The following is a 95,224-nucleotide window of genomic DNA, read 5'->3' on the forward strand; positions in this document are numbered from 1 at the left end:
CCTGGGCACCAGTCTTCGATAAATATAAGCAAAGAGCCGCTGTTTCAGCGGCTTTTTTGTTTTTCAGTTCAAAATCAAAAATAGTCGACCCACAAAAAAGCCCCGGGCACCATGCAATGCCCAGGGCGATACCATGAAGCCGAAAAGAGTTCGGCGTTTCGGCTTCAGATCGGCAGTGCGACCAGGTCATGCCCTTCGGCAGCCACAATGCGAGCCCGAGTGAACTCACCCACTTTCAGTGTCTTGCTGATCTTCTCGGGCGGCAACAGACGCACCACACCATCAATCTCGGGCGCGTCCGCATAACTGCGCCCCACCCCACCACGGCGCCCCATGGCCGGAGCAGAATCCACCAACACCTGCATGGTGGCCCCGACACGGCGCTGTAGGCGCTGGATCGATACCTCCTCAGCCACCGCCATGAACCGAGCGCGACGCTCCTCCCTCACCTCAGGCGGCAACATCCCCGGGATATCGTTGGCTGCAGCACCCTCAACCGGGCTGTACGCAAAGCAACCAGCGCGATCAATCTGAGCTTCGCGAACAAAATCGAGCAGGTGCTGAAACTCTTCTTCCGTCTCGCCAGGAAAGCCAGCAATGAAAGTGCTGCGGATCACCAACTCAGGACAGATCTCGCGCCAACGCTGAATGCGCTCCAGGTTTTTTTCGCCACTGGCCGGACGCTTCATGCGCCTCAACACCTCCGGATGGCTGTGCTGGAACGGCACATCCAGATACGGCAACACCCGACCTGCCGCCATCAAGGGCAGGATCTCATCCACACTGGGATAGGGATAGACATAGTGAAGACGAACCCAGGCACCGTGCGGCTCAGCCAACTCACTCAAGGCCTGCACCAGCTCCAGCATGCGGGTCTTGACCGGCTTGCCATCCCAGAATCCAGTGCGGTACTTGACATCAACACCATAGGCAGACGTGTCTTGGCTGATCACCAGGAGTTCTTTCACCCCCCCCTCGAAAAGGGCGCGAGCCTCTTTCAACACATCACCGACAGGGCGCGAAACCAGATCGCCACGCATGGACGGAATGATGCAGAAAGTGCAACGGTGATTGCAGCCTTCGCTGATCTTCAAATACGCATAGTGACGCGGGGTCAGCTTGATGCCTGCCTCCCCAAAGGCATTGGGCACCAGATCAATGAAAGGATCGTGGGGTTTGGGCAGATGCTGATGCACTGCATCCATCACCTCCTGAGTGGCGTGAGGCCCCGTGACCGCCAGCACGCTCGGGTGCATTTGGCGCACCAGATTCTCCCCACCCTGAGCCTGCTTGACCCCCAAACAACCCGTGACGATCACCTTGCCGTTCTCAGCCAAAGCCTCGCCAATTGTGTCGAGACTCTCCTTGACGGCGTCATCGATGAATCCACAGGTATTGACGATGACGATATCGGCACCCTCAAAGGTTTTGGAGGTCTGATAACCCTCTGCACTGAGCTGGGTCAGGATCAATTCGGAGTCGGTCAACGCCTTGGGACACCCAAGACTGACGAACCCAACACGGGGGACTGGCTGGGCCGAACCGGCGGGAGAGGGGGGAACAAGAACTTCACTCATCGGCGTATTGTCCCAGTTCTTGCCGACAACAGGCCAGGGCCAGCGCAATACCCGCCACCCAGGCCTCGAAAAAACTCAGCGCTTCAGACCAAAAGCCCCCAGCATCTGCTCGGTCTGCTTCTGCATCTGCTCCTGCATCTGAGTGAGCAGAGATTTGGACTGCTCGGTGTACCCACCCATCATGCTCTGCAGCACGGGCGACTGCATGCTCATGAATTGCGCCCACATCTCCGGCGAAATACTCTTGGATTGAGCCGTCAACTGGGTCTGCATGTCAGAGAAGGCCTGGATGTTCTTTTCGATGTAAGAACCCATGAAGCCCTGCATGGCATGCCCATAGAAACGGATGATGCTGGACAACACCGCCTCCGTGAACATGGGGGCGCCACCCGCCTCCTCCTCGAGGATGATCTGCAAAAGGATGCTTCGCGTCAGATCATCATTCGTCTTCGCATCGCGAACCACAAACGATTCGCTGTCCATCACCAACTGACGCACCTCAGCCAAAGTGATGTAGGTGGAGGTGTCGGTATCGTACAGGCGCCGATTCGGGTACTTCTTGATGATCCGCTGAGACGGTTTGGCGGCTGCTTTCTTGCTTTGCACGTATGAGGCTCCTCGATCCTGGACAGACCGAAATATCGATGGGATCGTCACATTCTAGGGAGCACACCCGAGGCGACAGCCAAGGTTTACCCTGACCGTCTATTGTCAACCCGAACGCCACGAACAAAGACAATCTTTCCCGACCCAATGCTGCAGCACCGCCACAGCGCAGCGCAGCGAGAATGCGGATCAGATCGAAAGCAGAAAAAGAAAAAGCCACCCATTGGGTGGCTTTTCAAGTTTGGAAGCACTTGGGCTTCCGGGTCAGTTTACCGATGTTGCGAAGTCTGGTTATCTTCGCTCGGATAAACTGGTAGGCGCGATTGGACTCGAACCAACGACCCCCACCATGTCAAGGTGGTGCTCTAACCAGCTGAGCTACGCGCCTGTCTGTATTCGAGAATGTAGAGTATACAGCTGAAATTTCCTGTTTTTAGAAAAAACACAAAAAAGTTGAAATTCCCGCTTCAACTCAACGGCGCTTGGCCCACCTCACTCCTGGGACTGAAGCCACCAGCGACAACACCTTGCTCAGGCGCGCCGAATCCGAGACCTCCACCGTAAAAGTCATCCAGGCTGTTCCTTTGACGGACTGCGTCTGCACACCAATCACATTGGTCTTCTCGCGGGCGAAGACTTCTGAAATGTCGCGCAGCAACCCTTGTCGATCGGCCGCCTCGACGGCCACATCGACCGGATACCGAGCCAGGTCCTCGCCCTTGGCCCGCCCCCACTCCACCTCAATGACCCGCTCAGAACTGCGCGCAGCCATTTCACGGAAGTTGCTGCAATCAAGCCGATGCACACTGACGCCCTTGCCCCGGGTCACAAAGCCGCCGATGGCATCCGGTGGTGCGGGCTTGCAGCACTTGGCCAGTTGGGTCATCAATGAATCAATCCCCACCACCAGCACACCGCCCTTGGGGGCCTTTTCAACGTTGCGCGATTTCTTCAGCAGCAGGTAATCATCGGGCTCCAGCACCGGTTCAGGCGGGCGCAGCAGGTTCTCGATGTTGCGCAGCGAGAACTCATCCTTGCCCACCACCTCGAACAAGGCATCGGCTGACTTGAACCCCAACTGCGACGCCAGGTCGACCAATTTGATCGCCGTCTTGCCTTCGCGCTGCAGCAGCTTCTCGACGGCTTCGCGCCCTCGGGCGATGGTCTCATGCGTGATCTGAGCGTTGAACCAGGCCCGCACCTTGGCGCGGGCGCGGTTGCTGTTCAAGAAGCCGAGTTCGGCATTCAACCAATCCCGCGACGGCCCGCCCTCCTTGGCAGCCACGATCTCAACCGTCTGACCGTTTTGCAACGAGGTGTTCAAGGGCACCATGGCGCCGTCGATGCGGGCGCCGCGACACCGGTGCCCCACGTCGGTGTGCACCGCGTAGGCAAAATCGACCGGCGTGCCCCCCTGGGGCAGCTCGACGATGGCGGCATTGGGTGTCAGCACATAGATGCGATCTTCAAACAGCCCACCACTGGGCTGGGTGCCCGACAGGTCGCGCTCCCAGGCCAGCAACTGCCGCAGCACGGCGATCTTGGCGTCGTACTCGCTGCTGGCCGACACCCCGGCATAGCCCTTGGTTCCGGCTTCTTTATAGGCCCAGTGAGCAGCCACGCCGTGCTCTGCGTGGTCGTGCATGGCCTGGGTTCGGATCTGGATCTCGATCGCCTTGCCAGCCTCATCGCGCACCACCGTGTGCAGGGACTGATAGCCGTTGGGCTTGGGCTTGGCGATGTAGTCATCAAACTCGGCATCAACGGGCGTGAAGCGGTCATGCACCCAGCCCAGCACGGTGTAGCAGTCCTTGATCGAGGACACGATCACACGCAGCGCCCGCAGATCGAACACCTGCTCGAACCCCAGGCCCTTGCCACGCATCTTCTTGACGATGCTATAGATGTGCTTGGGGCGACCCTGCACACTGGCCCGGATGCCCTGGGTCTGCAGCTCGGATTCGAGACTCAGGCGCAACGCGGCCATCGATGCCTCGCGCTCGGCACGCTTTTCATCCAGAAGGCGCGCCACCTCCCGGTAGGTATCGGGCTCGATGAACCGAAAGGCCAGGTCTTCCAGCTCCCACTTGATCTGCCAGATGCCCAGCCGGTTGGCCAGCGGGGCAAAAACGTGCAGCGACTCTCGGGCCAGGCTGGGCGGAATCGGCTGTTTCGAGGCAGCGTAGTACCGCAACGTCTGCAGGCGTGAGGCCAGGCGCAGCAGGACCACACGAAGATCCCGCGAGAAGGCGAGCAGCATCTTGCGCACGTTCTCATGCTGCACAGCAGGATCATCCAGCAGTTGCTGCGCCGCACGGGCCTGCTGCTGGATGCGGATCAACTGGGTGGTTTCAACGGCCAGCGTGGCGAACTGGTCACCAAACACCTTGCTCAGCACCTCCTGCGGCTTGTTCAGGTGCTCACAGGTGTAGACAAGGTAAGTGGCGGCCTGCATGGCCTCCGAGCCGCCGATCATGCGCAGGATGGCCGCCTCGGCGTCGGCATGAGCGAGGGTGCTCTCGCCCGAGACCAGCACCTGATCAACCAGAAAAGGTTCTGCAAACGCGCGGGCCCGGGCCAGGATGTCGGCCTGCCCCTGCAAATCTCGGGCGGTCGCTGCAATCAGCGGCGCCACCGGCTCAGAACGATAAGGCGAGCCCACAGGCTCCACCGGCGGAGGGGTCATCAGAATCAGGAAAGCGGTGCTTCAGCAGCAAAAATGAAGGCGACGAGCGTATCACGCTGATCCTCTGCAATCAGCGTCGGCGCGTGCCCGATGCCCGGTAGCTCCACCACCCGCGCACGGGGCCCGCGCTCGCCCATGGCCTGGGCGGTCATCGGTGACAGCAGATCGGACTGAGCCCCACGCAGCAACAGCGTCTGGGCCTGGATCTGGTCATACAGCTGCCACAGTGCCGCCTCGCCGCGCTGCGCGTCTTCTTCCTGCAAGGCGCGAAAGGGCACGGCAATTGCCGGGTCGTAGTGCAAACCCAGGCCACCGCCTGGCAACTCACGCAGCATGGGACGGGTCAGCGCGAGCCATTGTTCGGGCGTGTGGGGCCCGAAACCCGAGGAAATCAACCAAAGCGCCGCAGCCGCCTGCTTTTCATCGGCAAACTGCACGGGCTGACCCAGGTACGCGCCGATGCGTTGCAAGGCACTCCATTGGATCACCGGCCCCACATCATTGAGCACCAGACGACGCACAGGCTGCGGCAGGGGCAAGCCAGGCTGCCCCGCCAAAACCATGCCGATCAGGCCGCCCATGCTGGTGCCGACCCAGTCCAGGATCGCGATCGGTGCCTGCTGCTGCAACTGCGCCAGCAAGGCCATCATGTCCGCCGCGTACTGCGGGATCTGGTAATGGGCCGGGTTGCTCAGCCGATCGCTGTGGCCACGGCCGACCACGTCAGGGCAGATCACCCGCACAGGGTGCCCGGCGCGGGCCACCAAATCCTGTGCCAGCACATCGAAGTCGCGCCCCTGTCTCGAAAGACCATGCACGCAAACAATCACGTGCGCGGCCTGTGCATCACCCCAAGCCCAATAGGCCATGCGGTGCCCGCCATCGGCGTCCGGACAGCTTACGTAGTTCAGCGTAGGATCATTCATGGTGCCTTCCAGGGCCAGTTCTCGGCTCGATAATCTTTGTTCACTGCATCCTAATTGATCTGGAGATTCCTCATGTTGAATGGCAAGACAGCTCTTGTGACCGGCTCCACCAGCGGCATCGGTCTGGGCATCGCGAAGGCGCTGGCCCGCCAGGGCGCCAACCTGATCCTGAATGGTTTTGGCGACGCCTCGGCGCCTCAGGCCGAAGTGGCAGAAGCCGGCAAAGCCCATGGCGTGCAGGTGGCCTTCCACGGCGCAGACATGAGCAAGCCTGCCGAGATCGCCGACATGATCGAATTCGCGAACACCCGTTTTGGCGGCGTCGACATCCTGGTCAACAACGCGGGCATTCAGCACGTGGCCCGGGTGGAGGATTTTCCCGTCGAGAAGTGGGACGCCATCCTGGCCATCAACCTGTCCAGCGCGTTCCATGCCACCCGCCTGGCCCTGCCCGGCATGAAAACCAAGAACTGGGGCCGCATCATCAACGTCGCCTCGGTGCACGGCCTGGTCGGCTCAGCCGAGAAATCGGCCTACGTGGCCGCCAAACATGGGGTCGTGGGTCTGACCAAGGTCACGGCCCTCGAAAACGCCACCAGCGGCATCACCTGCAATGCCATCTGCCCAGGCTGGGTGCTCACCCCGCTGGTGCAGAAGCAGGTCGATGCCAAGGCGGCCGCCAACCAATGGACCAACGAGCAGGCCACGCGCGCCCTGCTGGGTGAAAAAGAACCCTCGATGCAGTTCACCACGCCCGAGGAATTGGGTGAGCTGGCCGTGTTCTTCTGCTCCCCCGCCGGCAACAACGTGCGCGGCGTGGCCTGGAACATGGACGGCGGCTGGACAGCTCAGTAACCTGCATCAACCACTCCCTGGGATTGCCGGGAATGGCGGGGGCACCCGGGGGGTTGCCCCAGCCCGCATCAAACGCCTCAGTTCATCTGAATCGAACCCGACACGGTGACCGTCACCGTGCTGCGGCCGGCCTCGACCGGCAGGTCGGCCACGGCCATCGGCGAAGCCATCTTCGCCTCGGCCGCCATCAGGCGCGGGCGCGGCGAATACCCGCCATCGGATGAGCTCACATTCACTTCGCGCAATGAATAGCCGGCAAAGCCGAACTGCCGGGTCAGGTCGGCCGCGCGCACCTTGAAGCTCTGAATCGCGCGGCTCTGGGCTTCGGCCTCCAGTTGCTGGCGCTGCTCGCGGCTGAGCGAGAAATTCAGCTGGGTCACGTTCAAGCCCGCGATCCGGGAAGCTGCCGCAGTGAGGGCAGGAATGTCACGCCCCTCCAGAATCACTTCAGCGGAGCCTTGCCAGCCATTGATCTTGCCCTCGCGCCCATAACGCGGAAAAACAGAAAAAGCGCCGCTGCGCACTTCGACCTGGCCCGGCCTGGCCTGCTTTCGGGCCTCGTTCATGGCCGGCTCCAATACAGTTCGCAGCTGGGCCTGCACCTGCGCGGCGTCAGCACCCTCACGCACCACGCCCAGCGTCAGGCTCAGCCAATCCTGCACCACCTCCACCGAGCCCGAACTCTGCAGCTGCACCACGTTTTGAGGAGCGGCCATCGACAGGGTCTGGGCCTGCGCCCCCCATCCGCCCAAGGCCCACACCCCACCAGCCAAGACCAGACCTCGCAGAATAGAAGATTGAGACACGTGAAAACTCCTGATCATTGAAACACCAGGAAACCAGGGTAAACACCACTGATATCGGGCGAATCACGGCCAAAACGGCCTGAAAGAACCAATTTCCAACAAGACGAACGTCAAGTGCTGAACATCATGTAGGACACCGGCGGCTAGCTAACGAAAGCGCTGTAACAGTATGTGATATCGATCCCAAAACGCTGGCCTTTTGGTTGTTACAAGTCTCAAAATCGCACTTGTTACAAATCAGGTCAAAGCCATGAACACTTCCAATACCCGCACAGACAAGATTCTGGTCGTCGATGACGATGCCCGCATCCGCGATTTGCTCAGGCGCTACCTGAGCCAAGAAGGCTTTGAAGTCATGGTGGCCGAAGATGGCAAGGCGCTCAACCGCATCCTGCTGCGCGAATCGGTGGACCTCATCGTGCTCGACCTGATGATGCCCGGTGAAGACGGTCTGTCCATCTGCCGCCGCCTGCGTGCGGCCAACGACCGCACCCCCATCATCATGCTCACCGCCAAGGGCGAGGATGTGGACCGCATCGTGGGCCTGGAGGTGGGTGCCGACGACTACCTGGGCAAACCCTTCAACCCGCGTGAACTGCTGGCCCGCATCCATGCGGTACTGCGCCGCCGGCCACCGCAAGAGGCCCCCGGCGCGCCCTCGGGCGACAACGAACAGGTCACCTTTGGTCCTTTCACCTTCGATCTGGGCACCCGGGCCTTGCACCGCAACGGTGAGGAACTGCCCCTGACCACGGGTGAGTTCGCCATGTTGAAGGCGCTGGTCCGCCATCCACGCCAACCCCTGTCACGCGAAAAGCTGGCGCTGCTGGCGCGGGGCCGCGAATTCGAGCCCTTTGATCGCAGCCTTGACGTGCAGGTGTCGCGTCTTCGCAAACTGATCGAAGTGGATGCGGCCGCGCCGCGGTATATTCAAACCGTGTGGGGAGTCGGTTACGTGTTTGTGCCGGACGGTGGCAACTGAGCTGCCCCAGGTCAATCGACGGCGCCCATGGCGCCGTTTTTTCATGGTGCCGCCAAGCAGAACGACCGAGTCCAAGAAGACCCCGACGTGAGAAAAAAGAAAACCCATGTGCCGATGAATCAGGTTGATGCCACCAGTCCGGCACCCCTGGAGATGACCCAGCAAGCGCGCGGTGCGCGTGCTCGGGTCAGCCTGAATCTGTTCTGGCGCACCTTTTTCCTGCTGGCCATCCTGCTGATCGGCAGCATTCTGGCCTGGCTGCAAACCCTGCGAGCACTTGAGCTTGAACCCCGGGCCCTGCACACAGCCCAGCAAATCGCCTCGCTGGTCAACCTCAGCCGTGCCGCCCTGCTGCATGCCGACGGCATCGCACGGCTGTCCCTGATCAAGACCATGGCCGATCAGGAGGGCCTGCGCATCCTGCCGCGCGAGCCCAACGACCAGTTCGAAATGTTCGAAGCCGACAACGCCCTGGGCCAGCGGGTCACCGCTGAGGTCATCGAGCGCCTGGGCCCGGGTACCGTGGTCGCGCAGCGCGTCAACCACGAACCCGGCCTGTGGGTGGGCTTCGAGATCAATGGCGATTCCAATTGGCTGTTGATGGACCGTGCCCGCTTCAGCCCGGCCAGCGGCCGAACCTGGCTGATCTGGATGATCACGGCCGCCGTGCTGTCCCTGGCAGGTGCTGCCGCCATTGCCCGACTGATCAACAAACCCTTGCAGCAGTTGTCATTTGCGGCCAACCGGGTGCGTGACGGTGACTTTGACGCCAGCCACCTGGACGAACAGGTGGCCACCAGCGAGATCCGCGAGGTCAACATCGGCTTCAACCGCATGGCCGAAAAGTTGGCCAAGGTGGAGCAGGACCGAGCCATCATGCTGGCCGGCATCTCCCACGACCTGCGCACCCCCCTGGCTCGCCTGCGCCTGGAAACCGAAATGAGCGTTGCCGATACCGATGCACGCAACCACATGGTGGCCGACATCGTGCAGCTCGACGCCATCATCGACAAGTTCCTCGATTACGCCCGCCCCGATCACGTGGAGCTCAAGACGGTGCGGCTGGCCGATGTGGTCGACTCCTGCCTGTACGGGGTGCAGGACGACCCTGAGCTGAAGATCCATGTCTCGCTGCAGGACGACCCCCATGTGCTGGCCGACGAAGTTGAGCTGGCCCGAGTACTGTCCAACCTGATCGAGAACGCCCGCCGCTACGGCAAGACGCCCGGCACCGCCGTGTCGGTGATCGAAATCGCGGCCCGTGCACGCGAGGAATGGGTTCTGCTCAAGGTCCGCGACCATGGCCCTGGCGTGCCCCCGGACATCCTGGCCGACCTGGTCAAACCCTTTTTCCGGGGTGATTCGGCCCGTACCCACGCCACCGGCGCCGGGCTGGGCCTGTCCATCGTCAACAAGACCATCCAGCGCATGGGGGGCATGTTTGTGCTGGCCAACAGCAGCAGCGGCGGCCTGGCGGCCCACATCAAGCTGCAGCGGGCCTGAACCCAGGTGGCATGAGTCGCCTGGGGCCCAGGGGGCAGATTCAGGCCAGCAGCAGCACCACCGCCCGCGCTTCCATGCTCAGGCCCTGGCCCACTGGCCCCAGTTTCTCGGCCGTCTTGGCCTTCACGTTGACCTGCGACACCTCCAGGCCCAGCACCGCGGCAATCCGCTCGCACATGGCCGGGATGTGAGGCATCAGCTTGGGCGCTTGCGCGATCACTGTGCTGTCGATGTTGTTGATGCGCCAGCCCTGTGCCTGCACGCGCCGCGCCGCCTCGGCGAGCAAAACCGTCGAATCAGCGCCTTTGAACCGAGCATCGGTGTCCGGAAAATGCCGCCCGATGTCCCCCAGGCCGGCCGCGCCCAACAAGGCATCGGTGATGGCATGCAAGAGCACATCGGCGTCGGAGTGGCCCAGCAAGCCCAAGGTGTGCGGCACCTCCACCCCCCCCAGAATCAGCTTGCGCCCGGCCACCAGCGCATGCACATCCCAGCCCTCGCCCACACGCAGCTTCATGGTGTCACCCCCAGCGCCGCCTGGCGGGCCTGCAACACGGCCGCGGCCAGCGCAAAGTCATCGGGGTAGGTGACCTTGAAATTGACCCCGGCCGCCGGCACCAGCAAAGGCGAAAAGCCCAGGGCCTCGACCGCCGCGGCCTCATCGGTCACGGCCAGCCCGCTGGCGCCCAGCGCCTGTTGCAACAGGCCCAGACGGAACATCTGTGGCGTCTGGGCCAGCCATTTGTCCTGCCGGTCCAGGGTGCGGGCCACCCGTCCCGCGGCGCCACTTTTGAGCGTGTCGGCCAGCGGCTGCGCCAGCAATCCGCCCACCGGGTCGCTCCAGCAGGCATCAATCAGTGCGCGGACCTGGATGGGGGTGATCAGGCAACGCGCCGCGTCGTGCACCAGCACCCAGTCGTCGCCCACCGCGCCCAGGGTGCTGAGCACCCCCAGGCCGTTCAAAACGCTCTCGGCGCGCGAGGCCCCGCCGCAATCGGCCACATGGCAGCCCTCGGCCAGGCCGGCCTGCTCCAGGGTGCTGTCGCCCGGTGCCACCACCACCAGCACACCGGCCAGTCCTGGGGTGGCCGCAAAAGCCCCCAGGGTGTGGGCCACCAGAGGCTGCCCGGCCAGCGGCTCGTATTGCTTGGGGCCGGTCGAGCCCGCCCGCGAACCTGAGCCCGCGCACGGGACGAGCACCCAGCAGCGCGGCGAGGCGGAGGACGAAGCTGGGGATGAAGCCAGAACTGAAGGGGGGTTTTGAGGTGTGAGATCGGTCATAGCAAGTCGCCCATTCTAAAATCCCCGGATGCACACCCCCCGTCATTGGTCACGGGGGGTGTTTGCCATTGCTGGACGCCATGGAACTGCCCAAACTCTCGCCCGGAAAACGTTTCGCCCTGCCCCGCCCCGTGGGTTCTGCCGATGCCTTGTTGCTGGCCCGCCTGGGCTTGCGCGAAAAAGCCGCCGGCCGGCCTACGGCCATCGTCACGGCAGACGCCAGCGATGCCCAGCGCCTGATCGACGAGATTGCCTTCTTCGCCCCAGGCCTGCGGTGTGCGCTGTTTCCCGACTGGGAAACCCTGCCCTACGACACCTTCTCGCCCCACCAGGACCTGATCTCCGAGCGCCTGGCCACCCTGTGGCGCATTCAGCAGCGCGACAAGGAAACCGGGGCCGACGTGGTCATCGTGCCCGCCACCACTGCGCTGTACCGGCTGGCACCGCCCTCGTTCCTGGCGGGCTATACCTTCCACTTCAAGGTCAAGCAAAAGCTCGACGAGGCCAAGCTCAAAGGCCAGCTCACCCTGGCCGGCTACAGCCACGTCACGCAGGTGGTCAGCCCTGGCGAGTACGCCGTGCGCGGCGGCCTGATCGACCTCTTTCCCATGGGCTCGGCCATGCCCTTCCGGGTGGACCTGTTCGATGACGAGATCGACTCCATCCGAACCTTCGACCCCGACAGCCAACGCAGCCTGTACCCCGTGCCCGAGGTGCGTCTGCTGCCCGGGCGCGAGTTCCCCATGGACGACGCGGCCCGCGCCAAGTTCCGCAGCCGCTGGCGTGAACTGCTGGAGGGCGACCCCACCAAGAGCCGGGTCTACAAGGACATGGGCAACGGCGTGGCCACAGCCGGCATCGAGTACTACCTGCCGCTGTTCTTCGACGACACGGCCACCGTGTTCGACTACCTGGGCACGGACGCCACGGTGGTACTGCATGGCGAGCTGGAGCCCGCCTTCCAGCGCTTCTGGCAAGACACCAAGGACCGCTTCCGCCTGATCCAGGGCGATCCTGACCGCCCCGCCCTGCCACCCGAGGCCCTGTTCCTGAGCATCGAGCAGTTCTACGGCCGGGCCAACGAGCACGCCCAGCTTTCCATCCGGCCCGCAAGCCCAGACCAGGTCGACGTCGACGACAGCGCCAATGTGCAGAAGCTGGGCGACCTGTCCGTGCTGCGCGGCACCGAAGACCCGCTGGCCCGCCTCAAGGCCCATTTGGCCAACCCGGGCACCCAACGCGTGCTGCTGCTGGCCGAGAGCGATGGCCGGCGTGAAAGCCTGCTCGACTTCCTGCGTGCGGGCGGCGTCAACCCGCCGGCCTTCGACTCACTGGCCGAGTTCGAGGCCGAGACCACCGAAGCCCTGGGCATCGCCACCGCGGCCCTCACCGTGGGCTTTCGCTGGCTGGCCCCCGGCATCGACTTCGTCACCGAGACCGAGCTGTTTGCGGCTGGTGCCACCACCCGTCGGCGCAAAAAGCAAGAGCAGGTCAGCGACGTTGAAGCCCTCATCAAGGACCTGGCCGAGCTCAACGTGGGCGACCCGGTGGTGCACGCCCAGCACGGCATCGGGCGCTACCGCGGCTTGGTCAACATGGATCTGGGCCAGGGCAAGAACCCCGATGGCACACCGGCCATGCAAGAGTTCCTGCACCTGGAGTACGCCGACAAGGCCGTGCTGTATGTGCCGGTCAGCCAGTTGCAGCAGATCAGCCGCTACACCGGCGTCAGTGCCGACGAGGCCCCGCTGCACAAGCTCGGCAGTGGCCAGTGGGACAAGGCCAAGCGCCGAGCCGCTGAACAGGTGCGCGATGCGGCGGCTGAACTGCTCAATATCTATGCCCGCCGCGCGGCCCGCGAAGGTCATGCCTTCCGCTACTCGCCGCAGGACTACGAGGTGTTTGCCAACGACTTCGGCTTCGAAGAAACCGCTGACCAGCGCGCCGCCATCCATGCCGTGATCCAGGACATGATCAGCCCCCGCCCCATGGACCGACTGGTCTGCGGCGACGTGGGCTTTGGCAAGACCGAGGTGGCCCTGCGGGCCGCCTTCGTGGCCGTGACCGGCGGACGCCAGGTGGCGTTTCTGGCCCCCACCACCCTGCTGGCCGAGCAGCACTACCAGACCCTGGTGGACCGCTTTGCCAAATGGCCTGTGAAGATCGCAGAGATGAGCCGCTTCCGCTCGGCCAAAGAGATCAGCGCGGCCGCCAAGGGCATTGCCGAAGGCACGGTCGACATCGTGGTCGGCACCCATAAGCTGCTCAGCGAAAGCGTCAAGTTCAAGAACCTGGGCCTGCTGATCATCGACGAGGAACACCGCTTCGGCGTGCGCCACAAAGAGGCCATGAAGGCCCTGCGTGCCGAGGTGGACGTGCTCACCCTCACCGCCACCCCGATTCCGCGCACCCTGGGCATGGCCCTGGAAGGCCTGCGCGACCTCAGCGTGATCGCCACGGCACCCCAGCGCCGCCTGGCCATCAAGACCTTTGTGCGCAACGAAGGCACCGGTGTCATCCGCGAGGCCGTGCTGCGCGAGCTCAAGCGGGGCGGCCAGGTCTACTTTCTGCACAACGAGGTCGAGACCATCGAGAACCGGCGCCAGAAGCTCGAAGAAATCCTGCCCGAGGCCCGCATCGCCATCGCCCATGGCCAGATGCCCGAACGCGAGCTGGAGCGCGTGATGCGCGACTTCGTGGCCCAGCGCTTCAACCTGCTGCTGTGCTCCACCATCATCGAGACCGGCATCGACGTGCCCAGCGCCAACACCATCGTCATGAGCCGGGCCGACAAGTTCGGCCTGGCCCAGTTGCACCAGTTGCGCGGTCGCGTGGGCCGCAGCCACCACCAGGCCTATGCCTACCTGATGGTGCCCGACATCGAGGGCCTGACCAAGCACGCCGCCCAGCGCCTGGAGGCCATCCAGGCCATGGAAGAACTGGGCAGCGGCTTCTACCTGGCCATGCACGACCTGGAGATCCGCGGCGCCGGCGAAGTGCTGGGCGAAAACCAGAGCGGCAACATGCTCGAAGTGGGCTTTCAGCTCTACAACGAGATGCTGTCCGAGGCCGTGCGCAGCCTGAAGGCCGGCAAAGAGCCCGACCTGCTGGCCCCGCTGTCGGTCACCACCGACATCAACCTGCACGCCCCGGCCCTGCTGCCCGACGACTATTGCGGCGATGTGCACCTGCGCCTGTCCTTCTACAAGAAGCTGGCCACGGCCCGCACACCGGATCAGATCGACACCTTGCTCGAAGAGATCGTCGACCGCTTCGGCAAACTGCCGGCCCAGGCCCAAACCCTGATCGACGTGCATCGCTTGCGCGTGCTGAGCGCGCCCTACGGCGTGGTCAAGGTCGATGCCGCCCCTGGCGTCATCACCATCACCTTCAAGTCCAACCCGCCGATCGACCCGATGCGCATCATCGAGCTGATCCAGAAGCACCGCCACATCAAACTGGCGGGCAACGAGAAGCTGCGCATCGAGCGCGAGGTCAAAGAGCCCAAGGACCGTGCCCAGGCTGTGCGTGACATCCTGCGCCAGTTGGGCCAACCCCTGGCCGTGGCCTGATCCATCGGGCCTGCCATGGACACTGCCCTGCCCTGGCTGCTGGACCTGGAGACCGGTCTGCTCGCCGCCGCCCTGCTGCTGGCCCTGTGGCTGCGCCCCTGGCGCCTGATGGCCGGCAGCGCCCTGCTGTCGCCCGTGCTGGGCTGCCTGGTGCTGCTGCCGGGCCTGTGGGCCCTGCCCTCGCTGCACGCCATGCCGTTGCAACTGCAGTGGTCAGGGGCGTGCCTGGCCTTGCTGATGCTCGGCTGGCCGCTGGCCGTGCCGGTGCTCACCGGTGTGGCCCTGCTGGCGGGCCTGCTGGCCGGCCTTACCCCATCGGCCATGATCGACATGGCGTTCTGGCAGGGCGTGCTGCCCGCCACCCTGGCCCTGCTGCTGGGGGCCGCCATCCGGCGCTGGATCGGGCCCCACCTCTTCGTCTACACCCTGGGCCGGGCCTTTCTGGGCACCGTGCTATGCAACTTCGCGGCCACCGTGCTGGGCCAGTGGCTGGGTCACGAACTGCCCGGTGTCGGCGGCGACCTGTCGATCATTGCCCACTGGCTCATGGCCTGGGCCGACGGTTTCATGACCGGCATGCTGGCCGCCAGCTTCGTGGCCTTCCGCCCGCAATGGCTCGCCACCTGGTCGGATGGGCTGTACCTCAAACAACCCTGAAATGCCTGCCGCCCCGCACAGGCAAAATCACACTTCATTTCGCAGATCACACCAACTCAGCATGGCACCCATGAGCACCCAAGAATTCGCCCCCGGCCTCGTGATCCAGGGCTTCACGCCCCCGTTCGACCTCAGCAGCTACAAGCTGATTGCCTTCGACATGGACTCCACCCTGATCAACATCGAGTGCGTGGATGAGATCGCCGATGCCGCCGGCCGCAAGACCGAAGTGGCGGCCATCACCGAGGCCGCCATGCGCGGCGAGATCACCGACTACAAAGAGAGCCTGCGCCAGCGCGTGGCCCTGCTCAAAGGCGTGACCGAGGCACACATGCTTCAGGTGTACGAGCAACGGCTGCAACTCAACCCAGGCGCTGCCGAGCTGGTGGCGGCCTGCAAGGCGGCCGGCCTCAAGGTGTTGCTGGTCAGCGGCGGCTTCACCTTCTTCACCGACCGCATCCGGGCCCGCCTGGGCATCGACTTTGCGCGCTCCAACGTGCTGGAGGTGCAGGACGGCGTGCTGACGGGCCGCATGGTCGACCAACCCTGGGGCGACATCTGTGACGGTGCCGAAAAGCGCCGCACCCTGCTCGAGGTCAGTACCCTGATGGGCATCCCCGCCAGCCAGACCATCGCGATGGGCGACGGCGCCAACGACCTGCCCATGATGGCGGTGGCCGGCCTGTCGGTGGCCTACCACGCCAAGCCCCGCGTGCGTGCCGAAGCCATGGTGGCCATCAACCAGGGCGGGCTTGACCGCCTGCTGGAGCTCAGCCGCCGGGGCTGAACCCGGGTGACAGTGGGGTTGGGGCACTGCCGCCAGAATGGCGCGATGCCCGCCATGCCCCCTCCGCCCCCCACCCAACCCGGTCCTTCGCTGCCTGGCCAGCAACGACAGCGCTGGGTGATGCTGCTCACCCTGTGCCTGGGATTCACGCTCAGCCAGGCTTACCGCACGGTAGCCGCCATGATGGCCGCGCCGCTGCAGGCCGATTTTCAGCTGTCGACCAGCCAACTGGGCCTGTTTGCGGGCCTCTTTCACTTTGCCTTCGGGGCGCTGCAGATCTTCATGGGCATCAGCATCGACCTGTACGGCATCCGCCGCACGATCCTGCTGGCCATGCCGCTCACCGTGCTGGGATCCATCGTGTCGGCACTGGCCCCCGGCCTGGGCACGCTGCTGCTGGGTCAAGCCCTGATCGGGGCAGGCTGCGCACCGGCTTTTCTGGTGTGCACGGTGTACATTGCGCGCCGCTTCCCGGTCGAGCGCTTTGCGGCGGTCTCCGGGCTGGTGATGGGCCTGGGCGGACTGGGCCTGCTGATCACGGGCACGCCCCTGGCCTGGCTGATCGAGATCAGTTCGTGGCGCGCTGGCTTCACGGTGCTGGGCGTGGCCACCGCCCTGGCCTGGTGTTGCGCCTGGGTGGGGGTGCGTGAGCCTGGGCAGCCCTCAGGCACGCCAACCGAATCGGTGCCGCAGGCCCTGCGCAGTGCGGCGCGCTTGCTCGCCCTGCCCCACACCTGGGGCATCCTGGCGCTGGCCTCCGTCACCTACGCCTCCTTCATCAGCCTGCGCGGTCTGTGGCTGGGCCCCATGCTGTTGCAACGCCACGGCTTCAGCCTGGTGCAGTGCGGCAACGTGGCGCTGGCCGTGTCCGTGGTGGGCCTGTTCGGGCCACCCTTGTTCGGGCGCCTGCAACTGGAGGGGGCGCAACGCCGGCGCTGGATCGTCGGCTTCAGTACCGTGCTGGCGCTGTTGTTCGGCCTGCTGGCCTGGTCGCCGCTGGCCTGGGTGAGCGTGCTGGCCAGCCTGGTGATCGGCTTTGGCAGCGGCTTCATCATTCTGCAGTACGCCGATGTTCGTGCGTCCTACCCGCCCGAACTCACGGGGCGGGCCCTGGCGGTCTACACGATGGCCATGTTCCTGGGGATCGCCCTCATGCAGTGGGTGACCGGCGCTGTGGCCGCCTGGGCACAGTCGCACCAGATCGAAACCTTTGTGGCCGTCAACAACACGATCATGGGCATGTTGCTGCTCGGCACCGCGGCCTTTCGCGGCTTGCCAGCCGCCCACGCAGTGCGCTGAGAGAGGCAGCGCTCAGGTGGTGCGATCTCAGGCAGGGCGATGCTGGTGCGCCCAGCGCACGATGTCGGCAGCCCCCATGGCACCGGGCTGGCGGGCGACCTCGCGCCCCCCGACAAACAGGGCCAAGGTTGGGATGCTGCGGATCTGATAGCGCTGGCCTAGGGCCGGCACCGCCTCGGTGTTGACCTTGGCCAGGCGAAAGTGCGGCTCCAGCTGCTGTGCGGCCTGCTCGAAGGCGGGCGCCATCATGCGGCAGGGGCCACACCAGGGTGCCCAGAAGTCAACCAGCACCGGCACCTGACTGCGTCCGATGTGTCGCTCAAACAAGGCCACATCGTCCAGTGCCAGCGAATGACCACCGAACAGGGGCTGCTTGCACTGCCCACAGTCAGGTGACTGCCCCATTTGAGCCATCTGCACGCGGTTGGTGGTGTGGCAATGGGGGCAGACGACATGCAGCGCCGTCGCCGCAGCAGTGGGGCTCATGCCGGGGCTCCGGGCTCGCGGCTGGCCGACTGCGGGCCCAAATACCCCAGAGGGCCCAAGCGGCCCAGAAGTTGGCGCGTGGCCACCTCGGCCTCCACGGCCTGCGCCAGCGGTGCGCGACACAGGCCGGCTTCGCCGTAGTGCAGGTTTTCGTACAGCAGGCTCAGGGCCGGGCTTTGGCGCAGCAAGGCCTGCAGGCCTTCCTGGGTTTCAGCCCGATCACTCAGATCGTGCAGCATCTGTGTGGCGCGCTGCGCCAGCAGCCGATATTGCAACGGATCTGCGGCTTTGGGGGAGATGTCGAGCCGGTCCAGCATTTGTGCCAGGACGGCCAGCGGAGTGAAGTCGGTTCGGATCGTGTTCATGTCTTGGCAATTGGGGATGGGTCGGCCCTTTGCAAGAGGGCTTTCTGGCGTACCCGTGCCGCCTCGGATGACCCTGGCAGCAACCCGGTGGAAGGGCGCCCCTACACTGGATCCACCCGGCAGCCAGGATTCCCATGCACACCTCAACACGCTCGCCCTCATCCTCTAACCCCCCCACACCCCGCCCCCCCGGAGCGCGGCGGCGCTTTCTGCTGGGCCTCGCCAGTTGGCCATTCGTGCCCTCATCCGGGTGGGCACAGACCGCCCCTTCGGACGTGCGACGGCTGCGCGGCACGCTGCAGCAGGTGGGGCCAGACCGCATCACCGTGCTCACCCGCGAGGGTGACACCGTGTCGCTGGCGCTGGGCGCGAAGCTCAGCGTGGCCGAGGTCTACCCCATCACCCTGGCGGAGGTGCAGGCCGGCAGCTTCATCGGCACGGCGGCTCGGCCCCAGGCCGATGGCAGCCTGCAGGCCATCGCAGTCACCGTGTTCCCCGAATCCGCCCGGGGCCTGGGCGAAGGGCACCGCCCCTTTGACCTGCAGGCCGACAGCACCATGACGAATGCGACGGTGGCCGATGTGGTCAGCGCGCCCGCCGGGCGCACCCTGCAATTGCGTTATGCGGGTGGACAGAAAACCCTTCAGGTCCCGGCCGGCACACCGGTGGTCACCTTCAGGCCCGCCGACCGCAGCCTGCTCGTGCCCGGGGCCAGTGTCTCCTTGAGCGCCCAGGTGCTGGATGGCGAAGCCACCGCGACCCGCATCAACGCCGGGCGCAACGGGTTCCGGCTGCCCTATTGATCAGAGCCTGTTCACAGGCCCTGGCCCGCCGGGGCGTTGAGCAGGCGCACCAGCCGCGCCGTCGAGGCCACCCCGGCCTTGCCTCGGATGCTGCGCAACTGGTGATCGACGGTGGACAACGAGCGCCCCAGGCGCCGCGCCACCTCCTTGTAACTCAGGCCCATGGCCACCAGTTCGGCCACCCGGCGTTCGGCCGGTGTCAACAGGGCCAGCACCGGATGAAGAGAGGCTGACCGCGGCGCAGATTCAGCTCGGTCTGACGCGTTGGCCTCGGTGGCCAAGGCCAGCAAGGGCCCGATCACCTGGCCCGCCAAGGCCGGCAGCTCGTCGCAGACCTCGCCCTGCCAAGGCGGCGTCTCGTGCTGCCAGTCGGCACAGATCAGGCCGACCGGCCCGCCGGCATGCAAGGGAAGCGCCATCTTGGCCGCCGCCCCTGAGCGCAGCAGGCGCTCGCGCAGGGGCTCAGCCATGCTGCGCTCCCGGGCCACACTGGGCACCGCCAGCCCGATGCGCCGACGCCAGACCTCGCGCACGCCCTGCTCGTCAGCCGCAAAGCGCTGGCCCAGCATGGAGGCCATGTCGCGGCCAGGCCGCCGGGTTTCGGCCAGCACCACATAGTCAAGCGGCCCCGTTCCCGCCAGCGCATAGCCGCCCAGACCGGCATCAACGCGGTCGGCACGCAGGGTCTCAAGCATCCAGTCGGTGGTGAGGCGCCAGCAGGCGGTCGGGTCGTCCAGGTAAAGCAGCAACTGGGCCGCCAGATCGCGCGCCGGGCGCCAGCGCAGAGCCTGCGGGCCTTCCAACAACTTCTGGCGCCAATGGCGTTGCTCACCCATGAGCAGCAAATCGGTCATGGCCGCCAATCTAAAGACGCTCAGCAGCTTGGCAATAGGGAGCATCCCGCAGGGCGAGGGGCGCTGGTTAACCCGAGTGCGAATCTTCGCGATGCCAAAGCGCACCGGCCTGCCCATACTGCAGAGACGCTGTCACCCATCGATTCACCGGGCTCAGCCCGTACCAGGTGCGGCCCAGCCCTTTTTGATCACACGCCATGAAAACCTACCCCAACATCGTTGCCGGCCAACCCGTGCTGTCGTCCACCACGTTCGAATCCCGCAACCCGGCCACGGGCGAACTGCTGGGCCTGGTGCCGCAAAGCAGCCCCGAGCAGGTGGCCCAGGCGGTCGCTGCCGCCCAGGCCGCCCAGCCCGCCTGGGCCGCCCTGCCCGATGCCGAACGGCAGGCCGCCCTGGTGCGGGTGGCCGACATCCTGCACGCGCAACAGGAACACTTGGCCGAATGGATCACCCGTGAGCAGGGCAAGCCACTCGGCGGTGTGGGCCCCGACCAGGTACCCGGCGCCCGCTTCGAGGCCTATGCCTGCGAGGTCTGGACCCGCATGCCCGCCAGCCTGGCACTGCCCGTTGAAGTGGCCTTTGAAGACGACACCCGGCGCGACGAGGTGCACCGCCAGCCCTACGGGGTGATCGCCGCCATCGCGCCCTGGAACTGGCCGCTGATGATCGCCATCTGGCAGATCATCCCGGCCTTGCGTGCCGGCAACACGGTGGTCATCAAGCCCTCTGAGCACACCTCCATCGGCACCCTGGAGATGGTCCGACTGATCAGTGCGGCCCTGCCCCCGGGCGTGCTCAACACCGTCACCGGTGCGGGCGACGTCGGCTCGACCCTGGTGAGCCAGCCCGCCGTGCGCAAGATTCTGTTCACCGGCTCCACCGCCACGGGCCGCCGCATCGCGGCCCTGGCCGGCGAGCGACTGAGCGCCTGCACCCTGGAGCTGGGCGGCAACGACGCCGCCATCGTGCTGCCCGATGCCGACCCGGCCGAGATCGCCATGGGGCTGTTCTGGGGGGCCTTTCTCAACATGGGCCAGACCTGCGCAGCCATCAAGCGCCTGTACGTCCCCGCCGCCTTGCACGACGCCGTGGTTGGCGCGCTGCACGGCCTGGCCCAGGCCATGCCCATGGGCGACGGCCTGCAGCCCGGTATTGCCATGGGCCCGATACAGAACCGCATGCAGTTTGACAAGGTGGTGTCGCTGGTGGAAAGCGCGAAGGCCGGCGGTGCCCGCATCGTGTGCGGCGGCAAGGCCCCGGGTGGACCTGGGCATTTCTTCCCGATCACGCTGGTCACCGACATCGACGACGGTGCCCCGCTGGTGGACCAGGAGCAGTTCGGCCCGGTGCTGCCCATCGTGCGCTACCGCGATCTGGACGACGCCGTGGCCCGCGCCAACCGGCTTGACGTGGGCCTGGGGGCCTCAGTTTGGGGTCGGGATGCCGAACAGGCCCGCGCCGTGGCCCTGCGCCTGCAGGCCGGCACGGTGTGGATCAACCAGCACGGGGCCGTGCACCCCATGGTGCCATTCGGCGGCCTCAAGGGCTCGGGGCTGGGGGTGGAATTTGGTCTGGAAGGCCTCAAGAGCGTCACCCAGACCCGGGTCATCAGCCTGAAGAAATGATGCCCAAAGGGCACGCTGGGGCCAGCCAATCCCGGCCCCTGGCGGCCTGCCTCAGCGCCGGCGCCCCGTGAGCGGGTAGGCCGGATCGGTGTAGCCCGGCGTGGACGGGTGGCCCGGCGCCACCAGCCCATCGACCAGGGCCTCGTCCTCGGGGGTGATCATCACATCGAGTGCCGGGCGGTAGTCCTGCCACTGCTTCAGGGTGCGTGGGCCCGCGATCACTGAGCTGATGCTGCGGTTGGCCAGCACCCAGGCGGTGGCAAACTGCGCCAGCGTGCAACCCTTGGCCTCGGCATGGGTCTTGAGTTGTTGGGCGATCACGAGCGACTCCTCACGGAACTCGGTCTCGGCGATGCGCTTGTCGCCCCGGGCCACGCGACTGCCTTCTGCCGGCGGCTGGCCCGGCAGGTATTTGCCGGTCAGCACCCCGCGCGCAATCGGGCTGTAGGGCGTCACGCCGATGCCGTAATGGGCACAGGCCGGCAGGATCTCAACCTCGGGCATGCGATTGAGCAGGTTGTAATAGGGCTGGCACACCACCGGGCCCGGCATGCCCACCTGCTGCGCGAGTCGCACCAGTTCGGCAATGCGCCAGCCCCGGAAGTTCGACACCCCCCAGTAGCGGATCTTGCCTTGGCGCAGCAGTTGGTCCAGGGCACGCACCGTTTCTTCCAGGTCCATGTCCGGAAAGTCGCGGTGCAGGTACAGGATGTCGACATGGTCGGTCTGCAGACGCTGCAGGCTGGCCTCGGTCTCGCGCAACATCCAGCTGCGCGAGTAGTGGCTTTCGTTCACACGGCCTGACATCTTGTTGCCCAGCTTGGTGGCCAGCACCCAATCGTGGCGTTGCCCCTTGAGCAACTGACCGACCAGGGTTTCGGATGCACCTTGGGTGTACACATCGGCGGTGTCGATGTAGTTCACCCCCTGCTCACGGGCATCGGCCACGATGGCCGATGCCTCATCCAGATCAGTCTGGTCGCCGAACATCATGGTGCCCAGGCACAGGGCAGAAACTTGCAGATTGCTCTTGCCGAGCGAACGGTATTGCATGGCGGACTCCTGTGAATGAAAGCGGCCCCGCACACCCTCTTCGATGGGCAGCGCCGCCGACAGCGGCCATACTATGCGCCCAAGGCCTCATCCGGCCTGAACGGGCCAGGACAAAACCCTGGTTTCCCATGACTTATTCCAGGCGCCCCCCAGCAGGGGCCGGTGCCCCCCTGACATGCCCTTTTCATCTCTAGGCCTTACCCCCGAACTGGTCCACGCCGCCAGCACCCAAGGCTTCAGCGCGCCCACGCCGATTCAGGCCGAAGCCATTCCGGCCATCCTGCGCGGCGCCGACCTGCAGGGTCAAGCCCAGACCGGCTCGGGCAAGACTGCGGCCTATGCCCTGCCCCTGCTGCAACGCCTGCAAGCCCACAGTCCTGGCCGGGGCCGCCGCGTGCGCGCCCTGGTGCTGGTCCCCACGCGCGAGCTGGCCGCCCAAGTGGGCGAGGTGCTGCGCAGCCTGGGCAGCACCCTGCAGAACCCGCCCAAGGTGGCCGTGGTGTTCGGCGGGGTCTCGATCAACCCTCAGATGATGCGGCTGCGCGGCGGCGCCGATGTGCTGGTGGCCACCCCGGGCCGGTTGCTGGACCTGGTGGCGCACAACGCCATCCAGCTGGGTCAGATCGAGGTGCTGGTGCTGGATGAAGCCGACCGGCTGCTGGACCTGGGCTTTGCCGAAGAGCTGCAACGCGTGCTGGCCGAGTTGCCGGCCCAGCGGCAGAACCTGTTCTTCTCGGCCACCTTCGAGCCGGCGGTGCAGCAGTTGGCCGACGGCCTGCTGCGCGAACCCGTGCGCATTGCGGTGGCCGCCACCGAGGCCAACGAACCCGCCATCACCCAGCGGGTGATCCAGGTCGATGCCGGGCGCCGCACCGAGCTGCTGCGCCACCTCATCAAAACCCAGGGATGGGACCGGGTCCTGGTGTTCGTGGCCACCCAGTACGCCTGCCAACTGGTGGCCGGCAAGCTTTACAAGAACGGCATCTATGCCACGGTGTTCCATGGCGGGCTGAGCCAGGGGGCCCGCACCCAGGTGCTGCAGGAGTTCAAGGACGAGCGCTGGGATGTGGTGGTCACCACCGACCTGGCGGCGCGCGGCATCGACATCATGCAGTTGCCGGTGGTGGTCAACTACGACCTGCCTCGCTCTGCCACCGACTACGTGCACCGCATCGGCCGCACGGCACGGGCCGGCGAGGCTGGCACCGCAGTGAGCTTTGTCAGTGCCGACACCGAGGCCCACTTTGCCCTGATCGAAAAGCGCCAGCGCCTGAGCCTGCCGCGCGAACAGATCGAGGGCTTTGAGCCCCAGGAGGTGGCGGCTCCGCCACCGCCCGATCTGGCCCCGGTGCCTGGCACCGGCGGCGTCAAGGGCAAACGCCCGAGCAAGAAAGACAAGCTGCGCGCGGCGGCCGCCGCCGCCCAGGCCCAGGGCGGCGATCAAAAAGCCTGATCAGAGCGCCTGGGCCAGGCGGGCCACGCCCTCTTCGATCTTGGCCACGTCGGCGGTGGCAAAGCTCAGGCGCAGGGTGGCGTGGTCGGGGTTGGCGCAGAAGAACGGCGCCCCCGGCACAAAGGCCACTCCTTTTTCGATGGCGCGCTGGGCCAGCACATTGCCATCGGCCACCTTGCCGCCTGCGCCCGTCAGGCGGGCCCAGATGAACAGGCCGCCCTGCGGCTGGGTGAACTCGATGGCCTCGCCCAACTCGCGGCGCAGGGCCTGGCCCATGGCCTGGGCGCGTTCGGCATACACCGAGCGCACCTTGGCCAGCGTGGCCGGCATGCGCCCGGCCTTGAGGTACTGGGCGGCCGTGGCCTGGGCAAAGGTGCTGGTGTGGGCGTCGCTGAACTGCTTGCACATGGTGGCCTTGGCCAGCAACTCGGCCGGCGCGATCATCCAGCCCACGCGCAGGCCAGGCGACAGCACCTTGCTCAGCGAGCCGCAATGCACCAGCAACTCGCGGCTGCCCGGCACGCTGGCGCTCAGGTTCAGCAGGCTGGGCGGCGGCGCAGCGCCAAAGTACAGGTCGCCATAAGGGTCGTCCTCGATCACCAGGGTCTGGTACTTGACGGCCAGCTCCAACACCTTCTTGCGCCGCTCCAGGTTCAGCGTGGCGCCGCTGGGGTTGCCAAAGGTAGGGATCAGGTAGATGAACTTGGGGCGGTGCTCGGCAATCAAGGCCTCCAGTTCGTCCACTTTCACGCCCTCGCCATCGATGGGTGCGCTGACCAGTTCGGCGCCATACAGGCGAAAGCACTGGATGGTGGCCAAAAAGGTGGGCCCCTCCACAAACACCTTGTCACCGGGGCTGATCAAGGCCTTGCCCAGCAAGTCCAGCGCCTGCTGGCTACCGGTGGTGACGATCAGGTTCTCGGGGGCCACGTCGCTGGCCCCCTTGTCAGTCATGAAGCGGGCCAGTTGCTCACGCAAGGGGTTGTAGCCCTCGGTGGCGCCGTATTGCAGGGCACCGCCCGCCTCCTCGGTCAATGCGGTGTTGACGGCTTCGCGGATGCCGTCGACATCGAACATGGCGCTGTCGGGAAAGCCCCCGGCAAAGCTGATGATGCCGGGCTTGCCCAGCAGCTTGAAAAGTTCACGGATGGCAGAGGTTTCGACGTTGTCGAGGCGGTCGGCAAATTGCAATGGCATGGTGCATCTCACTTTCGGACGCACATTGTCGCCAATTCGCGTCCGCTCAACGTACACATGGCACCGCCAAGCCCCAGCTTGAGCCCGAATTGATGATGGACGGCAAACCAACATCGTGAAACATCCATATACAAATCAGGCGACGAAGGGCATAAATGAGGAACCTACCCAACTCTGACCAGGAATTGTCCATGCCCCAGCTTGAATCCTTTTTCCAGAGCGTCCAGTTGCCCACCATGCCCGAGGTGGCGCACACCCTGATCCGAACCCTGCACGACGATGACAGTTCCCCGCGCTCGGTGCGCGACATCCTGGCCCGCGACCCGGCCCTGACCGTGAAGCTGATCCGCCTGGCCAACTGCGCCCGCTTCGGCCTGCCGCGCACGGTGGCCAGTCTGGACGACGCGATCCTCATGACCGGCATGGAGCAAGTCCGTACCCTGGCGCTGTCGGCCTGCCTGAACGGGGCCTTCCCGATGATCACGGGGCTGAACCGCCAGGAGTTCTGGGAGCAAAGCATGGCCTGCGCCGGCTACGCCACGTGGCTGGCCCAGCGCCTGGAGGTCGACCCCCATGCCGCGTGGCTGGCCGGGATGATGCTGCGCCTGGGCGAGCTGGTGATCGGCCAGCGCCTGCCGCAAGCCTTGTCCGAGATCGAACGCCAGCCCCACCTGCCCGGCGGGCGCTGGCAGCGCGAAACCCAGTTGCTGGGCTTCACCGAAAGCCAGGTCAGCGCCGAGATGGCACGGCGCTGGAACTTCCCGGAATTGATCGTGCGTGGGCTGGAACATGCCTCCGAGCCCATGGCCACCCGCCCCTTCTGCCGCATGGCCGGCCTGTTGCACCTGGCAGAACTGCTGGCCGAGACGGCACCCCATGCCGCCGATCCGGCCGAAGTTCAGCAAGCTGTGGCCAGCCTGCCCCAGGAGGTCATGCAGGCGCTGCAGCTGGATGCCGAGTGGATGGCCGCCCACCTGCCCCCGGTGGACAGCTTCATCGACATGAGCTCGCTGCAATGACAAAGCCCTGCCGGCACCGATCCCGGGCCAACAGGGCTTGGCTGCAAGCCCGCCCGGGACGCGACACAATGCGGTTCAGCCCACATTGAACCCGCATGAAGAAATCCGACATCGAACCCTTTTTTGCCACCCTCAAGGCGGCCAACCCCCAACCCAACACCGAGCTTGAATACACCACGGTGTTTGAGTTGCTGGCCGCCGTGCTGCTGTCAGCCCAGGCCACCGATGTGGGCGTGAACAAGGCCACCCGGCGTCTGTTCCCGGTGGCGGGTACCCCCGAGAAGATCCTGGCATTGGGCCTGGACGGGCTTGAAGACTTCATCAAAACCATCGGCCTGTACCACAGCAAGGCCCGCCACCTGCTGGAGACCTGCCGCATCCTGGTCGAGCAGCATGGCGGCCAGGTTCCGCGCACGCGTGAAGCGCTCGAAGCCTTGCCGGGCGTGGGCCGCAAGACGGCCAACGTGGTGCTGAACGTGGCCTTTGGCGAGCCCACCATGGCGGTGGACACCCACATCTTCCGGGTCAGCAACCGCACCGGGCTGGCCCCGGGCAAGAACCCGCTGGAGGTAGAGAAGCAGTTGCTCAAGCGGGTGCCGGCCGCCTACGCAGTCGACTCGCACCATTGGCTGATCCTGCACGGGCGCTATGTGTGCCAGGCGCGCAAACCCCAGTGCTGGCACTGCAGCGTGGCCGCCTGGTGCGATTTCAAGCCTAAGACCCCCAAGCCCTGACGTGACCGCTTCACGTCCCCCACGCCCCACCCACCGCACGGGGCACCCACCGCCCCGCCCCGGATCAGGCCCGCGCCAGCGCCCCCCGGTGCGCTGGCGCAGCAGCAGCGTGCTGGCGTTGTCGGCCGGCATCACCCTGTATGTGGCTGCCAGCCTGCGCTGGGAGGTGCCCTGGGGTGCCGGAGGGGTCTATGCCGTGATGAGCCTGGTCTGCTACCTGAGTTATGCCGCCGACAAATCGGCGGCCCGCAGCGGCCAGTGGCGCACCAGTGAACGCACCCTGCTGTGGCTGGGCTTGGCCTGTGGCTGGCCCGGCGCCATCCTGGCGCAGGAGCGCCTGCGCCACAAATCGGCCAAGCTGCGCTTTCGCGGCTGGTTCTGGCTGACCGTGGTGCTGAACCTGATGGGCTTTGCCCTGCTGTTCACCCCACTGGTGCCCGACTGGACACCAATCTACCCAGCCGCTCTGACTCAGCGCACCCAGTACTGAGGCAGGTTCTGCCCGTCGGTGGACACGCCTTCGCCGCGCCGATACGGCAGCATCGAGCCGGGCTGGGTGGTCAGGTGGGCCGCAATCTCGATGTGCGGGGCCTCTGAACTGACCGCCCCGAAGATGGTCGCGAACGAGGCATCCGCAGCATCATGCCCGGTGCCGATGCGCACAAAGCCCATCGGGATGGCGGTGCCGGAGGGGTCGAACAGGTACCAGTTGTGGCCCAGATAAGCCTCCACATAGGCATGGAAGTCGGTCGGGCCCAGGGTCGGGTCGGCCCCGAAATCAATGCCGGTGGTGAAGCGTGCCGGGATGTTGACGGCGCGGCACAGCGCAATCATCAAATGGGCAAAGTCGCGGCACACGCCCACGCCGTCGCGCAAGGTGTCGATGGCCGAGGTCATCGAGTTGCTGCTGCTCGACTTGAACTGCACCCGCTGCTGCACCCACTGCTGGATCGCCTGCACCCGGGCATAGCCATGGGGCAAGGTGCCGAACTCGCTCATGGCCAGGGCGTTGAGCAGGTCCGACTGGCAGTAGCGGCTGGGGTACAGGTAGGTCAGCACCTCGGGGGGCAACTGGGCCACCGGCACCTCGGGGATGGCAGCAGGCGGCAGTATCAGGTGGTCCAGGTCCACCGTGGCCCGGTAGCTCACCTCCAGTGGCCCGGGCACAGCGCTCAGGCGCAGGCTGCGCGCCTGGGTGGCCGGGTCGGTGTGCATCAGCAGGGGCAGGGGCTGGCTGACCAGCAGTTGCTCGTGCAGCACCCACTGGCGCCGGGTGTGGGCCAGTTGGATGTTGAAGATGAAGTCGGCCCCCGGGGCGGCCACCACATAGCGCAAGGCAATCAGAAGTTCAAGGCGGACCATGGCTCAACCCGCCCCATGAAGAAGGCCGGCCCGGCCAGGGCAGAAAAACGAAGAGGGCATGGGGATCCAGACAATAAAAAGGAGAACGCACCGGGGACGTCAAGCGTCACCCGGGCTGGCCCGAAGATGCAGGCAAGAAGCAGGCCCGGTCACGAAGGCCGGGCGCTTGGGTCAGGGGGTTGGGCGGGATTTGTGAGGGCCAGGGCGCAACAAATCCGCCCCATGGTACGCCCTGGCGGCTCCAGCCCAAGACGCATGCCCATCCGCGCAGGGCGGGGATCAGCCAACAGACCCCGTCTGGGTCGGCAACTGGTGATCCAGATCGGGGCGCTTCCAGGGGTCGACGTGCGTCATCAGGTTGAGCACGCGGTGACGTGCCATCACGCGGTGCTGGGCGGCCACGGCGATGTCATGCCCGGCCTCCACGGTGAGCTGCGCATCCACCTCGATGTGGGCATCGACCACGATCATGTCGCCCATGCGCCGGGTGCGCACATCGTGCACACCGATCACACCGGGGGTCTCGACCAGGGTCTGGCGGATGGCGGCCACCTCTTCTTCGTCCACGGCCCGGTCCATCAGATCGTGCAAGGCATCCCAGCCAAACTGCCAGCCCATGCGGCCCACCATCAGGCCCACGATCAGGGCGGCAATCGGGTCGAGCAGCGGAAATCCGGCCAGATTGCCCGCAATGCCGGCCCCCACCACCAGCGATGAGGCCGCATCCGAGCGCGCATGCCAGGCGTTGGCCACCAGCAGGCTGGACTTGACCCGCTTGGCGATCATCAGCATGTAGCGGAACAACAGCTCTTTGGACACCAGGGCGGCCCCGGCCACCCACAAGGCCACGCCGTGCACCTGGGGCACCGAATCGGGGCTTTGCAGCTTGAGCACGGCCGCCCAGAGCATGCCAGCGCCCACGGCCAGCAGAATCACCCCCAGCACCAGCGAGGCCGCAGTTTCGAAGCGCTGGTGGCCGTAGGGGTGGTCTTCATCGGCCTCTTTCTGGCTGTGGTGGTTGGCGAACAACACCACCGCGTCCGACACCAGATCCGACAGTGAATGAATGCCATCGGCCACCAGGCCCTGGGAATGGGTCAAGGCCCCGACGGCGATCTGGGTGGCACTGAGCGCCGTGTTCACCACCACACTGACCCAGGTGCTGCGGGATGCCGCGGCCGAGCGCTCGGCGCTGCTGTATTGGGTGTCTTCGTGGTCAGGTGGGGCGTCTTTGAATTGCATGCGGGAAATGGCGTCTGGCAGGAGCGCCGGAAAGCTCGGTCAGCCCCGATTGTGCCTGCCCGGCCGCGGCGCCGCTGAAACGGGCAGGCGGCCACTGGCCACGTACACGGTGTTACCCAGATGGGTCTGCAGCGACAGATCGATGCCTCGGTCAGCCAAGGGGCGCCAGGGCTGGTCCAGCCCGTGCAGCGTGGTGACTGAATGCAGGGCGGCCAGCCAAACCAGGCCATTGAAGACCCCCCAGCCCGCCGGCGCCCATTGCAGCCCGGTGGCGACCACCCGGGCTCCGGGGCGCAGATGGCCCAGCACATGATCCACTGCGGCGGGCGTCTGAAGAATGTCGTGGGTGAAATGGAACAGGGCGGCATCCGCCCCGGACGGCAAGGCCGCCTGCTCGATCGGGGCACAGGCCAGGCTCACGTTGCGCCAGCCATGGCGCTGCACCCGGCGGCGCGCCTCGTCCACCATTTCGGGGCATTGGTCCACCGCCACCACCTGGCCTTGCGGGCCCACGGCGGCTTGCAGCAGTTCCAGGCTCATGCCGGTGCCGCAGCCCAGGTCCAGCACCGTCTGCCCAGGCTGCAATTGCAAGGTGGCAATGGCCTCGGCCCGGATCGCGTCGTACGGCGCCAATTGCAAGTCGTAAATGCCCGCGCGCCAGCGGTAAAGGCCCTGCGACGCCGCAGTATCAGGGGCGGGTTGGCGTTCTTCGGTTGCGCGGGACATGGCGGGCCTCCGTGAAGTGGACAGCCCACTCTAACCCGGCAGCGCCTTGGCGTCCATGCGCTGACGCAGGGCCGCCCTACCCCGCTGAACCCACGCCCAGCCCCCAGCGTCGCGCTCAGTCGGCGTAGATGCCAGCCTTGCGGATCACCGGCCCCCAGCGGTTGATTTCGGCTTCAAGGTGGGTCTTGAGGCCGTTGGGGGTGATCTTGTCGATCGGGGGAACGTCCGAGCTCAGATCGGCCAGGCGCTTGGTGACCAGGGGATCCTGCAGTGCCGTGCGCAGCGCGGCATTCAGCTTGTTGATCACCTCGGTTGGCGTGCCCTTGGGGGCATACATGCCGTGCCAGACCTTGACGTCAAAGCCCTTCAGGCCCTGTTCGTCGAGGGTGGGCACATTGGGCAGGGCCGAAAGCCGGTTCAGCGTGGTCACCCCGAACACCTTGATGCGCCCCTCCTTGATCATGGGCACCGTCTGGGTGGTCTGGTCACACAGCAAATCGACCTGCCCGCCCAGCAAGTCGTTCATGGCCGGGCCGGTGCCCTTGTAGGGGATGGTGTTCAGGTCGATGCCGATGGAGCTCATGAAGATCAGCCCGCACAGGTGCGATACCGCACCCAGGCCGGCATTGGCCAGGGTGACCTTCTCCTTGTTGGCCTTGATGTAACTCAGCGCCTCCTGCAGGTTGTTGGCCGGGAAGTCCTTGCGGGCCAGCAGGGTCATGGGCACGTCGACCACCTGGCCGATGTATTCAAAGTCCTTGAGTGGGTCGAAGCTGAGCTTCTTGTACAGCGCCGGTGCCGTGGACATGCCCATGTGGTGCAGAAAGATGGTGTAGCCATTGGGTGCAGCGCGCGCCGTCTTGGTGGCGGCAATGGTGCCACCCGCGCCCACGGCGTTTTCGATCAGCACGGTCTGCCCCAGGGCCTTGCCCATGGGGATGGCGATCAGGCGCGCCACCACATCGGTCGGGCCGCCGGCCGCAAACGGCACCAGCATGGTGATGGGCCGGTCAGGGAACACCTCGGCACGGGCCGGGCCGGCGCCCACCAGGGTGGCTACGGCCAGCGCAGCCAAGCCGGTGCGCATCAGGGTTTTGAAAGGGTTGACGTTGAATGTCATGGTTCTTGTCTCTCGGTTCTGTGGATCTCATCAAGGCCGGCACGGTCTGCGCCCGCCCTTTGCTTCACTGCTCTCACACCGCAGTGCCAGGCGCTCTCCCTGTGATGTCGTTCTCGTTCTGAAGACATGGTGCGCCGCCTCGTGGCCGATCGGCACTAGGCCTAACCCCGGGGCGAGCGAAGGTTTCAGGGCCCGCCTGGGCGATGCTCCAGGCCCAGCCAGCGCCGTGCCAGCGCCAGCACCGGGGCGTCGACCATGCGGCCATCCACCCGCAGGGCACCCGCCCCCAAAGCATCGCCTGCGGCCTCGGCAGCCGCCAACACGCGGCGCGCCCAGTCGCACTCCGCCGCGCTGGGCGCCAGGCCCTGGTGCACGGCCTCAATCTGGCTGGGGTGAATGCACAGCTTGGCGCCAAAGCCCAGGCGACGGGCACGGCGCGCGTCGTTCAAGGTCTGCTCGGGCTCATCCAGCGCCACGGTCACGCCATCGATCGGCGCCACCCGGCCTGCACCGCGCGAGGCCAGCACCAATTGCCAGCGGGCAGGCAGCAGCTCGGCCTCGTCCGGCCCGCAGGCCATGCCCAGGTCGGCCTGCAGGTCGATGTGGCCCAGCACCAGGCGCAGCACCTGGGGCGCCTCCGCAAGGGCCTGCAACTGCAACAGCCCCTGGGCACTTTCGATCAGGGGCAGCAGGGGCAGGCCTGGCAGGCGGCGGGCCAGCGCCTGCAGTTGGGCGGCACTCTCGGCCTTGGCCAACATCACGCCGGCCAAGCCAGGCAGGGCTTCAAGCAAGGCCAGATCGTCGCCATGCCAGGGCGTGGGCACGGCGTTCACCCGCACCAGCAGGCGCTGCCGCTCGGCCGGCCCCAGGCCGGGCCAGCACTGGGCCAGGGCCGCCCGAGCGGCCGGTTTGGCAGCCGGGGCGACGGCGTCTTCCAGGTCCAGGATCACGGCGTCGGCCGCACTGGCCAGGGCCTTGGCCAGCCGCTCGGGGCGGTCGCCAGGCACAAACAGAAAGCTGCGCGCCTCGTGCAGCGGGCGCACCTGGGGCGCCTTGCTCATGCGCCCCCCGGCAGCAACCGGCCCACCACCGGCCATTGGCCGACCTGCCACAGGTGCTCGACCGCCTGGGCCATCTCTGCGGCCTGGGCCCCGCCGCTGAAGGCGGCCAGGCGCAGGGCCTTGGCCGTGATCTCGTCACGGCTCAAGGTGTTGCCGGGATCACCCTTGGGCTCATCCACCCGGCCCTGGAACACCCGCCCGTCAGTGGTGTGCACCGTGACCTTGCCGATCCAGCGGCGTGGATAGGCGCCATCGACCTCGGCATCCAGGCTCATGCTGACGCGATCGCGCAGCTGGCGTGTCGTCTCGCTGAGAAAGTGCTCATCAAACTCAGCCAGCCCCGCATGCCCGAACTGGGCCACCAAGGCCAGCACCGTGCCCATCGAGAACTTGCTCTGATGCACCGTGCTGGGCGACACCACCGGGCCCAGCACGTCAATCGCACCTTGGTGCACATGGGTCTGCACGGCGGCCAGGTCTTCGGGCTTCAGCGCATGCTCGCGCATCACCAGCAGCAGTGCATCGGCGGCCGGATGGGTGTGGCGGCAACTGGCGTGGTATTTGAACGAGGTCTCGGCGGTGACCCAGCGAGCGCCCAGGCCATCGACCAGGCGTGCCGGGTCGGCGTCGCTGGACATGCCGGCGGCCATGCCCTGGGGGCCGTCAAAGATGTCCGCCGCACCGGTGAAGCCATCCTTGGCCAGGTAGGCCGACATCAGGCCCGCCGCCGCCGCATGCGCGGTGTGCAGCTGCTTGGAGTCGGCCGCGGTGCGCAGAAACTCCCACAGACCGGCCGACTGGGTGCCGGCCGAACCGAAGGCGTGCTGCATCTGCTGCGCGTCCAATTCCAGCAGGTGGCCCACGGCAGCCGCCGCCGCCAGGGTGCCGGCCGTGCCCGTGGTGTGGAACACGCGGTAATGCGAACGCCCCAAAAACTCACCCACGCGGATGCCCACCTCGTAACCCACCACCGAGGCCGCCAGCAGATCGCGCCCGCTGCGCCCCAGGGCCTGGGCCACGGCCACGGCCGGCGGAAACACCACCGTGGCGGGGTGGAACACCGAACCGTTGTGCACATCGTCCTGCTCAGCCACATGAGAAGCGGCGGCATTGGCCATGGCGGCCAGGTAGGGGCTGTTCAGTTGCCGCTTGATCAGCACCTCGGCCCCGCCCTGTCCCAGCCTGGGCGAGCCCGCCCCCCCCGTACCACCAGCCCAGCCCATCTGCCCCGCAAAGCGGGTGATGCTTTCGACCGGACGCGAGCCATGGCCGGCCACCGCCGAGCCGAACCAGTCGACCAGCAGGTCTTCCGTCTTGCGCACCACGGTATCGGGAATGTCGTCGTAGCGCAGGCCGGCGGCGAATTGAGCCAAGGCGGCGGAGGGGGTGAGGGATGTCATGTTGTCTTGTCTCCGGAATGTTCTGGTTTCGTTGTGTAGCGGTTCAGATTGCGCCGCGCGCACGCAGCGCCGCAACATCGGCCTCGCTGCGACCCAGGCTGTGCAGGATTGCCTCGGTGTGCTGGCCCACGGCGGGCACGGCCTCCATGCGGTAGTCAAAGCTGCTGTGGCGCCCGGGCGGCAGCAGGGCCGGGATGGTGCCCGCGGGCGAGTCCACGTCGCGCCAGCGCTCGCGCGCCTGCAGCTGCGGGTGCGCCCACAGGCCAGCCATGTCGTTCATGCGGGCGTTGGCGATCTGAGCCTCGTCCAGCCGGGCCAGTACCTCGGCGCTGCAGAGGGCCCCGAAGGCCGTCAGGATGAGGGCCTTGAGGGCTTCGCGGTGCTCGTTGCGGCGGGCATTGCTGTCAAAGCGCGGGTCCGTGGCCAGCGCGGCATCGCGCAGCACCACGGCGCAGAACACCTTCCACTCGCGCTCGTTCTGCAGGCCCAGCATCACGGTGCCGCCGTCGCCGGCCTTGAAGGGCCCATACGGGTAGATGGTGGCGTGGGCAGCAGCGCTGCGGGGCGGTGGCGTGGCGCCCTGGTAGGCGTAGTACATGGGGTAACCCATCCACTCGCCCAGGGCTTCGAGCATGGACACATCGATGTGCCCCCCCTGCCCCGTGCGGCCACGCTGCAACAAGGCCGCCAGCACGCTGCTGTAGGCATACATGCCAGCAGCAATGTCGGCCACCGAGTTGCCGGCCTTGCAGGGGTCGTCCGGCGTGCCGGTGACCGACAGAAAGCCGGCCTCGCTCTGGATCAGCAGGTCATAGGCCTTCTTGTCGCGGTAGGGCCCGTCTTCGCCGTAGCCGGAGATGTCGCACACGATCAGGCGCGGGTGGCTGTCTTTCAGGCTGTCGTAGCCCAGCCCCATGCGCGCCGCCGCACCCGGGGCCAGGTTCTGCACCAGCACGTCGGCATCTTTCAGCAGCTCTTGCAGCACTTGCAAGGCCTCGGGCTGCTTGAGGTCCAGGGTGAGGCTTTCCTTGGAGCGGTTGACCCACACGAAGTGCGAGGCCTCGCCATTGACCCGCTGGTCATAGGCCCGGGCAAAGTCGCCCGCGCCGGGGCGCTCGATCTTGATGACGCGGGCACCCAGGTCGGCGAGTTGGCGCGTGCAGAAGGGGGCTGCGATGGCGTGTTCTAGGGAGATGACGGTGATGCCGTCGAGGGGGCGTTGGGTCATGGTGTGACTCACTGGGTGATGGGGCGCTGGTGGTACAAATGGGACGTTTGCCTTGTCCCTTGCGCCGTGGCGATGTTTCGCCGCTGCGCTCTGGTGGTTCTGCTCTTTGTTTCAGGGCGGAGGCCGGGGTTGCGGCCCGGCGGCCGCCTCACTTTCTTTGCTTCGCCAAAGAAAGTAAGCAAAGAAAGGCGACCCGAAGTCAGGGCCACTTCGTGGTTCCCTGCGCTGCTCGCGCCAGGGGGGTCCCCGCTAAACTCGCTGCGCTCAAACAGACGCGGGGCCTGATCCCCCTGGCACTGCGCTGCTCGGCCCTGCCCCACGGGGCAAGCGGGGGCGGGGGCGGGCGGGCTTGCGAAGGCACTGGCGAAATCAGTGAACCTTGTGCATCCAGCAGCGCTGGTGTGCGTATGTTTGATGTTTTGGGCAGAGCGCCTGTTTACCCCCGCGCTGCGGAGCAGCCGCGCCCTTCGAGTTAAACAACACGGCGCCGCTGCGCAGCAGCAGCCGTCGGTTCCCGCTCCCACCCTCCCGTCGGGCACGGCGAGCAGCGCAGACTTGGGCGGAAAAAGGGCTCGCGTCTGTTTGAGCGCAGCGAGTTTAGCGAGACCCCGCCCAAGTTGAGCAGCGCAGCGGACCCTGCGCAGCAGGGCGTGCACGTCGGGTCGCCTTTCTTTTGGGTACTTTTCTTTGGCGAAGCAAAGAGAAGTGCCTCGGCCGCCGGGACGAACCCCCGGCCTCCGCCCTGAAACAAGGCACGCAGCAGAAGGAGCGCAGCGGCGAAACAAAGCCTTGATCGAATGGACAAAGCAGACCGCCATGGTTACGCCGCCATCGGCCCGCCATCTCGGCACACGCCCTGAAGCCAGCAACCGATGCATGATCAGCGCCAAGAGCAGCAAGCTCAAAACGACCTCGGCAACCCGAGCAAATGCTCCGCCACATACGAATAAATCAAATTCGTCGAAATCGGCGCCACCTGATACAGCCGCGTCTCCCGAAACTTGCGCTCCACGTCGTACTCGTGGGCAAAGCCAAAGCCCCCATGGAACTGGATGCAGGCATTGGCAGCCTCCCAACTGGCCTTGGCCGCCAAATATTTGGCCATGTTGGCCTGCGCGCCACAGGGCTGGTTGGCGTCGAACAGCTCGCAGGCCTTGTAGCGCATCAGGTTGGCCGCTTCCACCTCGATGTAGGCGTCGGCAATCGGAAACTGCACGCCCTGGTTCTGACCGATGGGGCGGCCGAAGACCACGCGCTCGCTGACGTACTTCGTCACGCGGTCGAGGAACCAGTAGCCGTCGCCGATGCATTCGGCCGCAATCAGCGTGCGCTCGGCATTGAGGCCATCGAGGATGTACTTGAAGCCCTTGCCTTCTTCGCCGATCAGGTTCTCGGCCGGGATCTCCAGGTTGTCGAAGAACAGCTCATTGGTCTCGTGGTTGACCATGTTCTGGATCGGCCGCACGGTCATGCCTTTTTTCTCGGCCTCGCGCAGGTCGACCATGAAGATCGACATGCCCTCGCTCTTCTTGCTCACCTCGGCCAGCGGCGTGGTGCGGGCCAGCAGAATCATCCACTCGCTGTGCTGCACCCGGCTGATCCAGACCTTCTGACCGTTGACCACATAACGGTCGCCCTTCTTGACGGCCGAGGTCTTGATCTTGGTGGTGTCGGTGCCCGTGGTGGGCTCGGTCACCCCCATCGACTGCAGGCGCCACTCGCCGCTGGCGATCTTGGGCAGGTACAGCTCTTTCTGCGCCTTCGAGCCATGGCGCAGCAGCGTGCCCATGTTGTACATCTGGCCGTGGCACGCGCCCGAGTTGCCGCCGCTTCGGTTGATCTCTTCCATGATCACCGAGGCCTCGGCCAGACCCAGGCCCGAGCCGCCATACTCGGCCGGGATCAGAGCGGCCAACCAGCCGGCCTTCGTCAGGGCATCGACAAAGGCTTCGGGGTAGGCGCGATCGTGGTCGATCTGGCGGTGGTATTCGTCAGGGAACTCAGCGCACAGGGCGCGCACTGCGTCACGGATTTCCTGGTACTGGTCGGGAGCTTGCTTGATCATGGTGTCTCTTGTTGGAAGGGTGTCGGGCAGGCGTGGCGTGGCGTGACGCGGCTCAGAACAATTCGGCCGTGGCCTGTAGGGTCAGCCAGCCCTCGTGGTCGTTGGCCCACAGGCGCACGGTCTTGCCATCGGCCTCAGGCCGGCCATTGACGGCAAAGGGGTTCAGGTCGAAGGTGGGGCGCACGGCCTTGAAGGCGAAACGCTTGAAACGGGCCCCAGGCTGCTGGCGACGCACCAGATCGACCAGCAAGGTGGCGATCAGCGGGCCATGCACGATCAGGCCCGGGTAGCCTTCCACCCCGGTCACGTAGCGACGGTCGTAATGGATGCGGTGGCCGTTGAAGGTGAGCGCCGAGTAGCGGAACAGCAGCACATCGTCGGGCACGATCTCGCGCTGCCAGGGGGCGCCGGTTTCGGCCGCCACCGGGGCCGGTACCGGGTCACCGGGCTGGGCGGCGGCGCGGTAGACGATGTCATGTTCTTCGGTCAGGGCCAGACCCAGGTCGTTGTGCACTTCGTGCTTGACCAGCACAAACACCAGATCGCCGGTGCGGCCGGCCTTGTGCGTGACCGACTCGATGCGCGACACGCGCCGCACCGCCTGCCCCACCTGCAGGGGGTTGCCCTCTTCCCAACGAAGCCGGCCACCGGCCCACATGCGGCGGGGCAAGGGCACCGGGGGCAGAAAGCCGCCGCGCTCAGGGTGACCATCCGGCCCCAGCCCGCTTTGCCGCACCTGGGGCAGAAAATAAAGCCAGTGCCACAGCGGCGGCAGGGGCGTGCCGGGCTGCGGCGCCGGGTCGTCGCGGTCCAGCGTGGCCGACAGACCGCTGACGGGCGCGGCGCTCAGGCTGTCGTGCAGGGTTTCGGTGCGACCCTGCCAGGTCTGCAGGTGGGCCAGCAGGCTGGCGTCGACGTTGCGGAGAGAGTGTTCGCTCATGGATCGGTGGCTGGAAGGATGAAACAGACAGCCCGCATCGTCGGCCCAGCCAGGCGCACGCGCAATCATTGATTTCAAGACCAAGCCTTCGGTTTTGCCTGAGGCTGGCGCCCGACAGCGCCGTTTGGGCTAGCATGCGGTCATGCAGTTCGACCTGACCGACCTGCGCCTTTACGTGCAGACGGCCGAGGCGCTCAACCTGACCCGTGCCGCCGCCACACAGCACCTGTCACTGGCCGCGGCCAGTGCCCGCATCAAGGCGCTGGAAGCGCATGCCGGCCTGCCCCTGTTTTACCGCGAAGCCCGGGGCGTTCGTCTGACACCGGCCGGCGAGGCCTTCTTGCACCACGCCCGCGGCGTGCTGCGCCAGACCGAGCAACTGCGCCTGGACCTGCAGGAATACACAGGCGGCCTGCGCGGCCACCTGCGGGTGTTGGCCAACACCACGGCGGTGACCGACTTCATGCCCGAGATCCTGCCGCCGTTTCTGGCCGCCAACCCGCGCATCAACGTGGACCTTCAGGAAAAACCGAATGCTGAGATTGCCCGCGGCGTGCTCGACGGGCGGGCCGATCTGGGCATCGTGGCCGGGCAGATCGACACCCTGGGGCTACAGGCCATCCATTTCAGCACCGACCGCCTGGTGCTGGTGACGGCACGCGGACACCGTTTTGCACGGCGCAAAAGCATCGCCTTTGCAGAAACCCTCGACGAAGACGCCGTGGGCATGCAGCGCGGCAGCACCATCCAGGCTTTTCTGGCCCAGGTGACCGAGCGCCTGGGCAAGCCGCTGCGCCTGCGCATCCAACTGGCCAGTTTTGACGCCATGTGCCGCATGATCGGAGCCGGCGTGGGCATCGGGGTGGTGCCGGTGAGCGCGGCGCGGCGCAACCAGCAGGCCATGAAACTGGCCCTGATTGAGCTGACCGACGCCTGGGCCGTGCGCGAACGCTATGTGCTGGTGCGCGACCAGACCGCCCTGCCCCCCTACGCCCAAGCCTTGGTAGACACACTGGTGGCGCATTACAAGGGTTGAACGGTCGATTTCCAGCCCAGCCAAGGGTTAACCCCCAATTCATCGGCACCCCGTGGTCGCATTGGCTATGCTGGCGCTCCTTTTCTCCATCAGCGCATGAACGGTAGCCGCAACCTGCCGACCGGGCCTGCGCCTTCTCCATGAAATCCAACTTTTTCAAGACCGCGCTGGTGCTCGGTCTGCTTTCGGCGATCGGGCCTTTCGCCATCGACATGTACCTGCCGGCCCTGCCCTCCATCGGCCAAAGCCTGGGCGCCTCGATGGGTGCGGTGCAGGCCAGCCTGATGGCCTTCTTCATCTCGCTGGGCATCGGCCAGATCATTTATGGCCCGGTGTCCGACATGGTGGGGCGCAAGCCACCGCTGTACTTTGGCCTGGCCCTGTTTGCGCTGGGCAGCGTGGGCTGCGCGCTCGCCCCCGACATCCACAGCCTGATCGCCCTGCGCTTTGTGCAGGGCCTGGGTGCCTGTGCCGGCATGGTGGTGCCACGTGCCGTGGTGCGCGACCTGCACACCGGCCACGATGCCGCCCGGCTGATGTCGCTGCTGATGCTGGTGTTCAGCGTGTCACCCATCCTGGCGCCCCTGAGCGGCAGCCTGATCATCGAATGGGCCGGCTGGCGCGGCGTGTTCTGGGCCGTGACGGTGGCCGCCCTGGCCGGCCTGGGCTTGCTGGCCAGCAGCCTGCCTGAAACCCGGCTGCCCGAGCAACGCGCCGACAGCAGCGTGGGCGGTGCCCTGCGCGCCTATGGCCTGTTGCTGCGCGACCGCCACTTCATGGGCCTGGTGATGATCGGGGCTTTTGGCATTTCGAGCTTTTTTGCCTACCTGGCCAACTCGTCCTTCGTGCTGATCGACCACTACGGCCTGAGCCCGCGCCAGTACAGCATCGCCTTTGCCGTGAACGCGGCCTCATTCATCGGCGTCTCGCAGTTCACCGGTCAGCTCACCCGGCGCTTCGGGCTGGTGCCTTTGGTGCGTGTGGCGGTGCTGGGCTATGCCCTGACCATGGCCGCCTTGCTGGGCCTGAACCTGCTGGGCTTTGACAGCCTGGCCCTGATGATTGCCATGCTGCTGCTGGGCTACGGCTTTCTGGGCCTGGTGGTGCCCACCACCGCCGTGCTGGCCCTGGAGGAACACGGCGCCCTGGCCGGCACCGCCTCGGCCCTGATGGGCACCCTGCAGTTCGTGGCCGGCGCCACGGTGATGGCCGTGGTGGGCCTGTTTGTCGACGGCACGGCCCGCCCCATGGTGGCGGGCATCGCGGGCTCGGCCCTGATGGCGCTGGCGTTTTCGCTGGTCACGCTGGCGGGTCGGCATGACCCGGCCAGCCGACCTCAGCAGGGCTGATCGGCGCTTCAGTCAGTGGCCAGGCCCAGGGTGCGGCCTTGCCACCACGCCGCCGCGGGGTTCGTCGGCCCATCGCGGGGCTGCACCAATTGCAGTGGCAGGCAGGGCTTGCCCAAGGTAGCGTCCGCCAAGTCCAGCGTCACAAGATGCCCGGCATCCAAGGCCTGTTGCACGGCATGACGCGGCACAAACCCCCAACCTGCCCCGTCCAGCAACAGGGCTCGCAGGGTGCGCAGATCCGATGTCAGCAAAGGCCTCGCAGCATGCACCGTGAGCAGGTGACCCTCTTGGCCGCCGCCCGTGGCGGCATCGCCCAGCACGACCTGGGTGTGATCGCGCAGGTCCGCCACCCCAAGCCCTGACCGCCCTGACAACGGGTGGCCGCGCACCGCCACCGGCACGATGGGCAACTGGCCCAGATTCAGCCACTGCAAACCTGGCTGCGGCCCCGGGAAACCAAGCAGCAGACCCACACCATGGCTGCCGTCAAGCACCTTGCCCAACACGGCCCCCGAGAGTTCGGTGCGCAACGACAACTGAACCCCTGGCCAGGCCTGCTGAAAAGCCGTCACACCCGCGGCCAGCCAAGCAATGGGAACCATGGCGTCCGCCACCAGCCCGAGTGTGGTCGGGTGACCTTCGCGCAGGCTACGCGCCCGTGCTTTCAACTGCTCGGCCTGGGCCAGCACGGCACGCGCTTCGTGCAGCAGGCGGCGACCATCGTCGGTGAAGGCGGGTTTCCAGCCGCTGCGGTCGAACAAAGGCAAACCCAAGGCTTGCTCCAGGTTCTGGATGGCGTGGCTGATGGCCGACTGCGCGCGGCGCAGGTGCCGCGCTGCAGCCGAGAAACTGCCTCGTTCGGCGATGGCCACCAGCACCCGCAATTGGTCCAGGTTCAGGGTATCGAGCATTGGCAAAAAAGCAGATCAAGTCCATCTGAAATATGTCTCTTCCGAAGGCAAAGGGTCTTGCCTACGATGAGCGCCTTTGACGAATCCACCCGCCCACGAGTCCCTGTGCACTGCCCCCGCCCAAACACATCCAGAGCACATAAAGTGATAAATAAGGCAAGCAATCGCTACACCGCTGGCGCTTGGCTGCTGGCTCTCAGAACAGGGCAAAAGCGCCTGCCCGCCCCCTCAACAGCCTGCCTGTCGGCAGGCTGTTGCCAGCCAATGACACAAACCACCCAAAGGCCGTTAGCTCCATTTACGGAATGGATAAGCGGCATTGGCTCCGTCAATCGGCCCATTTTTTATTGCGAACGGAAAGGCTGCACGGGCAATCCGTTACCAAGTGCGAGTTGGGTGACCTATCCCCCACTCCCCGGCGGTCAATCCATGGCGCCAATCGGCTAAGGCCGACCAAAGCACCCCAGCCAAAAAGCCACTCATCACAAATCACACGCGGCTCGACCAGCAACAGCGTGTTCTTTGATGCTGGTTGATTTTTACAAGTTGGAACACCAACACATCCCCCTCGGTCCAGCCCCAGTCTTTCGAAAAAGAGCCATGCGATATCAGCGCCTCAGCCACTTCCAGCAACGCAGCCCGAACGGCGAGACCTTGCCCCCACAGGGCCTTCTGTCAGCGCGGCCTCAAACACCTTTCGTGCCAGCACAGCCCCAGGCTGTCGAAGCCCGCACAGACGAGCCGGAGCCCGACGGCCCCAATCCTCTGCGTTTGTGCTTTTGTGGGCGCTCGGCCTACCCACCTTATTGCGATGGCAGCCACAAGGGGCTTCACTACGACGCCAGGGGCGCCTGAGCAAGGGCAGCCTCGAGCCCGCTCCTGACATAAAACGAAACAAACCGAAACCGCAGCGACAGGACCCGGCCGCCCCCCGGCGGCACCATTCAGGACATGTTCTTCAACCTCTGTCCTTGAAAGGGCCTGCCATGCGATTCATCCGCCTCCGCTTCCTCAACAAACGTGTTCTGTTCGGTGCCCTGGGCGCCACCCTGCTGGCCGGCAGCCTCAGTGCCTGCGGCCACATGGGCGACGGCCCCCGCATGGGCATGGGGCCCATGAGCGAGACCGATGCCGCCCAGTTTCGCGGCAAGATGGTCGAGCGCATCGCCAGCAAGCTCGATCTGGATGCCCCCCAGAAACAGCTGCTGAGCGCCCTGGGCGACAAGCTGCACGCCCAGCGCAAGGCCCTGATGGGCAACAGTGCCGACCCGCGCACCGAACTGCAGGCCCTGGTGGCCGGCAACAAGTTTGACCGCAGCCGCGCCCAGGCCTTGGTCAACGACAAGACCGACATCGTGCGCAACCAGAGCCCTGAGGTGATTGCCGCCTTCGGTGATTTCTACGACAGCCTGCGCCCCGAGCAGCAACAGAAGGTGCGCGACTTCATGCAGAAGCGCCACGGCCACCGCTGGGGCGGTTGAGAATCTGTTCACGATCTCGCATCGGCCACAATCCGCACCATGCCACGCATCCTGCTGATCGACGACGACACCGGCCTGGGGCCGCCCCTGGCGGCGTACTTTGCCCGCTTCGAATTGCAACTGGAGCAGGCCTTGCGCCCCAGCGAGGGCCTGGCCCGCCTGGCCCACCCGCCGGTGGGGGGCTATGACGCCGCCATCCTCGACGTGATGTTGCCCGAGATGGACGGCTTTGCCCTGTGCCGAGAGATCCGCAAGACCAGCGACCTGCCCATCCTGATGCTGACCGCCCGTGGTGACGTGATGGACCGCGTGGTGGGCCTGGAGCTGGGCGCCGACGACTACCTGCCCAAGCCCTTCGAGCCGCGCGAACTGGTGGCCCGGGTGCAGACCGTGCTGCGCCGGCGCCAGCCGGCCCGCCCGGCCCATCCTGCCCCTGGCGGCCCCCTGCAGTTTGATGGCCTGATGGTCGACCCCGTGACCCGCCAGGTGCAGCGCAGCGGCCAGGCCCTGGACCTGACCAGCACCGAGTTTGACCTGCTGCACCTGTTGGCGCGCGAGCCCGGCAAGGTCTTCAGCCGGGACGACATCCTCAACCAGTTGCGCGGCCATGAGGCCGAGCTGTACACCCGCGCGGTCGACATCGTGGTGAGCCGGCTGCGCAAGAAGCTGGAGCCGCTGGACTGCATCAAGACCGTGCGCAACGCGGGCTACTCCCTGGGGCTGGCCCCGCTGATTCCCCATGCCCCGGCCAGCCATGCCTGAGACCCGCCCCCACCATCGGCATCAGTTGCACAGGCTGCACCGCGCCCACCACGCGCTGCGGCACTCGTGGCGGCATTCATTGCGCCTGCGCCTGATCGTGCTGTTCCTGGTGCTGGCCGTGGCCCTGACCCTGACCTTCATCGGCGGCATGCAGCGCGCCATGAGCCTGGGCTGGCGCGACGCGGCCCGCCCCCTGGTGGTGGACTACGTGGACCACTTGGTGGCCGACCTGGGCAGCCCGCCCGAGGTGGACAAGGCCCAGGCCCTGGTGCGCCGACTGCCCATCACGCTGCGCATCAGCGGACCGCAGGTGAATTGGGTCTCCGACCCGGCACCCCATGCCGAACACGGATGGCGCCGGCGCCCCTCAAGCACCGAAAGCGATGGTGACGCCCCCCTGCTGCAACGCGACACCGCTGACGGACACCACATCGAGATCGGGCTGAACCTGAACCGCGGCCAGTACCAGCCCCGTCGCATCGGCTGGTTCACGCTGGGGGTGCTGCTGCTGCTGACGGCCGGCACCTACCTCTACCTGCGGCGCCTGCTGCGCCCGCTGGACGACATCCGCGCCGGCGCCCGACGCTTCGGCCAGGGCGACTTCGCCCGGCCCATTGCGCAGCGGGGCCACCGCGAGCTGGCGGCCCTGGCGGCCGATGTGAACGCCATGGCACACAGCCTGCACGGCATGCTGGAGGCCAAGCGCAGCCTGTTGCTGGCCATCAGCCACGAACTGCGCAGCCCCCTGACCCGGGCCCGCCTGAACACCGAGCTGCTGCCCGACAGCGGCGAGGCCCAGCCCCTGCGCGAGGCCCTGACCCGCGACCTGGCCCTGATGCGCGACCTGATCAGCGATCTGCTGGAAAGCGAACGCCTGGGCCAGGGCCATGCCGCCCTGCACCTGGAGCCCACCAACCTGCCTGTGCTCATCGACGAGGTGCTCGGCCAGTTGGAGGGCGCCGGCGCCGTCGAGCGACAACTGCCAGCCCACATGCCCCCGCTGAGCCTGGACCCCAGCCGCCTGCGCCTGCTGGTGCGCAATCTGCTGGACAACGCCCTGCGCCACAGCACCCAGGCGCCCCGCCCCCCCGTGATCACCCTGATGGCCGACGGGCCCCACTGGATACTGAGCGTGCGCGACTTCGGCCCCGGCGTGCCCGACGAGGTGCTGCCCCACCTGGCCGAACCCTTTTACCGCCCCGATGCGGCCCGCGAGCGCAGCAGCGGCGGCGTGGGCCTGGGCCTGTACCTGTGCCGGCTGGTAGCGCTGGCGCACGGTGGCGAGTGGCAGGTGCGCAATGCCGGCCCCGGGCTGGAAGTGCGTGTGACGTTGCCGCAGCGGATCTGAAGGCACGGATCGCGGGCCACGGGCCGCGGTTAGCATCGCAGCATGCCCACCCACTACCAGAGCCTGACCCAGGACAGCCTTTACAGCGACGCCTTTCGCGTCGCGGCCCCCGATCCCCTGCCCGGCAACGACATCGTGCCGCGCCGGCTGGCCGCCTTCATCCGCAAAGCGGACGGCATGCCGTCCGAGGCCGTGACCGCCCCCGTCGCCGATCCTGCCGCCGACCCCGCCACCTGTCCCGCCCCCCTCGCAGGCCGCGAACTCGCCGTCGGCCAGTTCGGCCTGGTGCCGGCCTGGGTCAAATCGGCTTCGGACGCCAAGCTGCGCTCGGTCAAGCTGGTCAATGCACGCTCAGAAACCCTCACCACCTCCACCCCGTTTCGCGATGCCTGGCTGGCCTCGCAACGCTGCATCGTGCCCATGATGGCGTTCTTTGAAGACGATCTGCGCAGCGGCAAGCCCGTGCCCACCCGCATCGCCCGGGTGGATGGCAAGCCCCTGGGCGTGGCCGGCCTGTGGGAGCGCTGGACCGGTGCCGAAGGCGAAGAGATCATCAGCTTCACCCTGCTCACCGTGAACGCCAACAGCCACGCGCTGATGCGGCGCTACCAGCACGACGGCACCGAAAAACGCATGCCCCTGATCCTCAACGAGGGCTCTTACGACGCCTGGCTCAACACCACGCCCGAGAAGGCGCGCGATTTCATGCGCGCCTACCCCGCCCAGTCGCTGCTGGCCAACCCGGTCGAAGGCAAAAAAGCCCGATAGGCGCCCAGCCCTGGGCTTATCCCAGGCAGGCCTCGGCCATCAACTCGCCCTCAGCCATCGGTTCTGCCTGCACCAGCTCAGGGGGGGCGGCCAGGTGCTCGGCCATCCAGGCCTCGACCAGGCGAGCATCATTGATCAAGCGCAGCCCCTGGTAGGCCTGCTCGGCCTCGGGGTAGCGCCGGCGCAGGTAATTGAGCCACTGCTTGAGCCGCCCCGCCCGGTTGCGCGACTCCACCCGCAGCTTGACACGGGCCCAGAACAGGTGGAACAGCGGCTGCAGATCGGCCCACTGCGGGGCCTCGCCCTGCCCAGTTGCGCCATCCGCCGCCAGAATGTCCCAGGCCAGCCCGGGGTCAGACACCATGCCCCGGCCCAGCATCAAATCGTCGCAGCCCGATTCGGCGCGGCAGCGCTGTGCATCGGCCACCGTCCAGATCTCGCCATTGGCCACCACCGGGATGTTGACCACGCGGCGCACATCGGCAATGCGCGCCCAATACGCTGGCGGCTTGTAGCCCTGGGCCCGGGTGCGGCCATGCACCACCAACTGGTTGGCACCGCCATCGGCAATCGCCCGGGCACAGTCCTCGGCCGCCTGGTCGTCGTCAAAACCCAGGCGCATCTTGGCCGACACCGGCACCTCGGCCGGCACCGCGCGCCGCACCGCCGACACGATGCGGTGCAGCAGCTCCGGGTCTTGCAGCAGCGCCGCCCCGCCGCCATGCCGGTTCACCACCTTGGCCGGGCAGCCAAAATTCAGGTCGATCCCCGCCGGTCCCAGCCCCGCCAGCCGCGCCGCGTTCTCGGCCAGGCACTGCGGATCCGACCCCATCAACTGCGCCCGCACCGCCACCCCCGCCGCCGTGCGCCCGCCGTTGTCCAGCTCGGGCACGATGCGCCTAAAAGCCCGCTCAGGCAGCAGCGTGCCCGTGACCCGGATGAACTCGGACACGCACAGATCCACCCCACCCACGCGGGTCAGCACATCGCGCAACACGCAATCGAGCAGGCCCTCCATGGGCGCCAGAAGAATAGCCATGGCAAAAACGAGAAGAGAGAAAAGAACAAGATGGAAGGGATCGTGCCGCTGAAGAGAGCGCCGCTCCAGCGGCCAGGCCGATCAATGACCAAGCCTGGAAGGTGGGGGATTTTCGCCGACTTCGGATCAGAGGCCCGGCACTCGCCCAAAGCCCCGCTTCAGTCTGGGTGTGCGGCCCGCCAAGTGTTGAATTCGGAAGGTCGCAAGCCGTAACGAGCGAGCACGCCCACATGCAGGCGTCTCAGCTCTTCAATCAGCAAGGCCTGCACGTTGTCACGCTCAGGCTCAGGAACAGCCTGGGCAGTCGCCTTTCGGATGCTTTTGAGGGGGTCTTCGTCTGGGTTCTGCACCACCTCACGGAGGATCTGTCGGATGAAATCCCGCCAGGACAAGCGCAGAGGGTCAGGTTCAGCCAGTTCCTGCCTGAGTGCCAGGTATTCGTGGCAGAAACGCTCGTACACCCATACATAAAGATCACGCAGCAATTCGATCCGGGTCATTTCGTACACGCCCAGCATCGCGCAGCTGTAGGCCTGTTCAGGCACATCCAGAAAGGTCAAGGGACAAAGATTGGCCCGAAACAAAGGCAGGTTGGCTGCCAGGCGTGATGTGCGCTTGTTGATGTCGGCGAAGGGCTGAAGGTAAGGCAAATGCACCATCAGAAAAAACGACTGCTCGAACGAGTCACCGATCTGGTTCACCTTGTGCAGCAGGGCGTCGAGCATTTCGTCAATGAGTTGCGGCGTCGACAGGGGGCGGTACACGCTCTGACTGATGTCCACCGCATGACGGCGCAGGCGCCCTTCATCCGCTGGGTTCGGCAACAGATTTTCAGCCAGAGCACTGTGCAGGTTCATCAAGGTATAGCGATCCAAAGCCGCTTGGTCAGCGTTGTTCACCAGCATCTCGATCGCCGTTTTGTGATTCAGGATCATCTGCGTCTCGATGGCCGCCTTGCCTTGGGCCACCTTGCCACGCTCGATCAAGTCCCGGGTATCCAACCTGGAATAGGTATTGCCCTCCAGGTGGCTGGATGCCCAGGACAGATCAATCAACAAGCGATTCAAAATAGCGCGGCTGCAAGTGCCGGCAGGGGCCGCAACGGCCCAGGTGCGCCCCATCTGATGCAACTGACGGCGCAACGAATCCGACACAACGAATCCGACAAATACCAACTCTTGTTGGGCTGGTACGACTCCAGGAAATCGCGCTGGTAGCCCACCGGCCGGCGTCACTCAAGCGGCTGGTCGACATAGGCCCGTACATCGCGGCTGTCTGCGGACAGTGCCAGGCCGCGCAAAAAGCGCTCGCCAACGGCCCCGTCAGGGCCTGCCAACCCCATCAGCGCCCCCCGGCCTTCAGAAGGCCCCGCCCCGTAACGGCGAGCGCGCCCCTGGCCCTGAGCAGCAATGCGCCCCTGGGCAAGCCAGCTGTTCAGAACGCGCTGCGCCGAGCGCCGAGCCCATTGCGGATGCAACACCAGCAAATCGGCCAGACCGAGGCCATGCGGCGCTGCCAGAATGCTTTGCAGCAAAGCATCTGCCTTGGCATTGCGATTGGCGGCAGGGGTGAGCGGGCTGGGAGAGGACGTGGCGCGATTTTGGCGCAGTTTCAGCACCCTAGGTCTCGCCCCGCTGAAAAGCCCAAGGGGAAAGCTCGCAGCCCGCCAAAGTCCAGAACGCCCAACTCAAGGCGATGGGCCCTTGCGCTGCCGCGCTCGATCTGCAGGCCCGTCGACTGGGCCTGGTGCTCCGCGATGGACGCCGATGTGTCAACGGCCCCCCCCGGAATGATGGCAACAGGGCGTAAGCGGCCAGGGATTCGAGGGAGGAACGATGTTCGGTGAACATGGTGGTGATCTCCTGAAAGCCCGCGGTCACCGTTCTATCGAGCACAGCCGTCGCGCGACGAGCGAATTCGCACTGCGTTTGACGACGTTTGATTTCATGGCACACAGCGGCTTCGACCAAGCCCTCCATGCCCTCACCCCTCCATCATGATCACCTGCCGGATCGCCTCGCCCCGGGCCAGGCGGTCGAAGCCCAGGTTGATCTGGTCCAGGCTGAGGCGGCCGGTGAGCAACTGGTCGACCGGGAGTTTGCCCTGGCGGTACAGGGCCACGAAGCGGCCGATGTCGCGCCGGGGCACGCAACTGCCCAGGTAGCTGCCTTTGAGGGTGCGCTCTTCGGCCACCAGGTGCCACACGGGGGTGCTGAGGTTCTGGCTGGACGCGGGCAGGCCGACGGTCACGGTGGTGCCGCCGCGGCGGGTCACGCGGTAAGCCAACTCGAGGGCACGGGCCGAGCCCACCATCTCCAGGGCGTGGTCCACGCCGCCGCCGGTCAGCTCGCGCAGTTGCTCCACCGCGTTGTCGGCGCCGGCATTGACGACGTCGGTGGCGCCCAGGCGGCGGGCAAAGGCCAGTTTGTCGTCGGCCAAGTCCACGGCCACCACCCGGCCTGCGCCGGCGGCCAGGGCGCCCATCACGGCCGACAGGCCCACGCCGCCCAGGCCGATCACGGCCACGCTCTGGCCGGGGCGCACCTGCGAGGTGTTGACCACCGCGCCCACCCCGGTCATGACGGCACAGCCGAACAGGGCCGCGATCTCCAGCGGCAGCTCGCGGTCGATCTTCTGCACGCCGCGGCGCGACAGCACCGCATGCTGGGCAAAGGCCGACACGCCCACAAAGTGGTCCATGGGCTGGCCTTGCCAGGACAGGCGGCGCTCGCCGCCCAGCAGCGTGCCCGCCACATTGGCGGCGCCCGCGGGCTCGCACAGCACGGGGCGCCCCTCCGAACAGGGAGCACAGTGGCCGCAACTGGGCACAAAGACCAGGATCACGTGGTCACCGGGCACCAGGTCGGTCACGCCCTCGCCCAGGGCCTCGACCACGCCAGCGGCCTCGTGCCCCAACACGATGGGGGTGCGGCGCGGGCGGTCCCCGTTGATGATGGACAGGTCAGAGTGGCACAGGCCGGCGGCCACCACGCGCACCAGCACTTCGCCCGGGCCGGGCGGGGCCAGGTCGACCTCGGTGACTTCCAGGGGACGGCTTTCGGCATAAGGGGCCGGCGCGCCGATGCGCGTGAGGACAGCAGCACGGGTTTTCATGGGTTCTTCACCAGAGAGCACTTGGACTTGGACAGCGGCTGGAAGGCCTGCTCGCCCGGGAGGGTGGCCAGCACCTTGTAGTAATCCCAGGGCATCTGGGATTCGGCCGGCTTCTTGACTTGCACCAGGTACATGTCGTGCACCATGCGGCCATCGACGCGCACCCGACCGCCCTGGGCAAAGAAGTCGTTGATGGGCAGGGCCTGCATCTTGCGAGCCACGCTCAGGCCTTCATCGCCGCCAGCGGCCTGGATGGCCTTGAGGTAGCTGGTCACGGCCGAGTAGGTGCCGGCCTGGATCATCGAGGGCATCTTCTTCATGCGCTCGAAATAGCGCCGCGACCAGGCCCGGGTCTCGGGTGTGCGGTCCCAGTAGAAGCCGGTGGCAAAGGTCATGTCCTGGGCTTCTTTCAAACCCAGCGAATGCACATCGTTGATGAACATCAGCAAGGGCACCACGGCCTGGCTTTTGCTCAGGCCGAATTCGCGCGTGGCCTTGATGGCGTTGACCGTGTCACTGGTGGCATTGGCCAGGGCAATGGCGTCGGCCTTGGAGGCCTGGGCCTGCAGCACGAACGACGAGAAATCGCTGGCATTGAGCGGATGGAACACGCTGCCCACCACCTTGCCGCCGCTGGCCGTCACAAACTCGGTGATGTTGCCTGCCATGGCTTTGCCAAAGGCGTAGTCGGTGCCGATCACAAACCAGCTGCGGGCCCCCTTGGCCAGCATGCCCTGCGCCGCCCCGTTGACCAGGGCATAGGTGTCGTACACATAGTGGATGCTGGTGGGGCCGCAGTTCTCGTTGGTCATGGCCACCGAGGCCGTGCCGGTCAGCAACAGCATCTTGTTGCGCTCGCGGGCCAGGTTGCCCACCGCCACGGCCACGGCCGAGTTGTTCACATCGACGATGGCATCAACCCCCTCGCGGTCGTACCAGGCCCGGGCCAGCGAGGCACCGATGTCGGCCTTGTTCTGGTGGTCGCCACCGATCACCTCGATGGGCTTGCCCAGCACCTGGCCACCAAAGTCTTCGACTGCCATGCGGGCCGCCTCCAGCGAGCCCTTGCCGGCAGTATCGGCATACAGGCCCGACATGTCGGACAGCACGCCGATGCGCACCTTGTCGTCCGACAGCTTCTGCGCTGCTGCGGGGGCGCTCAGGCCGGCACCGCACAAGGCGGCGGCCAAGGCCAGCCAGATCGGCGCGCGCCGTCGCAAACAGCGGGCTTTCACACAGGGGTTCATGGTTTGTCTCCTTCTTGGTTTCAGCGTTGTGCACAACAAAAAGGCCCTCTGCGGGGCCCTGGATCACGTCAACTTCAATCCATGCGGATGTTCGCGGCCTTCACCACCTGGGCCCACTTCAGGCGCTCGGCGTGCAGCAGCTGGGCGAAGGCCTCGGGGCTGCCGGGGGCGGGCTCGGCGCCGGCGTCCTGCAGGCGCTGGCGCACCTCGGGCTGGGCCAGGGCGCGACCGATGTCGGCACTCAGGCGGGTGACCAGCTCGCGCGGGGTGGCGGCTGGGGTCAGCACGCCGGCCCAGGAATAGGCCTCGTAACCCGGCAGGCCGGTCTCGGCCACGGTGGGCAACTCGGGCAACAGGCTGGAACGCTGCACGCTGGCCACGGCCAGGGCGCGCACCTTGCCGGCACGGATCTGGGGCAGCGCGGTGGGGGCATCGCTGAACATGATGGGCACCTGGTTGCCCAGCAGGTCGGTCATGGCGGGGGCACTGCCCTTGTAGGGAACGTGCTGCAGCTTGGTACCGGCCAGCATGTTGAACAGCTCGCCCGCCAGGTGGGTGCCGCCGCCATTGCCGGCCGAGGCAAAGGCCAGCGTGCCGGGGCGGGCCTTGTCAAGGGCGATCAGCTCGGCCACGCTCTTGACCGGCAGGCTGGGGTGCACCACCAGCACCACCGGAAATCGCGCCGCAAAGCTGACCGCGGCAAAGTCGCGCTCGATGTCGTAGCTCATGCGGGGGTTCAGCGCCGGCAGCACGGTGTGGTGGATGCTGCAGACGAACAGGTTGTGCCCATCGGCCGGAGCGCGGGCCGCCAGCTCGGCGCCCACCATGCCACCGGCGCCGGCGCGGTTGTCCACCACGGCGGGCTGGCCCCAGAGTTCGGCCAGCTTCTGGGCCAGGGCCCGGCCTGTGATGTCCACCGGGCCACCGGCTGGAAAGGGCACGATGAATTTCACCGGGCGGGCCGGGTAGGCCGGGGCTTGCGCCCAGGCCGGTAGCGCCAGCCCCGCCAGGGCCGTGGCCAGCCATTGGCGGCGGTCGATGCGGGAGATGCGGGCGATGCGGTCGGTAGAGCGCTCAAGCAGGGTGGTGAACATGGCGTTCTCCTGGGGTTCAGACGGGGGCGGGTTGGTCCAGCAGGGCGCGCTTGAGCACCTTGCCGCTGTGCGTCATCGGCAAGGCCTCGATGGCGGTGATGCTGGCGGGGCGCTTGTAGGGGGCCAGTTGGTCCTTGATCAAGGCCTGCAGACCGGCGTGGTCGGCCTCGCTCAGGGGCTGCCCGCCCACGGTCTCGACAAAGGCCAGCACGGTCTCGTTGCCGTCGGCCTCTTTGCGGCCCACCACGGCCGAGCGCTGCACGCTGGGGTGCTGGTTGAGCACGTTCTCGACCTCGCCCGGGTACACATTGAAGCCCGAGCGGATGATCATCTCCTTGAGCCGCCCCACCACATGCAGCGCACCGTCAGGCCCGATGCGACCCAGGTCGCCGGTGGCGTACCAGCCGCCCTCGCGCATCACCTGGGCGGTGGCCCCCGGGTCGCGAAAATAACCCGGCATCAGGCCCACGCCGCGCAACCAGATCTCGCCGGTCTCGCCCGCCGGCAGCTCGCGCCCGGCGTCGTCCACGATGCGGCACTCGGCCCCTTCCACCGGCACGCCGGCGGCGGTGTCTTCGCGCCACTGGCCTCGGCGCACCAGGCAGGCCGCCCCCGCGTACTCCGACAGGCCATAGCCGTGGTGCAGCGGCTGGCCAAAGCGGTCCTGCACCGCGTTCTTCAGCGGCAGGTCCAGCGGTGCGGCCCCGGTGTAGACATAGCGCAGCGCGGGCGATGGGGGCATGCCCACCAGGCCCTGCTCGTCGAGGTAGGCGAGCAGCCGCGTGAACAGGGCCGGCGGGCCCTGCAGGTTGGACACCTGGTGCAAGGCCAGCGCCTGCAAGGCATCGGCCGGATCAAAGCGGCTGCGCATCACCAGGGCGGCACCCGCATGCAGCGAAGCCGCCAGCACCGTGCCCAGACCGAAGATGTGGGTCATGGGCACACAGGCGTACGAACGATCCGCCGGCGTCAAGGCCCGCGACTCGGCCGACACGCGGGCAAACTGCAACAGCCCGGCATGCGACACCAGCACGCCCTTGGGCGCCCCGGTGGTGCCCGAGGTGAAGATGATGGCCGCCACCTGCTCGGCCAGCGGAGCCGGTTCGGGGGTGGCCTGGTCGCGCCGGGGCGTGCGGCTCAGGCCCGCCAGGGCCGAGGGCTGGGCGCCCAGGTGCTCGCCGTGCTCGCGGGCGGCGCTGCCCACCTCGCGGGTGAAGTAGACCAGCCGCGGATCGGCCTTGGCCACAAAAGCCTCGATCTCGCCGCGCGCCATGCGGGCGTTGACGCCGCAGGACCAGGCGCCCACGCGGCTGCAGGCCAGCACCAGGGCCACGTGCTCGGGGCAGTTCTCGGCGACCGCCAGCACGCGGTCGCCGGGCTGTACGCCCTGGGCCAGCAACTCGGCCTGCAGGGTGTCCACCATCGTGCCCAGTTGGGCATAGCTCAGCGTGTGGTCGGGCAGGTGCAGGAACACCGCCTCAGGCGTGGCCGCCAGGCGTTGGTCAAACAGGTGATGAAGTCGAGAGGGTGTCGTCATGGCCACTCATTCCACCTGGATGCCCTTGGCCACCGTGCCCCACAGGGCCAGATCGCGGGCCGCACGCTCGGCCAGCAGCTGCGGGTTGCCGGTCCACAGGTCGTAGCCCTGCTCGATCAGCTTGGCCTTGAGCTCGTCCTGGGCCAGGGCCCGGCGGGTGGCCTCATTGAGGCGGGTCACCAGCTCGGGCGCCATGCGGGCCGGGCCGTACAGGCCGTACCAGCCACCCACGTCGTAGTCGGCGATGCCCGACTCGACCATGGTGGGCACCTCGGGCAGCGAGGGGTTGCGCTCGCGCGAAGTGACGGCCAGCGGCCGCACGCGCTGGGTGCTGATGTAGTTGCGGGCGCTGCCGATGATGTCGAACATCATGCTGAGCTGGCCCCCGATCACATCGGTCATGGCGGGCGCATTGCCCTTGTAGGGCACGTGGGTCAGCTTGATGCCGGCGCGCAGGGCGAACAGCTCGCCGCTGAGGTGGTTCGACGCCCCCATGCCGGCCGAACCATAAGCCAGCTTGCCCGGATGGGCCCGGGCGTAGGCCACCAGTTCGGGCAAGGTCTTGAAGGGCTGGTCCTTGTTGATCACCAGCACGTTGGTGTAGCTCACCAGGGGTGCGATGGCCATCAGGTCCCTGCTCACGTCAAAGGGCATGGACTTGAGGATGTGCGGGCTGATGGTCAGCGTGGGGCTGGCGCCAAAGTACAGCAGCAGCCCGTTCGGGGCCGCCTTGGCCACGGCATCGCCGCCCATGCTGCCGGCGGCGCCGGGGCGGTTTTCTACCACCACGGGCTGGCCCAGCTCTTTGGACAACGCGGGCGCGAACAGCCGCGCCGTGGCGTCCACCGGGCCGCCCGCCGCATAGCCCACCACCAGGCGGATGGGCTGCCCACCGCCCTGTGCCTGCACTGGCGTGCTCAGCAACAGGGGGCTCAGGCTGCCCAGCGCCAGCAGCCAGCGCCGCGACCTTGAGAAGAATGTCGGCATGTCTTGTCTCCGTTGTATTTCTTGAATTCAGACCCGCACGTAGCGGAAGGTGCCCATGGCGCGGGCCACCACCTGGCCGCTGGCGTCTTCCACCCGGGCCTCGCAGAAGCACACCGAGCGCCCCCCGCCTTGGCAAGTGGCGTGGGCCAGCAGCCGGCCCCGGCCAGGGCGATGAAAGCTGGTGCTCATGTCGATCGTGACCACCGCCTTCTGAAAGCCCGTGGCCGAAAGCGCTGCACTCGACATGGCGCTGTCCATCAGCGACATCAGCACGCCGCCATGCACCACCCCGAAGTTGTTGGTCAGCTCGGGGCGCAGATCAAGCGACAGCCGGGCCACCCCACCCTCGGCGAACTCGCGCTGCAGGCCCAGCAGGTGGTTGAACGCCACCCGGGCGAACAACGCGCGGGTGTCGGTGGCGATGTCGATGGCCGCCTCGGGGCTGCCGGGCTGCGGGCCGGTGTCGCCCGGGCCAGAGCGCTCAGCCAGCCCGGACTTCATGCGCGGGCCTCGCGCACCATGTTGCGGGCGATCACGATCTGCTGGATCTGGCTGGTGCCCTCGTACAGGCGGAACAGGCGCACGTCGCGGTAGAAGCGCTCGATGCCGTACTCGGCCAGGTAACCGGCCCCGCCCAGGATCTGCACCGCGCGGTCGGCCACGCGGCCACACATCTCGCTGGCAAACAGCTTGCAGCAGGCGGCCTCGGTGGACACGTTGCGGCCTTCATCGCGGCGGCGCGCCGCGTCGATCACCATGCACTCGGCGGCATACAACTCGGTCTGGCTGTCGGCCAGCATGGCCTGCACCAGTTGGAACTCGGCGATCGGCTGGCCGAACTGCTGGCGCTCGACCGCGTAGCGCAGGGCATCGGCCAGGATGCGCCGGGCCACGCCCACGCACACGGCCGCCAGGTGGATGCGGCCCTTGTCGAGCACCTTCATGGCGGTCTTGAAGCCCCGCCCCTCCACCCCGCCGATCAGCTGTCGGGCCGGCACGCGCACGTTGTCAAAGATCACATCGCAGGTGTGGGCACCTTTCTGGCCCATCTTGCGATCGATCTTGCCCAGGCTGATGCCCGGCGAGTGGGCATCGACGATGAAGGCCGACACCCCGCCCGCGCCCTTGTCGGCCGGGTTGGTACGCGCCATCAGCGTGAAGATGCCGGCCTGCGGGGCGTTGGTGATGTAGCGCTTGCTGCCGTTGACGAGGTAGTGCTCGCCCTCGCTGTCCACCCCTTTGATCGCGGTGGTGCGCAGCGAGGCGGCATCGCTGCCGGCATCGGGCTCGGTCAACGCAAACGAGGCCATCAGCTCGCCGGTGGCCAGGCGCGGCAGGTACTCGGCCTGCTGCTCGGGCGTGCCGTCCATCAGGATGCCCTGCGAGCCGATGCCCACGGTGGTGCCGATCACCGAGCGGAAGGCGGGCGAGGTCTGGCACAGCTCGAAGAGCACACTCACCTCTTCCTCCATGGTCAGCTCCAGGCCGCCATAGGCCTCGGGGATGGTCAGGCCGAACAGGCCCATCTCGCGCATCTCCTGCACGATGGCGGCGGGGATGGCATCGGTTTCGGCCACTTCGTTCTCGGCCGGCACCAGGCGTTCACGGGTGAAGCGGGTGACGGAATCCAGCAGGGCCTGAAAGGTTTGGGGGTCTCGGATCATGGGGTGGTTCTTTCGTTGCGGATCACAGCGCGTCGGCCGTGCCCAGGATGGCGGTGGCCTGGCTCGACAAGGTGCCGCCATTGCCATGGGCCAGGGCGGTGGCCACGCCGGGCACCTGGCGGGCACCGGCTTCGCCGCGCAACTGCCGCACGGCCTCGATGAGGGTGAAGATGCCGTACATGCCCGGGTGCACGCACGACAGGCCGCCCCCGTTGGTGTTGACCGGCAGGCGCCCGCCCGGGGCGATGGCGCCGTCCTGCACAAAGCGCCCGCCTTCGCCCTTGGGGCAGAAGCCCAGGTCTTCGAGGAACAGCAAGGTGTTGATGGTGAAGGCGTCGTACAGCTGCAGCACGCCCATGTCCTTCGGCGTCAGGCCGGCCATGGCAAAGGCCTCGCGGCCCGACTGGCTGGCTGCCGTCACCGTCAGGTCGTGCATGGACGAGATCTGGCGGTTCCAGTTGGCGGTGGCATTGCCCAGCACATAGACGGGCTTGCGGGGCAGGCTCGCAGCCCGATCGGCACGGGTCAGCACGAAAGCCCCACCACCGTCGGTGACCAGGCAGCAGTCGCGCACCGAAAGGGGATCGGACACCCTGCGGGCCTTGAGCACGTCGTCGATGCTCAGCGGGTCGCGCATGAAGGCCTCGGGGTTGAGCTGCGCCCAGGCCCGGGCCGCCACCGCCACCTCGGCCAGGTCTCGGCGGGTGGTGCCGTACTGGTGCATGTGGCGCCGCGCCGCCAGCGCATAGGCCGACAGCGGCTGCATGGGCTCGTAAGGCGCTTCAAAGGGCTGCGGGTCCATCACGCGGCGGGCCTTGGCAATCTCGCTGCGGCCAAAGGTGGCCGTGCGCTGGGTGCTGCCGTAGCAGACCAGCACCGCGTTGCACTGGCCGGCCTGCAAGGCCATCATGGCGGGCAGCAGGTGGGCCACGAAGCTGGAGCCCCCCACCATGGTGCCGTTGATGTAGCGCGGGTTCAGGCCCAGGTACTCGGTCACGGGCATGGGCCACATGGTGGACAACACGCTGGCCGTGCACAGGCCGTCGATGTCGCGCATCGTCAGCCCGGCATCGGCCACGGCGGCGCGCGCGGCGTGGGCCAGCACCTCCATCTCGGTGAAGCCGGTGGCCTCACCACAGCCAAACGTAGCCACCCCGGCGATGACGGCACTGCCACGCAAGGCCCTCAAGGCCGGCGGCGTGTGCACGGTCGGAGCGGAAGGCCTGGCAGGTCCGCTCGGCACCGGGACAGGCGTTGTCGCAGCCGGCTCTTCGATCGGGTCGAACACCACGATGCCGCCCTGCCCCTCAACCTGCAGAACACGGGCCTTCACCCGCTGGCCCACCTGCACCGAGTCCGCGGGCTGCCGCTCGACGCGGCTCATCAGACGCACGCCTTCATCGAGGTCGATCAGGCAGACGTTGTAGTCCCCACCGGCCTCGGGCTTGCGGCGCACCACCGTGGCGGAATACACCGTGCCCTGGCCGGAGGGCGCCACCCACTCGGGGTCGGCGGCGCCGCAATGCGGGCAGACTTCGCGCGGAAAGTACACATGCTGGCCGCAGGCGGCGCAGCGCTGGATCATGAAACGGCCCTGGTCCAGCCAGGCCTGATGCCGGGCCTGAACGCCCTGGCGTTGCTCACTCATGTTGGGCTCCTTGCAAGGGTGGGGGCTTCAGATCGGGTCCCAGGTGAACACGTCACCCGAACGGTCCAGGGGGTAGAACATGGCCTTCAGGGCGGGCAGTGCGTGGCTGGCCACGCTCTCGGGCGTCCAGCCCTCGCTGCGGTGCACCGAGCGCACGGGCCGCGGCTGGCTGATCAGGAAGATCTCGTTGTTGCGCACGGCAAAGATCTGGCCATTGGCATACGAGGATTCATCGCTGGCCAGGCACACGGCCAGCGGCGCGATCTTGGCCGGCGTCATCTGCTTGATGCGCTCCACCCGGGCCTTTTCGGCGTCGGTCTCGGTGGGGATGCTGCCGATCATGCGGCTCCAGGCAAAGGGCGCGATGCAGTTGCTGCGCACATTGAACTTCTGCATGTCGAGCGCGATGGACTTGGACAGCGCCGCGATGCCCAGCTTGGCGGCCGAGTAGTTGGCCTGGCCAAAATTGCCGATCAGCCCCGAGGTGGAGGTCATGTGGATGTAGTTGCCCGAACCCTGCTCCTTGAAGTGGGTGGAGGCCGCGCGGCTCACGTAGTAGGCGCCGTACAGATGCACCTTGATGACGGCGTCCCACTCATCCAGGCTCATCTTGTGGAAGAAGCGGTCGCGCAGGATGCCGGCGTTGTTGACCACCACGTCGATGCGGCCAAAGCTATCGAGCGCCGCCTGCACGATGCGACCGGCGCTGGTCGCATCGCTCACGCTGTCGGTGCTGGCCACCGCCTCGCCGCCCAGGGCGCGGATCTCGTCCACCACCTTCTGGGCAGGGCCGGCGTCGTTGCCCTCGCCTGCAACCGAGGCACCGATGTCGTTGACCACCACGCGGGCCCCTTCACGGGCCATGGCCAGGGCGATGTCGCGGCCAATGCCGCCCCCTGCGCCGGTGACCACCACCACTTTGCCTTCGACCATGCGGGACGGGTTGTTTGGATTCATGTTGTTCTCCTTGGGTTGCTGGGATGTCAGTCAAAAAATAGGATCAGGACGCCGCCTGTGCCGGCCACTGGAACAGCGCCGGCTGCTTGTCGAGAAAGCGCTGCACCGCCACGCGATGCGCCTCGGTGCCCATGGCCAGGGCCTGGGCGTTGGCCTCCATCTCCAGCAGGGTGGGCAGGTCGTGCCCGGGCGCGGCCAGGGTGCGCTTGACCAGGGCCACCGCCATGGGCGAGGCCTGCACAAAGCTGGCCGCCAGGGCCTGGGCCCGGGCCTGCAGCTGCTCGGGCGGCTGCAGCTCCATGGCAATGCCCAGGCGCAGGGCCTCGGCCGCATCGACCTCGCGGGCCGACAGCATCAGCTCGCGGGCGCGCTGCACGCCCACGATGCGGGGCAAGGTGTAGAAGGCCGCGCAGTCGGGCACCAGGCCCACGCGCATGAACGACATGCAAAAGCGCGCCCGGGGGGTTGCAATCACAAAGTCGGCCAGCAGGGCCAGGCTGAAGCCGGCGCCATAGGCGGCCCCATCGACCGCGGCAATCACGGGGCGGTCGAGCGTGATCAGTTCCTTGAGCCAGTCGTGCAGGCTTTGCAGGCGGGCGCGCCAGCCGGCGTTGTCCAGGCCCACGGTGGCGATGTTGCGCAGATCGCCGCCGGCACAGAAGTGGTCGCCCGCCCCCGTCAGCACCAGGGCGCGGATACCTGGGTCGGCGCGCAGATGAGCCACCACCTGGCGCATTTCCTCGCGCATGGCGGGGTCGAAGGCATTGCGCCGCTCGGGGTTGTGCAGCGTGAGCGTGGCCACCTGATCGCGCACGGCAAAGCGGATGCGCTCGAAGTTGTCGGGGTTCATGGGGTCTCCTGAAGTTCTGCCTGGGATGGGGCCGGCTTGGCGCCGACGCTGTGCCGGTGCGCCTCTTGCAATTCGCGCCACAAAATCTTGCCGGTGCCCGACTTGGGCAGGGCCGGCACAAACTCGACCAGGCGCGGCACCTTGTAGGCCGACATGCGCTCGCGTGCCCAGGCCGTGAGCTGCTCGACGCTCAGGGCGGCCTCATGACCGGGTCGCAGCACCACCAGGGCCTTGACGGTCTCGCCGCGCTTGGGGTCGTCCACGGCGATCACGCAGGCTTCGAAGATGGCAGGGTGCTCGTACAGCGCGCTTTCCACCTCGGCCGGCCAGACCTTGAAGCCCGAGGCATTGATCATGCGTTTGAGGCGGTCGCGCATGAAGTAGTACCCGTCTTCGTCCACGCTGGCCAGGTCGCCGGTGCGGAAGAAGCGCAGGCCGTCGCGCTCAAAAAAAGCGGCCTCGGTGGCTGCTGCATTGCGCCAGTAACCCAGCATCAGCTGCGGGCCGCTGGTGACCAGCTCACCCACCTCGCCCGCGGCCAGGTCCTGGCCCGTGGCCGGGTCGACGATGCGCGACACCACCCCCTGCGTGGGCACGCCCAGGCATTGGCGCTTGCCGCGGTGCAGCGGGTTGGCATGCAGAAAGGCCGCGGTCTCGGACAGGCCGTAGGCCTCGTTGTAGGCCAGCCCGAAGCGATCGGCCAGCAGGGTGGCCACGGCCTCGGGCATGGCGGCGCCGCCGCCTGAGAGCAGGCTCAGGCTGCTGAGGTCGCGGGCCATCACGTCGGGCTGGGCGAAGAACTCGATCACCATGCTGGGCGGCGCGGTCCAGACCGAGACGCGGTGTTGCTCGATCAGGCGCGCGGCGCTGGGCGCGTGCCAGCGCGGCATCATGACCAGGGTGGCACCCAGGGTGAGCGGCATGTTCATGCCGTTTTGCATGCCCAGCATGTGGAACAGCGGGGCCACACTCAAAAACACCGAATCGGCATGCAGGCTGCGCCACACCTGGGAGGCCAGGTTGGACGCCAGCACTGTGCCATGGGTGTGCATGCAGCCCTTGGGGTGGCCGGTGGTGCCCGAGGTATAGGGCAGCACTGCCAGGGCCTCGGGGCCGGGGTGCAGCCAATCCGGCTGCCAGCCCTGCGCCACGGCCTCGCTCAGGGCTTCCTCCAGTCCGTACAGGCCCGGGCCCTGCAGGGCCTGGCGCGGCTGGTGGAAGGGCTCGGGCCAGGGCGAGCCCGGGGCCCCCACCTCGGCCGGGTGCATGGCATCGGCATAGGCATGGACCACGGCAGCGTCAATGGCGCCTGCCTGCAGCAAGGGCTGCAGACGGGGCAGCAACTCTTGCGCCAACAGGGCCACGCGGGCGCCGGTGTCCTGTTGAAACCATTGCAACTCAGAGGGGGTGCTCATGGGGTTGACCGGCACCACCACGGCCCCCAGGCGCAACACGGCGTGGTAGGCCAGCACGTACTGGGGGCAGTTCTGGCTCATCAGCAGCACCCGGTCGCCAGGCTGCACGCCCAACCGGCGGTTCAGCCAGGCAGCCAGGGCGTTCACCCGCCGATGCAGCGCACCGTAGGAGAGGCTCTGTCCACAGAACAGCAGCGCAGGCTTGTCCGGGTAGCGCTGGGCGGCCACCTCCAGGTAGTGGCTGAGGCCCACGGCGCTGGGGCGAAATGCGTGCGGCACGCCGGGCGGCCAATGCCGGAGGTGGGGTGCTGGGATCGGTGCATTCAAGACAGGGTCTCCTGGAGGTCGTGCGCTCTGGGTGCGGCGGCGGGCTCAGACCAGCCGGTTGGCATGGCCGGCCCAGTAGCGATCGCGCAGCAGGCGCTTGTAGAGCTTGCCGGTGGGGTGGCGCGGCAACTCGGCCTCGAAGTCGACCGAGCGCGGGCACTTGACGTGCGACAGGTGCTGCTGGCAAAAGGCGATCAGCTCGGCGGCCAGGGCGGGGCCAGCCTGGGCCATGTCGCGGGGTTGAACCACCGCCTTGACCTCTTCGCCAAACTCCTCGTTGGGCACGCCCAGCACGGCCACATCCATGACCAGGGGATGGGTGACCAACAGGTTCTCGACTTCTTGCGGGTAGATGTTGACCCCGCCCGAGATGATCATGTAGGCCTTGCGATCGGTCAGGTACAGATAGCCTTCGGCATCGACGTGGCCCACATCGCCCAAGGTGGTCCAGCCGCGGGCGTTGGTCGATTCAGCGGTCTTGGCCGGGTCGTTGTGGTACGCAAAGGGCTTGCCCTCGGCAAAGTACACGGTGCCTGTCTCGCCCGTGGGTACCGGCTCGCCCAACTCGTCGCAGATGCGCAACTGGCCAATCACGGCGCGGCCCACCGTGCCGGGGTGGGTCAGCCAGTCGGCCGAGCCGACCAGGGTCATGCCATTGCCTTCGGTGCCGGCGTAGTACTCCCACAGCACCGGACCCCACCAGGCAATCATCTGCTGCTTGACGGGAATGGGGCACGGCGCCGCCGCATGGATGGCCACGCGCAGCGAAGACACATCAAAGGCCTGGCGCTGCGCCTCGCTGAGCTTGAGCAGGCGCACGAACATGGTGGGCACCACCTGGGTGTGCGTGATTCGGTGCTGCTGCACCAGCGCCAGGTAGCGCTCGGGGTCGAAGTGCTCCATCACCACCACGGTGCCGCCCAGGCGCATCACGCTCATGCAAAAACGCATCGGCGCCGCGTGGTACAGCGGTGCGGGCGACAGGTAGACGGTGTCGCCCGCCATGCCGAACACGCGCTGGCAGATGCCGGTGAGGGCCGGCACGGCCTCGACCTCGGGCGAATCGGGCGGCACGAACACGCCCTTGGGGTAGCCGGTGGTGCCGGAGGAGTACAGCATGTCGCCGCCCGCAGTCTCGTCGGCGATCGGTGTGGTCGGCTGGGCCGCCAGCGCCGCCTCGTAGGACTCGAAGCCGGGCACGGTGCCGTCGATCATCAGCCGGGTGCCCACACCTGGGATGTGGGGCAGCAGCTCGGCGGCCTGGGCTGCCAGGGCCTGAGAGCTCACCAACAGACGGGCCTGGCAGTTGTCGAGGATGTAGGCCGCCTCGGCCACCTTGAGCCGGGTGCTCATTGCCGTGTAGATGATGCCGGCGCGCTGGGCGCCCCAGCACAGCTCGAAGAAGCCCAACTGGTTCTCCAGCAGCAGGGCAATGTGGTCACCCGCCTTCAGACCCCGGGCACGCAGCAGGTGGGCCACCTGGTTGGCGCGGGCGTCCAGTTCGGCATAACTCAGGCGCTGGCCGCTGTCGGCCATCACCAGGGCGGCTTTATCGGGCTGGGTGCGGGCATGGATTCGGGGATGCATCAAAGGACCTCCTGAAAGTTGAGTCGCGCGTCAGGCGTGCTGCCCAGGCGCTCGGTCACCGGCTTGAAATTCAGACGTTTGGCGCTGCCATCCAGGCATCTGGCGAAGCGCAAAGGCAAGTGGTCGAAAAGCAGATGCCAGCGGCGCAACAGCCCCGCACACTGCGGGCCATCTGCTGTTGAAACCCCTGATCTGCCATGCAACTCACACCCACCATCGCCATCCACCTGAGTGCGGCCCTGGGCGCCCTGGCCCTGGGCCCGGTCGCGCTGTGGGCCCGTCAAGGCCACACGCAACGCCCCTGGCTGCACCGCGCCGCGGGCTATGCCTGGGTCACGCTGATGCTGATCACGGCCAGCTCGGCCCTGTTCATCCGCGATTTCAGCCTGCCCAATCTGGCCGGCTACACCCCCATCCACCTGCTGGTGCCGGTGTGTTTCTCGGGCCTGTTCGGGGCCTTCTGGTTTCTGGCCCGGCGCAACATCAGCGGCCACCGGCGCTGCATGCAGTCGCTGTACTGGATGGCCTGCGTGGGCGCCGGTGTGTTCACGCTGTTGCCCCAGCGCTACCTGGGCCAGCGGGTGTGGGGCCAGTGGCTGGGCCTGCTGTGAGCGGTGGAGCCAGAGGATGGACATGGCGGGCTGAGTGGCTCAGAGCGTGCGCGAGATCAGCTCTTTCATGACCTCGCTGGTGCCGCCGTAGATGCGGTTGACGCGCGAGTCCACGTAGGCCCGGCAGATGGGGTACTCCATCATGTATCCGTAGCCGCCATACAGCTGCAGCAGCTCATCGAGGCAGCGGCCCAGTTCTTCGGTGCTGAACAGCTTGGCGATGGCGGCCTCCTGCAGGCTGAGCTTGCGCCGCAGGTGCTCGGCCAGGTACTGGTCGACCATCATGCGCACCGCCGTGGCGCGGGCCTTGATCTCGGCCAGCTTGAAGCGCGTGTTCTGGAAGTCGAACAGGGGCTTGCCAAACACCATGCGCTCCTTGGTGTAGCGGATGGTCTCGGCCAGCATGGCCTCCAGCTTGGCGGCGGCGCCGATGGCGATGATCAGGCGCTCCTGGGCCAGCTCGGTCATCAGGTAGCTGAAGCCCTTGCCCTCTTCGCCCAGCAGGTTGCTCACCGGCACCCGCACGTCGTCAAAGAACAGCTCGGCGGTGTCGGCCGCCTTCAGGCCCATCTTGTCGAGCTTGCGGCCCTTGCGAAAGCCGGGCCGGTCGGCCTCGACCAGGATCAGCGAGGTGCCCTTGGCGCCCAGCTCGGGCTGGGTCTTGGCGACCAGCACCACCAGGTCGCAGTTGAGGCCATTGCTGATGAAGGTCTTGGCCCCGCTGATCACATACTCGTCGCCCTCGCGGCGGGCCGTGGTGCGGATGGCCTTGAGGTCGCTGCCGGCGCCGGGCTCGCTCATGGCGATGGCCAGGATGGTCTCGCCGCTGGCGCAGCGTGGCAGCCACTGCTGCTTCTGGGCCTCGGTGCCCAGGCGCTCGATGTAGGGCGCGATGATGTCGGAGTGCAGGTGAAAGCCGGGGCCGCTGGCACCCGCACGGGCCACTTCCTCGACCAGCACGGCGCAGTGGCCGAAATCACCACCGGCGCCACCGTAGTCGGGGCTGATCGCGGTGCACAGCAGGCCTTCGCGGCCGGCCTTGAGCCAGGTCTCGCGGTCGACCCGGCCGGCCTCGTCCCACTCGGCCTGGCGCGGCAGGCATTCGCGGGCCACGAAGCGGCGCACCGTCTCGCGGTAGGCCTCGTGGTCGTCACGGAACAGGGTGCGCGGAAAACTCAAGACGCTTTGCTCATCCATGGTGGGCTCCTCAGGGCCGGCCGCCGCCGCACACCAGCACCTGGCCGCTGACGTAGTTCGACTCGGGAATGCAGAACAGGTACACCGCACCGGCGGCCTCTTCGGGGGTGCCGCCGCGGCCCAGGGGGATCAGGGCCTCGGCGTTCTTGAGGATCTGCGGGTTCACGCCCACCTTGATCTGCTGGCCGGCGATGTCGATGCTGGCGCCGGCGGTGGCATCGGCCTCGGTCAGGCGGGTCTTGATCAGGCCAAAGGCCACGCTGTTGACGTTGACCTTGTAGCGCCCCCACTCCTTGGCCATGGCCTTGGTCAGGCCATTGATGCCCGCCTTGGCGGCCGCGTAATTGGCCTGGCCGGCGTTGCCGTACACGCCCGAGGTCGAGGAGATGTTGACCACCTTGCGGAACACGTCCCGCCCCTCTTCGCTTTCACGCCGGTTCGCTTCACGGATGAAGCCCGAGGCGGCGCGCAGGATGCGGAAGGGGGCCGTCAAGTGCACGGCCAACATGGCGTCCCACTGCTCGTCGCTCATCTTCTGAACCACGCTGTCCCAGGTGTAGCCGGCGTTGTTGACGATGATGTCCAGCCCGCCATAGGTGTCGACCGCCGCCGCGACAAAGCGCTCGGCAAAGCCGGCCTCGGTGACGCTGCCCACGCAGGCCAGGGCCCGCCCACCTGCAGCCTCGATCTCGGCCACGGTCTGGCGGGCCGGGGCCTCGTCCAGATCGTTGATGACCACGGTGGCGCCTTCACGGGCCAGCTTGAGGGCGATCTCGCGTCCGATGCCGCGGCCCGAGCCGGAGACCAGGGCCACCTTGCCCGCCAGTTTGTTCAGTGCATTGCTCATGAGGGGGTCTTTCAAGGGTTCAGATGTCAGGGCAAGGCGATCACGGCCTCACCGGCCAGCTTGATCACGCCCTCGGGGTTGGTGGTGCTGAGGGCCAGGCGCACGCAGCGCTCACCCCGGCGTTCGAACTTCTCGGTGATGTGGCCCGCGCAGCGGATGCGCTCGCCCACCTGGGTCATGGCGGCAAAGCGCACGCTGTACTCGCGCAAGGCGCTCTGCGGCACCCAGTTCGTGAGCACGCGGGCCAGCCAGGCCATGGACAACATGCCGTGGGCGATCACATCCGGCATGCCGGCGGCCTTGGCAAAGTCGATGTCGACATGGATCGGGTTGTGGTCACCCGAGGCGCCGCAGTACAAGGCCAGCGTGTGGCGCGTCAGGGGCGGGGTTTCGAATTCAGGCAGGGCATCGCCCACGTTCACCTCGTCATAGCGTGCAAGCAGACTCATCTCAGGCTCCTACCGGGTTGCGGATCACGGTCACGGCGCGCAGCTCCGCCACCAGCTCGTCGCGTTGGTTGCTCACGCGGGTGCCGCGCACCACGAACTCCAGCGCCCCGCCTTTCTTGTCGTAGATGTCTTCGATGCGCTGCTCAAAGGTCAGCGTGTCGCCCGCATAGGCCATGCGGTGGTAGTGGAAGCCCTGCTCACCGTGCAGCAGGGTGCGGTAGTCCATGCCCAGCAGGTCACGGATGGCGGCCGGGTCGGGCGACTCCATTTCGAGGCAGAACAGAAAGGTGGGCGGCACCGGCAGGCCAGGGTGGCCAGCGGCATGCGCCGCGGCCTCGTCGCTGTAGATCGGATCGGTCTGGCCGGTGGCCTTGGCAAAGAAGCGCAGTCGGCCGGCCTCGACCAGGGCGCTGAAGCGGGGCATCACATGCCCGATGAATTGCTTGTCGATCATGGTGGGTGCCCCTTCAAACCGCCTGGTACAGGGTGACCACGCAGGCCCCGCCCAGGCCCAGGTTGTGCTGCAGCGCCAGGCGGGCGCCTTCGACCTGGCGCTGCTCGGCCTGGCCACGCAGCTGCCACACCAGCTCGGTGCATTGCGCCAGACCGGTGGCCCCCAGCGGATGGCCCTTGGACAGCAGCCCCCCCGAGGGGTTGGTGACAATGCGCCCGCCATAGGTGTTGTCGCCGTCCAGGATGAACTTCTCGGCCGTGCCTTCGGGGGTCAGGCCCAGGGCCTCGTAGGTGATCAGCTCGTTGGCCGTGAAGCAGTCGTGCAGCTCCACCACGTCCAGGTCTTCCGGGCCGATGCCCGCCGCTTCGTACACCTGACGGGCCGCCGCCGCACTCATGTCGTAGCCCACGACCTTGCGCATGTCGTCGCTGTCAAAGGTGCTGCCGGTGTCGGTGGTCATGGCCTGGGCGGCGATCACCACACGCTGGTCCAGCCCGTGCCGCTTGGCAAAATCGGCCGAGCACACCACGGCCGCCGCGGCCCCGCAGGTGGGCGGGCAGCACTGAAAACGCGTGAGCGGATCGAACACCGTGGCCGAGGCCATCACCTCGTCCAAGGTCAAAGGTTGGCGAAACAGGGCCAGCGGGTTGCGTGCCGCATGCTGGCGGGCTTTGACCGAGATGCGACCAAAGGTGTCAGCCCGGGCACCGTACTGGCGCATGTAGTCGCGCCCGGCACCGCCAAAGAACTGGGCGGCGCGCGGGGTTTGGGGTTCGTAGCCCTGGTGCGCATCCATGGCCTCGGCAAAGCGGGCCATCGGCGATGGGCGATCGTCCCAGGCGCCCTTGAGCGCGCCGGGCTGCATCTGCTCGAAACCCAGGGCAATGGCGCATTCGACCATGCCGCTGGCCACCGCCTGGCGCGCCAGGAACAGCGCGCTGGAACCCGTGGAGCAGTTGTTGTTCAGGTTGAACACCGGGATGCCGCTCAGGCCCACGCCATAAAGGGCCGCCTGCCCGGCCGTCGAGTCGCCGTACACATAGCCCACATAGGCCTGCTGCACCTTGGCGTAATCAACACCGGCATCGTCCAGGGCCAGGCGCGCAGCGCGCGCGCCCATCACCGTGTAGGGCTCGCTGGCACCGGGTTTGGTGAAGGGGATCATGCCCACGCCCACCACATGGACGGCACGTTGCGAAGCTTGAACAGCACTCATGAAGGTCTCCTATGGGCCCGCCACGGGCCCTGGGTTCGGGGAAACAGAAAAGAAGCGGGCGCGCGCGGCTACTCGATGACGATGCGGGCGTCGCGCACGATGCGCTCCCACTTGGGCAGGTCGTTGTTCAACACGGCCTGCAGCTGTTCGGGCGTGCCGCCCACCGGGGTCAGGCCCATGGCCTTGAGGCGGCCATTGAGTTCGGCGCCAGCCACGATGCGCTGCACCTCGGCCGACAGCTTGTCGACGATGGGGCGCGGCGTGCCGCCCGGCAGAAAGACCCCAAACCAGCCGTTGGACTCGAAACCCTTGAGGCCCTGCTCACCCAGGGTGGCCACCTCGGGCAGGGCCGGGTGCCGCTGGGTGCCGGTGATGGCCAGCACGCGGATGCGGTCCGAGCGCAGGTGCGGGGTGATCGAGGTGACGTCGACAAAGGCCGAATCCAGCTGGCCGCCGAGCAGGTCGTTCACCTCGGGCCCGGCGCCCTTGTAGGGCACCGGAATCAGCTGGAGGCCGGCCGCCATCTTGAGCAGCTCGCCGTGCATGTGCGACGAGGTGCCATTGCCATAGGTGCCATAGTTGAGCTTGCCGGGCCGCGCCTTGGCCAGGGCGATGAATTCGGCCAGTGTCTTGGCCGGTGAACTGGCCGGCACGATGAACAGGTCGGACGAGGTCGCCAGTTGCGACACGGGGGCGAAATCGCGCAGCACGTCGTAGGGCACCTTGGCATAAAGTGCCGGCGACTGGATCATCGCCGTGATGCCGACCAGCACGGTGTAGCCGTCGGGTGCGGCCTTGGCCACGATGTCGTTGCCCAGCATCCCACTGGCCCCGGGCTTGTTGTCGACCAGTACCGGCTGGCCCCAGCTTTGCGCCAGCTGGGTGGCCAGGATGCGGGCCAGGATGTCGGTCCCCCCGCCTGCCGGATAGGGCACCACCAGACGGATTGGCTTGGCCGGGTAGGCTTGGGCCAAGGCCCCGGAACCGCCTGCGGCCAGGCCCAGGCCAAGGACTGCCGCAACGGCAGATCGACGAGAAATACGCATGACTTGTCTCCTGGATTTGACGATCCGACCCGCCTCTTCGAGCAGATTCAGGCCTTCAGTTTGCGCATTTCAGGAGGACAGGCCAATCGCCGATTGAGCCAATTTGATTGGCAGAAAAGATCAGTGCAGGCTGACGTTGGCCGCTCGGGCCACCTGCGCCCAATGTGCGGAATCGCTGCGCAGCGTGGCCGCCAGTTCGGCCGGGGTACTGCCCACCGATTGAATACCCAGGGTGCTCAGGCGTGCAGCGAGATTGGGGGCCAGGATCACACGTCTCAGATCGGCCGCCCAGGCCTCGGCTCGCTCGGCGGCGCTCGCCTTGGGCAAGAACACAGCGTACCAACCGCTCGCATCGAAGCCCGGGTAACCGCATTCGGCCAGCGTGGGCACTTGAGGCAAGGCCGGGTCGCGCTCGCGCCCGGTGATGGCCAGGGCCTGCAGACGCCCGCTCGTGACGTGGGGCAGGCAGGTGGTCACATCGATGAAGCCCCCCACCACCACGCCCCCCAGCAGGTCTTGCAACAAGGGGGCCCCCCCCTTGTAGGCCACAGCCACCAGATCGAGGTGGGTCGCCAACTTGAACTGCTCGGCCAGCAGGTGCGAGGTGGTGCCAGCGCCGAAATTGCCATAGCTGTCACGGCCGCGCCGGCCCTGCGCCCAATTCACGAAGCCCGCCAGGGTGGGCACGACGTCGGGTCGAGGCAGAGTCACCCACACCAGGGGGGTACGCCCCACCAGAGACACCGGGGTCAGATCACGCTCAATGTCGAAGGGCAGTTTGGGGTAAAGCGCTGGCAGGATGCTCAGAGAGGCGATGGCCATCACGGCGGTATGCCCATCTGGCAATGCCTTGCTGGCCGCATCAAGCCCCAGAATGCCGCTGGCACCGGGGCGGTTGTCCACCATCACGGGACTTTGCCAAAGCGCTGACAATTGCGGGCCCAGGCTTCGGGCCAGGTTATCTGCGCCTCCACCGGGCGCAAACGGCACGATCAGGCGCACGGGCTTGCCCGGGACGGCCAGGGGACTCCGCCTTGCGTCGGAACGGGCCGTGACGGTCTCAGCCGCGCGGGCCTGCAACCCGACTGGCGCAGCAGACAAGGCCAGCATGCGCAGCAGCGCGCGACGATGGGAAAAAGACATGGGGTGCTCTCCTGCGTGAAACGCAGCTGGTGTGGCACCGCCGGGCATCGGCGGTCGTCAATCAGCCACGCCGGGCCAGCTTAGAAAGCCACCGTGCAGCGGTACTGCCCGAGTGTCAAAGACAGCCGAAGCTGGGGTCCTGAATCGACCGAAGGCCTGACAAGCGTGCCAAGGCCCACCCAGGCGCCGCCCATGAGCACCGCAACCTGATGCCAGGAGCCCCCGTCAGCGCAGCCTGGGCGTCTGGTGGGCGTCGCGTGCCAGCGCCGGTGCGGACGCCCGGCCCGCCCCTGCGTAGGGTCGGGCCCCGCCGTCGTCCAGCACGAAACCAGCCACCGCATCGGCCAGCTCAACCGCCTGCTGCTGCAAGGACTGCGCGGCGGCGGTGGCCTGCTCGACCAGGGCTGCGTTCTGCTGGGTCGCCTGATCCATCAGGGTGATGGCGCTGCCGATCTCGGCGATGCCGGTGCTCTGCTCCTGGCTGGCCAGGGTGATCTCGCCCACGATGGAGGTCACGCGCTGCACGCTCTTGACCACATCGTCCATGGTGGCCCCAGCCTGCTGAACCAGCCGGCTGCCCTTGTCGACCTGCGACACGGATTCACCGATCAATTCCTTGATCTCCTTGGCAGCGGTGGCACTGCGCTGGGCCAGGGTGCGGACCTCGGACGCCACGACCGCAAAGCCGCGCCCCTGTTCGCCCGCCCGGGCGGCTTCAACCGCCGCGTTCAACGCCAGGATGTTGGTCTGGAACGCGATGCCATCGATCACGCCAATGATGTCGGAAATCTTGCGGGCCGAATGCTCGATGCCCTGCATCGTGTTCACGACCTCACCCACCACCGAGCTGGCCCGAGAAGCCACCTCGGACGCGCCGCTGGCAAGCACATTGGCCTGTTGGGCGTTCTCGGCGTTCTGCTGCACGGTGGCGGTGAGCTGCTCCATGGCTGCCGCGGTCTCCTCCAGGGAACCCGCCTGCTGTTCGGTGCGCGCCGACAGGTCATGGTTGCCACTGGCGATCTCACGGGTGGCCACCCGCACGGATTCCGATGAATCGCGGATGCGCAACAACACATGGGCAATCTTGTCGACGAATTGATTGAAGGACCGGCCGATGTTGGCCAGTTCATCGTCACCCTCGGCCGCCAGGCGCCGGGTCAGATCGCCCTCGCCCGACGCGATGTCCCGCAAGGCCCCCTCGACCAGGCCCAGCCGGCGCAACAGGCGCTGGACCGCGCCGGTCAACAAGGCGATCGACACCAGCACACACAACAAGGCCATGCCGGCGGCCACCATGATCAGGTTACGCACCGGGCGGGTGGCGTCAGCCTGGTCGATGGCGATGGCGAGCAACCAGGGGGTGTCCTTGACCTTGGCGGCGTAAAGCATCTGGCTGGCGCCATTGATCTCCACCACGCTGTGGCCCCCCTGATCACTCAGGGCCGAGAGCATCGGCAGCTCCAGACCCGCAGCGATGGCCGACGCCGGCTTGAGGATGGTGTCGGGTTTGGAGTACGCCAGCACCTTGCCCTCGCCATCGAGCAAGAATGCAAAGCTGTTGGGGATGGGGTGGATCTCCATGATCTTGCGGGCCACGGTGTCCAGGTGCATGTCGGTCCCCACCACGGCAAGCGGTTTGCCCTTGGGGCCCACCGGTTCGACAAAACTGATCGTGAGTTTGCCGGTGCTCACATCGACATAGGCCGGTGTCAAGGCCGGCCCACCCACCTGCACCGCCTGCTTGTACCAGGGCCGTGCCGTGCCATCGTAGGTGTCGGGCATCGGGTGGGCGAACACATTTCGCTTGTCGTCGTAAACGAAGTAGGTGTCATCAAAAGCACCCGCCTGTTTGGCAGCCAACAGAAACGGCACAGGCTCGGCCTGCCCAACCGCGGTTTTGAGAGAGCCGGTGATGCGCTGCTTTTCTCTCACCCATTCGGTCAACTCGTTGGCATGGGTCTGGGTCAGTTGATGCAGGCGATCGTCCAGACTGGCCCCTGTGTCACGCTGAACCACCATCAGGGTCGCCAGCGTCAAGACCAACAAGGAGACCACGGTGATCGCCACGCAGATGGCAATCAAACGGGCACGAAGGGTTTTGAGCATGGCATCACCTCTAATTTGTGAGTTTTCGTGACATACGTACGGCTGCTGATGACAATAACGTACATCGCCTGCCGACTCAATCGGGATTCGTGGCCCATCGCTCTGGAGGCTGTTCACGACGCCGAAGCTCGCGAGATCACCCGGTCACTTAGGTGACTAAACACAACAAGTAGCCTTCGATTACCGAAAATATTGCGTTCTAAGCAAGAAATTTCGGCGGGTGGCAGAATGCAACGCACACCCGGCGCCGGTGACGGACCGCCGGGTCAAAACACCTCCCAACCTTTCTCTGAGTCAACACCATGAACCTGAACGATTTGCTCAAGTGGCGCTATGCCACCAAGAAGATGAACCCGCAAAAGGCCGTCCCCCAGGACAAGGTCGACAGCATCATCGAAGCCGTGCGCCTGACCGCCACCTCCAGTGGCCTGCAGCCCTACGAGCTGATCGTGGTGACCAACCCCGAAGTGCGCGAGAAGATCAAGGCCATTGCCTGGAACCAGGGCCAGGTCACCGACGGCTCGCACCTGATCGTGTTTGCGGCCTGGGACAACTACACGGCTGAGCGCATCAACCACATGTTCGACCTGACCAATGACGAACGTGGCTTCAAGAACGAAGGCTGGGAAGCCTACCGTGCCAAGCTGCTGGCCATGTACCCCGGCCGTGACGCCGAAACCAACTACCAGCACGCCGCCCGCCAGGCCTACATCGGCCTGGGCACCGCGCTGATCGCCGCCGCCGCCGAAGGTGTGGACGCCACCCCCATGGAAGGCTTCGACCCCGCCGCGCTCGACGAGATCCTGGGCCTGCGCGCCAAGGGCCTGCGCAGCGTGATCATCCTGCCCCTGGGCTACCGCGAAGAAGACAAGGACTGGCTGGTCAACCTGAAGAAGGTGCGCCGCCCGAACCCCCAGTTCGTGAGCGAAGTGAAGTAAGCACCGCGTCCCGCCTGTGAGCCAACGGCCCGTGCCCGCCCCTGTGGTGGTCACGGGCCGTTGGCTTTGGGGCTCGGCTTCTAATCAAAAAATTGGCTTTCACTCCAAAAGTAATCAGAATCTCAAAGATTTAATCGATTTTTGGGTGAACGCCCGATTTTTATATGCCAGACGTGATGGGCTACGGTTGGTTGGCAGAGCGGTATGGCGTGAAAACGGTCCAGCCCCTGCGCACGGTCAGCGTGATTGCCAAGTCGCGGTCGACCGTGCGCGAAGGCGGCTTCGTTCACGAACAATACCCCGCCAGCGCCCGCCCGGCCGAGACCCTGGCTGGACACCTCACCTTTGCTTTCAAACATGAGGGCTTGCATCTGGAGTTTCTGGCACGTCTGTTCCAGCGCCTGCCAGCGACCGATCTCGAAGCCTGGATTGCCCTCGAACCGACGGGGCAGTATGCGCGCCGTGCCGGCTTCTTCTACGAGCTCCTGACCGGCCGGACACTTGATTTTTCAGGCGTGACCGTGGGCAACTATGTCACCGCGATGGACGAATCGCAGTACCTGACCTCCACATCAGCGACCAACAACATGCGGTGGCGCGTGCGTGACAACTTGCCCGGCACACGTCACTTCTGCCCTCTGGTACGGCGCACAGCCGCCGTTCAGCAAGCAGAAAGCTACCCCTGCGCCAAGCGCCTGGACGAACTGGAGATGGCGTTTGGCGCTGACCTTCTGCAACGCAGTGCCGTCTGGCTCACCATCAAGGAAAGCCGGGCCAGTTTTGCGATCGAACACGAAGAACAGCATGTCGATCGCGTGCGACGCTTTGCTGCCGCCATGGAGCGCTGGTGCGGCCAGTATGAGGACCCTCTGTCAGAGACCTCCCTGACTGCGCTGCAGTCCGAAATCCTCGGGCCGCGTGCAACACGCTACGGTTTACGACGATCGCCGGTGTTTGTGGGCGAGGTTGATGGCTTTCACGAGCTTGTTCACTACATCGCCCCCCACTGGGAGGCCGCCCCCCAACTGCTGTGCGGCTTGCGCGACTGCGCTACCCGCACCCTCGGCGCGGGCGCGCTGGTGCGGGCGGCGGTGCTGTCTTTCGGCTTCGTCTACATCCATCCCATGTCGGATGGCAATGGCCGCATATCGCGCTTTCTGATCAATGACGTGTTGCGACGCGATGGCGCCATACCCGCCCCCTTCATTCTTCCGGTTTCCGCCACGATCAACAGCTCAGTGATCAAACGCCGGGGTTACGACCAGGTCCTTGAGGTGTTCTCGCGCCCCTTCATGCGCCGCTATGGCGAAGCCTGGCAGTTGGGTCGCGAACAGCAGGCCGAAGACGGCGTCCGCTACAACCTGGAATTCGAGGCCTATGAGGATGCCCTGAGCGCCTGGCGCTACCCCGACCTCACCGACCACGTCGAATACCTGGCAGACATCGTGCGCACCACCCTGGAGGTGGAAATGCACAAGGAGGCCGGCCATCTGCGTCAGCTCAGGCTGGCCCGGGACCAAGTGAAACAGGTGATCGAAGGCCCTGACGCCGACATCGACCGGATCATCCGCTCGGTGCGTGACAACGCTGGCAAGGTCTCTCATAAACTCGCCAAGGAATTCCCCGCTCTGGCCGATGAGAACACCGCCGATGCACTGATTGCAGCACTCCTGCCCGTGCTGCGCAGCACGCCCCCGTGAAGCCCCCCTGGAGCAAGACAGGACAGGCCTTGACAATGAAATACGCCCTGAAGGATTCCGCCCATGCCCGAATTTGCCGCGCCTTTGACCATACCGACCAACCCCACGACCCCGTCACCCCCGCCACCCCCGTGGCCCGACGCCCACGCCAGCGACCCGCGCACCCTGGGCTGGATGCAGGGCTCACCACCGCCGGCCGACAAGATGGTCCGTTTTGACGACGGCAGCTTTCTGCGCTTTCCGGAACTGCGCTGGAGCCTGAACCACCTGCGCGAGTTGGTGCCCACCGTGGCCATCGATCGGACGCCAGGGGCCCCCAGCGCGCTGCCGCTGGCGCTGCGCGACGACCTGCATGACTTGCGCTTCAGCTCGATGCACGGCGAATCGATGAGTTGGCGCGACGCCCTGCTGCGGACCTACTACGACGGCATCCTGGTGCTGCACCAGGGCCGCGTGGTGCAGGAGGATTACTTTGGCGAGGGCGCGCCAGAGCGCGGCCACGCGCTGTTCTCGGTCACCAAATCCTTTGTCGGCACGCTGGCCGCCCTGGCCGTCCACCACGGCCGGCTCGACCCCCAACAACCCGTGGCCGAACTGCTGCCCGAACTGCGCGCCAGTGCCTACGGCAGCGCCAGCGTGCGCCAGGTCATGGACATGCTGACCGGGCTGGACTATTCCGAAGACTATGCCGACCCGAAGGCCGGCATCTGGGACTTCTCGCGCGCCGGCGGCCTGCTGCCGCGGCCCGAAGGCTATGCCGGCCCGCGCAGCTATGGCGAGTTCCTGGCCACCCTGCGCCAGCAGGGCGAGCACGGCACGGCCTTTGCCTACAAGACCGTCAACACCCAGGTGCTGGGCTGGCTGCTGGAGCGCCTGCAGGGCCAACGCCTGGCCGAGCAGATCTCGCAACAGCTGTGGCAGCCGCTGGGCACGGCGCACGATGCGGCCATCTCGCTGGACGCCACCGGTGCGGCCTTTGGCGGCGGAGGCATGTGCGCCACCGTGCGCGACCTGGCCCGGTTTGGCGAGATGATGCGCCTGCGGGGTCGCTTCAACGGCCACCAGGTGCTGCCCGAGGCGGTGGTGGCCGACATCGAGGCCGGCGGCCAGCGCAGCCACTTTGCCCAGGCCGAGGGCTATCGCGCCACGCTGCCGGGCTGGTCTTACCGCAGCATGTGGTGGGTCAGCCACAACGCCCATGGCGCCTACATGGCGCGCGGCGTGCACGGTCAATGCATCTACATCGACCCGAGGGCCGAGATGGTGATCGTGCGCACCGGCTCGCACCCGGTGGCCAGCGGCGTGGGCAACGACCCGATCACCCTGCCCGCCTTTGCAGCGGTGGCCGAGGCCTTGATGCGCACCTGAACCGCGCCCTGAACCGACACCGGCCCCAAGACGTGGCGGTGCCCACGCCACACCATCAGGCAGCTGCCCCGGGCCCGGCCTCGCCCGCCAGGGCAAGCGACATGCGCCGTGCCGCACCGCACAACTGGGCCACCAACTGCGCCTGGCCGGCCTGCAGGCGCTCGGCAGGTCCGGTGATGCTGAGGGCGGCCAGAACCTGGCCGCTCTTGCCCCGAACCGGGGCAGCCAAGGCCCCGAAGCCAGGGGTTATTTCACCCATCGAAACACTATAGCCCTCGGCATGGATGCGACTGATCTCCTGGGTCAGCCGGCTGCGGTGGGTCAGGGTCTGGGGGGTGTAGCGCGGCAGCTCGCTTGAAAACAAGGCCTGCCGCACCTCGTCCGGCGCATAGGCCAGCAGCAGCTTGCACGAGGCACCGGCATGCAGCCGGCGCCGACTGCCGGCCTGGCTTCGAATGGGCTGATCACAGGCCCGCTGCCAGCGGTCGATGCACACCGAGTCCAGCCCGTCACGCACGCGCAGCTGCACGTTCTCGCCACACTCACCGCCCAGCGCCAACAGGTGGGGCCGGGTCAGCCCCACCAGGTCGATCTGCTCCTGGGCGGCCACGCCCAGGTACAGGGCCTGCACATCCAGGTGGTAGGTGGGGCTTTTGCCCAGGCGGGTGACCAGGCGCCGTTGCTCCAGGGTGAACAGCAGACGAAAGGTGCGAGCCTTGGTGTTGCCCGAGCGCTGGGCAAGTTCGCTCACGCCCAGCCCCGGGTTCTGGGCCACCAGCAGCAGCAAGGCCACCGCTTCGTCAACAGCAGAGACGGTGTAGTCAGTTGTCATGGCGCCTGCCTGCCTTCGTTCATATGTTTCACTGATTGAAAAACTATCCGGCAATCTATCACCAAACGGGATTTATCTCTGTATTAATGGCCATCTAAAACATAGGATATCCATCGCCGGCACATCATTTCAACCAACGAAACAAATACCCCATGAAGAACCCTTCTTCCCATCTGCTGACCCTGGCTGGCGCCGCTGCGTGGCTGGTGCTGGGCTCAGCGGCCTGTGCCGCCGACGACACCCCGGAGACCGACAGCCCCCGCCCCCGCAGCAGCCTGAGCCTGTACGGGCGCATGGACCTGAGTGTGGAGACCGTGCAGGCCGGCGCCAAGTCGAATGTGGGCTACGGCACGGCCGGCGCCCACCGCACCCAGATGTCTGACAACACCTCACGATTGGGCTTTCGGGGGGTGGAGGACCTGGGCGCGGGCCAGCAAGCGGTGTTTGGCATCGAATTCGGCATCAACGCGCCCAACGGAAGCCTGGTGTCGCCACCGATGCGCAACGCCTACGTGGGTCTGCGCGGGCCCTGGGGCACATTGAACATGGGTCGGCTCGACTCGGACACCCCCACCGGCTCGCCGCTGTACTCGCAGGCGGCGCGCAACCTGCGCTGGATCGTGCACGACGCCGGGGTGGTGGCCATCGGCACGCGGATCCTGAACGGCAACAACCGGGTGTCCAACGCGATCACCTACAAGACGCCCGATGCCAGCGGCTTCCATGCGGTGGCGCGGGTCAACCTGGCAGGGCCCGATGCCACCAACCCCACGACCAACCCGGCTCTGAAATCGCCTGATGATTTCAAGCAATACCAGGTTGCGCTCAACTACAAGAATGGCCCCTGGGGACTGGGCACGGGCTACGGCTGGGATGAGAAAAAGGGGGGCTTCCTGGCCAACGATTTCAAGAACAAGACCCAGGCCGTGGCCAGCTACGAAGCCCCGAGCTTCAAGACCTATGCGCTGTTGAGCCAAGAGCAGTTCAATGCCGCGCCGGGCGCCCGCTCGGCCGTCAAGGTGTGGCTGATCGGGGCCACCGTGCCCTTTGGGGTGCATCGGGTCACGGCCAACCTCATGCAGCGCGACGTACAGACCGACCCGGCCGGCAAACTCAGGAAGTTCCAGGCCGACTACAGCCACAGCCTGAGTGCGCGCAGCACCCTGTATGTGTTTGTTGACCGCGACGTGAGCAACAGCCATCTGCCCAACAGCCAGGCCACCGGCATTGGCGTGGGCATGCTGCATCGTTTCTGAAGCCGGAGCTGAACTTGAACCTGCTGCCCCTGAAATCGGGCCCGTCGCCGGCCTGCGATCTGCTGCCAGCGCGGCCCGACGCGCCGCACCTGCCCTTGGTGATCGACTCTCCGCACAGCTGGCCCCACTGGCCCGCGGAGGTCCCGACCCTGGCCCCCTGGGCCGCCATCCGGACCTCCTGGGACGCCCACGTGGACGCTCTCTGGGCCCAGGCGGTGAATGGGCGGGCGCCCGTGCTGTCAGCTCGCTTTCACCGCTCGCTGATCGATGCCAATCGAGCCCGCGACGACATCGACCCCGCGATGCTGGACGCCCCCTGGCCCGGCCCGCTGGCACCCAGCGACAAGTCCGAGCGCGGGTTTGGCCTGATCCGCCGCCTGGCCCTGCCCGGGGTGCCGATGTACCACCAGGCCCTGGCCGTGAGCGAGGTCGAACGACGGATCAGCACCTGCTACGACCCCTACCATGCCACCCTGGCGGCGCTGATCGACGACACGCGCCAGCGCTTTGGCCATTGCCTGCATCTGGATTGCCACTCCATGAAATCGGTGGGCAACGCGATGAACCACGACGCCGGGCGGGCCCGGCCCGATGTGGTGGTGAGCGACCTGCACGGCCACAGCGCCGCGCCCGCAGTGACCCAGGCCGTGGCGGCAGGCCTGCGTGCCCAAGGCCTGTGCGTGTCCATCAACGACCCCTACGAAGGGGCCGAACTGATCCGCCGCCATGGCCAGCCCGCCCGGCACTGCCACAGCCTGCAGATCGAACTCAACCGGTCCCTCTACATGGACGAGACCCTGTGCACCCTCACGCCGGGCCATGGCCTGCTGGTGCAGGCCTTGCGCCACATGCTGGACAGCCTGTCCGGTGAACTGAATGACCTGCTGCAAACCCCGCTGAAGCCCACAAGCGCTCCCACGGAGACCCCATGAAAAAAGCCATCCGCCCCCTTCTGAACCGCCTGCACGCCCTGGCCTGTGGCCTGGCCCTGAGCCTGGTCGGCACCGGTGCCCTGGCCGCCTACCCCGACAAGCCGGTGCACATCGTGCTGCCCTTTCCGGCCGGGGCGGCGGCCGACACGGCCATGCGCGTGATCGCCACCCGGCTGGCCGAGCAATGGAAGCAGCCCGTCATCATCGACAACAAGCCCGGCGCACCGGGCTTTCAGTCGGTGGCTTCGGCCCCGGCCGATGGCTACACCCTGATCCTGGGAGCGGGCTCGCACATCGTGACCGAGCCCATGATCAAGACCCGCCTGGCCTACCAACCCGAGCGCGACCTCACCCCGGTGGGCATGGTGCTGACCAACACCCCGGTGTTCACCGCCACACCCTCGCTGGGGGTGAAGTCATTGGGTGATCTGCTGAGCCTTCTGAAGCGCAAGCCCGACGAGCTCAACTACAGCTCGGGCGGCGTGGGCAGCCCCAACCACCTCGCCATGGAGGCTTTTCAGCAGGCCACCGGGACGCGGCTGGTCAACATTCCCTACAAGGGCGGCGCGCCCTCGGTCAACGACCTGGTCGCGGGTCATGTGCAGGTGGGCATCAACGCCATTCCCAGCGTGATCCAGTACATCCAGGTGGGCAAGTTGCAGCCGCTGGCCGTGGCCACACCGCGGCGCCATGCCAGCCTGCCGCAGGTGCCCACCTTCACCGAGCTGGGCGTGAACGGGCTCGACTACGAGATCTGGTACGGGCTGTTCGCGCCCGCCAAGACCCCCAAGGCGCTGGTCCAACAGATCAACCAGGCCTTGCAGGCCAGCCTGAGCGACCCCGGGGTGGCGCGTCAGCTGAAATCCCAGGGGGCTGAGCCCAGCCCGGGCAGCGCCGAGTCGCTGGCGGCCTACATCCGGCGCGATGCCGAGAAATGGCGCGAGGTGATCCGTCGCAGCGGCATCCGCCCCGAGTGAAGCCTGGGGCCCGACTCAGCGCTGCCGGCTGAGCCCTCAGTGCGGCAGGGCCGTCATGGCGGTGCCCAGGGCCACTGCCGGGGGAGGCGGTCGCAACAGGGTCTGCCGGTAGACGCCCGGAGCCAGACCGGTCCAGCCCTTGAAGGCGCGGTGAAAGGTACTGGCCTCCGAAAAGCCAAGGCGGTTGGCAATGTCCAGCAGGGTCAGCTCGGGCTGGCCCAGGTACTCGATGGCCGCATCGCGGCGCAGGTCGTCCTTGATGGCCTGGTAGCCCAACCCCTCGTCGCGCAGCCGCCGGCGCAGGGTCTGCGGGGTCATGGCCAGGTAATCGGAGACAAACTCGAGCGAGGGCATCTCGCCCGCCAGATGGCGCCGCAGCAGGCGGCGGATGCGCTCGCTCAGGCTGGTCTGGTCGCGGTAGCGGATCAGCAGGCTGGCGGGCGCCTGGTGCAAGAACTCCTGCAGGCTTTGCGGTGTCTGCACCACCGGCAGGTCCAGCCAGCGGGCTTCGAAGCAAAAACCCACCCAGGGGTGGTCGTACACCACCGGGGCTTGAAACAATCGCCCGGCATCGCTGCTGTAACCCTGGTCGATGGGCCGGTACATGACCTCCAGCACCGGGATGCGGCGCGCCACCAGCCACGAGGCCAGCCCATAGGTGAAGAAGCAGAAGGTTCGATCAGCGTAACCGCGCTCGACCGCCCGTTCGCAGCGCCCCACCAGGCGCATCTGGGCCTGGCCCTCGTGCACCACCAGGCGGGGCACGAAGTCGGGCAGCACGCGGTGGTAGTAGGCCAAGCCGGCGCGCAAGGCCTCACCGAGCGTTCGGCACTGCACCAGCAGGCGGCACATCTGGGCAAAGTGTCCCAGCGGCACCGCCTGGCTGCACAGGCCCCACAGTTCATCGCGGGTGTGGCGGCTCAGCAGTTTGATCAGTGCCGCGTATTGGGCCTGGGTGACGCGCGACAGCGGTGAATCGAGCAGCGCCGGCACAATGCCGGCGCGGCGAAGCAGGGCCTGCACATCGACACCGCGGCCGCGCACCCCCTGCAGGATCTGGCTCACCTGCAGGATGGCAATGGTGTGTCGGGTCACCTCGGTCGATGGCATCAGTCGAGTTTAAGGCCCAGTTCCTGCACAAACACCTTCTCGCGGGCCGTCTGCTCGGCCGCGTAGCGGCTGTAATCCTCGGCACTCAGGTACAGCGGCACCTGGTCGTTCTGCTCCAGGGCGCGGTTGAAAGCCGGGTCGGCCATGGCCTTGCGAAAAGCGTCGTGCAGCACCTTGACCACCTTCGGGTCCATGCCCTTGGGCCCGGCCAGGCCAATCGGTGAATTGACCACCAGGTCAAAGCCCAACTCGCGCAAGGTCGGCACCTCGGGCCAACGCTTGAGGCGTGCCTCGCCCAGCGTGGCCAGCACCCGGGCCTTGCCCGACTCAGCCAGTGCGCCCCAGCCCGGGTCCGAGATGACCATCAGATGACCGCCCAACAGGGCCGCGGTCTCTTCGGCCATGCCTTTGTAGGGAATGAAATTGAACTGCACCCCGGCGGCCCGGGCCAGGCGCTCCATCGCGATGTGGCCGCTGCTGCCACGCCCTGTGCTGCCAAAGCTGATGGCGCCGGGCTGCTTGCGCGCATCGGCCAGCAGATCCTGCACGGTCTTCCAGGGCGCGTCCTGGCGCACCAGCAGGCCGTTGGTGTAGCCGGTCAGGCAGATCAGGTAGCTGAAATCGGCCACCGGGTCGTAGCTGACCTTCATGAGGTGGGGCAGGCGGAACAGCGTGGCCGCGATCAACGAAATGGTGTAGCCATCGGGTGCCGCGCTCTGGGCCATGGCAGCCGGCCCCAGGGTGCCGCCCACGCCGGGGCGGTTGACGATGACGATGGGCTGGCCCAGCTCGCGCTGGGCGGCCAAGGCCAGCGCCCGCAACTGCACGTCCGTGGCCCCGCCGGGCGGAAAGGGCAGGATCAGCGTGATGGGCTTGGTGGGAAAGGCCTCGGCCGCCTGCAGCGCCGGGGCCACGGCCAACGACATCAGCAGGGCCAGGCCCGCCCCCAGGCACGCCCATGGGCGCGCCAGCGCTTTCCAGAATCCTGTCTTCATGGTTTTGTCTCCTTGGTTTTGATCGTGAGCATCCGTGAGCAACCGTGAGCAGGCTCAGGCCACCGCCCGCTGGGCCCGCAGGGCCTGGATTTCGTCCGCGTTGTAGCCGGCCTGCGCCAGCACCGGGTCGGTGTGCTCGCCGGGCCGGGGAGCCGGCTGCCTCAGGGCAAATTCGAAGCCGCTCATGCGCACCGGGCAGGCCAGTTGGCGCTGCCCATCGGCTAGCTGCAGCACCATGTCGCGGGCCTGGAACTGCGGGTGCGCCAGCGCCTCCTCCAGTTTCAGGATGGGGGTCACGCAGCAATCCACGCCCGCCAGGTGGTCGGCCCACCAGGCCAGGGGCTGGGCGCCGATCACAGCCTGCAACTCGGCCCGCATCTGCGCGCAACCGGCCGGCGTGTCCGGCTGGTGGCGGGCCTGCCAGTCAGGCCGGCCGATGTGCTGGCAGAACCGGTCCCAGAACTTCTTTTCAAGGGCCGCCACGGCCAGGTAGCCGCCACAGCCCGCTGTGTACACCGCATAGCAGGGCAAGGCCCCGGTCAGCTTGCCCTGCCCCACCGGACTGGTGTGCCCCTGGGTGTTGACCGCCGCCAGCGGCAACACGGCATGGGCCAGCACCCCATCAGCAACGGCGATGTCGACATGACGCCCCAAGCCCGTGCGCTGGGCATCGAACAGGGCCGCCAGGATGCCCATCACCGCCGTCATGCTGCCCCCGAGCAGATCAGCCACCGGCACGTTGGACAAAGCAGGTGGCTGCCCCGCTTGCCCGATCTGGTCGGCCACGCCGCTCAGGCCGGCATAGTTGAGGTCATGGCCTGCTGCATCGCGCAGCGGGCCCGTCTGGCCATAGCCGGTCACACTGCAGTAGACCAGGCGCGGGTTGATGGCGGCCAGCACCGCGTAGCCAGCGCCCAGGCGCTCCATCACCCCCGGGCGAAAGCCCTCGACCAGCACATCGGCCTCGCGCACCAGGCGCAGCAACACGGCCAGGCCGGCGGGCTGTTTCAGGTCCAGGCACAGGCCCTGCTTGTTGCGATTGACGAGATCGCGCACGGCCCGCGCTGCATAGTCGCCCGCCCCGGTGTCTTCGATCTTGATCACCTCGGCACCCAGATCGGCCAGATGCTGGGTGCACAGAGGCCCAGGCAACAGGCGGGTCAGGTCGAGCACGCGCACGCCCGCCAAGGGGGCAGCCTGGGCCGGGCTGGCAGAGGTCACGGGAGGAGCATGGGTCGGAGTCATGGCGGCGGGTGGGTGAAGGACCGGGCCAGTCTAGGCAGCCCTGCCTGCCCCCCGCAATGGCCGGCAAGATCAAAGCCATTGGCCGGAATGTTCAGTGCGCCAACCAAGCTACAAAGCCGGGAAAACCAGCAGATTTGAACCCCGCCACCCGTGTAAAGGCTTCGTATACTGAGATGCGAACCGCCTGTCGCCCAAGGGCTTGACCGGGCGCCACACCCTTGATCTGCCAGAAAGCCACCCTTTGTCTGCACTCGACGCCCGGTCGATCATGATGCTGTCGGGCCTGCTGGCCCTGCTGATGTCGCTGGTGCTGATCTTCATGCGCCGCAGCTACCCACGCCACCTGCGACGAGGGCTGGGCCTGCTGGCCAGTGCCCCCCTGCTGTGGTGTGGCAGCACCGTGCTGTTCGGCCTGCGGGGTCACCTGCCGGAGTTGTTCACGGTGGTGCTGGCCAACGAGATGCTGATGGGCGGCGTGCTGGCCTACCACGTGGGCAATCAGTTTTTCTTCACCGGCGAGGCCCGCTGGAAAGGCTGGACCCTGACGGTGCTGGCCTGCCTGCCGCTGATGATCTGGTTCACCTGGGTGACCCCCTCGTACGACGTGCGCCTGGGCCTGTTCACCAGCGTGATGGGGGCCCTGTTCCTGACCCAGATGCGCTTCATGATGCGCCAGCCCGTCAGCTTCAGCCAGACCGTGGTGGTGCTGGTGCTGGGCCTGCAAAGCGCCATTCTGGGGGCTCGCCTGATCAGCGTCTTTCTGGGGCACGCGGGAGAAGGCCTGATGGAGCCCGGCCTGATGCAACTGGCCTACTTGTCGGGCAATGCGGTGTCCATCCTGATGCTGACCGTGGGTTCGGTGCTGTGTGCCACCGAGCGTCTGCGCATCGAGTTCGAACACCTGGCCAGCCACGACACCCTGACCCAGACATTGACCCGGCGCGCCGTGCTGCAACGCGCCGAAGAGGCGCTGGCCCGGCTGCGTCGCCATGGCGACCCGGTCTCGCTGATGATGCTGGACCTGGATCATTTCAAGGCCATCAACGACCAGTTTGGCCACCAGCAAGGCGACGCTGCCTTGGTCGACTTCACGGCCCGCACCCGGCGCATGCTGCGCCAGACCGACCTGCTGGGCCGCTACGGTGGCGAAGAGTTTCTGGTGCTGCTGCCCGGCACTGACGCGGCCACCGCGCTGGCGGTGGCCGAACGGGTGCGCCAGGCCCAGCCGGCACCGCCCGCGCTGGGCTGCACCGTGAGCATCGGGGTGGCCACGGCCGTCGAGCCCGGCGAATCCATCGACGCTTTGCTGGCCCGTGCCGACAAGGCGCTGTACCAGGCCAAGAACGAAGGCCGCAACGGCGTGCGCCAGGGTTGACCGGGCGGGCCGAGATCAGCCCTGCTGTTGCGACACGCCGGCCGACTCAAAACTGGCCATTTCGGCCAGCACCCGGCAGGCCGAATCCAGCAGCGGCCAGGCCAGGGCCGCGCCCGAACCCTCGCCCAGACGCAGGCCCAGGCTCAGCAAGGGTTCGGCTTTCAATTGCTGCAGCATCAGGGCATGGCCGCGTTCACCCGATTGATGGGCGAACACGCAACGCTGGCGCACGGCGGGGGCCAATTCGCAGGCCAGCAGCACCGCGGCGGTGGTGATGAAACCGTCGACCACCACCACCCGGCGCTCGGCCGCCGCCTGAAGCACGGCGCCGACCAGGGTCACCACCTCGAAGCCACCGAAAGCAGCCAGGGCCCGCAGGGGTTCATGGCGGCCGATGTCGGCATGGCGCGCCATCACCTGCTCCAGCACGGCCACCTTGCGGGCCACGCCGGGCTCGTCCAGCCCGGTGCCACGGCCTGTGCATTCGGCGACGGGCCGGCCCGTGGCCCAGGCCAGCAGCAAAGAGGCCGACGAGGTGTTGCCAATGCCCATCTCGCCCAGCAGCAAGGTATTGCCGGGCAGGCCGGCCAGCACCTCACGGCCCTGGCGCAGCGCCTGTTCGCATTGGGCGGCGGTCATGGCAGGCCCCTCGACCGCGTCGGCCGTGCCCGGCGCCACCTTGCGCAGCAGCAGGCGCGGCGCCCCGGCAGCCGGCTCGGGCCGGGGCGCGAAATCGCGGCACACGCCGCAATCGACCACGGTCAGGTCCAGGCCATGCTGGCGGGCCAGCACGCTGACGGCCGCGCCGCCGGCCAGAAAATTCTCGACCATCTGCCAGGTCACGTCCGCCGGGTAGGCCGAGACGCCACGCGCCGCCAGGCCGTGGTCGCCCGCACACACCAGCATCTGGGGCTGGCGCAGGGCCGGGGCCTCACTGCCCAGGATCTGGCCCAATTGCAAGGCCAGTGACTCCAGCTGTCCCAGGGCACCCAGGGGCTTGGTCTTGTGATCGATCAGGTGCTGCAGGCGTGCGCTGAGGACGGCATCGTGCAGATCGGGCACAGCAGGAATCAGGGGCAAGGTCGAAGGTGAGGCCAGGGACATGGATCAACTCAAAATGGCGAAAACCCGCATTGTCCTCCGCCGGCAGACCGGGGTCGGCGGTCCGACAAGGCGACAATCGGCGGCCATGCCCGCGCTGCCGCCCTCATTTTCTGCCTTGCCCACCTCCGCGATCCCGCGCCGCCCCGGCCTGCGCACCGTGCAGGGCCGGCTCACGCCCTGCCTCACGCTGCAGACCCTGGGCCGCGGCGACGGCCTGCTGGGCTTGTGCCGCGACGGCGTGTTCGGGCCTCGTGGCGAACAGGTCACGGTGGCCTGGGTCGACTGGCTGTACCTGGTGAATGACCAGGCTCTTTGGCAGACCGCGGCCCCGCGCAGCGTGCTGGGCCAGCGCCCCCTGCCCACCGAACGCCTGAGCGACGCCAGCGGTCAGGCCGTGCTGCTGCACCGCGATCTGGCGGCCGAAGCCCAGGCCACCGATCGCCTGCGCACGCTGGGCCTGCACCCCTTGAAGGCCGAGCAACTGCAATGGCGTTCACCCGAGGCCGAGGCACAGGCCTGGACGGATGAGCGCGCCCAGGGCTTGTGGTCACTGCCGCAGGAGGAGGCCTTTGGCGACTTCTGGGCCGACGAGGTGCCCCGGCTGCAAGCCGCTGGCTGGCGCATCGTGGTGAAACCCGGCTTTGCCCACCAGAGCGTGCCGGTGGAAGCCTGGCGCCTGCTGATCGAACCCGACACCGGCGAGCTGCTGGGCCGCGAGGTGGCCGGCCGCCTGGGCCCCCGGGCACCTGAGTCCGCCCCCCTGGGGCTGCCGGCGCGCAGCGGGGCCTGGTTCATGACCCTGGGCGTGGTGATCGAAGGCCAGACCCTGGATCTGGGGCCCATCCTGGCCGACCTGTTGCGCCGTGATGCCCGCTGGCTGAGCACCGAGCGCCTGCGCGGCATCGATGACCTGAGCGTGGTGGCCCTGCGTGCGCCCGGCGGCAAGCGCCTGGAAGCCCCTGCCAGCACCCTCAAGCCCATCGTGGCCGCCCTGCTCGACCTGCTGAGCGACCCGCGCCAGGCGGCCGGCCCCTGGCGCCTGCAGGCGTGGGACCTGCCCCGCCTGGAACAGCTGCGGGCCCCCCTGGAGGCCAGCGGCGCCGCACCGGCGACCGCCCCCGTGCCCTGGCATGTGCAGGGTGAAGACACCCTGGGCCCCTGGGTGCAGCGCCTGCGCCAGGCCGGCAGCCCGCCACCGGTGGCCGCGCCCGCGGGCTGGCCCCTGTCCTTGCGCCCCTACCAGTTGCAAGGCCTGGCCTGGCTGCAGTACCTGCGCGAGCAGGGCCTGCATGGCGTGCTGGCTGACGACATGGGCCTGGGCAAGACGGCCCAGACCATCGCCCACCTGCTGCTGGAGTACCAGGCCGGCCGCCTGCAACGCCCCGCCCTGGTGGTGCTGCCGGCGTCGCTGATCTTCAACTGGCAGCTCGAACTGCAGCGCCTGGCCCCGGCGTTGCGCGTGCTGACCCTGCACGGCAGCGAGCGCACCGAGCACTTTGCCCACCTGGGCCAGTACCAGGTGGTGCTGACCAGCTATGCCCTGGCCTGGCGCGATGTGCGGGCCTTGCGTGAGCAACCCTGGCAGTGGGTGGTCCTGGACGAGGCTCAGATGGTCAAGAACGCCGACAGCCGCAGCGCCAGGGCCTTGCGCCAATTGCAGGCAGAACACCGCCTGTGCCTGACCGGCACCCCGCTGGAAAACCACCTGGGCGAACTGTGGTCGCTGTTCGACTTTCTGATGCCGGGCTTTCTGGGCACGGCCCGGCATTTTCAGCAGCACTGGCGCAAGCCCATCGAAGTCAACGGCGAGACCCTGCGCGCCCGCCTGCTGGCTGCGCGCGTGCGGCCCTTCATCCTGCGCCGACGCAAGGACCAGGTGGCCACCGAACTGCCCCCCAAGATCGAGATCACCCGCAACGTGACACTGCAGGGCGTGCAGCGCGAGCTTTACGAAAGCGTGCGCGTGGCGGCCGACCACCTGCTGCGGCGGGTGCTGCAGCGCCAGGGCTTTGCCAGCTCGCAGATCACCCTCCTGGATGCCCTGCTCAAGCTGCGCCAGGTGTGCTGCGACCCGCACCTGGTGCCCGGCCTGCCCGTGCCCGCCGACCTGCTGGGCGCCAAACTGGAAGACCTGCAGACCCTGCTGCCCGGGTTGGTGGATGAAGGCCGGCGGGTGCTGGTGTTTTCACAGTTCACCGGTTTGCTGGCCCGGGTGGGTGACTTGCTGGACGCCCAGGGCATCGGCTGGCTGCGCCTGACCGGGGACACCCCGGTGAGCGAGCGGGGGAGCCTGGTCCAGGCCTTCCAGGCCCAGCAGGCGCCGGTGTTTCTGATCAGCCTCAAAGCCGGCGGCACCGGCCTGAACCTGACCGCCGCCGACACCGTGATCCACCTCGACCCCTGGTGGAACCCCGCCGTCGAGCAGCAGGCCACCGACCGGGCCCACCGCATCGGCCAGACCCAGAGCGTGTTCGTCTACCGCCTGGTGGTGCAGGGCAGCATCGAAGAACGCATGCTGATCCTGCAGCAGCGCAAGGCCCAGCTGGCCGAAAGCCTGCTGGGCAGCGACCCGGCCGAGGCCGGCAAGTTCAGCGTGACGGAGCTGGAAGGCTTGCTGGCGCCGCTCGAGGATTCAGCCGGCTGAACGCCGGCCCGGCCCTCACAAGCCGCGTTCCTTGCGGAACGCTGTGCGCGCGGCAAAGGCCGTGTTGGCAAAGTCGGAGAACACGCCGTCCACGCCAGCACGGTAGAAGGTCAGGTACTCGGCGGTCGGGTCGCCCTTGTAGAAGCCGGCCAGGTACTTCTGCTCGTTGCGGAAGGTGTAGACGTGCACGAACAGGCCTGCCGAGTGGGCGTCGTTGATCAGGCTGGTCGGGGTGACCGAATTCACATCGGCCAGCGAGCCGGTGTAGCCCGTGGTGGTCGGGAAAGGGGACACCTTGAGGGCCATGACCTGGGGCTTCCAGGGGCCGATGCCATCGGCATAGGTCTTGATCTCGGCCAGGCCGGCGGGGGTCAGCATGCTGCCGAAGTAGCGACCATCGCCGTTGACGGTCCAGCTGTAGGGGCGGCCGTCGACAAAGTTGTACTCGTCGCTGGTCTGATAGATCATCTCGCCCGTCTTGTAATTGACGTCGTTGCCGTCGATCAACTGCACGACCCGGGTGTTCAGGCCGATCGAGCGCATGTACTTGAGGCTGGCCGGGTCAAACGACTGCACAAAGATCGGGGCGGTCTTGCTGTTCAGGTTGTTGTCCTTGATCAGCTTGACGATGGCGTCTTCAAACGGGTGGGTGCCGGTGCCGCAGCCATTGGCCATGGCCTGGGCATTGTTCCAGTAGGGGTTCTTGGCCTCGGGATAGACCGTGAGGGTGCGGCCCGTGCTGGCACTCTTCGCCTTGGCGATGTCGATGATCTCCTGCATGGTCAGGACGGGGTACTTGCCATTGAGGGCGGTGGGGCGCTCGTTGCGGGCATCGTAGGTGGTGCCGCCGATCCACTGCTTGAGTTCGGCCACCGTGAAATCGGTGATCGACCAGTCGCCGGTGTGGTCCTCGCCATCCACCACCAGGGACTTCAGCACCGACTTCGGGTCGCTGCTGGTGCGGTCGCTCAGGTAGGTGGCGGGGCCGCCGTACTGAGCCAGCGAATAGGTCACGGGCACCTGCACACCGGGCACGGTGCGCTTGCGCGCGGCCACCACGGCATTGGTCTGGGCCACGGTGCTGATGTTGGTGTTGTCGCTCAGCCAGGGATTGTGGCGCGCCACCAGCACGCAGTCCTTGGTGAGGTGCAGGTCTTCTTCCAGCGAGTCGGCCCCCGCGTCGGCGGCCCCTTCGTAGGCGGGCTGGGTTTCTTCGGGGTACAGGCCGGGCAGGCCGCGGTGGCCGATCACCAGGGGCTGCGTGCCATCGAGGGTGGTGTAGACGTGCAGGTCGCTGCCACCACCGCAGGCCGACAGGCCCATCAAGCCAACCAACAGGCTCAAGGTGAAGCCGGTTCGCACGCGGCGTGTCTGAAGGGATGCATTTTTCATGGTGTTTTCCTCGCTCCGTGGACAAAACACCATGCTGGAGCCGAGCTGTGACAGGGCGATGTAAAGCCCCGGTCAACAGCGTGTGAAAAATTGGCTGAAAACCTGAACAGCCCGGGCAGGCCATCCAGCCGCCCTCCCCGACAAACCAGACCCCGCCACCGATGATCGCGGCCGAACTGGATCCGGACACCTCGGAGTGGCGCGAAACCTAGACTGGATCGCTTTCAAAGCCCCACCCGACGGAGACACACCATGGACCTGATCACCCTGCTGCACGCCACGGCGCGCAGCTTTCCCGAGCACGATGCCATCCGCTACCAGCATCGCGGCACGCCTTACTCGGACTTTGTGCAACAGACACGCCAGGCGGCCCGTGTTCTGAAGGACCTGGGCGTGCAGCCGGGTGACTGCGTCGCCCTGATGTGCCGCAACACGCCGGGCTTTCTGCAGGCGGCCTACGGCGCCTGGCGCCTGGGGGCCCGCGTGGTGCCAGTCAACCACAAGCTGGCCGCGCCCGAACTGGCCCACATCCTGGGGCACTGCCAGGCGCGCCTGTGCCTCATCGATGGCAGCCTGGCCGGCGTGCTGGAGCGGTTGGACCAACCGGTCATGGCCCTGAGCACCGACACCCCCCACCCCGGCCTGCCCTGCTTCGACACCCTGCTGGCCGCCGCCCAGCCACTGCCCGATGCCGACAACGCCCCCCTGTCGGGCGACCACCTGGCCGAGATCCTGTACACCTCGGGCACCACCGGCAAGCCCAAAGGTTGCCTGCACACCCACCACACCGTGTTCCAGCAGGCGCTGGCCTGCGCGGCCAGCATCGGCATCGGCAACGACACCCGCATGCTGGTGGCGATGCCGATCTGGCATGCCTCGCCGCTCAACAACTGGACCCTGGGCACCCTGGCCGTGGGCGGCACCGTGGTGCTGCTGCGCGAGTACCAGCCCCAGGCCTTCATCGAGGCCATTGAAGCCGAGAAGATCACCATGACCTTTGCCGCCCCGGTGGCCCTGCTGGCACCTTTGCATGGGGTGCCGGATCTGCGCGCCCGCGACCTGTCCAGCATGCGCCGCTGGATCTACGGCGGCGGGCCCCTGGGTCGGGACATGGCCTTGCGCCTGATCGAGGCCTATGGCACCGAGAATTTCGTGCAGGTGTATGGCATGACCGAGACCGGCCCGTTGGGCACCGCCCTGTACCCCGAACACGCCCTGGCCAAGGCCGGCTCGATCGGTCGTGCCACCACCACCGGGGTGCAGATGCGCCTGGTGGACCTGGACGGCCAGCCCGTGCCCACCGGCGGCGTGGGCGAGATCCAGTTCCGCACCGAAGCCATGATGAAAGGCTATCTGAACGACCCGGAGGCCAGCGTGCAGGCCTTCACGCCGGACGGCTGGTACCGCACAGGCGACCTGGCGCGGGCCGATGAGGACGGCTTTCTGTTCATTGCCGACCGAGCCAAGGACATGATCATCACCGGAGGCGAAAACGTTTACTCCAAGGAGGTCGAAGACGCCCTGGGGCCCCACCCGGCGCTGCTGGACGTGGCCGTCATCGGTCGGCCCCACCCTGAATGGGGCGAAACGGTGTGCGCCGTGCTGGTGCTGCGCGAGGGCTTGCAGGCCAGCGCCGAAGAACTCAGCACCTTCCTCGCCCCCCGGCTGGCCCGTTACAAAATCCCACGATATTACGAATTCAGGCCCGAACTGCCCCGCACGCCCACGGGCAAAATCATGAAGCACCTGCTCAGAAGCCCGATTCACTGAGGTCAGGGGGACTGGGCTGAGCGTGCAAACCATCACGACAACCCCGGTCAGGACCCGGCGTTTCAGGCCACCAGCGGCAGCCAGGGGGCTGCGGCTGGTACATTGCCAGGGCTTTGCAACGCCAATGGGCGTATTTCGCTTCAGTTTCCCCAGACCATGTCCAATCTCATCGTGCACGGCGGCACCCCCCTTCGCGGCCGCATCATCCCCTCTGCCAACAAGAACGCCGTGCTGCCGGTGCTGTGCGCCACCCTGCTCAGCGACCAACCCCTGAAGTTGCTGGGGGTGCCCGACATCACCGACGTGCGCAAGATCCTGGACATCTTCCGCACCCTGGGCAGCGAAGTGAGCATGGACCACGCGAGTGGTGTGCTGGAACTGCACCACCAGAACACCTGTTTCGACCCGACGCGCCATCACCTGCCCGAGGAAATGCGCTCGTCCATCATGCTGGTGCCGCCCCTGCTGGCACGCTTTGGCGTGGCCCGACTCGAAGACAACGTGAAGGGTTGCACCCTGGGCGTGCGCGAGATCGACCCCCATGTCGAGGTGTTCCAGCAGTTTGGCGGCCGGGTCGAGCGGGCCGAAGGCTCGCTGCTGGTGCACAGCCCGGGCCGGCTGCGGCCGACCCAGCACTGGCTGGATTACGCGTCGGTCACCACCACCGAGAACTTCGTGCTGTGCGCTGCGGTGGCCGAGGGCACCTCGACCCTGACCAATGCGGCCTCCGAGCCCCATGTGCAAGAGTTCTGCCGGTTCATGCAGATGCTGGGCGTGCCGATCGAAGGCCTGGGTACCTCACGCATCACGGTGCATGGCGGCGCCCGCCTGGGCGGTGGCGAGTTCCGCTTTGACGAAGACTTTCACGAGATCACCACCTTCCTGGCCCTGGGGGCGATCACCGGCGGCGACGTGGTGGTGCGCAACAGCGCGCCGGACAACTTTCCGCTGATCGACCGCACCTTTGCCAAGTTTGGCGTCAAGATCACGCACGAAGACGGCTGGTCACGCGCCAGCGTGCCCGGTGAGTTGCGCGTGCAGACCCCGTTCACCAGCAATGTGCTGACCAAGGTCGAGGCCGCGCCCTGGCCTTACTTTCCGGTCGATCTGCTGCCCATCTTCATTGCCCTGGGCGTGCGAGCCCAGGGCAACACCATGTTCTGGAACAAGGTCTACGACGGGGCCCTGGGCTGGACCGGCGAGCTGTCCAAGTTCGGCGCCCATGTGTTTTCGTCCGATCCGCACCGCCTGATCACCTTTGGGGGCAAACCCCTGAGCCCGGCGGTGGTCGAAAGCCCCTACATCATCCGGGTGGCGATTGCCCTGTTCATGGTGGCGGCCAGCATCGAGGGCCGCTCGGAGATCCGCAACGCCACCCCGATCCGCCGCGCCCACCCGCATTTTGTGGAAAACCTGCGCAGCCTGGGGGTGCAGGTGGACTGGCAGAACGAAGAGTGACCGCGGCTGGCGACCCAGCCGCCCCTTGAGCACGGCCCACAGCCCTGTCCGAAGGGGCGGTCCAAATGCGGGACAATTGCCACTTTACGCATTGAACCGTCCGAGACCTTCCATGAGCGACACAGCCCCGCAACGCCCTGAACTGCCCGACCACCTGTCCATCGACCCGCGCAGCCCGCACCACCTGGCCGCGGTGTTCGAACACGACATCGGCATCCACTTCAATGACAAGGAGCGCTTCGACGTCGAGGAATACTGTGTCAGCGAGGGCTGGATCAAAGTGCCCGCCGGCAAGACCCGCGACCGCAAGGGCCGCCCGCTGCTGATCACCCTCAAGGGCAAGGTCGAAGCCTTCTACAAGTCAACCTGACACCGGCCACGCCCACCATGGACCTCACTGCACTGGACAACCCTTTCTGGAGCAGCCTGAACGGGCCCCATGCAGCGTGGTCGCAGGGTTCGGCCCGAGCCCGACGCTATGCCCCGGGCTTCACGCCCTTGCTGGGGTTTGAGCGGCCCGATGCCCCCGATTTTTCAGACCTCACCCCCCTGTGCGAGCTGGGTGAGCGCTTTTACTGCAAGGCCTGGGCTGGCGAAGCGCCCCCCGATTGGCAGGTGCTGGTCGAGGCGCCGGCTCTGCAGATGGTGTGGACCGCCGAGCCCCCTTCGAACCCACCCCCGGTCGATGCCAGGCGGCTGGGCCCTGCCGACCAGGCGGCCATCGAGGCCCTGGTGAAAGTCACCCAACCCGGCCCTTTTGGACCGCGCACACGCGAAATGGGTGAGTACTGGGGTGTGTTTGAAGCAGATCGCCTGATCGCCATGACCGGCGAACGCCTGCACCTGGGCCCTCTGCGCGAGGTCAGTGGCGTGTGCAGCGCGCCCGAAGCCCAAGGCCGGGGCCTGGCCAGGGCTCTGATCGAAACCGTGGTGTCGGCCCAGTTGCAGCACGGGCAGACCCCGTTCCTGCATGTGATGGCAAGCAATCAGCGGGCGGTGCGGCTATATGAGCACATGGGTTTCAGAACCCACCAGACGGTGCTGCTGCGGGTGGTGGCCCGGCAGGGCTGAGCTGGCGCCACATTGACGCCATCAAGGGCGACGCTTCAAAGACTTCGGAACCGGAACGACTCATCAGACCGGAGCAGACTTGGACCTCAGGCGAGCCAGCACTTGCGCCGCAGGCTTCAACCAGCCCTCCGCCACGTCCTGATTGCCCAGGGCCAAAATCTTCAGCAGCGCCAATGACTCCTGGGTCTCCTCATAGGAGGCCACGTCCTGCAAGACGGCTTTGGCTTGTCCATTTTGAGTGATGAGCAAGGGCTCACGGCTTTCGGTCAGTGGCAAAAGAACCTCCGCAGCATGGGCCTTGAGGTAGCTGATGGGTTTGACCTGAGATGAATAGCGCACGGCAAACCACCGAACTTTAACCGGACTGAATGTAGTCTCTTAAGTGAGCCAAAAAAAAGGCCCATGTCCGAAGACATGGGGCCTTCATCGCGTCAACGATCAGAGCTGGCTCATCAACTCAGGCACGGCCACAAACAGGTCGGCCTCCAGGCCATAGTCGGCCACGCTGAAGATCGGTGCCTCCGGGTCCTTGTTGATCGCCACGATCACCTTGCTGTCCTTCATCCCCGCCAGGTGCTGGATCGCGCCACTGAT

General features: G+C 66.7%; 86 protein-coding genes, 1 tRNA gene and 2 pseudogenes. 33 read left to right on the forward strand and 56 right to left on the reverse strand.

What is annotated here, in order from left to right:
• The 6 genes from AC07PT_RS17445 to AC07PT_RS17470 form a co-directional block, all read right to left on the reverse strand.
• Positions 1-190: hypothetical protein (locus AC07PT_RS17445; RefSeq protein ID WP_494657498.1), on the reverse strand; the 190-nt coding region annotated here is incomplete at its 3' end.
• Positions 165-1,577, reverse strand: coding sequence for a 30S ribosomal protein S12 methylthiotransferase RimO (gene rimO, locus AC07PT_RS17450; protein ID WP_494657499.1), 1,413 nt, complete (start codon positions 1,575-1,577; stop codon positions 165-167). The genes AC07PT_RS17445 and rimO, both read right to left, overlap by 26 nt.
• 75 nt (positions 1,578-1,652) lie before the next feature.
• Positions 1,653-2,183 (reverse strand): polyhydroxyalkanoate synthesis repressor PhaR, encoded by a 531-nt coding sequence (gene phaR / locus AC07PT_RS17455; RefSeq protein ID WP_492346309.1) that lies wholly within the window; start codon positions 2,181-2,183, stop codon positions 1,653-1,655.
• A 311-nt stretch (positions 2,184-2,494) separates the two neighbouring features.
• Positions 2,495-2,571, reverse strand: a tRNA-Val gene (locus AC07PT_RS17460).
• Positions 2,572-2,655: 84 nt separating this feature from the next.
• On the reverse strand, positions 2,656-4,869 hold the full coding sequence (locus tag AC07PT_RS17465) for a RelA/SpoT family protein (protein ID WP_492346308.1): 2,214 nt from the start codon (positions 4,867-4,869) through the stop codon (positions 2,656-2,658).
• A 5-nt stretch (positions 4,870-4,874) separates the two neighbouring features.
• Positions 4,875-5,795, reverse strand: coding sequence for an alpha/beta fold hydrolase (locus AC07PT_RS17470; protein WP_492346307.1), 921 nt, complete (start codon positions 5,793-5,795; stop codon positions 4,875-4,877).
• 72 nt (positions 5,796-5,867) lie between these two features.
• On the opposite strand from AC07PT_RS17470, the gene AC07PT_RS17475 reads away from it, so the two are divergent.
• A complete protein-coding gene (locus AC07PT_RS17475; RefSeq protein ID WP_492346306.1) occupies positions 5,868-6,650 on the forward strand; it encodes a 3-hydroxybutyrate dehydrogenase in 783 nt (260 codons plus the stop codon).
• A gap of 77 nt (positions 6,651-6,727) precedes the next feature.
• Here AC07PT_RS17475 and AC07PT_RS17480 read toward each other — a convergent pair whose 3' ends face one another.
• Positions 6,728-7,441 (reverse strand): SIMPL domain-containing protein, encoded by a 714-nt coding sequence (locus AC07PT_RS17480; protein WP_492346662.1) that lies wholly within the window; start codon positions 7,439-7,441, stop codon positions 6,728-6,730.
• Positions 7,442-7,706: 265 nt separating this feature from the next.
• On the opposite strand from AC07PT_RS17480, the gene ompR reads away from it, so the two are divergent.
• On the forward strand, positions 7,707-8,438 hold the full coding sequence (gene ompR, locus AC07PT_RS17485) for an osmolarity response regulator transcription factor OmpR (RefSeq protein ID WP_492346305.1): 732 nt from the start codon (positions 7,707-7,709) through the stop codon (positions 8,436-8,438).
• Between the two features lie 114 nt (positions 8,439-8,552).
• Positions 8,553-9,941, forward strand: coding sequence for an ATP-binding protein (locus tag AC07PT_RS17490; RefSeq protein WP_492346661.1), 1,389 nt, complete (start codon positions 8,553-8,555; stop codon positions 9,939-9,941).
• Between the two features lie 40 nt (positions 9,942-9,981).
• On the opposite strand, the gene ispF is transcribed toward AC07PT_RS17490, so the two are convergent.
• Positions 9,982-10,458, reverse strand: a complete 477-nt coding sequence (gene ispF, locus AC07PT_RS17495) for a 2-C-methyl-D-erythritol 2,4-cyclodiphosphate synthase (RefSeq protein ID WP_494657500.1) — start codon at positions 10,456-10,458, stop codon at positions 9,982-9,984.
• Positions 10,455-11,141: a 2-C-methyl-D-erythritol 4-phosphate cytidylyltransferase gene (gene ispD, locus AC07PT_RS17500; RefSeq protein WP_494657501.1), complete on the reverse strand. Its 687-nt coding sequence runs from the start codon at positions 11,139-11,141 to the stop codon at positions 10,455-10,457. Before ispD ends, ispF begins: the two co-directional genes overlap by 4 nt.
• 161 nt (positions 11,142-11,302) lie before the next feature.
• Here ispD and mfd point away from each other — a divergent pair, with 161 nt between their 5' ends.
• The 4 genes from mfd (at position 11,303) to AC07PT_RS17520 (ending at position 17,537) form a co-directional block, all read left to right on the forward strand.
• The gene (gene mfd, locus AC07PT_RS17505) at positions 11,303-14,794 is read left to right on the forward strand and encodes a transcription-repair coupling factor (protein WP_492346302.1); all 3,492 of its coding nucleotides are present in this window, start codon (positions 11,303-11,305) and stop codon (positions 14,792-14,794) included.
• Positions 14,795-14,809: 15 nt separating this feature from the next.
• The gene (locus tag AC07PT_RS17510; RefSeq protein WP_494657502.1) at positions 14,810-15,451 is read left to right on the forward strand and encodes a hypothetical protein; all 642 of its coding nucleotides are present in this window, start codon (positions 14,810-14,812) and stop codon (positions 15,449-15,451) included.
• Between the two features lie 70 nt (positions 15,452-15,521).
• Positions 15,522-16,238: a phosphoserine phosphatase SerB gene (serB, locus tag AC07PT_RS17515; RefSeq protein ID WP_492346300.1), complete on the forward strand. Its 717-nt coding sequence runs from the start codon at positions 15,522-15,524 to the stop codon at positions 16,236-16,238.
• 54 nt (positions 16,239-16,292) lie between these two features.
• Positions 16,293-17,537 carry an MFS transporter gene (locus AC07PT_RS17520; protein WP_494657503.1) on the forward strand — a complete coding sequence of 415 codons (1,245 nt, stop codon included), beginning with the start codon at positions 16,293-16,295 and terminating at the stop codon, positions 17,535-17,537.
• 27 nt (positions 17,538-17,564) lie between these two features.
• Here the strand turns inward: AC07PT_RS17520 and trxC are convergent, their stop codons facing one another.
• Together trxC and AC07PT_RS17530 are read right to left on the reverse strand one after the other, a co-directional pair.
• Positions 17,565-18,023, reverse strand: coding sequence for a thioredoxin TrxC (trxC, locus tag AC07PT_RS17525; RefSeq protein WP_494657504.1), 459 nt, complete (start codon positions 18,021-18,023; stop codon positions 17,565-17,567).
• Entirely contained in the window at positions 18,020-18,388 is a 369-nt protein-coding gene (locus tag AC07PT_RS17530) for a hypothetical protein (RefSeq protein ID WP_492346297.1), read from the reverse strand. Before AC07PT_RS17530 ends, trxC begins: the two co-directional genes overlap by 4 nt.
• A 236-nt stretch (positions 18,389-18,624) precedes the next feature.
• On the opposite strand from AC07PT_RS17530, the gene AC07PT_RS17535 reads away from it, so the two are divergent.
• Positions 18,625-19,191: a hypothetical protein gene (locus AC07PT_RS17535; protein ID WP_494657505.1), complete on the forward strand. Its 567-nt coding sequence runs from the start codon at positions 18,625-18,627 to the stop codon at positions 19,189-19,191.
• A gap of 11 nt (positions 19,192-19,202) precedes the next feature.
• Here the strand turns inward: AC07PT_RS17535 and AC07PT_RS17540 are convergent, their stop codons facing one another.
• Positions 19,203-20,045 carry a helix-turn-helix transcriptional regulator gene (locus AC07PT_RS17540; RefSeq protein WP_492346295.1) on the reverse strand — a complete coding sequence of 281 codons (843 nt, stop codon included), beginning with the start codon at positions 20,043-20,045 and terminating at the stop codon, positions 19,203-19,205.
• 197 nt (positions 20,046-20,242) lie between these two features.
• On the opposite strand from AC07PT_RS17540, the gene AC07PT_RS17545 reads away from it, so the two are divergent.
• Entirely contained in the window at positions 20,243-21,673 is a 1,431-nt protein-coding gene (locus tag AC07PT_RS17545) for an aldehyde dehydrogenase family protein (protein ID WP_494657506.1), read from the forward strand.
• Between the two features lie 51 nt (positions 21,674-21,724).
• On the opposite strand, the gene AC07PT_RS17550 is transcribed toward AC07PT_RS17545, so the two are convergent.
• A complete protein-coding gene (locus AC07PT_RS17550; protein ID WP_494657507.1) occupies positions 21,725-22,726 on the reverse strand; it encodes an aldo/keto reductase in 1,002 nt (333 codons plus the stop codon).
• Positions 22,727-22,901: 175 nt separating this feature from the next.
• Between AC07PT_RS17550 and AC07PT_RS17555 the strand changes: the two genes are divergently transcribed.
• Positions 22,902-24,179, forward strand: coding sequence for a DEAD/DEAH box helicase (locus AC07PT_RS17555; RefSeq protein ID WP_492346292.1), 1,278 nt, complete (start codon positions 22,902-22,904; stop codon positions 24,177-24,179).
• Here the strand turns inward: AC07PT_RS17555 and AC07PT_RS17560 are convergent, their stop codons facing one another.
• The gene (locus tag AC07PT_RS17560; protein WP_492346660.1) at positions 24,180-25,370 is read right to left on the reverse strand and encodes an aminotransferase-like domain-containing protein; all 1,191 of its coding nucleotides are present in this window, start codon (positions 25,368-25,370) and stop codon (positions 24,180-24,182) included.
• A 197-nt stretch (positions 25,371-25,567) separates the two neighbouring features.
• Between AC07PT_RS17560 and AC07PT_RS17565 the strand changes: the two genes are divergently transcribed.
• The 3 genes from AC07PT_RS17565 to AC07PT_RS17575 all read left to right on the forward strand — a co-directional run bounded on the left by AC07PT_RS17565 (position 25,568) and on the right by AC07PT_RS17575 (position 27,619).
• On the forward strand, positions 25,568-26,395 hold the full coding sequence (locus AC07PT_RS17565; protein ID WP_494657508.1) for an HDOD domain-containing protein: 828 nt from the start codon (positions 25,568-25,570) through the stop codon (positions 26,393-26,395).
• Positions 26,396-26,490: 95 nt separating this feature from the next.
• Positions 26,491-27,129 carry an endonuclease III gene (nth, locus tag AC07PT_RS17570; protein WP_492346290.1) on the forward strand — a complete coding sequence of 213 codons (639 nt, stop codon included), beginning with the start codon at positions 26,491-26,493 and terminating at the stop codon, positions 27,127-27,129.
• Between the two features lies 1 nt (position 27,130).
• A complete protein-coding gene (locus tag AC07PT_RS17575; protein ID WP_494657509.1) occupies positions 27,131-27,619 on the forward strand; it encodes a DUF1294 domain-containing protein in 489 nt (162 codons plus the stop codon).
• On the opposite strand, the gene AC07PT_RS17580 is transcribed toward AC07PT_RS17575, so the two are convergent.
• The 9 genes from AC07PT_RS17580 to AC07PT_RS17620 form a co-directional block, all read right to left on the reverse strand.
• Entirely contained in the window at positions 27,601-28,491 is an 891-nt protein-coding gene (locus tag AC07PT_RS17580) for a transglutaminase-like domain-containing protein (protein ID WP_494657510.1), read from the reverse strand. The genes AC07PT_RS17575 and AC07PT_RS17580 overlap by 19 nt on opposite strands.
• A gap of 279 nt (positions 28,492-28,770) precedes the next feature.
• Positions 28,771-29,733: a cation diffusion facilitator family transporter gene (locus AC07PT_RS17585; RefSeq protein ID WP_494657511.1), complete on the reverse strand. Its 963-nt coding sequence runs from the start codon at positions 29,731-29,733 to the stop codon at positions 28,771-28,773.
• Positions 29,734-29,772: 39 nt separating this feature from the next.
• Complete coding sequence (locus tag AC07PT_RS17590; RefSeq protein ID WP_492346286.1) at positions 29,773-30,459, reverse strand: class I SAM-dependent methyltransferase; 687 nt, start codon at positions 30,457-30,459, stop codon at positions 29,773-29,775.
• 115 nt (positions 30,460-30,574) lie between these two features.
• Entirely contained in the window at positions 30,575-31,579 is a 1,005-nt protein-coding gene (locus AC07PT_RS17595; RefSeq protein WP_492346285.1) for a tripartite tricarboxylate transporter substrate binding protein BugD, read from the reverse strand.
• Positions 31,580-31,764: 185 nt separating this feature from the next.
• Entirely contained in the window at positions 31,765-32,640 is an 876-nt protein-coding gene (locus AC07PT_RS17600; protein ID WP_494657512.1) for an HpcH/HpaI aldolase/citrate lyase family protein, read from the reverse strand.
• Positions 32,637-34,040: an MmgE/PrpD family protein gene (locus AC07PT_RS17605; protein ID WP_494657513.1), complete on the reverse strand. Its 1,404-nt coding sequence runs from the start codon at positions 34,038-34,040 to the stop codon at positions 32,637-32,639. The genes AC07PT_RS17600 and AC07PT_RS17605 overlap by 4 nt, the downstream gene beginning before the upstream one ends.
• Positions 34,041-34,083: 43 nt before the next feature.
• Positions 34,084-35,268: a CaiB/BaiF CoA transferase family protein gene (locus AC07PT_RS17610; RefSeq protein ID WP_494657514.1), complete on the reverse strand. Its 1,185-nt coding sequence runs from the start codon at positions 35,266-35,268 to the stop codon at positions 34,084-34,086.
• A gap of 901 nt (positions 35,269-36,169) precedes the next feature.
• On the reverse strand, positions 36,170-37,333 hold the full coding sequence (locus tag AC07PT_RS17615; RefSeq protein WP_494657515.1) for an acyl-CoA dehydrogenase family protein: 1,164 nt from the start codon (positions 37,331-37,333) through the stop codon (positions 36,170-36,172).
• A 52-nt stretch (positions 37,334-37,385) separates the two neighbouring features.
• Complete coding sequence (locus tag AC07PT_RS17620) at positions 37,386-38,273, reverse strand: HTD2 family dehydratase (RefSeq protein WP_494657516.1); 888 nt, start codon at positions 38,271-38,273, stop codon at positions 37,386-37,388.
• Between the two features lie 142 nt (positions 38,274-38,415).
• On the opposite strand from AC07PT_RS17620, the gene AC07PT_RS17625 reads away from it, so the two are divergent.
• Together AC07PT_RS17625 and AC07PT_RS17630 are read left to right on the forward strand one after the other, a co-directional pair.
• Positions 38,416-39,309, forward strand: coding sequence for a LysR family transcriptional regulator (locus tag AC07PT_RS17625; protein ID WP_494657518.1), 894 nt, complete (start codon positions 38,416-38,418; stop codon positions 39,307-39,309).
• Positions 39,310-39,449: 140 nt separating this feature from the next.
• Positions 39,450-40,658: a multidrug effflux MFS transporter gene (locus AC07PT_RS17630; RefSeq protein WP_494657519.1), complete on the forward strand. Its 1,209-nt coding sequence runs from the start codon at positions 39,450-39,452 to the stop codon at positions 40,656-40,658.
• Between the two features lie 8 nt (positions 40,659-40,666).
• On the opposite strand, the gene AC07PT_RS17635 is transcribed toward AC07PT_RS17630, so the two are convergent.
• Positions 40,667-41,569: a LysR family transcriptional regulator gene (locus tag AC07PT_RS17635; protein WP_494657520.1), complete on the reverse strand. Its 903-nt coding sequence runs from the start codon at positions 41,567-41,569 to the stop codon at positions 40,667-40,669.
• A gap of 600 nt (positions 41,570-42,169) precedes the next feature.
• Here AC07PT_RS17635 and AC07PT_RS17640 point away from each other — a divergent pair.
• The 5 genes from AC07PT_RS17640 to AC07PT_RS17660 all read left to right on the forward strand — a co-directional run bounded on the left by AC07PT_RS17640 (position 42,170) and on the right by AC07PT_RS17660 (position 45,928).
• Positions 42,170-42,424, forward strand: coding sequence for a CDGSH iron-sulfur domain-containing protein (locus tag AC07PT_RS17640; RefSeq protein ID WP_494657521.1), 255 nt, complete (start codon positions 42,170-42,172; stop codon positions 42,422-42,424).
• 131 nt (positions 42,425-42,555) lie between these two features.
• Positions 42,556-43,050, forward strand: a complete 495-nt coding sequence (locus tag AC07PT_RS17645) for a Spy/CpxP family protein refolding chaperone (protein WP_494657522.1) — start codon at positions 42,556-42,558, stop codon at positions 43,048-43,050.
• Positions 43,051-43,089: 39 nt separating this feature from the next.
• Positions 43,090-43,812 carry a response regulator transcription factor gene (locus tag AC07PT_RS17650; protein ID WP_492346276.1) on the forward strand — a complete coding sequence of 241 codons (723 nt, stop codon included), beginning with the start codon at positions 43,090-43,092 and terminating at the stop codon, positions 43,810-43,812.
• Positions 43,805-45,160: a sensor histidine kinase gene (locus AC07PT_RS17655; RefSeq protein WP_494657523.1), complete on the forward strand. Its 1,356-nt coding sequence runs from the start codon at positions 43,805-43,807 to the stop codon at positions 45,158-45,160. Before AC07PT_RS17650 ends, AC07PT_RS17655 begins: the two co-directional genes overlap by 8 nt.
• A 42-nt stretch (positions 45,161-45,202) precedes the next feature.
• Positions 45,203-45,928: an SOS response-associated peptidase gene (locus AC07PT_RS17660; RefSeq protein ID WP_492346274.1), complete on the forward strand. Its 726-nt coding sequence runs from the start codon at positions 45,203-45,205 to the stop codon at positions 45,926-45,928.
• A gap of 16 nt (positions 45,929-45,944) precedes the next feature.
• Here AC07PT_RS17660 and AC07PT_RS17665 read toward each other — a convergent pair whose 3' ends face one another.
• The 16 genes and pseudogenes from AC07PT_RS17665 to AC07PT_RS17740 all read right to left on the reverse strand — a co-directional run bounded on the left by AC07PT_RS17665 (position 45,945) and on the right by AC07PT_RS17740 (position 63,394).
• Positions 45,945-46,967: a tRNA dihydrouridine synthase gene (locus tag AC07PT_RS17665; RefSeq protein WP_494657524.1), complete on the reverse strand. Its 1,023-nt coding sequence runs from the start codon at positions 46,965-46,967 to the stop codon at positions 45,945-45,947.
• 158 nt (positions 46,968-47,125) lie between these two features.
• The gene (locus tag AC07PT_RS17670; RefSeq protein ID WP_494657525.1) at positions 47,126-48,202 is read right to left on the reverse strand and encodes a Fic family protein; all 1,077 of its coding nucleotides are present in this window, start codon (positions 48,200-48,202) and stop codon (positions 47,126-47,128) included.
• Positions 48,199-48,501, reverse strand: coding sequence for a hypothetical protein (locus tag AC07PT_RS17675; RefSeq protein WP_494657526.1), 303 nt, complete (start codon positions 48,499-48,501; stop codon positions 48,199-48,201). The genes AC07PT_RS17670 and AC07PT_RS17675 overlap by 4 nt, the downstream gene beginning before the upstream one ends.
• A gap of 449 nt (positions 48,502-48,950) precedes the next feature.
• Positions 48,951-50,081, reverse strand: a complete 1,131-nt coding sequence (locus AC07PT_RS17680; RefSeq protein WP_494657527.1) for a zinc-dependent alcohol dehydrogenase family protein — start codon at positions 50,079-50,081, stop codon at positions 48,951-48,953.
• The gene (locus tag AC07PT_RS17685; protein WP_492346269.1) at positions 50,078-51,328 is read right to left on the reverse strand and encodes an ABC transporter substrate-binding protein; all 1,251 of its coding nucleotides are present in this window, start codon (positions 51,326-51,328) and stop codon (positions 50,078-50,080) included. Before AC07PT_RS17685 ends, AC07PT_RS17680 begins: the two co-directional genes overlap by 4 nt.
• Before the next feature lie 74 nt (positions 51,329-51,402).
• Positions 51,403-52,422 (reverse strand): tripartite tricarboxylate transporter substrate binding protein, encoded by a 1,020-nt coding sequence (locus AC07PT_RS17690; protein ID WP_494657528.1) that lies wholly within the window; start codon positions 52,420-52,422, stop codon positions 51,403-51,405.
• A gap of 16 nt (positions 52,423-52,438) precedes the next feature.
• A complete protein-coding gene (locus tag AC07PT_RS17695; RefSeq protein ID WP_494657529.1) occupies positions 52,439-53,959 on the reverse strand; it encodes a class I adenylate-forming enzyme family protein in 1,521 nt (506 codons plus the stop codon).
• A gap of 6 nt (positions 53,960-53,965) precedes the next feature.
• Complete coding sequence (locus AC07PT_RS17700; protein WP_494657530.1) at positions 53,966-54,946, reverse strand: Bug family tripartite tricarboxylate transporter substrate binding protein; 981 nt, start codon at positions 54,944-54,946, stop codon at positions 53,966-53,968.
• A gap of 27 nt (positions 54,947-54,973) precedes the next feature.
• Positions 54,974-55,447, reverse strand: a complete 474-nt coding sequence (locus tag AC07PT_RS17705; protein ID WP_492346265.1) for a PaaI family thioesterase — start codon at positions 55,445-55,447, stop codon at positions 54,974-54,976.
• Positions 55,444-56,610: an acyl-CoA dehydrogenase family protein gene (locus tag AC07PT_RS17710; RefSeq protein WP_494657531.1), complete on the reverse strand. Its 1,167-nt coding sequence runs from the start codon at positions 56,608-56,610 to the stop codon at positions 55,444-55,446. Before AC07PT_RS17710 ends, AC07PT_RS17705 begins: the two co-directional genes overlap by 4 nt.
• A 22-nt stretch (positions 56,611-56,632) precedes the next feature.
• Positions 56,633-57,817 carry a thiolase family protein gene (locus tag AC07PT_RS17715; RefSeq protein ID WP_494657557.1) on the reverse strand — a complete coding sequence of 395 codons (1,185 nt, stop codon included), beginning with the start codon at positions 57,815-57,817 and terminating at the stop codon, positions 56,633-56,635.
• 126 nt (positions 57,818-57,943) lie between these two features.
• Positions 57,944-58,258, reverse strand: a pseudogene (locus tag AC07PT_RS17720) (Zn-ribbon domain-containing OB-fold protein); the annotation flags it as partial.
• A gap of 27 nt (positions 58,259-58,285) precedes the next feature.
• Entirely contained in the window at positions 58,286-59,191 is a 906-nt protein-coding gene (locus tag AC07PT_RS17725) for an SDR family NAD(P)-dependent oxidoreductase (protein ID WP_492346658.1), read from the reverse strand.
• 67 nt (positions 59,192-59,258) lie between these two features.
• Entirely contained in the window at positions 59,259-60,065 is an 807-nt protein-coding gene (locus AC07PT_RS17730) for an enoyl-CoA hydratase/isomerase family protein (RefSeq protein WP_494657532.1), read from the reverse strand.
• Positions 60,062-61,807, reverse strand: a complete 1,746-nt coding sequence (locus AC07PT_RS17735) for a long-chain-fatty-acid--CoA ligase (protein WP_494657533.1) — start codon at positions 61,805-61,807, stop codon at positions 60,062-60,064. The genes AC07PT_RS17730 and AC07PT_RS17735 overlap by 4 nt, the downstream gene beginning before the upstream one ends.
• Before the next feature lie 45 nt (positions 61,808-61,852).
• The gene (locus AC07PT_RS17740) at positions 61,853-63,394 is read right to left on the reverse strand and encodes an AMP-binding protein (RefSeq protein ID WP_494657534.1); all 1,542 of its coding nucleotides are present in this window, start codon (positions 63,392-63,394) and stop codon (positions 61,853-61,855) included.
• Positions 63,395-63,591: 197 nt separating this feature from the next.
• Between AC07PT_RS17740 and AC07PT_RS17745 the strand changes: the two genes are divergently transcribed.
• The gene (locus tag AC07PT_RS17745; protein WP_494657535.1) at positions 63,592-64,005 is read left to right on the forward strand and encodes a DUF2306 domain-containing protein; all 414 of its coding nucleotides are present in this window, start codon (positions 63,592-63,594) and stop codon (positions 64,003-64,005) included.
• Positions 64,006-64,044: 39 nt separating this feature from the next.
• Here AC07PT_RS17745 and AC07PT_RS17750 read toward each other — a convergent pair whose 3' ends face one another.
• From AC07PT_RS17750 to AC07PT_RS17785, 8 genes are all read right to left on the reverse strand, one after another.
• Entirely contained in the window at positions 64,045-65,202 is a 1,158-nt protein-coding gene (locus tag AC07PT_RS17750; RefSeq protein WP_492346259.1) for an acyl-CoA dehydrogenase family protein, read from the reverse strand.
• Between the two features lie 10 nt (positions 65,203-65,212).
• A complete protein-coding gene (locus tag AC07PT_RS17755; protein WP_494657536.1) occupies positions 65,213-66,049 on the reverse strand; it encodes an SDR family NAD(P)-dependent oxidoreductase in 837 nt (278 codons plus the stop codon).
• 26 nt (positions 66,050-66,075) lie between these two features.
• The gene (locus AC07PT_RS17760; protein ID WP_492346257.1) at positions 66,076-66,498 is read right to left on the reverse strand and encodes a MaoC family dehydratase; all 423 of its coding nucleotides are present in this window, start codon (positions 66,496-66,498) and stop codon (positions 66,076-66,078) included.
• A gap of 1 nt (position 66,499) precedes the next feature.
• A complete protein-coding gene (locus AC07PT_RS17765) occupies positions 66,500-66,952 on the reverse strand; it encodes a MaoC family dehydratase N-terminal domain-containing protein (RefSeq protein ID WP_494657537.1) in 453 nt (150 codons plus the stop codon).
• Positions 66,953-66,965: 13 nt separating this feature from the next.
• A complete protein-coding gene (locus tag AC07PT_RS17770) occupies positions 66,966-68,168 on the reverse strand; it encodes a lipid-transfer protein (protein ID WP_492346255.1) in 1,203 nt (400 codons plus the stop codon).
• Positions 68,169-68,236: 68 nt separating this feature from the next.
• Complete coding sequence (locus AC07PT_RS17775) at positions 68,237-69,214, reverse strand: tripartite tricarboxylate transporter substrate binding protein (protein ID WP_492346254.1); 978 nt, start codon at positions 69,212-69,214, stop codon at positions 68,237-68,239.
• Between the two features lie 120 nt (positions 69,215-69,334).
• A complete protein-coding gene (locus tag AC07PT_RS17780; RefSeq protein WP_494657539.1) occupies positions 69,335-70,357 on the reverse strand; it encodes a tripartite tricarboxylate transporter substrate-binding protein in 1,023 nt (340 codons plus the stop codon).
• A gap of 225 nt (positions 70,358-70,582) precedes the next feature.
• Positions 70,583-72,463 carry a methyl-accepting chemotaxis protein gene (locus tag AC07PT_RS17785; protein ID WP_494657540.1) on the reverse strand — a complete coding sequence of 627 codons (1,881 nt, stop codon included), beginning with the start codon at positions 72,461-72,463 and terminating at the stop codon, positions 70,583-70,585.
• Positions 72,464-72,765: 302 nt separating this feature from the next.
• Between AC07PT_RS17785 and AC07PT_RS17790 the strand changes: the two genes are divergently transcribed.
• The 3 genes from AC07PT_RS17790 to AC07PT_RS17800 all read left to right on the forward strand — a co-directional run bounded on the left by AC07PT_RS17790 (position 72,766) and on the right by AC07PT_RS17800 (position 76,469).
• Positions 72,766-73,401, forward strand: coding sequence for an NAD(P)H-dependent oxidoreductase (locus tag AC07PT_RS17790; protein ID WP_492346251.1), 636 nt, complete (start codon positions 72,766-72,768; stop codon positions 73,399-73,401).
• 164 nt (positions 73,402-73,565) lie between these two features.
• Complete coding sequence (locus AC07PT_RS17795) at positions 73,566-75,101, forward strand: Fic family protein (RefSeq protein ID WP_494657541.1); 1,536 nt, start codon at positions 73,566-73,568, stop codon at positions 75,099-75,101.
• A gap of 63 nt (positions 75,102-75,164) precedes the next feature.
• The gene (locus tag AC07PT_RS17800) at positions 75,165-76,469 is read left to right on the forward strand and encodes a serine hydrolase domain-containing protein (RefSeq protein ID WP_494657542.1); all 1,305 of its coding nucleotides are present in this window, start codon (positions 75,165-75,167) and stop codon (positions 76,467-76,469) included.
• A gap of 55 nt (positions 76,470-76,524) precedes the next feature.
• Here the strand turns inward: AC07PT_RS17800 and AC07PT_RS17805 are convergent, their stop codons facing one another.
• The gene (locus AC07PT_RS17805) at positions 76,525-77,301 is read right to left on the reverse strand and encodes an IclR family transcriptional regulator (RefSeq protein ID WP_492346248.1); all 777 of its coding nucleotides are present in this window, start codon (positions 77,299-77,301) and stop codon (positions 76,525-76,527) included.
• Positions 77,302-77,453: 152 nt separating this feature from the next.
• On the opposite strand from AC07PT_RS17805, the gene AC07PT_RS17810 reads away from it, so the two are divergent.
• The 3 genes from AC07PT_RS17810 to AC07PT_RS17820 are packed head-to-tail and all read left to right on the forward strand — an operon-like array spanning position 77,454 to position 80,466.
• Positions 77,454-78,557 carry a porin gene (locus AC07PT_RS17810; RefSeq protein ID WP_492346247.1) on the forward strand — a complete coding sequence of 368 codons (1,104 nt, stop codon included), beginning with the start codon at positions 77,454-77,456 and terminating at the stop codon, positions 78,555-78,557.
• A gap of 14 nt (positions 78,558-78,571) precedes the next feature.
• Positions 78,572-79,489: an N-formylglutamate amidohydrolase gene (locus AC07PT_RS17815; protein WP_494657543.1), complete on the forward strand. Its 918-nt coding sequence runs from the start codon at positions 78,572-78,574 to the stop codon at positions 79,487-79,489.
• On the forward strand, positions 79,486-80,466 hold the full coding sequence (locus AC07PT_RS17820) for a Bug family tripartite tricarboxylate transporter substrate binding protein (protein WP_494657544.1): 981 nt from the start codon (positions 79,486-79,488) through the stop codon (positions 80,464-80,466). Before AC07PT_RS17815 ends, AC07PT_RS17820 begins: the two co-directional genes overlap by 4 nt.
• A gap of 36 nt (positions 80,467-80,502) precedes the next feature.
• Here the strand turns inward: AC07PT_RS17820 and AC07PT_RS17825 are convergent, their stop codons facing one another.
• The 3 genes from AC07PT_RS17825 to AC07PT_RS17835 are packed head-to-tail and all read right to left on the reverse strand — an operon-like array spanning position 80,503 to position 83,792.
• Positions 80,503-81,576: an AraC family transcriptional regulator gene (locus AC07PT_RS17825; RefSeq protein ID WP_492346244.1), complete on the reverse strand. Its 1,074-nt coding sequence runs from the start codon at positions 81,574-81,576 to the stop codon at positions 80,503-80,505.
• Positions 81,576-82,571 (reverse strand): tripartite tricarboxylate transporter substrate binding protein, encoded by a 996-nt coding sequence (locus AC07PT_RS17830; RefSeq protein ID WP_494657545.1) that lies wholly within the window; start codon positions 82,569-82,571, stop codon positions 81,576-81,578. The genes AC07PT_RS17825 and AC07PT_RS17830 overlap by 1 nt, the downstream gene beginning before the upstream one ends.
• A gap of 54 nt (positions 82,572-82,625) precedes the next feature.
• Positions 82,626-83,792, reverse strand: a complete 1,167-nt coding sequence (locus AC07PT_RS17835) for a CaiB/BaiF CoA transferase family protein (RefSeq protein WP_494657546.1) — start codon at positions 83,790-83,792, stop codon at positions 82,626-82,628.
• A gap of 265 nt (positions 83,793-84,057) precedes the next feature.
• On the opposite strand from AC07PT_RS17835, the gene AC07PT_RS17840 reads away from it, so the two are divergent.
• On the forward strand, positions 84,058-85,191 hold the full coding sequence (locus AC07PT_RS17840) for a GGDEF domain-containing protein (RefSeq protein ID WP_494657547.1): 1,134 nt from the start codon (positions 84,058-84,060) through the stop codon (positions 85,189-85,191).
• A gap of 15 nt (positions 85,192-85,206) precedes the next feature.
• Here AC07PT_RS17840 and cobT read toward each other — a convergent pair whose 3' ends face one another.
• Complete coding sequence (gene cobT, locus AC07PT_RS17845; RefSeq protein ID WP_492346240.1) at positions 85,207-86,295, reverse strand: nicotinate-nucleotide--dimethylbenzimidazole phosphoribosyltransferase; 1,089 nt, start codon at positions 86,293-86,295, stop codon at positions 85,207-85,209.
• An 85-nt stretch (positions 86,296-86,380) separates the two neighbouring features.
• On the opposite strand from cobT, the gene AC07PT_RS17850 reads away from it, so the two are divergent.
• Entirely contained in the window at positions 86,381-88,939 is a 2,559-nt protein-coding gene (locus tag AC07PT_RS17850) for a DEAD/DEAH box helicase (RefSeq protein WP_494657548.1), read from the forward strand.
• Between the two features lie 15 nt (positions 88,940-88,954).
• Here AC07PT_RS17850 and AC07PT_RS17855 read toward each other — a convergent pair whose 3' ends face one another.
• The gene (locus tag AC07PT_RS17855) at positions 88,955-90,331 is read right to left on the reverse strand and encodes a glycerophosphodiester phosphodiesterase family protein (RefSeq protein ID WP_494657549.1); all 1,377 of its coding nucleotides are present in this window, start codon (positions 90,329-90,331) and stop codon (positions 88,955-88,957) included.
• 252 nt (positions 90,332-90,583) lie between these two features.
• Between AC07PT_RS17855 and AC07PT_RS17860 the strand changes: the two genes are divergently transcribed.
• The 4 genes from AC07PT_RS17860 (at position 90,584) to AC07PT_RS17875 (ending at position 94,630) form a co-directional block, all read left to right on the forward strand.
• Positions 90,584-92,101 (forward strand): class I adenylate-forming enzyme family protein, encoded by a 1,518-nt coding sequence (locus AC07PT_RS17860; protein ID WP_494657550.1) that lies wholly within the window; start codon positions 90,584-90,586, stop codon positions 92,099-92,101.
• A 156-nt stretch (positions 92,102-92,257) separates the two neighbouring features.
• Positions 92,258-93,559, forward strand: a complete 1,302-nt coding sequence (locus AC07PT_RS17865; RefSeq protein WP_492346236.1) for a UDP-N-acetylglucosamine 1-carboxyvinyltransferase — start codon at positions 92,258-92,260, stop codon at positions 93,557-93,559.
• A 112-nt stretch (positions 93,560-93,671) separates the two neighbouring features.
• Positions 93,672-93,929, forward strand: coding sequence for a DUF3297 family protein (locus tag AC07PT_RS17870; protein WP_494657551.1), 258 nt, complete (start codon positions 93,672-93,674; stop codon positions 93,927-93,929).
• A gap of 17 nt (positions 93,930-93,946) precedes the next feature.
• Positions 93,947-94,630 carry a GNAT family N-acetyltransferase gene (locus AC07PT_RS17875; RefSeq protein WP_494657552.1) on the forward strand — a complete coding sequence of 228 codons (684 nt, stop codon included), beginning with the start codon at positions 93,947-93,949 and terminating at the stop codon, positions 94,628-94,630.
• Positions 94,631-94,693: 63 nt separating this feature from the next.
• Here the strand turns inward: AC07PT_RS17875 and AC07PT_RS17880 are convergent, their stop codons facing one another.
• Positions 94,694-94,969 (reverse strand): type II toxin-antitoxin system Phd/YefM family antitoxin, encoded by a 276-nt coding sequence (locus AC07PT_RS17880; protein ID WP_494657553.1) that lies wholly within the window; start codon positions 94,967-94,969, stop codon positions 94,694-94,696.
• A 99-nt stretch (positions 94,970-95,068) separates the two neighbouring features.
• A pseudogene (locus AC07PT_RS17885) lies at positions 95,069-95,224 on the reverse strand (electron transfer flavoprotein subunit alpha/FixB family protein); the annotation flags it as partial.

The organism is Curvibacter sp. GW821-FHT09D12, from assembly GCF_059416245.1.

Coding starts and splice junctions, on each gene's coding strand:
- rimO (WP_494657499.1), bottom strand. CDS start 1,577: ATGAGTGAAGTTCTTGTTCCCCCCTCTCCCGCCGGTTCGGCCCAGCCA.
- AC07PT_RS17465 (WP_492346308.1), bottom strand. CDS start 4,869: ATGACCCCTCCGCCGGTGGAGCCTGTGGGCTCGCCTTATCGTTCTGAG.
- AC07PT_RS17470 (WP_492346307.1), bottom strand. CDS start 5,795: ATGAATGATCCTACGCTGAACTACGTAAGCTGTCCGGACGCCGATGGC.
- AC07PT_RS17475 (WP_492346306.1), top strand. CDS start 5,868: ATGTTGAATGGCAAGACAGCTCTTGTGACCGGCTCCACCAGCGGCATC.
- ompR (WP_492346305.1), top strand. CDS start 7,707: ATGAACACTTCCAATACCCGCACAGACAAGATTCTGGTCGTCGATGAC.
- AC07PT_RS17490 (WP_492346661.1), top strand. CDS start 8,553: ATGAATCAGGTTGATGCCACCAGTCCGGCACCCCTGGAGATGACCCAG.
- ispF (WP_494657500.1), bottom strand. CDS start 10,458: ATGAAGCTGCGTGTGGGCGAGGGCTGGGATGTGCATGCGCTGGTGGCC.
- mfd (WP_492346302.1), top strand. CDS start 11,303: ATGGAACTGCCCAAACTCTCGCCCGGAAAACGTTTCGCCCTGCCCCGC.
- AC07PT_RS17510 (WP_494657502.1), top strand. CDS start 14,810: ATGGACACTGCCCTGCCCTGGCTGCTGGACCTGGAGACCGGTCTGCTC.
- serB (WP_492346300.1), top strand. CDS start 15,522: ATGAGCACCCAAGAATTCGCCCCCGGCCTCGTGATCCAGGGCTTCACG.
- AC07PT_RS17520 (WP_494657503.1), top strand. CDS start 16,293: ATGCCCCCTCCGCCCCCCACCCAACCCGGTCCTTCGCTGCCTGGCCAG.
- trxC (WP_494657504.1), bottom strand. CDS start 18,023: ATGAGCCCCACTGCTGCGGCGACGGCGCTGCATGTCGTCTGCCCCCAT.
- AC07PT_RS17530 (WP_492346297.1), bottom strand. CDS start 18,388: ATGAACACGATCCGAACCGACTTCACTCCGCTGGCCGTCCTGGCACAA.
- AC07PT_RS17540 (WP_492346295.1), bottom strand. CDS start 20,045: ATGACCGATTTGCTGCTCATGGGTGAGCAACGCCATTGGCGCCAGAAG.
- AC07PT_RS17545 (WP_494657506.1), top strand. CDS start 20,243: ATGAAAACCTACCCCAACATCGTTGCCGGCCAACCCGTGCTGTCGTCC.
- AC07PT_RS17550 (WP_494657507.1), bottom strand. CDS start 22,726: ATGCAATACCGTTCGCTCGGCAAGAGCAATCTGCAAGTTTCTGCCCTG.
- AC07PT_RS17555 (WP_492346292.1), top strand. CDS start 22,902: ATGCCCTTTTCATCTCTAGGCCTTACCCCCGAACTGGTCCACGCCGCC.
- AC07PT_RS17565 (WP_494657508.1), top strand. CDS start 25,568: ATGCCCCAGCTTGAATCCTTTTTCCAGAGCGTCCAGTTGCCCACCATG.
- nth (WP_492346290.1), top strand. CDS start 26,491: ATGAAGAAATCCGACATCGAACCCTTTTTTGCCACCCTCAAGGCGGCC.
- AC07PT_RS17580 (WP_494657510.1), bottom strand. CDS start 28,491: ATGGTCCGCCTTGAACTTCTGATTGCCTTGCGCTATGTGGTGGCCGCC.
- AC07PT_RS17585 (WP_494657511.1), bottom strand. CDS start 29,733: ATGCAATTCAAAGACGCCCCACCTGACCACGAAGACACCCAATACAGC.
- AC07PT_RS17590 (WP_492346286.1), bottom strand. CDS start 30,459: ATGTCCCGCGCAACCGAAGAACGCCAACCCGCCCCTGATACTGCGGCG.
- AC07PT_RS17595 (WP_492346285.1), bottom strand. CDS start 31,579: ATGACATTCAACGTCAACCCTTTCAAAACCCTGATGCGCACCGGCTTG.
- AC07PT_RS17600 (WP_494657512.1), bottom strand. CDS start 32,640: ATGAGCAAGGCGCCCCAGGTGCGCCCGCTGCACGAGGCGCGCAGCTTT.
- AC07PT_RS17605 (WP_494657513.1), bottom strand. CDS start 34,040: ATGACATCCCTCACCCCCTCCGCCGCCTTGGCTCAATTCGCCGCCGGC.
- AC07PT_RS17610 (WP_494657514.1), bottom strand. CDS start 35,268: ATGACCCAACGCCCCCTCGACGGCATCACCGTCATCTCCCTAGAACAC.
- AC07PT_RS17615 (WP_494657515.1), bottom strand. CDS start 37,333: ATGATCAAGCAAGCTCCCGACCAGTACCAGGAAATCCGTGACGCAGTG.
- AC07PT_RS17620 (WP_494657516.1), bottom strand. CDS start 38,273: ATGAGCGAACACTCTCTCCGCAACGTCGACGCCAGCCTGCTGGCCCAC.
- AC07PT_RS17625 (WP_494657518.1), top strand. CDS start 38,416: ATGCAGTTCGACCTGACCGACCTGCGCCTTTACGTGCAGACGGCCGAG.
- AC07PT_RS17630 (WP_494657519.1), top strand. CDS start 39,450: ATGAAATCCAACTTTTTCAAGACCGCGCTGGTGCTCGGTCTGCTTTCG.
- AC07PT_RS17635 (WP_494657520.1), bottom strand. CDS start 41,569: ATGCTCGATACCCTGAACCTGGACCAATTGCGGGTGCTGGTGGCCATC.
- AC07PT_RS17640 (WP_494657521.1), top strand. CDS start 42,170: ATGCGATATCAGCGCCTCAGCCACTTCCAGCAACGCAGCCCGAACGGC.
- AC07PT_RS17645 (WP_494657522.1), top strand. CDS start 42,556: ATGCGATTCATCCGCCTCCGCTTCCTCAACAAACGTGTTCTGTTCGGT.
- AC07PT_RS17650 (WP_492346276.1), top strand. CDS start 43,090: ATGCCACGCATCCTGCTGATCGACGACGACACCGGCCTGGGGCCGCCC.
- AC07PT_RS17655 (WP_494657523.1), top strand. CDS start 43,805: ATGCCTGAGACCCGCCCCCACCATCGGCATCAGTTGCACAGGCTGCAC.
- AC07PT_RS17660 (WP_492346274.1), top strand. CDS start 45,203: ATGCCCACCCACTACCAGAGCCTGACCCAGGACAGCCTTTACAGCGAC.
- AC07PT_RS17665 (WP_494657524.1), bottom strand. CDS start 46,967: ATGGCTATTCTTCTGGCGCCCATGGAGGGCCTGCTCGATTGCGTGTTG.
- AC07PT_RS17680 (WP_494657527.1), bottom strand. CDS start 50,081: ATGAAAACCCGTGCTGCTGTCCTCACGCGCATCGGCGCGCCGGCCCCT.
- AC07PT_RS17685 (WP_492346269.1), bottom strand. CDS start 51,328: ATGAACCCCTGTGTGAAAGCCCGCTGTTTGCGACGGCGCGCGCCGATC.
- AC07PT_RS17690 (WP_494657528.1), bottom strand. CDS start 52,422: ATGTTCACCACCCTGCTTGAGCGCTCTACCGACCGCATCGCCCGCATC.
- AC07PT_RS17695 (WP_494657529.1), bottom strand. CDS start 53,959: ATGACGACACCCTCTCGACTTCATCACCTGTTTGACCAACGCCTGGCG.
- AC07PT_RS17700 (WP_494657530.1), bottom strand. CDS start 54,946: ATGCCGACATTCTTCTCAAGGTCGCGGCGCTGGCTGCTGGCGCTGGGC.
- AC07PT_RS17705 (WP_492346265.1), bottom strand. CDS start 55,447: ATGAAGTCCGGGCTGGCTGAGCGCTCTGGCCCGGGCGACACCGGCCCG.
- AC07PT_RS17710 (WP_494657531.1), bottom strand. CDS start 56,610: ATGATCCGAGACCCCCAAACCTTTCAGGCCCTGCTGGATTCCGTCACC.
- AC07PT_RS17725 (WP_492346658.1), bottom strand. CDS start 59,191: ATGGTCGAAGGCAAAGTGGTGGTGGTCACCGGCGCAGGGGGCGGCATT.
- AC07PT_RS17730 (WP_494657532.1), bottom strand. CDS start 60,065: ATGAACCCCGACAACTTCGAGCGCATCCGCTTTGCCGTGCGCGATCAG.
- AC07PT_RS17740 (WP_494657534.1), bottom strand. CDS start 63,394: ATGCATCCCCGAATCCATGCCCGCACCCAGCCCGATAAAGCCGCCCTG.
- AC07PT_RS17745 (WP_494657535.1), top strand. CDS start 63,592: ATGCAACTCACACCCACCATCGCCATCCACCTGAGTGCGGCCCTGGGC.
- AC07PT_RS17750 (WP_492346259.1), bottom strand. CDS start 65,202: ATGGATGAGCAAAGCGTCTTGAGTTTTCCGCGCACCCTGTTCCGTGAC.
- AC07PT_RS17755 (WP_494657536.1), bottom strand. CDS start 66,049: ATGAGCAATGCACTGAACAAACTGGCGGGCAAGGTGGCCCTGGTCTCC.
- AC07PT_RS17760 (WP_492346257.1), bottom strand. CDS start 66,498: ATGAGTCTGCTTGCACGCTATGACGAGGTGAACGTGGGCGATGCCCTG.
- AC07PT_RS17765 (WP_494657537.1), bottom strand. CDS start 66,952: ATGATCGACAAGCAATTCATCGGGCATGTGATGCCCCGCTTCAGCGCC.
- AC07PT_RS17770 (WP_492346255.1), bottom strand. CDS start 68,168: ATGAGTGCTGTTCAAGCTTCGCAACGTGCCGTCCATGTGGTGGGCGTG.
- AC07PT_RS17775 (WP_492346254.1), bottom strand. CDS start 69,214: ATGCGTATTTCTCGTCGATCTGCCGTTGCGGCAGTCCTTGGCCTGGGC.
- AC07PT_RS17780 (WP_494657539.1), bottom strand. CDS start 70,357: ATGTCTTTTTCCCATCGTCGCGCGCTGCTGCGCATGCTGGCCTTGTCT.
- AC07PT_RS17785 (WP_494657540.1), bottom strand. CDS start 72,463: ATGCTCAAAACCCTTCGTGCCCGTTTGATTGCCATCTGCGTGGCGATC.
- AC07PT_RS17790 (WP_492346251.1), top strand. CDS start 72,766: ATGAACCTGAACGATTTGCTCAAGTGGCGCTATGCCACCAAGAAGATG.
- AC07PT_RS17795 (WP_494657541.1), top strand. CDS start 73,566: ATGCCAGACGTGATGGGCTACGGTTGGTTGGCAGAGCGGTATGGCGTG.
- AC07PT_RS17800 (WP_494657542.1), top strand. CDS start 75,165: ATGCCCGAATTTGCCGCGCCTTTGACCATACCGACCAACCCCACGACC.
- AC07PT_RS17805 (WP_492346248.1), bottom strand. CDS start 77,301: ATGACAACTGACTACACCGTCTCTGCTGTTGACGAAGCGGTGGCCTTG.
- AC07PT_RS17810 (WP_492346247.1), top strand. CDS start 77,454: ATGAAGAACCCTTCTTCCCATCTGCTGACCCTGGCTGGCGCCGCTGCG.
- AC07PT_RS17820 (WP_494657544.1), top strand. CDS start 79,486: ATGAAAAAAGCCATCCGCCCCCTTCTGAACCGCCTGCACGCCCTGGCC.
- AC07PT_RS17825 (WP_492346244.1), bottom strand. CDS start 81,576: ATGCCATCGACCGAGGTGACCCGACACACCATTGCCATCCTGCAGGTG.
- AC07PT_RS17830 (WP_494657545.1), bottom strand. CDS start 82,571: ATGAAGACAGGATTCTGGAAAGCGCTGGCGCGCCCATGGGCGTGCCTG.
- cobT (WP_492346240.1), bottom strand. CDS start 86,295: ATGTCCCTGGCCTCACCTTCGACCTTGCCCCTGATTCCTGCTGTGCCC.
- AC07PT_RS17850 (WP_494657548.1), top strand. CDS start 86,381: ATGCCCGCGCTGCCGCCCTCATTTTCTGCCTTGCCCACCTCCGCGATC.
- AC07PT_RS17855 (WP_494657549.1), bottom strand. CDS start 90,331: ATGAAAAATGCATCCCTTCAGACACGCCGCGTGCGAACCGGCTTCACC.
- AC07PT_RS17860 (WP_494657550.1), top strand. CDS start 90,584: ATGGACCTGATCACCCTGCTGCACGCCACGGCGCGCAGCTTTCCCGAG.
- AC07PT_RS17865 (WP_492346236.1), top strand. CDS start 92,258: ATGTCCAATCTCATCGTGCACGGCGGCACCCCCCTTCGCGGCCGCATC.
- AC07PT_RS17870 (WP_494657551.1), top strand. CDS start 93,672: ATGAGCGACACAGCCCCGCAACGCCCTGAACTGCCCGACCACCTGTCC.
- AC07PT_RS17875 (WP_494657552.1), top strand. CDS start 93,947: ATGGACCTCACTGCACTGGACAACCCTTTCTGGAGCAGCCTGAACGGG.